Genomic DNA, 115,343 nt, shown 5'->3' on the forward strand with positions numbered 1-115,343 from the left:
TATGCAGAAGAGAGCATTCGGCAATGGTTAGGGGTACATGCATAAGTTTTCACATGAACTAGTATTAATTATTTGTTGTGTGTCGATTAAGGTATTGTGAATATTTGATAGGTTTGTTTATTATGTAGTAAAAACCGATTAATATTAAGGTAACAACCACAACGTACTTTTGCAGAAAAATACCCAAGTAATTAACTAACCTACTTTTACGTATGAAGCATTATTTACTGTCTTCTGCGCCACCGATTCAGGCTTTTCGCCGGTTGTCGGTGGCGTTTTTATTTTGTCTGGTGCCTGGCTTAGTCGCGTGGGCACAAACCATAACCGGCACGGTCGTCGCTGCCGATGATAATAAGCCATTGCCGGGGGTGTCAATCCTGGTAAAAGGGACAACATCGGGTACAACCACCCGCGCGGATGGTACGTATACGCTTAACGTAAACAATCCTGCCGGAGCAACGCTGACGTTTTCGTTTATTGGCTACCAGAGTCAGGAAGTTTCGGTTGGCAATCGAACGACTATTAATGTATCAATGACCGTTGGCTCATCCACACTGAGCGAAGTGGTTGTAACGGCACTTGGTATTAAAAAAGACATCCGGCAAACCGGCGTCGCTATTCAAACCGTTGATGGTAACCAACTGCTCAAAGCTCGTGAACCTAATCCGGTCAACGCCCTAACCGGTAAGGTTGCCGGGTTAACGATTGGGGCTTCGTCGGAATTGCTGGGGCGGCCGAACATTTCACTACGGGGAAATTCTGACGTATTGTTTGTGGTGGATGGTATCCCCATTACGTCGGATACCTGGAACATCAGCGCCGATGATATTGAAACCTACACGGTATTGAAAGGTGCATCGGCATCGGCCCTGTACGGATTCCGGGGGAAAAACGGCGCGATCCTGATCACCACCAAGCGCGGTACAAAAGATAAGCGTGGTTTTTCGGTGGAAGTGAATACCAGTCAGATGTTCGATAATGGGTTTATTGCCATTCCGAAAGTGCAGGATGAATACGGTCCCGGCGATCACGGTATTTATGCGTTTGGCGACGGAAAAGGTAATGGTCTCAACGATGGCGATTATGATGTCTGGGGCCCTGCGCTAAATGGTCAGTTAATTCCGCAGTACGACAGCCCAGTGGTGCCGGGTCAATCGTTCACCACTACGTTTAAGCGAGCTGGTAGCGACGATGTTGTTTTCACCAGCAACCGCCAGCCCACGCCTTATTTGCCACGAGGAAAAGACAACCTTCGCCGGTTTATCCAGACGGGCGTTCTGTCGAACAACAACATCGCTGTAGGCGCATCCGGGGAAAAATATGACATGCGATTTTCGCTCTCGTACAACCATCAGCGCGGGCTGGTACCGAATACGAAATTAGACGTCGTGAATTTTGCCCTGAACGGGGGGTATGATTTTTCACCGAAACTACGCTTTGAAGCCAGTCTGAACTATAACCGGCAGTTTACTCCCAACTTTCCAGACGTAAACTATGGGCCAAACTCGCTGATTTACAACATTATTGCCTGGGGTGGTGCCGACTGGAATATTGATGATATGAAGCAGATCTGGCAGCCGGGTAAAGAAGGTACTCAACAGATTTACGCTGAATATCAGCGGTACAATAATCCCTGGTTTCTGGCCAAATACTGGTTGCGTGGCCACTACAATAATAACCTCAACGGCTATACCTCGCTACGTTACCAACTGGCCGACGGATTGCAACTGACGGGCAAAACGCAGTTGACGACCTACAATCTGCTACGTACCGAAAAGCTCCCGTATTCGGCCACTACGTATGGTCGTGAAGAAGGTCGGGGTGATTACCGCGAAGATCGTCGGGCATTATTCGATAACATCAATCAGTTGTTGCTTCAGTATACCAAAAAAATTACGCCTAATCTGGCTATTAACGCTCTGGTAGGGGGCGAAGCTCGTATCTTCAACTATAACTCCGATTATGCCAGTACCAATTACCTGAACGTACCGGGTGTTTACAATTTTGCCAACTCGTCGAACCCCGTTCAGGCGTCAAATTTTCAGGCGGATATGCGCGTATTATCGGCTTATTACTCGGCTGACTTTACATATCGCGACTACCTAACGCTGACTGCTACGGGGCGGCTCGATAAACTCTCGACATTACCGAAGGGCAACAACGCGTATTTCTATCCATCGGTAGCGCTGAGTACAGTTCTCTCCGACTACATTCCTATGCAGGCTACTCCCATTTCGTTTCTGAAACTGCGGGCGTCTTATGCGAACGTAAAGGATGGTCTGACCCAATCAACCATCAGCTCAACCCCCGGCGCGTCGTTCCCAGTCGGTTATGGCGACAATTATTCGTCGTCGTATGGTGGACCAACGTATGACAATTCGGCGGTATATTCGCTACCGTTATCGTACAACAATAAACCAGCCGCTTACTATACCAATACGCTCAACAATCCAAATCTGAAACCCAATTCAACTTCCCAGACAGAGTTTGGCTTAGATATTCGGTTCCTGAATAACCGGTTGGCGCTGGATGCGGCTTATTACATCAGCAACGATGGTCCGCGGATTTTCACCCTGCCTTCGTCGGAAGCCACGGGCTATACAGGTCGATTGGTGAATGGAATTCTGACGCAGAAAAAAGGAGCCGAAATCTCACTGACAGGCCAGGCGCTACGTACTGCGAAGGGGTTCAACTGGGATGTCGTCGCCAACTATTCGACGTTTACGCAACGGCTGAAAGAAGTTTATCCAGAAGCCGGAATTAATACACTGGCATCGAATTACTTTGTGAGTAGCAGCAGCGGTTCGCGCTTCATTAATCCCGGCGACCGTACCGACGGATTCTATTCGGGGGCATTTGTCAGAACACCCGACGGCCAATTGATCAACGATGGGGGCGGGCGGCCTATCGTGAATCCAGTATCACAATTTCTGGGGTATGTGAACCCGAAATTTGTCTGGGGCATTAACAACCGATTCAGTTATAGGAATATCAATTTCAGCTTCCAGTTCGATGGGCGCGTCGGGGGCGTAATTGCCAATTACGTCCGCCAGAAGACATTCCAGGGGGGGCGTAATATTGAAACCATACAGGGCGCTTTTGGCGAAGCCCGGAAGAACGATGTGCAGGGAATCAAATCCTATTTAGGTGAAGGCGTTTCGTTGGCGAGTGGAACGATTAACTACGATGTAAACGGTAATGTACTTAACTATGGTGAGTTAAAGTACGCGCCCAATACAACCCAAACGTATGCACAGGATTACATCGCCCGGGTATATGGGCAGTCGGAAGCGTTTCTTATGGACCGGAGCTATGCCAAACTGCGCGAAGTAATTATCGGCTATACCATTCCGCAATCGGCCCTGCGACGTTTGGGTGTTAAGCAGGCAAGCGTATCGCTGGTCGGACGGAATCTTCTGTATTTTGCTCAGTATAAAGACATTGACCTCGATCAATACCTGACCGGTGGTTACTCCGGTTTGCAAACGCCAACGACACGTCGGTACGGAATCAATCTGAATCTGGTATTCTAAAAACTAATTGTCTTAGGTATCCATGGGCCTCAGCCCGTGTTTCTTTAAGAGATTTCTCCCTCAAAACACGGGCTGAAGCCCATGGATACCTAAGACAACTATAGACATGAAAATAATGAAACTTTATAAACGCATACTTCTTCCAGTTTTCGCTCTCGGTCTCACGCTGACCGGATGCGAAAAACCGTTCGATCAGCTCGAACAGGACCCAAACCGACCGACCAGTGCTCCGGCTTCGCTGGTGTTTAATGGTGTGCTCAACAGCATGTATAGTGTAGCTGGTGGCGGTGGATGGAACGATTCGCAACGCTATAATCAGTTCTACGCCAGCAATTACAATTACTACGCAACCAACGATTACGCCTGGACGTCAACGGATCTCTATTATACGACTCTGAAAAACGTCGTAAAAATGGAAGAAGAAGCCAAAAAAGCGGGTCTGCCGGATGTGAACGCGTATTCGGCACTGGGAAAATTTTTTCGGGCTTATTTCTTCGAGAACATGACCAAACGCGTTGGCGACGTACCGTTGACAGAAGCACTGCTGGGATTGGATAATCAGACGCCCAAATACAATGCACAGAAAGATGTGTACGTGCAGATTCTGAAATGGCTCGACGATGCCAACACGGACCTGACAACATTGATCGCCAAAGCCGATAATAACCTCACCGGCGATATTTATGTCGGTAATAGCCTGACTAAGTGGCAAAAAGCAGTCAATACGTTTAAATTACGGGTGCTGATCAGCTTGAGCAAGAAAGAAACTGACACCGATCTGAACGTAAAAGCGCGCTTCGCCGAAGTGGTGAATAACCCGGCTAAATTTCCGGTGATGACCTCTATGGACGATAATCTGCAATACGTCTACAACAATCAGTTCAACAAGTATAATCGTAACCCGGATAATTTTGGGGCAAACGCTACACGTGAGAACATGGCCGCTACGTATCTGGGAACGTTAACGACGCTGAAAGATCCCCGGACGTTTGTCGTGGCAGAACCGGCTACAGCAAAAGTGGCCGCCGGTGCCAAGCCCACTGATTTTGCCGCTTTCGTGGGCGCTTCATCGGGAGAAGATCTGGCTGTTATGTCGTCAAATGCCGGGCAGGGTTTGTATTCGTTCCAGAATCGGAGACGGTATTACAGTACGTATACGGCTGAACCCTACATTGTTATTGGCTACCCCGAATTACAGTTTACGATTGCCGAAGGGATAAATCGGGGTTGGGCAGCAGGAAATGCCGAAGATTATTACAAGAATGGTATTCAGGCTTCGTGGGGCTTTTACGGGTTGAAAGATGGCGCTAATACGGTCTACTTCTCTGCCGATGGAGGTTATAAAGTCTTCAATACGTATACGGTTAATGTAAGTTTCGCTGATTACTACGCTCAGTCAGCGGTGAAATACGTAGCTGGTGCAACGGGGCTAAGCCAGATTCTGACGCAGAAATACCTGGCGTTCTTTCAACAGTCGGGTATGGAAGCCTTTTATAACCAGCGCCGGACAGGTGTACCGACCTTCCTGACTGGACCCGGTACAGGCAATAGCCAGCGCATTCCGTTACGTTGGCAGTATCCGGCCACAGAGCGCTCCTATAACACAGCGAATAATAGTGCTGCCATTACCAGTCAATATGCTGGCAACGATGACATCAATGCCGCGATGTGGGCGCTGAAGTAGTTTTTCAGCCCTATAAGGTTTTTAAAACCTTATAGGGCTTTTTCTTTATAGGCATATCATGCGTTTAATCTGGTTTCTACTCAGTTTTTTTATAAGCGTCTCCACCCTGGCGCAACCGGCACAAAACCTGATTCTGGTGACGATGGATGGCGTCCGCTGGCAGGAAATTTTCAACGGGGCCGATTCGACGCTGCTGTTCGATCCGGTCTACAGTCGCGATACGGCCAGCGCTCGTAAATTATTCTGGGCACCGACGGCTACCGAACGGCGGGAGCGGTTCATGCCGTTTCTGTGGAACACGATCGGTAAGCAGGGGCAACTGTATGGCAACCGGCAGAAAGGCAGCCGTATGAACGTATCGAATCCGCACTGGTTCAGCTATCCGGGTTATAACGAAATTCTGAGTGGCTATGCGGATGACCGAATTAAGTCGAACGACAAAATTGACAATCCGAACGTAACGGTGCTGGAGTTTCTGAATCAGCAACCGGGTTACAAAGGCAAAGTAGCCGTTTTCTCATCCTGGGATGTCATTGAAGCCGCCGTCAACGAGAAGCGGAGCGGCATTCCAGCCAGCTCGGCCAATGAAGCAGGTAAACCCGTTACGTCTGCCGATTCGTTGCTGAGTGATCTGACGATGCTGTATCCAAGAGAGTTTGGTAATGGGGTTCGGGCTGATTTTTTGACGTATTTCACGGCCCGGCAATACGTTAAGCAAAAGCAACCGCGCGTCCTGTTTCTCTCATTCGACGAAACCGACGATCTGGCCCATGCCGGACGTTATGCCGATCACCTGCGTATGGTGCAATCCATCGACCGATACCTAGCTGATCTATGGCAATTGATCCAGAAAATGCCGCAGTACGCCGGAAAAACAGCGATGGTCATTACCTCCGACCACGGTCGCGGACATACGCCCAAAGCCCGCTGGAAAGATCACGGCACCAAAACCGCCGACTCGTACCAGATCTGGCTGGCCGCTATGGGCCCCGGCATTAGTACGTCGGGCGAGCAAAGCAACGGTCCGGTTTTGTTTCAGAATCAGATAGCGGCTACCTTGGCTCGTCTGTTGGGTTTTGAGTTTAAAACCGATCACCCGGTTGGACCACCGATTGATAGCCTGATTGGCAACAAGTGACAATAGATACTGACTTTTTATGCGTAAGTTGTCATTGAGCTATCACGTGGTTTACGTGGTGTCAGGTTCGAAAACCTGACACCACGTAAACCACGTGATAGCTCAATGACAACAGAATGATTATCGACAATGAATCGTAGAACCATCCTCAAATCAGCCGCTCTACTGCCTTTCGTTTCAGGCTCTAATGAGCTAATTACGTCGGCTCCTATGGCCCGCCAACGTAGCGTTCGGTTTGCCTACATTGGCGACACGCACATTTTGCCCGAAGCCAAACCGATGGAGGGCGTAGCGAAATGTTTTCATCATGCGCAGAGCCATTCCGATAAACCAGCGTTCGTGTTACACGGGGGCGATGTGATCATGGATGCACTGGCGAAAGATCGTTCCGACGTACAGAAACAGTGGGACGCCTGGCATACGGTGATGAAGGCTGATAACTCGCTACCTATCGAATATTGCATTGGAAACCACGACGTATGGGGATTTGAGGGAGCCAAAGCTGATCCTCAGTATGGCAAAAAATGGGCCGTTGACCTGATGAAAATTAGTGGACGTTATCGCTCATTTGACCGCAACGGCTGGCATTTCATTATCCTGGACAGCGTACAGCCCAGGCCGGATGGAAAATGGTATACCGGCCATATCGACCCGGAACAACTGGATTGGCTGAAGCAGGATCTGGCAAAAACGGGCACGAAGACGCCTACGCTGGTCCTGTCGCACATCCCCATTTTCAGCCCAACCGGATTTTTTAGTGAGCAGAATGTCAAAGACGGCAACTGGTCGATTTCCGGAGGTTTGGTTTTGTCCAACACCCCGGAGTTGCTGAAATTATTTTATCAGTACCCGAATGTAAAAACAGCGTTAAGCGGCCACATGCACCTGCTCGACCGGGTTGATTATAACGGGGTTACGTACTTGTGCAATGGCGCCGTAAGCGGCAACTGGTGGAAAAGTGATACGTATCAGCAAACCAAAGCCGGCTACGCCCTGATTGATTTATACGACGACGGTACGGTTGAACGAACCTATTTGCAGTACACGTAACGTCTCTTCTGGTGTATCATGGAAACAATTGCAACTCTTTTTGCTGACGGTGGACAGGAGGCTTATTATGGCGAACCCGTTACCCAACTCGAACATGCGCTTCAGTGTGCGTTGCTAGCCGAGCAGGCCGGAGCCGATGACGAAACGATCGCGGCCGCTTTTCTGCACGACATTGGTCATTTGCTTCCGCCCGAGCTTGCCGGTGGTTATATGGATGGCTACGGGGCCGTCGATCACGAGAAACTCGGCGCCGACTATCTGCGTGAGCGAGGATTTTCGGAGAAAGTGGCGCAGTTGATTGAGCATCACGTTAATGCCAAACGCTATCTGGTAGCCAAAAATCCGAAATACTTTGCCCGGCTGTCGGAAGCAAGTGTGAAAACGCTGGAGTTTCAGGGTGGGCCGATGACGATAGAGGAAGCAGCCGCGTTCGAAACCAATCCGTATTTCAAGGGTATTCTGCAAATGCGGACTTGGGACGAACAGGCGAAAATTCCGAACCTGCCTACGCCCGATATGGCTTATTACCTGGCTAAATGTCAACAGGTAGTCAATAATGGGTAAAATCCTGTCTCACCAGACTACTTCGTATGCGATCACCTGCTTTTCTGCGTAACCCTACTACGTTTGTCATCTTTGGGGCTACAGCCGCGTTCTGTACCTACGCCTGCATGTATGCGTTTCGCAAGGGCATCACCGCCGTTACGTTCGAGGGTATGGCCTTTGCCGGAATCAGCTATAAAATCTGGCTCATTACGGCACAGGTTTTCGGCTATGCAATGTCGAAGCGAATTGGGGTGAAGGTCGTTTCGGAAATGTCGCCGGGTCGTCGGGCCGTTAATTTGCTGCTCTTTATTGGGTTGTCAGAGATAGCGTTGCTGGGCTTTGCGCTCGTTCCGGCTCCCTGGAATATCATTTTCCTGTTTTTGAATGGCTTACCGCTGGGCATGGTCTATGGCATCATGCTGGGCTTTCTGGAAGGACGTCGGCAAACGGATGCGATGGTGGCCGGACTGACCGCTTCGTTTATTTTCGCATCGGGATTCGTCAAAACCGTAGCTCTGACCATCAAGAGCGATTGGGGGGTATCGGAGTTCTGGCTACCCTTCGTGACGGGCGCTTTGTTTGTAGTTCCGTTGCTGATATCGACTTATGCACTAACCTTGCTACCTCCCCCCACGGCCGAAGATCAGGCACAACGTACCGAACGCAAACCAATGAATGCCAGTGAGCGTCGGGCGTTTGTTAAAAACTTTGGTCCGGGCCTGATACTGCTGATCGTTTCCTACGTACTACTCTCCGCTTTTCGTGATTTCCGCGACAACTTCGGGCCGGAGATCCTGCGCGACGCGGGCGTTGAGAATCCGGGGATTTTCGCCAAAACCGAAACCATGGTGGCGGTAGGTGTGCTGATGGTTATGGCCCTGCTTCAGCGGGTGAAAGACAACTTCCGGGCGTTTGCCTTCCTGAATGGAATCATGCTGGCGGGCGGATTGCTGGTCGGATTCAGTACGTATGCTTATTCTCTCAATCTTCTCTCGGCCGGAAACTGGTTTCTACTCACAGGATTAGGTTTGTACATGGGCTATGTGCCCTGCAATGGGTTGTATTTCGAGCGTCTGGTGGCCGCTTTTCGCTACGTTAGCACGGTGGGCTTTATCGTGACACTGGCCGACTGGTACGGTTATCTGGGCAGCGTAGCCGTATTACTCTACAAGAATTTTGGTCATGCGAACATCAGCTTTCGTGAATTCTTCATGTACGGAGGCTATATTCTGGCTGTTGTGTATAGTGTGCTGGTGATTGCTTCATTTAGCTATTTCCGACGTCGGTATCGGGCTGAAATTGCCCTTCGCGAGCCGGAGCCTGTTAGTTGAGGCATGAAATGAGTAGGTTCCGATGCTAAGTAGTTTGCTAGATATGTAAACCTATTTTCATTGAGATGCACCAGTCCAGTACGTTCGCAGGTGTTGCGTTGACCATTCTGATCGCGCTGTCGGCTTCTACGTCCGATGTAAAGCCAGGAAAAGCATTTAGGGCCGACTCGTCTCGACCTAATATCGTCGTCATTCTGGCTGACGATCTGGGATTTGGTGATTTGCAGTGTAACAATCCGGATGCGCAGACAACAACGCCCAACCTGAACCAACTGAGTCGGGAGGGATTACGATTTACGGATGCGCACTCAGGATCGGCCGTTTGCACACCCACCCGCTACGGACTGATAACAGGACGTTACGCGTTTCGGTCGTCACTTAAGAAGGGCGTATTAGGCGGCTACTCACCCGCACTCATCGAAGCCAATCGGTTTACCATTGCCGATCTGCTGAAACAGGCGGGCTATCAGACGGCGGTCATCGGAAAATGGCATTTGGGTCTCAACTGGTCCGGACAGGATACGGCCACTCCACAGGCGCTGGGCGAAACGAGTACTACGCCATCCGAAAAAACGGTGAACATTGAAGCCGATCTGACGCAGGGCCCTAACGATCTGGGGTTCGACTACAGCTACATCATTCCTTCGTCGCTGGATATTCCGCCGTATGTTTATCTGGAAAACGGAAAACCAACGGACCGCACGATGGTCGATGTGGCTGGTAAAAATGAACCACGTGGCGTTTTCTGGAGACCCGGCAAAGCTTCACAAAGTTTTAAGCTGGAAAACACACTGGATCAGCTGGGCGACAAAGCACAGGAGTTTTTAACGAAGGCCAGCAAGCGTTTTTTCTGTATCTGCCTCTTACCAGTCCGCATACGCCCTGGTTACCGGGTACGAACTTTCAAGGTAAATCCGGCGCCGGAATCTATGGTGACTTTGTCGCGCATACGGATGACGTAGTGGGGCGCGTGCTCGCTACGTTGGATCGTCTGGGAATGAAAGAAAATACGCTGGTTATTTTTACGTCCGACAACGGTGCCGACTGGAAGCCCGGCGATCTGGAGAAATTTCCGAAACATCGCGCCAATTACATCTATCGGGGCGAAAAGTCTGACATCTGGGAAGGCGGTCATCGGGTACCGTTTCTGGTACGTTGGCCATCGGCGTTCAAAACCGCTCGAACCGTTACTCAGACCATTTGCCTGACCGATCTGATGGCGACCTTCGCATCGATCACGGGTCAGTCGCTTCCGGCCAGTAGTGGTCAGGATAGTTTTGATTTCTCATCACTCCTTGCTGCAAAAGCGACTGATAAGGCAGTACGTGAGAGTACGATTCACCATTCGATCAACGGTATGTTTGCCATACGAAAAGGCAAGTGGAAGTATGTGGATGGGCAGGGGAGTGGCGGCTGGTCGAAAGATGAATCGGCTACGAAAGAGTTGCCTGCTCAGGTATACGACCTCGAAAACGATCCGAAGGAAACAACGAATCTACTGGAAAACCAGCCTAAAATTGCGGCTGAGTTAAAGGCCTTGTTAGTGAAGCAGCAAGCGCAGGGTTACACAAGACCAGGATCGAAGGAGTAAAAGGACAGCTAACATCCGCTTTCGATAAGGCAACGTAACGCCGGGTTAAAACTCAGTATTACGTATTTTCAATTGTCAGCGCCGTTGGAGAAACCTAATCACAGTAAAGGGTAGCGTTTACGGCGCTTCGTATAGGCAGAGATATTTTTTGCACCTACCAGTCTTCTACACCGCTGATTGCCTGCATCAATCAATTCTACCTTTTCCTGAAAGTAATAACTACTTAGGTACCATTAGTGGATAATACTCACATAGCTTCGTTTTATAATTTTTGAATTTTTTTGAGAAAATTTTAAAACCAACTAAGGGGGTTTTTTCTAAAAGTTGTCTTATTGACTATAGAATTGACTTTTTAGGGAATGAAATCACTTTAGCAGTACATCATGCAAGTTCGCCAACTAATCGATTCCCAAAGCCAGATATCACCCGTACCTACCAGAATTGCCGATCCATACGAGCAGTCTGCAGAGGAGACTCCGCTTGCCAACGATACGGAACTTTTCACCCGACTGGCGTTTGCCGAGAGCCCTCAGAAAGGATGCGAATTGCTGTTTCGACGGTACTACCAGATGTTGTGCAGCCATGCCGTCCGATTTGTCTATTCCAGAGAAACCGCTGAGGATATTGTCAGCGAAGTGTTCTGTAAATTCTGGAAAACGAAAGCGTACGAAGGCATTACGTCCTCCTACCGATACTACTTGTTTCGTAGCGTTCGTAACGAAGCGTATAACTACCTCCGTCTGGAATTTCAGGAGATGGACGATATCGATATGGCGCTGATTCAGGAAGGTACAGCCAGTCAACGACCCGACCAGATTCTACAGTTTGAGGAGGTGCTGCATAAAGTAGAGGATCTGGTTGAACTCATGCCGCCCCAATGTCGTAAAGTGTTCTTATTGAGTCGATTTGAAGGAAAAAAATACCAGGACATTGCGAACGAACTAGGGCTGTCTATCAAAACTGTTGAGGTACACATTGTCAAAGCGTTGAGCATCGTTCGGAAAGGACTGAAAGATCATTGGCTCATGTCACTTACAACGATCTGGTGCCTGTTCTAAGGCATTCTTGCCAGACGTATGATTTTCTGAAAACGCATCCTGCGGACTATACTACAGCACAACCTATGGAATCAGATATCCACAAAGATTTAATATTCAGTCACTTTTCCCGAAAAACCTCTCCGTTGCAGCGTGAATTTATTGCGCGCTGGTTAAAGGAAAAAGCCAACGAGGAACAGTATTACGAATGGCTGGAAGAATGGGAAACAAAGCACACGCAATACGTAGCACAACTGGATATGGCCAGTCAACGATATAGCCACTTTCTGACCCAACATCCGAATGAAGAGAGTCAGCCCGAAGCGTCACCGCTGCTGCCTGATCGAACGTACTGGTGGCGTAGTGGATGGGTTGTGGCCGCATCGGTACTGTTCCTTTTCGGTTTACTGGTTTTACTACGTAGCGATTTAGTTCGGTATAAAACTTACGAAACGGCGTTTGGTGAAACCCGTTCGGTGAAGCTGACGGACGGAAGTAAGGTGTTATTAAATGCCAATTCAACCTTGCGAATCCCCCGGTGGGGATTTGGCAGCACAAGCCGCGAAGTCCTGCTCAGGGGCGAAGCTAACTTCTCCGTTGCGCATACACCGAATAACCAGCAGTTTATCGTAAAAACGGAGAAGAAGTTCGACGTCGTTGTGGTTGGAACAGAATTTACAGTTTTTTCCCGAAAACGGGGTACGCGCGTAGCGCTCCATAAAGGCGAAGTTCGTCTTCATTACCAGGAAGGTATCACTGAAAAACAACTGACAATGAAACCCGGCCAACTGGCAACGCTTGATCCGAAGAATGGTATCGCTCTAAAGGAAACCAGACGGGTATTGGAGCAGGCAAAACCCGCCTGGAGCCAGAAGCGATTCGTATTCGACGAAGTATCGCTGCAGGAGGTGGCCTACATGCTGGAAGAAACGTACGGACTACAGGTCGAAATCAAAGATCGGGAGTTGGCTGGACGCATTTTAGCCGGTTCATTTCGGGCCGACAATGTCGATCAGATTTTGCAATCCATCTCTGCAATCCTGGATATCAATGTCATTCACAGGGGCAATCGAGTCCTGTTACAAAGCCATTAATCAGAACTTCCTAAACCTCACAATACATGCATACCTCTATACGAAAAGCTCTGAGACTGGGGCTTCTGGCAACCCTTTTGTTTTTTGGATGGCAATCTGGCTGGGCGCAGTCTGTCATCCTGGCCAGTAATACGCAGCAAAAAGTGACACAGCCTGCCAGAGGAAGCGTCCGCCAACTGAAGGACGTGCTCAATGAATTGAAGCAGCGCTATGATGTCGAAATTCTGTTTGAGTTACGGGCCGTTGACGGTATTGCCGTACCAACCGAGGGCATTACGTCCCGATCGACCCTCGAAGGAAATCTGCAAACCGTGCTGAGCCCGCTGGGATTACGCTACAAAAAAATCAATGCGAATTCGTACCTGATCGTCAATGAAAAAAGATCAAAAAAGGTCAGTAGTGTCGATATTCCACTTCTGGAACCGAAACTTCTGGAGCAGGCAGGCGCTAAAACCAGCCTTGTCGAACGGGTGGCGGAAGTGGATAAACCTACTGTTGTTGAGGCTGCTGAGCGAACCATCACGGGAACCGTAAAGAGCGAAACAGACGAAGCGTTGCCTGGCGTGAGTGTGGTCATTAAAAACACAAACCGGGGGACCACGACGGATGCAAACGGTAGCTATCGGCTCTCCATACCCGACGAGAACGTAGCGACTACGCTGGTTTTTTCGTTTGTGGGCTATCTGAATAAGGAAGTCGCTGTAGGAGCGCGTTCAGTGGTGGATGTGCAACTGGCGCCCGATCAGAAAACCCTGAATGAGGTGGTTGTCATTGGGTATGGTGTGCAAAAGAAGTCGGATTTAACGGGGGCGGTCGGATCGGTTAAGGCCGAGGTGCTTCAGGAGCGCCCGGCGGCTTCGCTTAACCAGGGATTAGCGGGTCGCATTACGGGGGTGAACGTATCGGTGAACTCAGGACGCCCGGGCGGGCGGTCGAACATCCGGATTCGGGGCAATACGTCCGTGAGCGTTGCCAACAATCCGCTCTACGTTATCGACGGTGTGATCCTAAACGCATCGGGTCTGGCCAACGGGAGTACGCCCATCGACTTTATCAACCCCAACGACATTGCGTCCGTTGAAGTGCTGAAAGATGCGTCGGCCACAGCCATTTATGGGGCTCGGGGTGCTAACGGCGTTATCCTGGTTACGACCAAGCGGGGTAGCCAGAACGGAGGACGTATTACGTATGATACCGACCTGAGCGTGGGTGTATTACCCCGTAAGCTGGAACTCCTCAACTCGAAAGAGTTTCTGGCAGTAGAAGATATTGCGTACCAGAATGCGCAGAAATATGATCCGGTTGGTTGGGCCGGTGGCAAATACAAAGATCCTAAAACCAAACGAACCAATCCGTTACTCTTCGATTCCAACGGTCAGCCGCTTTACGATACCGACTGGCAGGATGAAGCGTTTCAGAAAGCGTTTACGCAGAATCACCAGCTGTCTTTTTCAGGCGGCAATTCAAAAGACAGCTACGGCGTTTATCTGGGCTATCGGAATGAAAATGGGCTGGTGAAAGAATCGTGGCTGAAGCGCTACGCGGGTCGGTTTGTGTTCGACAGCCAGATCAAGCCCTGGATTAAAGTAGGCGGTAGTCTGGGATACAACGACCAGAAAGAAAATCAGATCGATCCACTTGGTGGGGGAGGGATCATAGCCATGCGGCAGGTGCTGGAAGCCTTACCCATTATTCCGGTAAAGTATCCCGACGGACGCTGGGGCGGTAACGAAGATTATCCGGGTATGGAAGGCGGGGGGAATCCGATCAACATCCTGACCGATCGGATTTATTACGTGAAGACCCAAACTATGCTGGGGAACGTATATGCCAATATCAACCTGGCCAAAAACCTTGAGCTGCGGACAACCGTAGGAACGAACATCATCAATCAGGAAACAGATCTGTATGCTGGCCGGACGCTGAATTACATCTCCCGCAACCAGAGTGGGATTGCCACGATCAGTAACGAACGGCATAACTCCTGGCAGTTCGAAAATTACCTGACCTACAACCGGCAGTTTGCGGAGCGTCATTCCTTTACGGGGCTATTGGGAATAGCCTGGCAACATGTCGATCGCTTTATTTCGACGGCATCGACGCAAAACTTCCAGGACGATTATTTTCAGTTCAATAACCTGGGTGCCGGTTCCGTACCACAGGCCCCTAGCTCATCCGCGATTGGATACGGTCTGAATTCGTATTTCGGCCGGTTCAACTACGGGTATAAAGATCGGTACCTGCTGACTGTAACGGGGCGGACCGATGGCTCCTCTAAATTCGGCTCCTCGAATCGCTATGCCTTTTTCCCATCGGCGGCTCTGGCCTGGCGGGTTATTGAAGAGGATTTTATGAAGGGCATTCGGCCTGTGTCGAATCTGAAATTACGGACCAGCTATGGCGTAACGGGTAACTCCGAAATTACGGCCTACCAGGCGCTGGCAGGGCTGGCAAACTATTCCGTCATTTTCGGTGGAACACGGGCGATTGGCGTTGGAACGGGCCGGTTAGCCAACCCGGATTTGCGGTGGGAAAAGACGTATCAGGTCGATGCCGGACTCGAACTGGGTTTGTTCCAGAATCGCCTGTCGCTGGAACTGGATGTTTACCGCAAGCTGACGACCGACATGCTGCTCAGTGCACCAGTACCTTATAGCAGTGGTTATGAAACCGTATCCAAGAACGTAGGCAGCATGGAAAACCGTGGGATCGAGTTGGCCGTGAACAGCGTGAACGTCAACCGGGGCGGTTTTTCCTGGAATACGACGTTTAACATCTCGTTCAACAAAAACAAAGTGCTGTCGCTGACCGGTGGCTCCGATATCTTCCTTGGCTCGACGGTTGTGCGGGAAGGCGAACCAGTGGGGTCTTTCTTTGGCTTTGTGCATCAGGGTACCTGGAGTACGTCGGAAGAATCGGAAGCCACGAAGTACCTAAAACGGCCCGGTGACGTAAAATACCAGGACGTGAATCAGGATGGGGTTATCAACGATAAAGATCGGGTGATTATCGGCAAAGGGATTCCAACTGGGTTTGGTACGTTGCTGAACAGCTTCAAGTTCAAAAACTTCGATCTGACAGTCGACCTTCAGTTTATGTACGGTAACAATGTATTGTACAGAAGTGAGCACTCCGCCGAAGATCGCCAGGGAATTGCCAACAGCTTCAAAACAGTGCTGAACGCCTGGACACCAACGAATCAGAATACGCCTATTGCGCAACTACGACCTGTATCAGCCGGGTATAACACCAATGAAGATACCCATCGGATCAAAGACGGATCATTTCTTCGGGGGCGGAATCTGCTGCTGGCCTACACATTTCCACAGCCCATTATTGAGAAAATTCACCTGACCCGCCTACGGGTCTTCGCGTCGGTGCAGAACTTTTTTCTGTCGACGAAATACCCAGGCTACGACCCTGAAGTTCAGACAACGGGTAATGCCTTCGATCAGGGCGTAGCGTTGTACGATTATCCGAAACCACGTGTCTTTATGTTTGGTCTGAACATTGGTCTTTAATTCCTAAAATCCTGCTACGATGAAAATCACCATAAAAACTGCCGGTCAGTGGCTAATCGGGACTTTTTTCCTGTTCAGCACATCAGCCTGCTCCGACTTTCTGGAGGAAAGCGATAAATCGAATTTTACAAGTGACAATTATTTCACCAAAGCTGAGCACGCAACCAGCGCGGTAAACGCCATTTACGAAAGCTTGAAAACCACCACCGGTGGGGGCTTTGGTGGCGCACCCTGGATGATGCTGGAGTTTGCAACAGGCCTGGCCAACACGGAGTTAGGGCAGGCAGTAAACAGCATTTTCGTACGCAACCTGGTCAACAACTCCGACAATGAGTATGGCCGGGTGTATTGGGTGAGCAGCTACAAAGGCATTGGCAATGCGAACCTGGCCATCGCCCGGATACCAGGCATCAACATGGATGAAACCGCGAAGAAAAAAGCGCTGGGTGAAGCGCGGTTTCTACGGGCCTATTATTACTACAACCTGGTCCGGATATTCGGGAAAGTGCCGTTGACGACTGAACCCATTGACCTGACATCGGAGAATCTTTACCCCGAAGCCGTGTCGGAAGAAGCCGTCTACAAGCAAATCGTTGACGACCTGGTAGCGGCTGAATCATCGGGACTGCCCTATCTGGACGCAACAGGACGCGTATCGCTGGGAGCCATTAAGTCATTATTAGCCAGCGTATATCTGACAATGGCAGGCTATCCGTTGCAAAAAGGAGCGGAGTATTACAAAAAAGCCGCCGACAAGGCGAAAGAAGTAATTGCGTCGAATCAGTACCAGCTATTCACTACGTACGATGATCTGCACAATCCGGCTACGAAGAACCTGGGCGAGAATATTTTTATGGTGCAGTTTGCGACCAACATTCAACCGTCAGGCTGGCAGACGTCCATCATTCCGTATAACCAGGGTATTTCGGCCTATTCGGACCAGACGGGCGCCATTTTTGCCAACAAAGAATTCGTTGAATCATATGCAAAAGGCGACAAGCGCGCTGAAGAAAAACAGTTCTATTATCGGACGTATACCCTAAGCAGCGACCGGACAAAAACCATTGATCTGGGCGGTTACTACATCTATAAGCATTTCGATACGCGGGCGCAGCTCTCTACCGCCAACAGCGACCTGAACTGGCCGTTGATGCGCTACGCTGAAGTCCTGTTAATCTACGCCGAAGCCGAAAATGAAGCCACTGGCGCGTCGGCGGATGCCTACGAAGCTGTGAATAAAATCAGACGACGGGCTAACCTGCCGAATCTAACAGGGTTAACCAAAGATCAGTTTCGGGAAGCTGTGTGGCGGGAACGCTGGTACGAGCTGAGTTTCGAGAATAAAACCTGGTTCGATATGGTTCGCCTTCGGAAGGCATTTGTTGAATCGTCGAAGACGTTTGACGAGTACGTTGGCCATAAATTTACCTACGGGCCGGTTTTGAAAGAACGGGAGTTATTATTCCCGATCCCGACGGCCGAAATCAGAAACAACAGCCGATTGCAACAGAATAAAGGCTATTAATCGTATGTTTAAGCGTTCACGCGTCATGTTCTCGGTGGGTTGAACAAGTAAATCTGAGGCCAAAATTCCTTAGATACGATGCGTGCTTGCCCCTATAAATCCATTCTCTATGAAAACCAAACGCCGAACGTTTCTGCGTCAGGCTGGTAGTCTTCTGGCAACGACCAGCCTGATGCCGCAACTCGAAGCCTTCGCTACCCCATTACGTAAATCGGCTGCCGATAAACCCTACGTAGTATTTGTCACGGGCGATCATGAATACAGTGGCGAACTGACGCTGCCGCTGATTGCGGCCGAGCTGGAAAAGAACTACGGCATGCGGACAACCGTGCTGAAATCCGTACCAGACTATAACGGCGAGAAAGACATTCCTGGTCTTGAGGTCTTGAAAGAGGCTGATCTGGCGGTTTTCTTCTTGCGCTGGCGGCTGCTGCCACAGGAACAGTTGGACTACATTGATGCATACCTCAAATCGGGTAAACCCGTGATGGGATTTCGCACGACAACCCACGCCTTCAACTACCCCGAAGGTGATCCCCGTCAGCGATGGAATGCCTTCGGCGAGTTTGCCTTTGGCGCTCCGCCGGGTTGGGGTGGGGCGGCCAAGCACACGCATTACGGTCACAAGAGCACGACCGACGTAACGATCATTCCGGCAGCGGCCAAAAATCCGATTCTGACGGGCGTAGCGCCATCGTTCCACGTATCATCCTGGCTCTATCGGGTTCTGCCCGATTTTCCAGCCAAAGGCTCAACGCCGTTGTTGATGGGCAAATCCGTTAATCCCGACAAAGAAGCGATTGATAACCCGGTTGCCTGGACCTGGCAAAATCAGTGGGGCGGCAAAGCGTTCATGACAACAATAGGTCATCCGGAAGACTTCCAGGTAGAGTCGGTTCAACGGCTGGTCATCAACGCTATTCATTGGGAATTGGGTCTGCCAGTACCAAAAAAGTGGAAAGGAAAAATTGCGATCGATGTGCCCTATGGGCATCCTAAAAAATCCTAATTCATGAATTCGTTTATTCGCCGGAAGATCAACATCATTGGCATATTGAGCGTAGTCGGTCTGTCGATCATCGCATTCAGTGCGTTTCAGTCCAGCCAAACCAATCCGCTGAAAATCGGCAAAGGGTCGCGCATTATTCTGCTTGGTAACAATCTGGGCTCAAGGATGATGAATTACGACAACTTTGAGACCGAGCTGCAGGTTCGCTACCCAACCGATTCGCTATTTATCCGGAACATGTGCGATGGGGGCGACACCCCCGGATTTCGGCCCCACGCCAGCCGGTTCTCCCCCTGGGCGTTTCCCGGAGCCGAGAAATTTCAAACCGAACTGGCTACGAATTCGGGCAGCGAAGGTCATTTTGAAACCCCTGACCAATGGCTCACCCGATTGAAAACTGACGTGATCGTCGCGTTTTTTGGCTATAACGAATCGTTTCAGGGAAAAGAAGGGCTGGCCAATTACAAAGCGGAACTGGATGCGTTTATCAAGTGGACGCTGAAGCAGAAATACAACGGAACGTCAGTACCCCAACTGGCTATCGTATCGCCCATCGCGTTTGAGAATTTGTCGGCCACCATGGACCTCCCCAACGGCAAAAAGGAAAACGAGAACATTTCGTTGTATACCAGCGCCATGAAAGACGTAGCGGATCAGAATAACGTCCTGTTTGTCGATGCGTTCACGCCTTCTCAAAAATGGTACGACGAAACCAAAGAACCACTGACCATTGACGGCTCGCAACTGACCGAAGAGGGCTACAAAAAGTTAGGTATTTTATTGGTCGATCAGCTTTTCGGTAAAACCAAAATTAAATCAAAAGCCGACCGCAGTCTGGTTCATGACGCCGTCATGGAGAAGAACTGGATGTGGCACAACGACATTAAAATTCCCAATGGCGTTCATGCCTACGGTCGTCGGTATAATCCGTTTGGCCCGGATAATTACCCGGCTGAAATTCAGAAAATCCGTGAATTAACCGCCATTCGGGATAAAGCCATCTGGCTGGCGACTGCCAAAGGCGAAAAGATGGACCTGAGCGTAGCGGATAAAAACACGACTCCGCTGCCACCCGTGAAAACCAATTATAATCCGGAGAAAAACGGTAGTCTGACGTATCTGTCCGGTCAGGAAGCACTCAGTAAGCTGAAAGTGCCGCCGGGGTATAAGATTGAGTTGTTTGCGTCGGAACAGGAATTTCCGGATCTGGCGAAACCCATGCAGATGTCGTTTGATGGTAAAGGCCGGTTATGGGTGGCAGCCATGCCCAGTTATCCTCACTACAAACCGGGTGACACCAAGCCAAATGACAAAATCCTGATTTTCGAAGATACCAACAACGACGGCAAAGCGGATAAAGAGACAGTTTTTGCTGAAGGCTTACATCTGCCGCTGGGTTTTGAGATCGCGAAAGAAGGCGTTTACATTTCACAGGGCACGAACCTGAAACTCTTCACGGATACGAACGGCGATGACAAGGCGGATAAGGTGGAAATTCTGATGAGTGGCTACGACGACCACGATACACACCACAATAGCCACGCCTTCACGGTCGACCCATCCGGTGCAATCTATTCGGGCGAAGGTGTGTTTCTGCACACCAACGTAGAAACGTCTTACGGGCCAGTACGGGCTACCAATGGCGGATTTTATCGCTATACACCCCAGCGCCACAAACTCGAACGTACTGCGCAGCTTTCCATTCCGAATCCGTGGGGAATTGCGTTTGATGATTGGGGTCAGCCGTTTTTCGCCGAAACCTCCAGCCCGGATGTTCGCTGGATGATGCCGGGAACGGTGTTACCCCGGTATGGCGAAGCGACGCATAAGTCGGTTCAACTGGTCGAAGATGCGCATCGGGTCCGGCCTACGTCCGGTCTGGAATTTGTGTCCAGCCGTCATTTTCCTGACGAAATCCAGGGTGATTTCCTGATCAACAACACCATTGGCTTTCTGGGCATGAAAGAGCATACGCTGGTCGATGATGGGACGGGCTATAAAAGCAGGCATCGGGCGGATCTGGTCGTGAGCGAAGACCGCAATTTCCGACCGGTCGATATGGAATTTGCACCGGATGGCTCGCTGTACCTGATTGACTGGCATAACATCCTGATCGGCCACATGCAGCATAACGCCCGCGACCCGCTGCGCGATCACTCACACGGACGGATTTATCGCATTACGTATCCGTCGAGACCGCTGGTGGCACCCGCTAAAATTGACGGGGCCAGCATTGAACAACTGCTGGATAACCTGAAATTACCCGAGTATCGCACCCGCTACCGTACCCGCCGTGAGCTTCGGGGCCGGGATGTCAATCAGGTGCTGCCTAAATTAACGGCCTGGGTTGCCAAGCTGGACAAAAACGATCCCCGCTACGAGCACCATTTGCTGGAAGGGCTGTGGGTAAGCTGGGGCATGGATAAAGTCGATCAAAATCTGCTGCGTCAGGTGTTGAAAGCAAAAGATTATCACGCCCGGGCCGCGGCTGTTCAGGTGGTACGGTACACCGGTCATCAGGTTGCTGATCAGGCTGATTTACTGATGCAGGCGGCAAAGGACGAAAACAGTCGGGTTCGCTTAGATGCCCTCGTGGCGGCTTCCTGGATCGGTAAGGAAAAAGGGCTGCCCATTCTGGCCGAGGCAGCCAAAAAACCGCTGGATGACTGGATGATTCATGCGTACGAAGCTGCTGAAGCGCATCTGAAAGGCGAACCGGTGAAGAAGAAAAAGGAAGTTACCGTTACGTCCAGCCTCACCGGAGCCGCTCTGGACCTTTATACGTCGGGCCGAACGATCTATGCGAAGGAAGGGTACTGCATTACGTGTCATCAGGCCGATGGAAAAGGGCTTACGGCTTCGGGCTTTCCACCGCTGGCTGGCACCAGTTGGGTATCCGGGAATGACGAACGCCTGATCAAAATCGCGCTAAAAGGGTTAATGGGTCCCATAAACGTGAATGGTAAGGCATATCCAGGCCAGGTGCCCATGACGCCCTTCGGTGGGTTATTGAAAGATGAGGAAATTGCCGCTGTGTTGACCTACGTCAGAAATTCGTTTGGCAATCAGGGACCTGCTATACTGCCTGAGAAAGTAAAGAAAGTGAGATCTGAAACCGAGAGCAAAAAGGATTTTTATTCACCGGACCAGTTGCTCAAAGAGCATCCTATGGAGAAATAAACTAGTTTCGTTGAGACCGGAAAAATAAGTTTGTCATACCGGTCAGAGACTGGATAACACCCCGGCGTAGTCTGAAGACTACGCCAAACAAGCCGTTCATAATAATGCCTACATTACAATCGTCACCCGTTGGATTTAATTTGTTAGCCTGGTCAGCGCCGATTTCTGAGAAAATGTATCCGATGACGGAACGACTCAAAAAAATCGGTTACGATGGGATCGAGTGTTTTATTGATTATCAGGACGTAGCAGCCTATAAACAGTTCGGCGAGCATTTGCGGCAATTGGGCTTGAAAAGCACCAGCGTGATGGTCATGAGTCCGGAGGAAAACCCGGCCAGTGAATCGTCTAAAATTCGTGAACAAGCGCTGACCCGGTTGAAAGAAGCCATTGATCGGGCGCAGGCGATGGGCGCAACTGTCGTTTGTGGACCCTTTCACTCGGCGTTTGCTACGTTCTCACGCCAGGAACCGCAGCCCGACGAGTACGCACGTAGCGCCGAAGTGCTGCATGCCGCTGGTGAGTACGCTCAACAAGCCAATATTGTGCTGACGCCCGAAGCGCTGAATCGGTTTGAGTGTTATCTCTGCAATACGATGGCGCAGTTGGAAAAACTGGTTCGTATGGCCGATCATCCCAACGTACGAGCTATGTTCGATACGCACCATGCGAATATGGAAGAAAAACGATTCCCGGATGCGATACGTACCATTGCGCCCGTGCTGGCACACGTACACATTAGTGAAAACGATCGTGGCACACCGGGCGATGGCCATATTCCCTGGGACGATACGTTTCGCACCCTGGCCGAGATTAATTACAGCGGCTGGATGACCATCGAAGCCTTCTCCCGAAACGATGTTGATTTCGCCAATGGCATCAACGTCTGGCGGGAATACAACGACCCCTGGGACATTGCTGAAAATGGGTATAAATTCATCAAAACGATGCAGGCGAAGTACGCGAAGTGACTTCGGCAGGAGTTAGACATACTGGTACAGAGTTAAGCAAATCGTGCTGTGAGTTATCTACAGGTAACTCGCAGCACGATTTGCATTTAGAACGTATCACATTACATTAGGCTCCAGTTATGAAGAAAGTCATGATTTTAACGGGCCTGAGTGGTAGTGGCAAGTCAACGTTCGCCAGGCGATTTTGTGTCGAAAATTCGAATTGGATACGTATCAACCGGGATGATCTCCGCCGGAGTCTGTTGCCGGTGTCACTGCCGGAGTATTGGGGAACCTGGCCTGATCATGAGAAAAACCGGCTTGAAAATCTTGTCAATGAGTTACAGAAAACAGCTATCCTGGATGGCCTGAGTCGAGGTTGGCACGTACTGATTGACAACACAAATCTGAAACTAAGTTATATCAATGAGTTTAGGAAACTGGTGACCGCTCACGTTGATACGGCCGAAATTCAATATAAATTAATCGACGTACCGATTGACGAATGTATTCAGCGGGATAAATACCGTGATGACTCGGTAGGGGAGGCTGTTATTCGCAAACAGGCCGAACAACTCGCGGTACTAAAAAAGAACTTCAAGTTTCAGACCGAAATCCTGACCCGTAACGCTGTGTTCCAGCGTGTACAGGACAAAACGCTGCCCCGTTGCATTCTCGTCGATATCGATGGAACCGTTGCCGATAAAGGTGACCAAATCCACGGCGGCCGAATCCACGGTGGCCGCTCGCCGTTTGATTGGCATCGTGTGGGTGAAGACACGCCTAAATGGCCGATTATCAATCTGGTAAAAGCCATGCGGGCCTCAGGTTATGCCATCGTGTTCTTTTCCGGTCGCGATGCCGTTTGTCGTTTCGAAACTACAGTTTGGCTTAATGAGCATTTTGGCTGGCAATCCGAATCCACGGCGGCCGAGCCCACGGCAGGGTCAGACTATGAACTGTTTATGCGTTCCGAAAAGGATAACCGAAAAGATTCGATTATCAAACAGGAACTGTTTGAGCGTCATATTCTAGGCCGGTACTACGTTGAATTTGTCGTAGATGACCGCCAGCAGGTAGTCGACATGTGGCGTCGGACACTCGGTCTGACCTGCGTGCAGGTTGATTATGGGGATTTTTAATCGAAAAGGTCTCTGACAGATTATCCGTATTGGGCAAATCCATTTCCGTCCCATCTTTGTTATCCTCGTAGCACGTTATTTCATGCAGTTGTGGGTTTTGGAGAAACGCTTCAGTTTCAATATTACTCATTCGCACATTCACTTAGTGTCATCTATGAAGTTACTCAAAATTGCCGCTGGCGTCCTGAATCAAACCCCGCTTGCCTGGGATCACAACAAGCAAAATATTATCAACGCCATTGAAGAGGCTAAGCGACAGGATGTCAGTCTGCTTTGTCTAACTGAACTTTGTATTTCAGGATACGGCTGCGAAGACGCTTTTTTTGCTCAGAATACCATCGATCAGTCAATTGCCTCTCTGCTGGATATTGTTGAATATACGAACGACATTACCGTAGCTGTGGGGCTGCCATTACGTCATAATAATCGAACGTTCGATACGGCTTGTCTGATTGCGAACAAGCGAATTCTGGGCGTCGTCGCGAAACAGTTCATGGCGAATAACGGCGTGCATTACGAAACACGCTGGTTTCATCCGTGGCCTCCCTATGTTCGCGATGAAATAAAACTCGGTGATTTTACGTATCCGTTTGGCGATATCGTGTTTGATCTGTCGGGAGTTCGGATTGGCTTTGAAATTTGTGAAGACGCGTGGGTAGCCAGTCGTCCCGGACGAATTCTGTATGAGCGAGGTGTCGATATTCTGTTAAATCCAACGGCCAGCCATTTCGCCTTTCTAAAATCACAGGTGCGCGAACGGTTCGTGGTCGATGCCTCGCGGGCGTTTGGGGTGAGCTACGTGTATGCCAACATGCTGGGTAATGAAGCGGGACGTATCATTTATGACGGCGATGCGATGGTCGCTTCCAACGGTGAACTGCTGGTTTCAGGGCCTCGCCTGAGTTATGAAGATTTTCTAATTGTTCCGGCCGTTGTTGATGTTGAAGCCACTCGCCTGAATCAAACTCAGAACCGCGCCAACGTAGCGCTGGCTTATCCGAACCTGCGTGTAACGGACCGGTTCGACTGGCCCGACATTGCGCCGGTTATCCAGAAAGCTGAACTCGAAGCCTGGGAGCGGGGCGGTTATTTGAAAGAAGAAGAATTTGCGCGGGCTGTCGCGCTGGGGCTGTTCGACTATCTGCGCAAAAGTCGCTCGCAGGGATACGTACTGTCGCTGAGTGGCGGTGCGGATTCGTCGGCCATTGCGGCTTTGGTGTTTCTGATGGTTCGAATGGCTGTTGAGAATATTGGCATCGATGGCGTAAAGAAAAAGCTGGATTACATCAAGGCAATCCAGGCCTGCAAAACGTCAGAAGAAATCGTCGGGAAGTTGCTGACGGTTATGTACCAGGGAACGGAAAATTCGTCGGATGATACGTTCAACTCAGCGAAAACGCTGGCGGATGACATCGGCGCTACGTTCCTGAATATCAGCATAAATGGCCTGGTTGAAACGTATCGGGGATTGATTGAGGAGCAGTTAGGGCGTGAACTTTCCTGGGAAACCGATGATCTGGCGCTACAAAACATCCAGGCTCGGGTACGGGCTCCGAGTATCTGGATGCTGGCCAATCTGAACAATGCGTTGCTACTCAGTACATCGAACCGGTCAGAAGCGGCCGTTGGTTACGCAACAATGGACGGCGACACGGCCGGTAGTATCAGTCCAATTACAGGTATTGATAAGCACTTTCTGCGTAGCTGGCTGCGCTGGCTCGAAACGATTGGGCTGAATGTTAAAAACGAATGGACACCCGCCGATCGGACTGGCACTGTTACAGAGTCTACTGACTCCGATCAGCTCATTAAGGTCAACGGGTTAAGTGCCGTCAATAACCTGCAACCAACCGCCGAACTCCGCCCATTGGACAAAAAGCAAACCGACGAAGAAGACCTTATGCCATATGACGTACTGAATTCCATCGAAGAAAGTGCCATTCGTAACAAACAGCCGCCGGTGGAGGTGTTGAAACTTGTAGAAGTACGTTACGCTGGCCGGGATGGAGGCCCGCAATACGACCGCGAACGACTGCTGATTTGGGTCGAGCGGTTCTTCAAGCTCTGGAGCCGCAACCAATGGAAGCGGGAGCGCTACGCGCCTTCGTTCCATCTCGACGATCACAATCTCGACCCGCGTTCATGGTGCCGATTCCCAATTCTGTCGGGTGGTTTCGAGAAAGAACTCGCCGAAATGCGCGACTGGGCAGCCGAACAGCGACCTAGTAGCCGGAAAGGTAAGATTGGTTTTTAGACGTATATTTGTCGAAAATAGATGCGATTATGAACGTAATTCATTGGCGGGATTACATTATCTCTGACCCGCGTATTATGCTGGGGAAACCGACTATTAAGGGGACCCGAATTACGGTAGAGCTAATTGTGGACCGGATGAGTTATGGTGAAACGATTGATGACATATTAGAGGCCTACCCGCACTTGACCCGAGAAGGAATATTAGCCTGTCTGCGTTACGCTGCTTACACGCTCAATCATGAGCTTGATGATTATGACGTAGCAGCCTGATGAAGATACTGGCTGATGAAAATGTAGATTTTCCTGTAATTTATCTTCTTCGAGACAATGGCTTTGAGGTTCTATCCATTGCGGAAGATGATTTTGGTACCATTGATGAGAATGTACTAGCAAAAGCAGTACGTATGAATGCGGTCTTGCTAACTGCAGACAAAGATTTCGGAGAGTTGCGTTATAAGTTTGGCTTACCTCATCGAGGTGTGGTTTTCTTTCGGCTGGAAGGCCTTAAGCCTGCAGAAAAAGCGGGTTTAATTCTTGACTTATTTAATGAGCAGGGTGAAAATTTAATTGATGCATTTACTGTTCTTTCGGGGCATAAAACCCGAATAATTCGGGGAGGATAACTATGAAACAAGTTCTCCCCGGTCTTCTTTTTGCTGCTCTTTGGGCGTCGGCCGCTGTGGCAACCAAGTTCGGTGTTCAGTCGGTGCATCCGCTTCTTCTGGCTAATGTTCGATTCTTTATTGCCGGGACTGGTATGTTGCTCTTTGTGTATGGCGTGCAGCGCTCGAAAAATGTCTGGCCCACTGCCCCCGAATTTCGTCAGCTTGCTGTTTTCTCACTGCTCAATACAACCATTTATCTGGGAGCGTTTGTCTTGGCTCTGAAGCAGGTATCGGCGGGGATCGGCAGTTTGTCGACAGCCACAAATCCGCTTTTTATTACCCTTCTGTCGGCTTTGTGGTTACGTCGGGTGCCCCGCTGGAACGAAACGGGTGGATTGTTACTGGGCCTGGTAGGGGTAGGTATTGCTACGTATCCATTACTTCAAAATAGTTATGCCACCGTTGAAGGGCTGCTGATTTTGCTGGTCGGCACAATTTCTATCTCGGCCGCAACGGTCTACTATGCCAGCGTTGAGTGGCGGTTACCAAATCTGGTTATCAACGGCTGGCAGGTATTCCTGGGCGCTTTGCAACTGCTACCGTTCACAGTATTGACGGCTATTCTGGATATAGACAGCTTTAGTACGTCTCACTACGATACACGCTTCTGGCTATCCGTATTCTGGCTAATTGTACCCGTCTCGGTAATCGCCCTGCAGTTGTGGTTTTATCTCGTTCGGCAAGATGCAATCCGTGCCTCATTATGGCTTTTTCTCTGCCCAGTTTTTGGTTTTGCCTATTCGTATCTATTGATGGACGAACCCATTACTGGTTACACCATTGCCGGTACAGCTTTGGTAATTGGCGGACTCTGGTTAGGTAGGAAGGCACAGGCCAAATGAGAAAAAGCGTTTACCCAACCTATACCCGGCCTGCTATTGACGAATTAAGGGGCTTGGGTTTGCTATCAGCCAACTGTTTTGCCTGTTGAGGCCAGGTTGCCGGATCATAAATTCGGTAATGCGAACCAGCAGCCGAAAGTATCTCCCGAATACGCTCGACGGGCGTTTCAGCCAGCTTCGAAAATTGCCGAATACCCGCCTGCATTAACAATTCAGCCACTTTGGGTCCAATGCCTTTAATTTCCACGAACCGGTCTACGTGGTCAACACCAGGTGTGTCAGTTGGCTCTTCAATAATTGTCAGCTCAATATCCGTACCGTCTGCTTTATTGACAATATCGATGACTTCCGTTTTTGCACCGTCCATCGAGTCGACCGTATCTGACACTTCTGTAATATAACCGACCGGGCTAATGATTACGTCAAGGATTGTATTCTCATCCACTACGTCACCAATCTGGTCAGATTTGCCGTTTGCGGATAGCTCCATGTCTGCATCGTGCGATACGTTGTCGATAGTTTGTCGTTTCTTAGCCATAACCGGTTGAGTTAAAAATGACCATATAAGTAGCCATTTTCTTTAACTCAAGCGAATAGACTATTGTTAAGCGATTTCCAGAGCAAACTATTGCTTGAGGACAATCATCTCGACGCGCCGGTTAAGTTGGCGACTGGATTCGGAATTGTTGCTGGCAATGGGGCGTGTAGGCCCGTAACCGCGCGTAGTGATGCGATTAGCTTCAATGCCATTCTGTACCAGGTAGGCTTTTACAACGTCAACACGCTGCTTTGAGAGCCTCAGGTTCTCATCAAAATTGCCCTGGTTATCCGTGTGTCCTGATAACTCGATCTCGGCGGTGGGTTTGCCCTGCATAAACGCCAGCAGTTGTTCCAGGGCGGGCATTGCATCGGGCAACAGTTCGGACTTACTCTGTACAAATTGAATGGCTTTTAGCTGCGTTGTTTTACCAACAGGAGCTACGACAAGCGGGGGCGTATACATAACCTTCGCATCGAGAGTCTTGGGAGGGGCTACGCGTGCATTACTGGCGTCTGTGCCGCTGAGGGCAGAAGGTGGTGCTATGACTGTTGTGGTGGGCAAGTTTACCTCCGTTGACGTAGCAACAGTTGTTGAGGGCTGTGCAGGCTGGCTGACCGGTGTTGTACCGGTACGATACAAAAGCTTCGGTCTCATAGTAAGCGTATTTACCCGATCAGAAGTAAAACTTAACGACTCATCATGCAAATCATAGCCATTAGCCTGTATAACAAGTATATAGGTTTGTTTAGCTGTCAAGTTTAGCCTGAACTTGCCGCTGGCGTCTGTAAACTGCTGTGCTTTGATCATCCCGTCCTGGCTTTTAGCCATTATCGTAGCACCTACAACGGGACTTTTAGTGACTGCATCCTGTACGCTCCCTTGAACAAAAGCCTTTCCATCAGTCGGTGCGGGCTGTAGCTGAACCTGTCCCCAACTGATCGCTGGAGTTAAATTACTTAGGGCCAGACACCCAGCAATGACTACATATTCTTTCCACTTCATACTATACTGGCAACGTAAAAAAGTAACTCAAAAGTACGTCGAAATCCGCAAAAGTAAAGGTAACCAGTGTAATAGAAATAGGGTAACTAAAGGGTATTTTTTTGTAGCTAAAATTTGATTATAAATTACTGATAATTAGATAGTTAAATAGTAAAAATAGTTCTTGAAAAATGAACGCAGAAATTCGTTTTTTCGTTAATAAATTATGACACAGATAACCAACGTACCGATGCATTCCCCGAACGCTCAGACACCCGTTACCCCAACTTCAGCGGGTAATGTGCCGCTCGACGACAACTGGCGGAAATCTATTCCGGCGCAGGTGTTTCTGAACCATTTTTTTGCTATGGACTATCATATCCAGCATCAGAATGACCTCTTTGACCTGGCTAAGTTTCCGATCTTTCAGCAGTTCTACGGACGCGTAACAGACGAAAGCCGTAAGGCGCTGGAGAAATTGTTACTCAATAGCTGGAGTGCCGAATATGCACTTCGAATTACGCCCGTTGTCAACGATGAGCAGTACTTGCAGAGTTCGTTGCACTGGACGTTTCCTCAGGCGTACTATAGCGCCTTGTTTAGCGCACGGGCCTTTCTGGCTGTTCAGGGCGTTAATGTCAGTAATGAAGAGCTGATCCGTAAGCGGATTGGTAATATGGTTGTACGTGGTTATTATCCGGCATCCATCGGTTATTATGCGCTTGGTCCAATCAATAGTTACCGGATTCAGCGACTACCTATGGCTCGTCGGTTCAGCGTTGCAACCAAAACGGATCTATTGCTCCCATCGCGGGAAGGTATGGCACAGGCCGAGTTAGCTCAATTTCTAAAAACCACGCGTGACCAACGGGTAAGAGCCTTACGCAACGCGATTCAGAATAATCCAAAGACGGCGCTACGTAGTCCGAAAACAGGTGAGATTCTACAGAAATTCAGTATTGAGCAGTATAAGCAACTCGCCAAACAGATCGGTTATACTACGTATTTTGACATGCTGAGTCGGCTGCGTATTTCATCGACGAATCGTGAAATTGAGCGTTTTGTTGACTCGGAGATCGACGTGAAGCTGTTTCACCAGAGTTTAGTTAATATTGTTGCGCATGTCAATTCCGTGCACGAAGCGTACATCGCTAAAGCGCTTGGTGTGCAGGCGTATCGTCAGTTAGTAGCTAAATTGCCTTCGTATCTGCAGGAAAGTTTTGTCCGGGAGCGTATGAATACAATCATTGCGCCGATGTTGCAGACACCGGAAGCCGATCAGGAACCTTATCTACGAATGGCCGCTTAAGCATACATTAATAGATTATTACGTGATTATACATCGAATCCCGGCTTGCAGCATTGTAGGTCGGGATTTTTTTTATGCATATCGATAAAATTACAAAAAGATAACAGGCCATGTCCTTTTAGTGAGTAGGTCATAGGCTTTTCGATGTAATAGGCGATATACCAACCGTTTACAAGATTTTTCGGCGGCTGTTTAGGGATTCGTGTAAACTTGTAGAGACTCTTTTATTCTACTAATCACTACCATGAAAAAACGATCCGTAAAAATTGTTGTAGGCCTACTCGCTACGTTAATTCTACTTGTTGCTATCGGCCTGGCTTATGTCAAACTGGCCTTACCAGACGTTGGCCCTCCGCCTGACATGAAAATTCAGGCAACTGCGGCTCAGATTGAACACGGAAAGTATCTGGCTAATCATGTTGCTGTCTGTGTTGACTGTCATTCTACGCGAGACATGACAAAAATGTTTGGTCCAATGATCGTCGGTACGGAGGGGAAAGGAGGGGAGAAATTCTCGCCAGAGCAGGGATTTCCAGGCACGTTCTATTCGCGCAACATAACGGGTGCGGGCGTCGGTGACTGGACAGATGGAGAAATTTATCGGGCCATTACAACTGGGGTGAGCCGCGATGGAAGTGCGTTGTTTCCGGTAATGCCTTATCGGAATTATGGCCAGATGCATCCCGACGATATAAAGGATATTATCGCCTATCTCCGGAGTTTAAAGCCTATCCCGAATAGCATTCCACCAACGGCTCCTGACTTTCCGATGAACTTCATTGTCAACACAATTCCGGCTAAACAAGAACCTGGACAAAAACCTGATACGACTGACCGGATTGCTTATGGTAAATACGTATCAACCTTTGCGTCCTGCGGTGAATGTCATACGCCCGTTGACGGGCAAGGGCAACCGCTACCCGGAATGGAGATGGCCGGTGGACGTGAGTTTCCGATGCCAACTGGAATGGTTCGATCCATGAACATTACACCAGCCAAAACAGGGATTGGGACATGGACAAAAGCCGCTTTCATTGCCCGTTTCAAGACGTATGCCGGTCAGCTGGAAAAGCAGCCAACTGTGCAGGAAGGAGAATTTAACTCAATAATGCCCTGGCTAATGTATGCAGGGATGAGCGAACAGGATTTAGGCGCTATTTATGATTATCTCCGCACGGTCAAGCCCGTTGAGAATAAAGTTGATCGATTTACTTCAAAAGCCAAACTGGTAGCAATTCGCTAAAAGACTCGATGCCGGAAAACATTTTTTCCGTATGGTCGTTAACTATTTACGAGGCAAGTACGGTTACGTTGGTTTGTAAGGAATCTATTATAAACTTATAAAGTATGACTATATAATGTGTATATGAAGCTCGCAAGCAATTGCACCTTATAATCTTCAGTACTGTATCTGCCGTAATGTAAAGCCCGCTTTCTCTAAACGAGAAGCGGGCTATTTTTATCTACGCAGTTTTCACTAAATCGACCAGGGCTTCAATCCAGATGGGGCTGTCATTGAGACTCTCCACTAATTGCCAGTGCTGTCCACCTGCCTGCTCGAATAACTCCTTATATTCGACGCCAACCTCGATGGTCGTTTCCAGACAATCGGCAACGAAAGCAGGTGAAAAGGCCAGGACGCTTTTGATGCCTTTGCCCGGTAATTCCTTGATCACTTCGTCGGTATAGGGTTTGATCCAGGGATCGCTGCCCAGCCGAGATTGGAACGATGTGATGTATTTCCCTTCGGGGATGTTCAGTGCTTTTACCAGCAATCGCGTTGTTTCAAAGCATTGAGCCCGATAACAGTGCTGATTCATCGCATGAAACGTACCACAGCAGTCGCCAAACTGACAAATGGTTTTCGTTACGTCCCCTTTTCGGATCTGACTTTCGGGAAGCCCGTGATAGCTGAACAGAAAATAGTCGTAATCATACGAAGCTATGTATTTTCGAGCATTTTGCGCGAAGCCTTCGATAAATTTCGGGTGTTCCAGAAATCGGTTCACAAAACGAATGGCTGGAATAACATCCCAAGGCTTCACGATCTCCATCACTTTCTGGTAAACCGACCCGGTCGACGCAGATGCATATTGCGGGAAAAGCGGAACGATCACAATGTCGGTTAGACCCGTCTCCCGAAATTCACGCAGACCCGCTTCAATGGTTGGGCTCTGGTAACGCATGGCCAATTTTACTACGTAGGCATCACCCAGCGCTTTCTGCAGTTCACGCTCAACAACCTGACCGTAATACTTTAACGGTGAGCCAGTATCGGTCCAGAGTTCCTTGTAAATTTTAGCTGATTTCGGCGCCCGAAAGGGGGCAATGATACCATTGACCAACAAGGAGCGAGGAATAAGCGGTATATCGATGACCCGGCCATCCATCAAAAACTCGCGTAGGTATTTACGGACATCCGGCACAGACGGGCTATCGGGAGTGCCGAGATTAACGAGTAAAACGCCCGTTTTGCCAACGGATTTCTTCGGGGTAACGGGTGTTTTTAAAACAGGTGCTTCCATGAAAAGGAAAACAGAGATTTGAACGAGTTAGTTTGGCGTTGCAAGTTAGTAAGGAATGCCGCAGCCTACTTGTAACGATGCGCTTAAACTCGAAACTCATTTCGCCTGCGGATACCGGCTTAGATCAGTGCGGGTGAAATCGCTGAAGACTTCGCCGGGCAAGCCTGTAAACACCATAATGTCCGTTAAATCGTGGCTTCCCCGATCGCCCGAGAGTAGAATATCGCCATGCGGCTGGTAATCGTCCCAGGGAAGGGTGAAAAGAGGATCTTTATCGGTGAGTTTAGGAAACTGAGCCCATTGCGTTACCAGCTTCGATTTCTTATCGACCCACACTTTGTATTTACTGCCAGGAGCAATATTGCCATTCTTGAATGTCAGCTGGAGGACTTCAGCGGGTTTGCCGACCTGGGTTGGCTCGTCGCCGAGGTATTTGAGGGTTACACCCGGATCTTTGAGTTTAAAAGGCATCAGAAGCCAGTACGTATCGTTAATCCAATGTTGTTTCCCCTGTTTAACATACTTGGCGACCGAATCAGGATTGGTCAGCTCTTCACCATTGCGAAAAACGCGGCCCATGTTATTCGTCGTATTCAGTAAAACAGTCTGATCGTCGTGAAGATTATCGATTCGGACATCGCCCGACCATTTGTCCCAGACGAGCTTACGGATGCCGTCGAAATTCCACGCAATCAATTGCGTATCATCCCAGGCTGCCCGCCCGCCCATGGCAAGCATGACGGCATCGGCGATCTGTAGAGCACGCGTATCGGAGCCCGCTACGTTAAGACCTGAAGCGAGGGAATTTGAGCTTCTTCTGGGTTGGGCAATAACCATTGCCACACTGAGCCACAACAAGAATGAGGATAGTATAGCTGTTTTCATGGTATGTGAGGATTTGAGCGACAAAAATAAAACTACGATAGACCTGTTTGGTTTGCCTGCAGCTTGATTTGTTTCTATTCAACGAGGTTTTGGTCCAGAAAACAGCCCAAAACTTATTTGGTTAACTAGTTACGAATGTAGGCATGGGCTCAATGCTGATAAGGGTGACGTCAGGCTATATACGACAGAAAGCTCGGTGTATACTTATATAACGATAGTTAATGCTGTGGCTTGTGTTTCAGCTATTATTTGTCCATCGCTCTTTTTTCGCGTTCAAGCCGTCGATACGTATCAACGAACGAGTCTCCCTTCGCGACAGAATTACTTAAAATTGGTATGCTTGCCCGGCCTACGATCGATAGCCACCGGGTCACTTCCTCAGCTGCTGTTTGATAGGCCAGCATCGTGTGAGCATAATCACCACCGAAGAAATTACGAGTGGTTTCCAGATCGGTGAGTTTGAGCATCGGGCGTGGGGGAAAGGGCATTGGGTTAGGATTAGTTTCAGCCGAATCGGGCCGGACTGAACTATCGGGCTTTTCCCATAGGGATGGGTTGCTGAACCGATAATCGACCATGAGCGCCAGGCCTTCGTTGAACCATTGCGGAATCTGTTGTTTAACACGCCACCAGCCCAGCCGGGCAAATAATTCGTCGTGGCAGAGTTCATGGGCAATGACGTCGGTGTTGTTTCCATCGGGGCCTAAGATCAGGTAAGCTGCGCCCCAGGGTGTGCCAATGCTGCATCCCGCGCCTTCGCCACCCGCGCAGTATTGCTCATAATCAGACTGCCTGGGGCAGTAAATCAGCGTAGCCTGTCCACGTCGATCACCCCAGAAGCGCTGAATGCGGCTACGGGCAGTTATTACGTGTTGTTGAAATGTATGCTGCTGAGAAGCCGTGGCCGATTGATTCACGTAGACATTACTCAGTCCAGTCAGCAACCGATAATCCGCTGACTGGCTGATACGTATGCACCGCCATAGTTGCGGGTAAAGCACCAGGAAACCAAGCGGTAAAGCAATGAGCAAAAGCAGGACGTAGCGAAAGAATACGTTTTCACGCATGAACTGTCAACGAACCAATTGAACGGTTTGTTGGCGTAAAACAGGCAAGATTACTTGTCAGAAACAAATCGATAGGCATACGGGGCCTTATGGGCTCCTCCGTTATATTGTTTTTCCAGACGCTCTAAAATCCCTAAGCTGAGCATCTTACGTTGAAATCCCGACCGATGAAGTTCCTGACCCAGTATAGTTTCATAAAGCCGCTGAAGTTCTCCCATCGTAAACGTTTCGGCCAGGAGATTAAACCCAATGAGTTTTCGATCGAGATCGGTACGTAGCGTTTCCAGTGCTTTCTGAACAATATGCTGATGATCGAGCATGAGCGTCGGTAGACTGGCTAAGTCATACCAATCGCAGCTATCGGATAATACGTCAGGGTTCGGAACCGCCCTTGTAAAGTCGACAAGCGCGTAATAACTGACGGATACAAACCGACGTAGCAGCCAGTGGTTATCATCGACAGCCATCCCTTTTGCTTCCATAATGGCTCGCATGGGCGCCGGATCATGTCGACTCTGATCGCCAAAGACGTAAAACTGGTCCAGATAAATATCCGTCAATCCGGTGCGTTCGGCCAGTACGCGTCGGGCGGCATCGTTTATATTTTCCTCTTCCTGGATAAAACCTGCGGGTAAAGCGAGCAGATTGGTATTCTGATACTCGAGTAGCAAAATCTTCAATTGCTGTTCGTGAAAGCCAAAAATCACGCAGTCAATCGCTAGGCCAGGTAAATAGCCGGTGCCAGTTTGATCGATTTTTTTAGAACGTAACGGACTGTTCATAGCATTAAAATACAAAACCTGCTAAGCGAAAATTGGGCAATCTCAAAAGAAAGATTTATTATTGTCACACTTTGTTACAATAATAACGTATCAACTTGAAACTAGTGCTTATCGTGGCTTAATCGGTCGACTTTATTTCCTAATCATGCGTAAACTTATTCCTATGAAAACCCTGTTTGTATCTGTTTTACTGGCTGCGCAACTGCCCCTGGCCATTGCGCAGTCAAATCTGCAATCGACTTCTCCTCAGGCAAAAACAGCCAACGGCGTTGTCGAAGGTGTTACTGAACAGAGCGGCATTCGCGCCTTCAAAGGTGTTCCGTTCGCCCAGCCGCCCGTCGGTGAATTACGCTGGCGAGAACCACAACCCGCCAAGAACTGGACCGGTGTTCGCAAAGCGACCAAGTTCGGTCCTCGGGCCATGCAACGGGCCGTTTTTGGGGATATGGGTTTTCGCTCCGATGGTATGAGCGAGGACTGCCTGTATCTGAACGTCTGGACGCCTGCGAAGTCGGCCAATGAAAAACTACCAGTGCTGGTCTATTTCTACGGCGGTGGATTTATCGCGGGGGATGGTTCCGAAGGACGCTATGACGGTGAAAGCATGGCGAAAAAAGGAATCGTAGCCATTACGGTAAACTACCGACTGACCGTGTTTGGGTTCATGGCCCACCCCGAACTGACCAAGGAATCGCCGAATCATGCGTCGGGAAATTACGGTTACCTGGATCAAAGCGCAGCGCTACGTTGGGTGCAGCAAAATATTGCCGCCTTTGGTGGCGATCCGAAACGAGTAACGATTGCTGGCGAATCAGCGGGGTCGGTTTCGGTTAGCGCTCAAATGGTGTCGCCTTTGTCGAAAAATCTGATCGCTGGCGCTATCGGCGAAAGCGGTTCATTGCTCGGAACTTTACCACCGATTTCCCTGGCCGATGGTGAACAAATGGGCGTAAAATTTGCGACGCTTATGGAGGCTAAGTCGCTGGCTGATTTGCGGGCAATGCCTGCGGAAAAACTGCTGGAAGCGACAGCGAAACCCGAAGTGCCCAGGTTTACGGCAACCGTCGATGGATACTTTTTCCCTAAGTCTCCCCGAGAGATGTATGGGGCTGGTGAACAGGCACACGTACCGCTGCTGGTTGGCTGGAACTCCCAGGAAATGGGTTATCAGGCTCTCCTGGGCAAAGAGCAGTCAACGCCAGAGAATTATACAGCTGCCGTAAAGAAAGCCTATGGCGAACGCTCTGACGACGTATTGAAACTGTACTCAGCGTCTACACCAGAAGAGGTCGAGCAGGTGGGTACGGATTTGGCCAGCGATCGGTTCATTGGGTACAGCACCTGGAAATGGGCTGATATTCAGAGTCAGACCGGAGGTAAGCCTGTCTACCGCTATTTTTATTCACGTCCACGCCCTGCCATGACGCCTGAAATGGGAAATGCCTCTGCTGGTTTGGCGGGTGGTGTCGTAAAATCAACGGATGCAGCCGCTGTTAAAATGCCGTCTGCTAAAGGGGCTGTTCATTCGGCCGAAATTGAATACGCGATGGGTAACCTGCCGTATAACAAGGTTTACGCCTGGACGCCCGACGATTATAAGGTCTCTGAACTCATGCAGGCTTATTTTGCCAATTTCATCAAAACCGGCAATCCCAATGGCTCAGGTTTGCCGAAATGGCCTGCGCTTAGTAAAGAAAATGCGCAGTTCATGCAGATTGACGTGAACACACGGGTTGAAGCCGAGAAGCACCGGGACCGGTATCTGTTCCTGGATAAGCAGTAGTATACTACGTACCAACGAAAAAATCGTCAGTAACGATAGTGGGGCCAGGTTCTAAACCTGGCCCCACTATCGTTTTTTAGTAGCTGCTTCTACTGCTGAAACTATTCGGTTTTAACCGCGTCGCCGTTAGTTGTAGCATATCATTCCTGGCTAAACTAAACCCGCTTTGCCTACCAGTTGATAAAACCAGACAGCTTTCCAGGAAAGAGCCATCGTTTTGACGTTGGGCTGAAGTTAGGCACCTCCAATAATTAGTTCGGCCACTTCCCGTCCGGTTTTCATAGCAGCATTGAGCGACGGGTAAGTGAGCTGATCGCCACACTGATACAGGTTCTCGGCTAAACGTAATGGTTTGCGGATAGCGTCGAGGCCAGCCAGCTCGGGTGGATAGGCTGGCAAAGCATGCGGGATGTGATACGTTCGCAGATGTCGCCATTGCTGAACATCATCACCAAACCAGCCCGTCAGTTCCAGCCGGATCTGCTTTACTAATTCCGTTTCATTGAACCGCTCAAGACCCTGCGTACTAACCGAAATAAGGCTTTGGCCAACAGGGGCGTATTCCGGTGCAACGTCGCTGATGATCGCTACGTTATGCACTGCTGAACTACGGTGTGTGTTGAGGAGCAAGAGCTTTTGCTCCGGAGTTTTGGGGGCCGTTGAAGCCGCAAAATATGTGCAGGTTGTGTGATTAAAGGCTTGTTCGGTAGGCGTGGGGGTGCCCAGCAACGTAGCGGCCTGAGCACTATCGACTGCCAGTACGAGCGTCTCCGCTGTGATTGTTTCGCCGTTACTCAATTGGACTGAATTTCCGGAAAGCTGCTTAGCGGGTGTGTTAAGCCGTATCTGATTGGGCGATAACCGGCTCGCCAACTGATCGGCAATTGCCCCAATGCCTCGTGCAGGTATGGCCGCGTCACCCGTAAAAAACATGCGGAAGCAAAACTCGAAGAAATTACTCGACGTAGTGAGCGCATCTTCCAGAAAGACGCCCCCAAAAAATGGTCGGAAAAATCGTTCGATGATCCGATCTGAAAAGCCAAAATCCTGAAGGAAAGCCAGCGTGGTTGTGGGCGTTTGCTGGAACAATTCGTCTAAGCCCAGGCTCTGTGTCCGTCGCATTAACTCGGCAATACGTAGTTTATCGCCGAATGTTCCCACCGGCGACGTGAGTGTCTGAATAATCGAGCTGGGTTCCTGAAGTGGATTTACCAACGTCAGCCAGTTATTGCGTTCACGGATGAAGGCTCCTGATCGAAATGTACGTAACTCAAGCGCTGAATAATTAAGTAGCCGTTGCGCTTCGGGGTAGGCCGTCAGCAGGATCTGGAACCCCCGATCAAGCCGAAAACCGTCGATGAAATCGGTACGAACGCGACCTCCCACGCCATCGGCTGCCTCAAGTACTATGGCCCGAATGCCCGCTTGTTTAAGATAAACAGCGCAGGTCAGACCAGCAATGCCAGCGCCAACAATAACAACGGGTACATCCCCCCCAGGCGAATCTGTAGACATAGTCAAACGAAGTAGAACACGAACTGAGGCCAAATTTAACCGCTATATGAACCCGTTCGGCAGTTGACTAAATCTTACGTAGTACTTTTTTTATAAAAATTGGATATTGCAAAGGTATTTTTTATGTAAATCGTTGATTTACAAGGTGTAAAAATTATTCATTGTTGCTTTTTTTGAGAAAATATTAATTTTTTTTCGGTCATTTGTGTTACGGGGTCATGAAGCTGTTGGTCGTTGATAATTTCGATTCGTTCACCTATATGCTGGTCGATTACCTACAGCAGGCGGGGGCTACTTGTCGAGTTGTCAGGAATAATGAATCGCTACGTTATTTGACTGAGTCATCGGTTGATGCCGTGGTACTTTCGCCAGGACCCGGAACGCCCCAACAGGCCGGGCGGCTTCTGGACGTTATTGATCATTATCATCAGCAAGTGCCAATGTTGGGTATTTGTTTGGGGCATCAGGCACTTGGCGAATATTTCGGAGCTAATCTGACGCATGCCCAACAGCCAATGCACGGTAAGGTATCAGCCATTCAGACGCTGACGGACGACGTATTATGGTCTGGTTTGCCGGTAGCGTTCAATGTGACCCGGTATCATTCTTTAGTATTAACGGATTTGCCTCCACAACTGGTTAGCCTGGCCATTACTGAGCAGCAGGAAGTGATGGCAATGAGACACCAATTTCTGCCCGTATGGGGCGTTCAATTTCATCCGGAAGCCGCCCTGACCCAGTATGGATTACAAATTATTAAAAACTGGATTGATTTTGTCTTGTTTACTCGTAAAAAGAACAGTTCTGCCACATCCTTAACCGTACACTACGTATGAACTATCAGATTCAGGAAGAAGCGGGTTTCCGCTACGTCGATGAAGGCCAGGGCGAAGTATTGCTCCTGCTACATGGTCTGTTTGGCGCACTTAGCAACTGGGACGGCGTGATTAGCACCTTTTCGGATCGGTATCGGGTTGTGATTCCGCTACTACCTATTTACGAAATGCCGATTCGGCACGCTAGTCTGGAAGGCTTATTGGCCTATATAGAAAAGTTTGTGACGCAGAAATCATTACAGGATATGACACTGCTGGGCAATTCGCTGGGCGGCCATTTAGCCATTCTTTATACGTTTACGCATCCGGGTCGAGTTCGCAGACTGGTACTTACGGGTAGTTCAGGTCTGTTCGAGAATGGAATGGGTGGCTCCTTCCCAAAGCGGGGTAGTTACGAATATGTTGCGGAGCGAGTAGCCTATACGTTCTACGATCCCAAAGTAGCTACTAAAGAACTGATCGACGAAGTATTCGACATTACGACCAGCATTCCCAAATGCATGAGTATTGTTGGTATTGCCAAATCGGCGCAACGGAACAACGTAGCAAAAGACTTATACCGGATTCAGGTACCGACTCTGCTGGTCTGGGGCCTCAATGATACCATCACTCCTGCTGAAGTAGGACATGAGTTTAACCGACTAATTGCTGATTCAGAATTGCATTTCATCGATAAGTGCTGCCATGCGCCCATGATGGAACATCCAGAGCAGTTTAATGAATTATTGGAAAACTGGCTTGCTCGCCATCCGGTGGGCGAATTGGTTAGTTAATAAGTCACACGGTCTGTTGCCGAACGATAACTAAATGCCGTTTTGTTTATCCATCCAGCTGACAAAGTGTTTTCAATAAGATTTGGAAACTATGCGAGAATTTCCGTAGTTTTCTGACGAACAGGTTTCTTTAAAGACTATTTACTATGCTGGCTGCCGAACTGATAGATCCTATGCTCCCGGCTCTGAAGCCAACCGACTCCATCGGTCAGGCTTTGGATTGGATGCAGGAGCACCGCGTCGGGCAACTCGTACTGACCGATCAGGGCGAATACCGGGGTGTAGTTAGTGAAGAATTATTACTGGACGCTGGCGACGATGAGCGACCCGTTGGTGAAGTTATGCGTTTGTTTGAGCAGACATACGTGCTTGACGAACAGCATCTATTTGAAGTCTTAGGGTTGGTCATCCAGCATCAGATGGAGATTGTAGCGGTGATCAGCGAAGACCGGGAGTTCAGCGGTACAATTTCTGTTACTGAATTGCTCAAACAATTCGCGCACGAACTGGGCGTACAGGAAGGAGGAGCTATTCTGATTCTGAATATGAATGAGCGCGATTATTCCATGTCGGAAATCAGCCGTTTGATCGAATCGAATAATGTTAAAATCATTAGCAGTTATTTTTCCAGTGCTGCCTATGGCATGCCTGACCGCTCACGATTGACGCTCAAGCTGAATAGACGGGATATTACGCCTGTTATTTCAACGCTCGAACGGTTCGGTTATCAAATCGAAGCTGCTTTTGCCAATACGCCTATTGAAAGCATTGATCAGGAGCGTCTTGATTCGCTTCTTCGCTATTTAAACACGTAAATTAGCAAAGGGTGAAGGGCAGGGGGCAGAGGGTAAAAACAGTAAGGACCTCTTTAGCCTTTGCCCTCTGCCCTTCGCCCTTCGCTTTTTTTTCATGAAAATCGCCATTCACGGGCGCAACTTTCCCGAATCGGCCCGGCCTTACATTCAGTCAATGTTTGAAGAGCTGGCCCGGCGGCAGACCGAGGTAATCATTTCGCAGGGATATCGCGACTTTCTGGACAATGCAGGCGTAACGCACTACAGCGAAGCTACCTATACTATCGAAGACGGTGTCACCGATGCTGACTTCATTTTTAGCTTAGGCGGTGATGGTACATTGCTTGACGCCGTTACCCACGTAGGAGCCCGTCAAATCCCGATCATTGGTATTAATATTGGCAGGTTGGGCTTTCTGGCAACCGTAGCACCAGCATCTGTGCGGTTGATGATTGATTCGATTTTCAATGAACAATATAGCATTGATGAACGAACCCTGGTTAGTGTACGGTCCAGTCAGGATATTTTTGGTAAGTTGCCCTTTGGCCTCAACGATTTTACGATTACACGTACCCAAACCTCGTCGATGATTACCGTTCATACGTATCTCGATGGTGAATTTCTGAATTCGTACTGGGCGGATGGTGTTATTATCTCTACACCATCGGGCTCTACTGGCTATTCACTTAGTTGCGGAGGACCGGTATTATTGCCGCAAACGAATAACTTAATTATTACCCCCATCAGCCCGCATAATCTTAACGTACGACCTATGATTGTGATGGACAGTTGCCAATTATCCTTTGAGGTTGAAAGCCGTAGTGGTAATTTCCTGGCTGCACTGGATTCACGCTCATTCACGGTGGAGACTTCCGTCCGCATCAGTGTTCAAAAAGAAGCGTTTAAGGCCCGGTTAGTAAAACTCAGCGACGATAATTTTCTGAATACACTTCGTAGTAAGCTCAACTGGGGCTGGGACATTCGCAATTAAATCCTACTAGTCAATCCATACGTATCCTGAATTCTATCTTTCTCCATCACCTTAACTCCTCCTGTTTGGGATAATTTTTCCGCACTGGTGCCAATAAAAACCGCGTTCCTGCCGTTTCCGAATTGGCTGACCTGTAAAGTCGACCGTGGTTGATTCACGTATTGAATACATATGAATAACAAGAAGCAGTTGTTGATGGGGTGTGCTGCGGCAGTTTGTCTGCTGATTGGCCAGATTACAGAGAGTTTGGCGCAACGCAGCTACAATACCCATTTTGTTCCTTATTCGTCAGTAACGTTTGGTGGTGGTACATCTACATACCTTGGTGATTTAGCTGGCTACAGTAAACCGTTTAAGACACTATTTACGTTGCCACGCTGGAACGTGGGACTGGGCTACACACGTCAGTTTACGCCCCGTTTTGCGGCTCGCGCTATGTTTACCTGGGCACGTATAACAGGTGATGATTATACCTACAATAAAAACGATATTCAAGATAACATAACTCAATACGTCCGCAATTTGCACTTTCGCAACGATGTAAAAGAGTTTGCGATTACAGGTATTTATAACTTCAGGGAAGACGGGCGTAACCCTGAAAATCGGGCAAAGATTACGCCTTACGTATTCGGTGGATTAGCGCTGGTGGCACATAGCCCTGAAGCTTTAACGCCTGATTCAGCCGGTGCTACGCAACGTTGGGTTAAATTACAGCCATTACATACAGAAGGTCAGGGACAGCCCGGTCGCGAGAAGCCATATTCGCTTGTAACCATAGCCATTCCAGTCGGTATTGGCGTGCGTTATCGACTAAATGAGAGTTTTAATATCGGTGCTGAAATCGGTTACCGGTATGTATTTACTGATTATCTCGACGACGTGGGTCCGGGTATTTATGCCACTCGCGATACCCAACAAGGGATAGCTTCTTCTGTAACAGATCGTCGACGTGAGGTGCTGGCAGCTCGCGAAAAAGACCATCCCAATCGGTATGATGCCGTTCAGAATTTGATTAACAGTGGTAATGTGGAAGTACAGGACGCATTGAACGCAGGGGTACGTGGTGCTAAAGGTATTTTTTCGGATGGGTATTTATTGACGAATTTTTCGATTCAGTATATCATTCCGACTAAGATTAAATGCCCTCCTATTAAATAAACTATCTCTAACTCCGAAAATAATTCGGGTTACTTTTAATATGGTGATGATTGCTTGCGATTCACTGGATATTGTTACCTAATTTATGCCTTTATATTGCAACAGAATAGCCCGGCTGATGGTAGTCGGGCTTTTTATCAGTCTTAGCACGCAGGCGCAGAAAATTGAAGTAGGCGCAGGCTTGGGTGGTATGCTCTGCAAAGGCGACGTTGTACCATCGCTCAATCCCCGATTCTTTGGTCCAGCGGGTGGAGTGTTTTTTCGCTATAATGCTACCCGGTCCCTTTCCATGCGGGCGGGATTTGCCATTGGTGGGTTTCGGGGCGAAGACCGCGCTAATAATGATCCCCTCCGACAAGCACGCGATTACTCGTTCCGAACAAGACTTAACGAAGTAACGGCTGATCTTGAATATAATTTTCGGACCTATAAACTACAGCCAAGAGAGAAAAACTGGTCACCTTATGTTTTTGCTGGCGTTGGCATCTGCAATTTCAATAACGCTGTCATCAAGGCACGGGGTATGGTGGCTTTTCCATTAGGCATCGGTATTAAATACGAAGTAAAACGACCCTGGAGCGTTGGTGTAGAATTCGGTACTCGCTTCACGAATAACGATTATTTAGATGGTCTGGGCGATCGGACGTTCGGTGTAACGACGTCTAAACTAGGTCAGGGAAACCCCGCACTGAACGATAGCTATACGTACACGGCTATAACGGTAAGCTACACTTTCTACAAGATCGTCTGCCCGTAAGGAAGGCTATTACACTCCCTAAATGAGCGATTTCTGAAGCTGTATTCAAGGGGACTTCTTCGCTTGAGCTTCCAGAATTAACTGTATATCTGCATTTTCGGGCGTGATGGGCGTATACGTACCCTGCCCCAACTGAGCTAGTTTCTGTGGACGCTGGCTGCTGATTTTCTTACGGCCAAACGTAAAAATGGTTAGATAAATCGCCTGATTGCTTGCCTTATGAACCAACTGATACGTATCGTCGCTAACCGGAAACTCCCCGTCCGTTGCCAGCACGATTCGGTTGTTACCTCCCCGTATATATTGTTTGTCAGCTAGTTTATGGGCTAAACGAATACCACCGTTGCCATCGGTATCGCCGTCTGACTGAAGTTGATCAATTACGTTTGCAATCTCGTCAGCCTTAGCGCCCGACGTCGGTTTAAGGGCCACCCGCGCTTTGCCCGAATAAACCACAATCGAGAGTTGATCTTCAGGCCGGAGTAATCCCAGGAGCGATTTAACGGATTTTTTCAGCAAAGGCAGTTTATAGGGCGAATCCATAGATGCTGATACGTCAAGCAGTAACACCAGATTATTAGGCGTAAACCCTTTCAATGACGTAGCAACTTCCTGTCGGTCAGCCGGATGGATGTATACCGTATCGACTTTGGTTCGATCGACGTAAATCGTGTCGTGGTGAATGACGGTTCTTTCTTTCGAAAGTGAAGCAACTCCATTGTCTGAGCGGACAGGGGCACGTTGAACAGGAGTGTTCGCCGGGGCTCTCATAACGACCACGTCATGTTTAGGCACACTGCTTGTTGACGTTGCTGGTGAGGCCGATCTGCTGAATAAATTCTACAGGCCAGTTGGATAGATTGTTTTCGTTCAGGTAATAACGTAGCGTCTCGAGTACCTGACGTTGACCTGCCAATGCCTGATTCATTTCCTGTTCCGTATACAGGTAGGCGTTGTCAGGCCGGTAAGGCTGGTAGCGATGATAAATCCGCTGAATTTGTTTATAAAAAGCATCTTTATCGCTACGGAATTGATCAAACTGTTCTTTTAAATTCGCAATCAGTGTGTCGGCTTGTTTGAAACTATCCTGTTCATAATCTTTCAGGCGATTGTATGTTCCTAATGCCTTTATGGTTTGGTCTAGTTGAGTCAGCAATTGCCAGAGGCTCTGAGCGCCGGTTTTCAGACGCTGATTTTCAGTCTCAGTTAGGGCATTACGGGCTATGGATTTTTTATAGCACTACTCTTCCAGTGTGCCCGATGGAGATAAACGTAACGGACCATGTCCAGTCTGGTAGGTACGCATATCATCATGATACGTCTGGATCTGTTGCAGGCGCTGAGTCACTTCATTGACAGATTGATTCAGAAAGGCTACGTACTGATTTAGAGCTTGTTGTGGCGATTCTGAATACGATTGTCCTGTAGCAATAAAGGTGGAAAAGACCAGCAGCAAAAAGAGAAAGATTGGCATATGCACTAGAGGACTGATCAGATTTTCTCCAGCAAGCTCAGAAACTCCTGCTTTTTATTTCGGGAAACGGGTAGCGCTTTGTTATTGGCCATCACCACTTCGCCACCATCTCCCCGAATATATCGCTGTACGTAACGCAAATTGATCAGGTAACTATGATGTACACGGCAGAAACCTTTGGTATCCAGTACTTCTTCTACTTCTTTCAGCGTCTTCGAAATCAGAATGATCTGCCCATTTTTCATCGCAAAACGCGTATAACCCCCGTCAGATTCGCAATAGTAAATATCTTCGCTATCAATGATTTGCAAGCCTTCCAGAGTAGGCAGCGAAATGCGGCCGCCAACGTTCTGATTTTGTAAAAAACCTAATAATTGTTCGATGCCCGATGGAGACTGGGTATTTTGTTTCTGTTGGGCTTTGGCAACCGCGTGTATCAGTTCATCCTTGTCAACGGGTTTTAGGATATAGTCCAGTGCGTTATGCCGAATAGCTTTAATCGCGTACTCGTTAAACGCCGTTGTAAAAATGACCTGAAAATCAGTGTACCGACAAGCCTCCAGCATATCGAAACCGTTCATACCCGGCATTTCGATGTCCAGGAAAACCAAATCCGGCCGTAACGTTTCGATGGCCACCTGGCCTTCTGCTCCGTTTGCGCAGGTAGCTGCTATCTGAACAATAGGGCAATATCGCTTGAGGAGCAGACTCAATACGTCGCGGCAGTGTTTTTCGTCGTCAATAATCAGGGCAGTCATGGCTATTTATGGTTGCGGAGGTAGAATGCGGGTAATTGAGAGTTGGGGAATTTATGGTAGCTAATTTACGAGTTGTCAGTACATTATAAATTAGTACGTATAACTTATCGATCATGGAATTAACACGATTTGAGTTTCATGCTGAACGTAACACACGTTCCTGCAGAAGTGCCGGTGTTTGTGATTAAATCGGTAAAATCGACCCGCGAATCGCTCCCGTAAAGGTCGTTAATGAGCTGGAGTCGTTCGGTTGTGATCGTATGGCCGTATGACTTATGCGCTGTCAGCCCGTTACGTTGTGCCTGCATCGAGGCCGCCCGACCAATACCATTATCGGCTATCTGAATCAGTAAATAGCCCTTTTCTGCCGAGCAGTTGATCCGCAAAACAGGTTTCGTGATGGGTTGCTGCAACAGTCCATGCCGGATCGCATTTTCGACGTAAGGATACATAATCATAGGGGGGATGCATATGTCGTCTGGATTCAGCGATTCGCTAATGTTTAAAATCATCTCAAAGGCATTGTTGCTACGTAATAACTCCAGGTCAATATAAGTCTGTAAGGCTGTTAGTTCATTCCGAAGTGGTATCCATTCCGTAGCTGTATTAAGCATGGCCTGACGTATCAGCTTTGAAAATTTAGTTAGATAGGTTGATGCCTGTTCGGACTCGTGCCGAAGAATGTAGTAATTAATGGCATTCAGACTGTTGAAGACAAAATGCGGATTCAGCTGCATGCGCAGGGCTACTAACTTGGTTTCGACAATACGTTGTTGATTTTCTGCCAGTTGTTGCTGAACCAGCCGATAAGCCTGCCCGTCAGTTCGCGACTGTTTGTAAGCGGACCTCGAAAGGGTTTTCTTAGCACGTGTCACAAGCCAGGCTTTTTAAAGTAGTCGATGGACAAAGCAACGAAAGATTCTGGCAGAGACGTAGCCGTAATGAATAATGAGTAGATTTGACTAAATAACTGGTTGTCAGGGCGCAGAACGTGGTAGAGATGACAAAATGCTGAGTATAATTAGCGTTGAAAGGCTCTTTAGCTTCCGGGCGATGCAGATCAGGTATCTGTTTAGACAACAAGTCTATTAAATCTGGTTTTAGATAGAGTCAGAGCTAAATCATGGCACTAACCAGCTTACTTTACCAGCTACCTTTAATCCGCATAGATAGCCTTATTCCCGACTAATTCAATATGACGCGTATTCCGATCCGCGCTAGTAAATCAACCGTCAGCAAACCTGATTTCAGGAGAACGATGAGCGGGCAATACAGGCTGTTGTGGCTGCTTATAACCGGTGTAATTTATTGGCAATCGGTACAGGCCCAGGCCCCTACGGTCTCGTTTCAACGTCTGACATTACAGCAGGGGCTGGCCGCTAATTTTGGGGTTGCCATTACGCAGGATACCGCCGGATTTATGTGGATCGCCACAGTAAATGGGCTGACCCGTTTTGACGGTGTTCGCTGCCTGAATTTCTCCCGACAGCCAGGCAATCCCCATTCATTGTCACATCGTGTGGTACGTAGCGTTATCACCAGTAAAAACGGTACGCTTTGGGTAGGCACACAGGAGGGAATCAATCGGTATGAACCCACTACACAATCGTTTCAGCGTTATTTATTTCCTGCGTTAGGGGCCGACTGCAACCTTATTCGCCGAATTACCGAAAGTGATGACGGAACTTTGTGGCTGAGTACGCGGGGTGGCGTGGTGAGGTTCGAGCCAGCAACGGGTAAGGCAACTCTATTATCATTGCCAGTGGGAAAAGCATCAGCCTCATCGGTTAAAGCCATTCGTCGGCTATTAGTCGACGGTCGTATGCTCTGGATTGGAACCCAGGGTGGCCTGTTCGCTTATGATACGCGTACGAAGCAAGTGCGCACGTTCCAGCACGATACGTTAGATACCGCGTCTTTGCCCGATGACTACGTAACGGCATTGGCCCGACATCCCCAAACTGGTGAGATTCTGGTGGGTACTAATTCGGGGAAATCGGTCAGATTAAATCCGCAAACGAATCGGTTCCAATCCATGCCACAACTGGGCGTTGATCAGGCCGTTATGTCTTTCCTGTTCACGCGTACGGGCGATCTGTGGGTAGGGATAAACGGAGGGGGCATTCTTTGGTATGATGCTGGAAAACAGCGGTTTGTTCGTTACGTTAACAATGAAAATAACCCACGCAGTTTGGTATCGAACTCCGTCAGTGCGCTGATGGAGGACCGGGCGGGTGTTATCTGGATCGTAACGGATGACGCAGGTGTTTGCTGGTTTAACCCTACGGTCAATAAGTTTCGCTCGATTTTTGACGAAGTGAATTATCAGCCAGCGACAACGCTGGGATTTGATGTAGGGTCAATCTGGGTTAACCAGGATAACACCCTCTGGCTGGCTACCCGCGAGGGGTTAGTTCACCTTGATCCGAAAACCAGGTCATATCGACAGTATCGACACGATCCGAAAAATCCGCATAGTTTGGATAATGATCACACGTATTCAGTTCTGGTTGACAAGACCAACCGAGTATGGATAGGCACTATCGCCGGCTTGAACTGGATGGACCCAAAAACTGGGCGTATCGAGCACGTACCGTCTGTGTCATCTGTTAATGACGACATGACAAAATCGGACGGTCGCTGGCAGTTGGATAAAGCGATTGCTGGTAATCAGGTGTTTGAGCTGACGCCGACGCCCGATGGAAAAATTTTGATCGGTACGAACGAAAAGCTAACGGTTTATGACCCCAAAACGGGTCGGTTTGCACATCAGTTTAATGACGATCGCATTCGAAAATTGCCTGGTAAGAACTACAACATGCTGTATATCGACCGTCACCAGAACCTGTGGGTGGGCGGACTAGGACCAATTTATAAGTTTAGTCCTGATTTGCGATTGCTGGCACAACACACGCATACCGATGACCTGCAAAGTTTACCCGACGATGGTGTGACTGGGTTTGCACAAGATCGGTTTGGGCGAATGTGGGTAAGTACGGACAACGGCCTGGCGCTCCTCAATCAAAAAAACGGCAAATTTCGGGTTTTTACTACCCGACACGGCTTACCGCATAATGATATTTCGGCCATCACGACGATTGGTGACACGCTCTGGGTAAGTACCAGCCAGGGTCTGGCCAGTATTGATATACAACAATTTCGAATAACGGTTTTCGACGAAACGGATGGCACTTCACCGTCCGAATTCGAATCGGCTTCGGTAGCTCAGGACTCAACCGGGCGGCTGTATTTCGGAGCGATGCGTGGGTTGGTCTATACCGAGCCAAAGCAGATTCGGCAGAATCGCTACGTACCGCCAGTTTACCTGACTTCGTTTCGGGTAAATGGACAGGAATTACTAAAGAGTCCGCTGGCTGCCTCGCCTAACTTTGTACTAAAGCACACGCATAATCTCTTTACGTTTGAGATGGCGGCTTTAAATTATGATAACCCCGCTGATAATCAATATGCGTATCAGTTAGAAGGTTTTGATGAGGCCTGGAATCAGAACGGTAATCGGGCATTTGCCAGCTACACGAACGTACCTCCTGGCGACTACGTACTACACATTGTTGCTTCTAATAACGATGGCGTCTGGAATCGAACGGGTTACCGATTGCCTATAACGATTCTGGCTCCGTTCTGGCAAACCTGGTGGTTCAGAATAATTAGCCTGGTCGTTCTATTGGCTCTGACAGGCTACATAGCCCGCTGGCGTGAGAAGCAACGGACGAACCAACAACGCGAAAAAAGCGAGCTGCGCGAACGTATCGCGGCTTCGGAAATGAAAGCACTACGTTCGCAGATGAACCCGCATTTTCTGTATAACTCATTGAATGCGATTCGCTTATTTGTCCTGCAAAATGACAGCGACAATGCCGATAAATACCTCGTTAAGTTTGCCCGGCTGATGCGATTGATTCTGGACAACTCACGGCATGAGTGGGTGACGTTGACCAGCGAACTGGAACAACTGACGCTGTATTTAGAACTGGAACAGTTGCGTTTCGATGATCTGTTTGATTTTTCAGTAACGACCGACCCGGCCATATCCCTTGATCGAACAACAATCCCCCCAATGATCATTCAGCCGTATATTGAGAACGCTATCCTGCACGGTATGGCTCATAAGCAAAGTAAAGGCTGCATTCGGGTAAGCATTGAACACAAGGCCGATCATTTAAACTGTACCGTCAATGACAATGGGGTAGGGCGAGTACGCGCTCAGACACTCAAGAAACAATCCACCACACACCAAAGCGTGGGTCTGCGCGTGACCGAAGACCGCCTGCAATTAATTGGCCAACGTAGTGGTCAGGTCGCTGGCGTTACGATTATTGATAAATACGATGATCAGCAGCAACCGACCGGCACCCGCGTCATTATTCAGTTACCCTTTATCAATCAGTGATGCTGATTCAGCAGGTTATAGATCAGCGCTTACTCGTTGTTAGTTCGATACGTCCAGTTGTTGATTTTAACTATTCATGCCTTAATGAATTCACCACTTTTGTGACGATCAAATCATCTGGCTAATTCAGTTCGGAATACTATGCATCTCAATCTAAAACCATACTACTGGCTTTTGCTGGGTATTGTTGTTGTATTTGTTCTGATCGGCCTCATTGGCAACGTAATCATTCCGGGTGGAATTAACAGCCAATTCTGGAGAAAGATGGGACCATACGTAGTGTTCGGCCTGTTTTTGTTGGGTGTAGCGTCGCTGGTGCCTGTTTTGTTGAAAGGGTTTCTGGTTGCTCAATACAAGATTGGAAATTCCCATTTGCCGCTGGTTCAATTGATCAATCAGCACAGTAAGCAAGTACTACTCACCGTCTGGGTTATCTTCGGAATCGGTATGGGCGTTGCGCTACCGTATATGATAAAAGATGGTTTCTTCGAGCAAGCACAAGTGGCTGCTCTCGAATCAGATCAGAGCAAATAAATCCGTAACGCCCAGCATGCGTCTGCTGATGAATCCTTCGCCAAATTCCACGCCGATCATATGGCCATGCTCACGGGTACGGGATTCCAGAAACTTCATGAAGGGTTCGCCTGAAATATAACTCTGGGGCTCGCTGCTTTCCGGATTGAAAAACTGGCTTTTGTAGGCTTTGATCGCTTCGAGTTTCTGGTTCCAGTAAGGCGTTACGTCTACCACGAAATCGGGCTTCAGCGATCGGTCCTGAATGAAATGATAAACGTAAATTGGTCGGTGTGCTTCCTGCGGTTGTCCATCTTTACCAACGGTTTTTATTTGCCGCAGTCCTGAATAAAAGCAGGCATCGATCACAAGCTGAGCCGCACGACCATGATCGGGATGGCGATCATCAGGGGTGTTTGTCAAGACTATCTGAGGCTTATACTGTCGAATAAGCGGAATAAGCGCCAACTGATGTTCTTCATCATTCCGGAAAAAACCATCACGAAACCCCATATTCTCACGGGCGATTAACTTCATGATCCGGGCGCCTTCAGCGGCTTCCTGTTCCCGAATTTCGGGCGTTCCACGGGTACCGAGTTCGCCCCGGGTCAGGTCAACTCCGGCTACGGTTTTCCCCTGAGCGATCAGCGAGAGAACGGTACCGGCGCAAGTCATTTCAATGTCATCGGGGTGGGCCGCAATGGCCAATACGTCAGCAGTCATATGTTTGTGGAGATGTAAGCTGAAGCTACTATAAATACCATCGCTCAGCACATAACTAATCAACGGTTGCCCCGATTTGTTCCGGGAAAGTATAGTTTCATTCGTGAACGATCCGCTGCTAATTCTTTTTTATAAATTAATCGACTCATTTTGAGTTAGTACAAAGCGAACCGCTAGTTCAGCTTTCAGAATGCCCGCCTTAAACTCATACTCAACGGTACGTTCCTGACAAAAAGTTATCGTCAAACATAAAGGTCGATTTGTAGGTAAACACAGCAGATTTGTCGGTGAATAGCGAGTCGATTCTTCTGAGAACTTATCGAAAGTGTTGAACTTTCGGCACGATTAACGTAGCGTTTATGCAGAGCCGATCATTACGTATTCTCATTCATGTCGTGGGTGGGCTGGCCTTTCTGGCACTGCCTTATTTTTTCACGTCGGGTGGGTTTTCCAAACTGGCGGAGGTAAGCTACAATCCGCATGAGCAGCGGAATCTACTATCGTATCTGCTAACAATCGGATTCTTTTACGCCAACTATTACGGACTGATTCCCAAACTGTTCTTTCCCAAAAAGTATGTACCTTATGCCTTTAGCGTAATCGGTTCATTTTTACTCATTCAATTTCTGTTAGTTGAAATCAATCAGCGGGGAGGGTCGCCAGGGGGCGTAAACAATGATTCACCCGAAAATCGGCGATTTGATGCGTCTCCCCGACCAGATCCGGGTGAACCACCTCCTTCGTTCTTGCGGAGACCCGTGCCACCACCGGAGTCACGAGATGGTAATTCTCTTCGGCCTGATGATCAGATGCCGTTAGATCGACCGCCTGGCCCACCCGGGGTGGGTCCTGAACAGATAGGTTTTCCGATTGAATCAAGTCAGACGTTTTTTCTGTTTGCGCTCAGTTTCTTACTGTCGTTGATGCTACGTACCAACGACCGGCTGCGGGAAACCGAACGCGAAAAACTACAGACGGAATTGTCGTACCTGAAAGCCCAGATTAATCCGCATTTTCTGTTCAATACGCTCAACAGCATTTACTCGCTGGCCATCGATCAATCGGCTCATACGGCCGACGCTATTATCGAACTCTCGTCATTTTTGCGGTATATCACCAAAGAAACCCAGGAAGAACGAGTTTCTTTGCTCAAAGAACTGGAATACATTGGCCATTACATTGCTTTACAACAACTGCGTTTAGCTGATACGGTTCAGCTTTCGTTTACCACGGAGGGAAGCGCGCAGGGCAAGTCGATTGCTCCACTTATTCTTATCTCGTTTATTGAAAATGCGTTTAAGTACGGCGTTAATCCGCAGGAAGATTCCGTCATTAGGATTGCGATTGCGATTCAGGAGGACGAATTGCATTGTCGGGTATTCAATCGAAAAGTGCACGTAACGCAAAGTCTGCAAACGGCGGGCAGCGGGATCGGTCTGAAGAATACCAAAGCCCGGTTACATTTGTTATATCCGAACCGACATCGGCTGGTTATTAACGACCGGTCCGACGATTTTACGGTTGACCTATTCCTGACTCTCTCATGATCCGAGCCATTGCCTTAGACGACGAACCGCTTGCGTTACGTGTGATCACTCGCTTTTGTGAACAGATCGATTTTATTGATCTGCAAAAAACGTTTTTCAGAACGGATCAGGCCTTGACGTATCTGGAGCAATTTCCAGTCGATTTATTATTCCTGGATATTAACATGCCGTCGATGTCGGGGATTGATTTCTATAAAACAGTCGCGCAACAGGCCCTGACAGAGAATCAAATGGTTATTTTCACGACGGCCCATGCTGAACATGCTGTAGAAGGGTTCAATCTGAATGCGGTCGACTATCTGCTAAAGCCATTTACCTTCGAGCGCTTTTTGCAGGCTGCCAACCGGGCGGCCGATTATTACCGGTTTCTGCACACTCCTGCACAGACGAAGCCCACGTACATCTATATACGAGCCGATTACCGATTATACAAGATTGATCTCGCCGATATTTTATACATTGAAGGGCTGGATGATTATTTGAAAATCCATATTCAGACCAACAAACCGATTGTGACACGGATGACTATGAAAGCGATCCTGCAAAAATTAGCCGAGACCGATGATAAAGGCGAGGGCTTCATTCGCGTGCACCGATCCTTTATCGTTCCGGTCAGTCGTATTGACGCGATCAGGAATAAAAGTGTGCTGGTTGCCAGTCAGGAAATACCCATCGGCGCTAGTTACGAAGACGAGTTTTTCAAACGTTTTGCTACGTAGCAGTTGTTTGAACAAGTGAGGTCGGATTCTTAAATCCGACCTCACGGCAACCCATATACTTGCTAACTCAAACAGCTTCATAAGGTCTCTGAAACCATATAAGTTTGCCTACTTGACTTCCACAATCACGGCTTTTTTTCGGCGTTTAGGCAGGCGAAATAAATTGCTGCCCGCTTCTTCCGGGGTTTGATCACCCAGCAGAACGCCCCACGGACGCAGGCTGTCGACGCGGTCGAAAATCACTTTCATAATGGCGATGGCCGGAATCGATAGGAACATTCCGGACACGCCCGCTAAAGCGCCACCGATCAGGACGCCTACGATCGATACAAGGGCATTAACCTTAACCTTCGACGCCACAACGAGCGGCACCAGTACGTTGTTGTCGATGAATTGCACCAGCAGAAAGATACCAACAACGCCCAGAATGACGGATAATTCCGGGTTATTGCTGAACGTAACCAGAACGGTCAGGGCGGTAGCGACCAGGCCCCCAATGTACGGAATCAGGTTAAGAATGGCGGCCATAACACCGAGTAGGATAGCGTATTGAACGTTGAGAATCAATAGTCCAATGGAGTTGAGAGCCGCTACGCAGGCCGTTTCAATAAGTAATCCGACCATATAACTCTGAATAACCCCTTTCACTTCGCTCAGTACTTCGCGTACCCGGTCGGTGTGCTTTTCAGCAAACAGCACCACAACAAAATGGAGCAGCATGGTGCGGTAGTAGAGCAACAAAAAAATATAGATCGGCACTAGAGTCAGCGTACCGAGCGGTCCCGTAATGAAGCCGAGTGTGCTAGGACTTTGTAGCGTTTCCATGGTTTGCGCCCGCGCTTTCTCGATGTATTGTTCCTGCTGGCGATAGCTGACGTTGTACTCGCTTCGAATCCACCGCCGAACCTTCCCGAACGAATCGCTTATGTTCTGCCGGATTTTAGGCATATCGTCCGCAAAGTCAGATAGTTGCATCGACAACAGAACGGCCAGACCTGCTACAATAACAATAGCTAGTAATAGCGCCAGGCTAATCGCAATCACCTTATGCATACCTAGTCGAATGAGCCGGTTTTCGATGGGACGTAATAAAACGGCAATCAGCCCCGACATGGCCAGCGGTACCAGAATATCCTGACCTAAATAAATACCAGTGGCCAATAGCGCTAGAGCCAGTAGTGAATGCGAAAACTGATGATAATGAGGGCGTGTATAATCAGATGCCATAGAAATCAACGGGATAAATTAGGGAGCTAATCGCGTACTCAACACGTTATGCCCATTTTTGTTTATCACGTTACTACGTCAAACCATCTTCTGTGTGGATACTGGGTTTCGTCAAACTTGCCGTATTTTTGTGGTTCGATGAATATGACTTCAAGTATCCGTGATATTGCTTACCAGCTCCGGCAGGGCCAACTAATGGCTATCGCCGATGAAACAGGCTGGTCGGTAGCTGCCGATCCCGTTAACGATGCGACCGTTACTCAATTGCTTACGTTAGTATCGGTTATGCCCAATGGTTTGCAGCCCACCGTGCTCATTCAAAATCCCGATCAGTTAGCTTTATACGTAGCGAAAATGCCGGATATAGCCTACGATCTGGTTGAGTTTGCCGAAAATCCGCTAACGGTTATCTATGAACAGGGCAAAAACGTGTCGATGGTTTTGTGGCAGTCAGCCGCTACGTCGGAAGTGGATCGTAACGCAACACAAGCCGCTGGAGATTTGGCCATTCGACGTACATTAAATCCTGAAGTGCAACGACTGATCGGTAGTTTTGGGCGTGGTCTGTTGACCGTTCCGTTCGAGTCACTATCCTTGCCAACTGCGGCTGAAGCTATCATTACGAATCGATTTGGCGCGTTGCCGGGTATGCCCAAACGCCCCCGCATTATGCGGTTGGGAACCAAGGGAGAGGTTAGTTTTATTAGAAAATAAGTCGGTGGTCGACAGTCGATGGTCTCCAGTAAAAACTACGTAGACCAACTAACGACTACTGCCCATCGCTTGCCCAATGAATTTCAACGAGATATTACATAAAAACCCGATTTTCAGTACCATCGCCCGCCAGGCCGACGCGCTAGGTGTGCAATCCTACGTGATTGGCGGATTCGTACGTGATCTGGTGCTGGGTCGTCCGTCGAAGGATATTGATATTGTATGCATCGGAAGCGGTATTGCATTAGCCGAAGCGGTTGGCAAAACGTTGCAGACCAACGTAGCGATATTTCCGAATTTCGGTACAGCCATGCTGCGGACTACTCAGCCAGGTGCCGATCAGGAATGGGAAGTTGAATTTGTGGGAGCCCGCAAAGAATCGTACCGAAGCGAGTCACGGAAACCGATTGTAGAAGATGGTACGCTCGAAGACGATCAGAACCGCCGGGATTTTACGATTAATGCCATGGGCATTAGTCTCAACGCTGCGGATTTTGGTGAACTGCTCGATCCGTTCGACGGATTGAAAGATATCAAACGTAGGATCATCCGTACACCACTTAATCAAATTCAGGGCGGTCCCGACATTACGTTTTCCGATGATCCACTACGTATGATGCGGGCTATTCGGTTTGCCTCGCAGTTGGGTTTCGACATCGAGCCCGATACGTTTGACGCTATTGTCAGGATGAATGAACGGATCACGATTGTTTCGCGCGAGCGTGTTACCGACGAGCTGAACAAAATTATCTTGTCGCCGACGCCTTCGTATGGGTTTAAGCTGCTGTACCATGCCGGTTTGCTGGAGCGAATTTTTCCTGAGCTTGTTGCGCTGAAAGGCGTCGAAACCATCGAAGGGAAAGGCCACAAGGATAATTTTTATCATACCCTCCAGGTACTCGACAACATTGCCAATCGGGCGAAAAAAGATGATACCGATCCGGAAAACGAACTCTGGTTACGTTGGTCAGCTTTGCTGCACGACATTGCCAAACCCGCTACGAAACGTTTCGATCCGAAAGTTGGCTGGACGTTTCACGGACACGAAGATTTAGGCGCCCGCTGGGTGCCGGGTATTTTCCGTACCATGAAACTGCCGCTCAATGAACACATGCGATTCGTTCAGAAACTCGTTCGGCTTCATCTGCGACCTATTGCGCTCACCAAAGAACAAATCACGGATTCTGCGCTGCGACGTCTGTTGTTTGACGCTGGAGATGACCTGGAAGGCTTAATGGCGCTTTGCCGTGCCGACATTACGTCGAAAAATTACGAGCGGGTGCAGAAACACCTTCGTAACTTCGACAAGGTCGAGCGTAAATTACACGATCTGGAAGAACGGGATAAACTCCGTAATTTTCAGCCGGTTATCACAGGTGAGTTAATTATGGAGACCTTTGGTTTGCCGCCTTCGAAAGAAGTGGGTGAGCTGAAAACTGTTTTGCGGGAAGCTATTCTGGATGGGATTGTCCCAAATTCATTTGATAAAGCTTACCCATTTTTACTGGAAGAAGGCCGCAAACGCGGTTTGAAAACAGTGAAGAATGTAGAATGATGAGTGAAGAATAAACAAAGCCTATTTATTCTTCACTCATCATTCTACATTCTTCACTAACTTAATCGTATGGATAATAACAGTACCAATTTTCGGCGCTTTTTCGGCGCATCTCTCACCATTATCGGTGTAGTTGTTGTATTATTTGCTCTGGTTGCTTTTCTATCGGATGGAAAAACCGTTTTAGGTATGAGCATATCGAAGGCTGAATCGGCTGCTCCTTTTATTGTCGGTATGATTTTCCTCGTTACGGGCGTCAATCTGGTAAGAGAATCGTAAGTGACGTGTAGCCTGGCCGGGCTGGCGTACCAGCGGCCACGTCCAGGTAAAAATTTTTCTACACCCGGACGTAGCCGCTGGTACGCCAGCCCGGCCAGGCTATAGTTATTTAGATAGCTTGGCCTTCAGCAACCAGGTGTAGGTATTGAGGGGTAGGGGAAGACCATCTGGTTGGATTTGCAGGTACATCAGATGCAAATGGGTTGGTGAACGCGCTTTGTAGGCGTTAAAACCACTACGTCCCATTTCAGCGATCTTCTGACCCGTCTGAACCCATTGTCCCGGCGTTACGTCGACCTGACTATTGTGAGCGTAGTAAAATAAACCGTTCATAATCGGGTCGTAGACCCATATCCAGTTGCCTCCCCGGTATTCAGAACCAGGCTTCCAGGCTGTTTCGATCGCCAGTACCAATCCCGAACTCATAGCCAGTATATCGACGGGTTTGCCGGTGAGGTCATCAACATTGTCCTGGTTACGGTCGCGGATGAAAATGTCCTGTGCGGGATGACTGCCCCGTACGTTATAATCGAACAGATCAAATCCAGTGCCCCGATAGCCTTCACCGTGTGTACCGCCAATGGCACTGGTTGTGTAGCCCCGTATTGGAAAGGTGAAATAATGTCCCGTTCGTTGGAGACTGTCGCGCTGGAGTGAATCCTGATGATACGTTTCGCTACTTCGGAATCGCGTCTGTAGTTCGTTCATGATTCGGCTAAACTCCTTTCGGGCCGAGTCGGGCGTTACGCTCTGAACGCGAATCTGGGTATACAGCGTTTGAAATCGCTGGCAGTAGCTGTACAAAGAAGGTTCGTCAGCGTTACTGATGTTTACCTGCGACGATGCCACATTTAGCCCTCCAATTAGTAATGCCCCCACAATTCCCGCTACGCGCATGAACGAAGTTATATCAATCTTCACTACTCGTCAATTCAGTTAAGTGCCCAAAAATACGGAAAGTAGGGAGATGCTTGTCCGCATCTACAAATTCATAGGCGTAATTGATACTAATAGCCTCACTGACCGGCGGTGATAAAACAGGTCGATCCTGTCTACTTTTTTCGGATAAAAAAGGCGTTGCAAGCATGTATTTACGCTTTTTAGCAAATTTTGCTCGCGAAAACGCCAATTAATGGGTAAAAATTGTCAATACATTTGGAAATGAATTTTATTGTGTCGTTCTTCGCCCAAATTTAAACCAAGCAATGCAAACAGGAACTGTAAAATTCTTTAATGAAACCAAAGGGTTTGGCTTCATTAAACCAGATGAAGGTGGCGAAGACATTTTTGTACACGCTTCCGGTCTCATCGACCAAATCCGTGAAAACGACAAAGTGAAGTTTAATGTCGAACGCGGTAAAAAAGGCTTAAATGCCGTGAACGTCGAAATAGCTTAATTGTAAGATATAAAGACACCCGTTGTAAAAAACATGCCAGCTGGCATGTTTTTTTTTGCCCTATCCAGGTAGCGTGGACTTCAGTCCGCGTAGCCGTGAGGCTTAGTTGTAGCTATGTTTTTTTAGCCTCACGGCTATGCGGACTGAAGTCCACGCTACCTTAATCAATGCCCCTGAATGACCCAATCGTTTGAACAACGCGTTGCCGCTCGGCTTGGCTTGAATGCGAAGTCTGTTGCGGCAACCATCGAATTACTGAACGGAGGAGCTACCGTTCCGTTTATTGCTCGTTATCGCAAAGAAGCCACTGCATCGGCCGACCATGGCCCGCTCGATGAGGTGCAAATCAGCCAGATCAAGGATACGTATCAAAAATTACTTGAACTCGACAAGCGTCGGGATGCCATTTTAAAATCTATTGACGAACAGGGGAAATTAACGCCTGAACTCCGGCGAAAAATTGACGCTACCGACTCACTCACCGATCTTGAAGATCTTTATTTACCTTATAAACAGAAACGTAAAACCCGCGCTACGCTGGCTATTGAACGGGGACTGGAACCGCTGGCTAATGTATTGATTGCTCAGCGCGAACCGACTATCGAACGAATCGCCCAGCGTTATTTGTCGGATGCTGTGCCGACCGTTAGTGATGCTTTACAGGGTGCTCGTGATATTCTGGCTGAGCGGTTTAGTGAAGATACCGATGCGCGGCAACGGATTCGGAATCTGTTTGAGCGCGAAGCTATTATTCGGTCGGTTGTCAAAAAAGGAAAGGATATCGAAGGCGTAAAATTCAAGGACTACTTCGATTTTGCTGAGCCACTTCGTCGCGTACCCTCACACCGGCTCCTGGCGTTACGTCGGGGCGAAGCAGAAGGATTCCTGGCTGTTAGTGTCGGTCCTGATGAAGAGGCTGCCATTGAGCGGCTTGAGCGGCAGTTTGTTGCTGAACGATCGGGTACAGCTGTCTGTAAAGAACAGGTGTCGCTGGCGATCCGGGACGGCTACAAACGCCTGCTTAAACCATCACTCGAAACAGAGTTCGCGAATACGTCAAAAGAAAAAGCTGACCGGGAAGCCATTCAGATTTTTGCCGATAACCTGCGCCAGCTTCTGCTCAGTCCGCCACTTGGCCAGCAGCGCGTACTGGCCATTGATCCGGGCTACCGAACGGGCTGTAAAACCGTCTGCATCGATGCCCAGGGAAATTTGCTCACGGATACGGTGCTTTACCTGAGTCAGTCCGAAAACCAGCGTCAACAGGCAGCACAGACTGTACAGAAACTGATCGCTCAGTACAAGATTGATGCCATTGCCATTGGAAACGGCACGGCTGGTCGCGAAACCGAAGAGTTTATCAATAGCTTAAACCTGAATAAACCAGTGTTCATGGTCAGTGAACAGGGCGCGTCGATTTATTCGGCCTCAGACGTAGCGCGGGATGAATTCCCCGACCGCGATGTAACAGTTCGTGGGGCGGTTAGCATCGGTCGTCGGTTAATGGACCCACTGGCTGAACTGGTTAAGATTGATCCAAAATCCATTGGTGTTGGGCAATACCAGCACGATGTCGATCAGATGGACTTGAAAACCAGCCTGGATACGGTTGTGGAGAGTTGCGTCAATCAGGTTGGCGTATCGCTCAATACAGCCAGTGCATATTTGTTACGTTACGTCTCGGGCCTGGGGCCGCAACTGGCTGGTAATATTGTGGCTTACCGTGCTGAACATGGTGCGTTCACATCTCGCGATCAACTTAAGAAAGTACCCCGTCTTGGGCCAAAGGCCTTTGAGCAGTGCGCCGGTTTTTTACGAATAGAAGGCGCAAAAAATCCGCTGGATAACAGTGCCGTTCATCCAGAACGTTACGCAGTTGTGGAGCGGATGGCCACTGATGTAAAGAGTACCGTTTCAGACCTGATCAGGCAACCGGATTTACGGCAGCAAATCCGCCCCGAGCGTTACGTAACAAACGAAGTTGGCTTACCAACGCTCCGCGATATTTTATCCGAACTGGCCAAGCCTGGCCGTGATCCGCGCGAACAGCTTTCGGTGTTTGAGTACGATGCCCGCGTTCGGTCGGTCGATGATCTGCACGAAGGGATGATATTGCCCGGTGTGGTGACGAATATTACGGCTTTTGGGGCTTTTGTGGACATTGGCGTGAAGCAGGATGGGCTGGTTCACGTCTCGCAAATGGCCAATCACTACGTATCAGATCCGAAAACCGTCGTGAAAGTGTACCAGAAAGTAAAAGTTAAGGTGATGGAAGTAGATAAGATACGGAAACGAATTGCGTTATCTATGAAAATTTGATAGGTTGCAACTACAAACGATTCGTAATGTTTTCAAAAACGCGTGAACTCGTTGTTCAATCCGTCTGATAAATCGATTGAAATATTAACCTTTTCTTCCGTTCTATGCAACATCGCTTACCCTGGGGACCCACCCGCTCCCTACTGCTAAGTGTATCACTGCTTTCTTTACTCTCGGCCTGTAGCGCACTACGTTCCTCAGGCCCGTCAGTTAGTCGCCGTCCTTCATCGTCGCATTCCGTTGCCCGTCGCCCATCTTCGTCGGCCAAAACGCCAGCCAGTTCGGCAAAAGCTGCGGGAAAAGTGGTGGATGGCCGTACGTACGAAAACCGCTACGTACCTGAAGTGGTGAAGATCGCCCGTACGTATACTGGTACGCCTTATCGATCCGGGGGCAACACGACCGATGGAATTGACTGCTCGGGTCTGGTCTATGCTGTTTTCAGCAACGTGGGGTTGAAAATGCCGCGTATTTCCTGGCAACAGTCAGAAGTGGGGCATGAAGTTGAGGTAGCTGAAATCCTTCCGGGCGATTTAATTTTCTTCGTTCCTGATAAGAACAAGGCCGGCTACGTATCGCATACCGGTATCGTGACGGAAGTGAACGGTAACCAGAATATTCGATTCATTCACGCATCGTCATCGCGGGGCGTTCGGGAAGACAATTTGTATAGTGACTATTTCAAAGGACGCTTTGTGAAAGCGTTACGTCCATTTTAAATACCTAATTGCCCTTTAAATGCAAAAACCGCCTACGAAGCGGTTTTTGCATTTAAGCGTATATCGATCAAACAGTAGCTTGGGCATTGCTGATAAATTCTTCCCAGTAGGCACGGTCTTTTTTCTTTAGCTTCATTTCCAGACTCAGCGCTTCGTTGCGGGTGGGGAATGGTTGCGTGAACTTTACTTCCCACGGTTTTCCGTCAGCAGTCGCCGGGTTCGTTTTGGCATTATGTTGCCACAACGTGATTTTCAGGTCTTTGGTCTGGCCGATGAAATAACGATCGGCTGAAGGGCTATAAATGATATAAACGGTATGCATACGGCGTCGGGTATAGTATCAAAACTACGTAATTGATTAGTTAAAACAAACTTAACTTTAGCAACCGGACCCGTTCGTTCGGTATATTAAAAAAAAAGAGCTTCGGCTTGGGACGATTTAAATTTTTGTTCATCTTTGCACCCACAAAACGCACATTAGCGGTTTGATGGGGGATTAGCTCAGCTGGCTAGAGCGCTTCCATGGCATGGAAGAGGTCATCGGTTCGACTCCGATATTCTCCACAGAACATAAAAAAGCCGAGGTTAGCATGTACTAACCTCGGCTTTTTTATATGAACAAATTACTGCGCAATCATCTCGGCGTCGGCCAGGATGTAATTGAGTTCGTAAATATTATCAGCGTTTAATTTGAGCGTTCCCCGAAACGTGCGACGTTCATCCGTTTTGAACTTCTTGTCCGACTTCTTGAACTTCAATGACACGACCGATTCAGGGCCGGCACCCCCGCAAAAGAAACAGGCGCTATATGGGAAAGCCGACAAGACGTATATGTTCGATTCAAGATCGACTGGCAGTACGTAACCCGTTAACTCAACAGGCTTGCCATTCAGTTTCTGAATATTGGGGCCGAAAGTGGGATACAGCATGTAAACCGATTCTTCGGCATACCATTTTTTCTTGAACGTAACGTCGCGTAGTGTCTCCCATGAGAGCTTGACTGGTTCAGCAGTAACCGGAGTTGATACACCCGGTTTAACTCGATTTGTCGGCGGAACAGCCGGACGAAAAGCGGGAACTACAAATCCTATAAGTAATAAAGCAGTCAGCAGACGGGTCATGACGTTGGAAGGCTTTGATGATCGGTGAAATTAAGGTAAAATTACGAAAAAGATTACTTTTACATTACTCATCTTGTTTCGACCACGCTACCGTGTCCGACTTACTCAACGATAACACAAAAGATGGTTCGGTAATTCCCGTTCGGTTTACCCGATTGTACATAACCATGCTAATTATCCTGGCTATTCTGCTAACTATAGGGCAAGGATTAACGCAATGGCGTCTCCGTGCTGTTCAGGATGAAATATGGATTACCCGATACACTGCTTTACAACGACATCAAAGCCAACAGATTGTTAAGCAGGCGTTGCAGTTAGCTGACTCCGATGAGCAAGCTGACTTCTCAGAAAATATAGCCGATCTGCGGCAAGTTTTTCCGGTCTTCGAGCGGTATCATTTGTTAGGGCGTCAGGGTCGTGCAGATAATCCTAAGGTAGTTATTACCAATTCCGATACAGTACAGCAACTATACGAGGCAATACGTCCCGAATTTGACGCGATCCGCCAAAGTGCCCGTCGGCTGATGCGTTTACAAAACTTTGACGAGATTCGTAAACCGGACGTGCAATCCAGTCTTAAATTGCTGTTGGCAAATGAAAAGCCATTTCTTGAAGAAATAGACGGTATTGTTCGAGTGTACAACAGTGAGGTGAGATCGAAGTTGACACTCTTGCAATCGCTGGCTTTTTATCTTTATTTGTCTACGATAATGACGCTGGTTGCTATTGGCGTACTGATTTTCCGACCAGCATCCCGTAAATTAAAACAGACATTTGCGCAATTGGTGGAAGCGGAAAGTCAGACAACAGCTGCAAATAAGAAATTACTAAGCGCCAACAAGTCACTCAAAGAAACCCGGCAAAAATTGTTCGAGGCCACGAAACTGCAATATCAGCAACAGATGGATGATCAGAAACTGCGAACATCGTATCTGATAGCCGGCCAGGAGGAAGAGCGGAAACGCCTGTCGCGTGAACTGCACGATGGTCTGGGACAGATGCTGACGGCAATTAAATTACAAATCGAAGGGCTGGAAGCCGGATTGCTAAAAGCGGCCGCATCCGAACAAAACAGCCCAATAGCTTATCCTAAAAATCTAAAAACACTTAAGGGTTTAGTTACGCAGACCATTCAGGAAACCCGAACAATATCGAACAACCTGATGCCTACGGTATTAAGTGATTTTGGGGCCGTACCTGCGCTAAAAATGCTGGCCGAAAACAACCGTAGCGAAACTATAGATGTTACGTTCGAAACGAACCTTACTACTGATAAGCCTCGTTTAGATAAAAACGTTGAAATTACGTTGTATAGAGTAACGCAGGAGGCCGTTAGTAATGCTGTCAAACACGCTAACCCTTCTCACATTCATATCGATCTGAAAGAACGGGGAAACATATTACAGCTTGAGATCAATGATGATGGAAAGGGGTTTGTAGTGCCCAGGAAAAAACAAACGAGCGGGTTAATGAAGCCTAAAGAAGAAACAAAAAGTGATCAATCCATACCAATAAAATTACGGCCTCCTTCACAGGGGTTACATAATATACAGGAGCGGACTAAGTTACTTAATGGTAAATTTAAAATTAATTCGATGATAGGAAAAGGCACTCGAATACTGGTTACGATACCCTATCAAACGCATTTTGCGCATCATGGCACCTATTAAATTAATGTTAGTGGATGATCATTCCATCGTTCGCGACGGAATCCGGCTTCTGTTAGAACAGGCCGATGGGTTAGAAATTGTTGACGAAGCCAATGATGGTGAAGAAGCACTCGACAAGCTGAAAGCGCACCAGTCGAGTCTCGAAAAACTCCCTGAACTGATTCTGATGGACATCTCGTTGCCGGGTATGTCGGGCATCCAGACAACGCAAATCATTACCCGGCTGTATAAAAATGTGCGGGTGCTGATGCTTTCCATGCACAACAACGAAGATTATATTCTGAAGTCGGTTGAGGCTGGCGCTTATGGATACATTCTGAAAGATTCCTCGTCGGATGAAATGATCAAAGCCATCCGTACGATTGCTACAGGCGAGAAATATTATAGCTCCCCAGTGGCTTCGATCATTCTGAGCGGCTATATGCAGCAAATAAAGAAAGGGAACCGACAGGGACGTAGTGAACGACAGTCGAAGCTTTCAAATAAAGAAAAAGAAATTTTACAGTTTCTGGTCGATGGCATGAGCAGCCGCGAAATAGCCGAAAAACTTCAGCTCAGCGTTCGGACAGTCGATAACCACCGAGCCAATATGATGCGTCGTTTGCAGGTACGTAATGCTGCTGAACTCGTCAGGATAGCGGTTGAGGATAAGCTTATTTAATGCAGCAATTGTTTTAGGTGATTGCGAACTCAGCAGCTATTTTTTAAGTTTGCTACGTAAACCGGCTAATCACCGGTTTTACAACTCACTATTACTATATTAACAAGATAGATTTTGTACACTAAACCACGTTCATTATGTCACTTCGCTTAGGAGATATTGCCCCCGATTTTGAAGCCGATACAACCCAGGGACATATCCATTTTCACGAATGGCTTGGGAATTCATGGGGAATGCTGTTCTCACACCCTGCCGACTTCACACCCGTTTGCACGACGGAATTGGGTAAAACGGCTTTGCTGAAAGATGAGTTTGGTAAGCGTAATGTGAAAGTTATCGCTGTATCGGTCGACGACCTGGATTCGCACAACCGCTGGACCTCCGACATTAAGGACGTAACAGGATCGGAGGTTAATTTCCCGCTTATTGCTGATTCTGATCGTAAGATCGCTGAATTGTATGATATGATTCATCCGAACGCCAGCGAAAAGGCAACGGTACGTTCTGTATTTGTCATTGGACCTGATAAAAAAGTTAAACTTACACTCACATACCCCGCTTCAACTGGACGTAATTTTAATGAGTTACTGCGCGTAATTGATTCGCTCCAATTGACGGCCAATTATCAGGTCGCTACGCCTGCGGATTGGGAAGAGGGTCAGGACGTTATAGTTACCCCTGCCGTCGCGAACGATCAACTTGAAGCGAAATTCCCAAAGGGGGTTACGTTCGTAAAACCCTACTTGCGTACGACTCCTCAGCCAAATAAGTAAATAGGTTTTTGAGGTTATAAAGTTGTAAGGTTGTAGCCAGCGTTGCGTATAAAACACTGTTACTTCAACAGCCTTACAACTTTTAAACTTTACTATTACTCACTCAGTTAACGCTTCATTATCCTTTTAAACAACTGAGCGTTATGGCAAAAAATAAAAACGACAATCCAGAGCATAGTGAAGGGCCAGTTGCAACGGCTATTGAAGAGCAAACCGCGAAATTGCCATCTGACATCTTTTTATGGGCTGCCTTAGGTTCAATGGGTGTCTCTCTGTATTTACAGGCAAATGGCGACCGTGACCGGAGCTTATTTGTTGGTCAATGGGCAGCCCCTTTCCTGCTGCTAGGCCTGTATAATAAACTGGTTAAGTTAGAAGGCCACGATTAGGAATTCTTTAATCCAAGTTATAAGGAGCCCTCTGTAAACACAGGGGGCTTTTTCATATTCATTATATTTAAAGGTAAACCTGTAATTTCGGGCTGGCAATTAATAACCTGAATGAAATTTCGCGTTCTGGCTAAACTTCTCTTTCGGCGATACGGTCTGTGGTTTGCGGCAATACTGATTCTGCTGATAGGTTTTTGGGTTGTTAGGTCGCGTCGCCCTGATGAATTAGACTGGCGATTTGTACAGGCATTCGGTATTCGTTTACCTATGCGTTACAGTATTCACGGGATCGATGTATCGCGGCACAATGATCGCATCAATTGGGCTAAGGTTCGGCAGATGGAAGCCGATGGGGTTCGACTACAATTTGTATTTATTAAGGCAACCGAAGGCGCTACGTTGGCCGATAAGCACTTTGATAAAAACTGGCGGGAGGCTAAAAAATCAGACCTACGCCGAGGTGCTTACCACTTTTATCATCCTACCCGCGACCCACTGAAGCAGGCCAGCAATTTTATCGCCCATGTTCATTTGAATGCGGGTGATTTTGCGCCAGTCGTTGACTTTGAAGTAACCAACGGACAATCTGATGAAACGATCGTTGATGGACTGAGATTGTGGCTTGAAACGGTTGAGAAACATTATCAGGTCCAGCCAATTATTTATACGAATGGCAATCTCTACCGACGATATATTAAGGGCAATTTGGATGAGTACCCTCTCTGGATTGCTGACTATTCGACCAAACACCTTCGTCGGTATAATGCGGATAAACTCTATCTGTGGCAGCACAGTCAGAACGGGTGGGTGAAAGGTATTCGCGGCCAGGTTGACTTCAACGTCTTCGTCATGAACGAAGATCGGATGCAGGAAATCTGTCTTTAAACTCAGATAGACGCTAGTCCTCTACTGTTGCCAAATCTCCCAGGCTTTATCTGCCTGTAGTTCCAGCATTCTCAATCCATTTTGTGTGGCAGTTCCTTGTTGACGACCTAACTGCATGAATTTTGTTTCAGCTGGATTGTAGACTAGATCGTACAGTAAATGATGGTTTGTTAGTAGATGATAGGGTAGTGTAGGGGCTTCATCGATACGTGGATACGTACCAACAGGGGAAGCATTAATTATTAATTGATACTTTTCCAGAACATCGGCTACTTCATCGTAGGTTATTGCACCATTGGTCTTCGTACGTGATACGTATACGTGTGGTATACCCAGATCCGTTAGTGCAACCGTCACCGCTTTAGAAGCTCCTCCTGTTCCTAAAACTAGTGCTTTCAGTCCCGCGGTCGTCCGATCAAGTGATACGAGCCAGTCAGTCACCGATTGGCGAAATCCATAATAATCGGAATTGTAACCCGTTCGTGAGCCGTCTGCTTCAATTTTTATGACGTTAACTGCCCCGATTTTCTCAGCCGATGAATCCAGACGGTTTAAGTAAGGTAACACCGCTTGTTTGTGGGGAATCGTTACGTTCAGGCCACGCAGACCAGGAAGCGCAAATAGGTCTGGCAGGCTGGTGATATCAGGTAACTCGAACAAATCGTAGCGGCTGTCAGTAATACGTTCCCGAACAAATTTTTCTGTGAAATAGCGTTGGGAGAACGAATGGGTTAACGGATAACCGATAAGACCGTAGCGAGTCATAAGTTAATGAGTGAGATGAATGAAAACGGGAAGCTTGACCAGTGTCTGCTTCCCGTTTTCTAATTCCAGGCTATCCCTATAAAAAGTTAAAGAGCAGGTTTGTTTGACCGCTTTTTAAGGAATTCAAAAACAATGGGTAGTACAGATAAACCGACAATACCAAAAACGACCAGTTCAAAGTTTTTCTGAACGATAGGGAAATTTCCGAAAAAGTAACCTAACAGTGAAATGCTCGTTACCCACAGTATTGCACCCATAATGCAGAACTTGATATAGGTACCATAATTCATACTACCGGCCCCTGCCACAAACGGTGCAATGGTCCGAACGATGGGAATAAATCGGGCAATGATAACCGTGCGACCGCCATATTTAGCGTAAAATTTTTCCGTCTCAGATATATACTCTCGTTTAAAAAACAAGATTCGCTCTCGTGATTTAATCCTCGTTCCTAAAAAGCGACCAACAAAGTAATTAACGTTGTCTCCTAACAGGGCAGCCCCAATCAAGAGCGGAATAATAACCCAGACGCTTAGATCATTCGTTGGCCGGGCGGCCAAAGCACCCGCTGCGAAGAGCAGCGAATCGCCAGGCAACAGGGGCATAACGATTAGACCCGTTTCGGTAAAAACAATCAGAAAGAGGATAGCATATAGTAGCACACCGTATTGGTTGGCCCACGCGTCGAGGTACGTATCGAGGTGAAGCAGAAAATCAAGTAGCGATTTGATAAGATCCATATAAAAGAGTTATACTTTTCCAGTTTATAGGTATTAGTTGATTATAAAAGATTTCTTATTTATCTAAAAAGTGGGTGAACGTATCTCCGCGTAAGCCTAATCGAATCGTTTCCAATGGAATGACTTCATGGGGAGCAATATTTCCAAGGTTAACATTTGCCCCTAACAGTTTGACAAACCAGACCTGTTGCTCCTTCTGGGGAGCTTCCCATAATATACTTTCAAACGGAACCTGCGTTAGAATTTCTTCAACCAGTCCCTGTCGTACTTCTCCACTTGACCGGAACAGCCCAACGGTCCCGCCCTCACGAGCTTCGCCAATGACTTTCCAGGCCCCGGCCTGTAATTCAGATTGCATTAGCTGAATCCACTTGTAAGGAGGAATAATCTTAGCTTCGTCTTTCGACCCTACTTCAGATAATACCGTCACCTGAGTCGCTAGCCGACGAATGTATTCGCATTTCTCATCCTGAGGCATCTCAATTGATCCATCCGATACTTCGGCGTATTCCATGCCATATTTATCTAGTAATCTGCGATAATCTTCGAACTGATTACGTACGACGAAAGCTTCGAATAATGTTCCACCGAAATAAACAGGCACATGCGCTTCTCGATAAATAGCTAACTTTTCTTTAAGCTTTGGCGTGACAAAGGACGTTGCCCAGCCTAGTTTGACAATATCTGCGTATTCAGTAGAGGTAGATAAAAAATCCTCCACCTCCCGCAAGCTTAGCCCTTTATCCATTACCATCGTTAAGCCACTTTGGCGAGGTTTTGCGGTGCGGTCGGGTAACTGCGTAAGTGTATAATTCATTCGACGTAATGTGGTAACCAAACTTAAAATCGCCCAAAAGTAGTATAAGTCTTGAAAATCTCCCAAGAAAGTCCATAAATAATAGCACCGTACGGGCTTATGGCTTAGTTAAATGCTATTTTTGCTGGATATGAATAATAGAACCGATCAACGCCTTAATTATCTGCGGTCACGGATCGATCATACTATGGACGACAGTATTTCACCGTTTGGCCGCTGGCTTAATGGCACTATTCGAGAAGTCGAGTATGGTAAGTTAGTTGCTGATTTTACGGTACGCGAAGAGCTAACAAATCCCGCTGGTGTGTTGCATGGAGGTGCTGCGGCTGCTATTTTAGATGAGTTGATTGGCACGATGGTCTATGCCCTTGGTCGTGAATACGCCTACACGTCCGTTAATTTCAATATTGATTTCCTACATGCGGCCCGATTAGGAGATATCGTTACGGCAACAGCAGAAACTATACGGGTGGGCAAAAATATTATTCATTGCGAAGGGAGGATCATAGCTACTGATGGTAAAATCATCGCTAAATGTGCCACAAACCTTATTCAAACGTCAGTAAAATTACCAATATGAATTCATTGCAATGCTCATATGGATATCATAGACACGAATAATCTTTAGACAGTGCTAACGTAACAGGACGTGAATTAATCATCTTCATTAAATTTATCGACAATCTGTTTTAGAACTAATTTAAGCACATTTGCTCTAACCGGGGCGCTGCAATCAACGAGCTAGTAGTACGTAGGCTTGCATAAAACCTGGTCTTAGCTATAGTAGGAAGAGAGAATTATAACTTTAAACCATGACAGAAAATAAGCAACTGATAAAAAATAGTATATTAACAGCGTCTAGCAATGTATATGATGGTGAATAGTTTTTTTATCACTGTATTATTGCTATTATTGACCGTAAATGCTAACGGATGTGGTTTAAAGGAGCACCTATGGAGCTAATTGTAATTAAGTGCATCTATTGGTTTAGTAACTAAGATGGAGCGTAATTTTAACAACGGCGAATTATTTTAATAAGAAACGTTGAAAAAATATTTGAATAATAGATTGACTTTTGCAATTCAGTCTTAACATTGCAGAAAAAACGTGGATTGATGGACCATTTGACAGATGGTCTGTGTGGCCGGTCATATTCGTTTGACCATAAGGTTTACGGGAAAGGTCACTCTCAGGCTAACGTATTTTAATATTTATTCGAAGTCTGGAGAAACATTTGCTTTAAAAATTAGTCATAAGAGAAAGGATAGAAGCTGTAGGCTATATCAATCAAGACTGATCTAATTGTAAAGCAGATACCACTTAATTCGGTGGAATACCGTTTCCAAACTATCCGCAGCCGCACCCGCAGAATAAACGTTTAGTAAAAACATTGCGTCAAATTAACTCAATAAATATGCGAACATTTATCCAACAACACCCTATGAGGATGCTGGCTGGACTCGTGTTGCTAAGTTTTGCAATACCTTCTGTTTCCCTTGCTCAACAGACTGACACAGTCCGGGTTCAATCAACTACCATAAATTCTTCGACAACAACTTCTGGCAGAAGTTATGAGCGTGAGAAAATTTATCGGCTAGGTAAAGGAATTTACACCGACACGCTCCGTAGAAATGATTTTAAGGCACAAGCCAGCGATGTTGCTGAACTGGACGATTGTGACACAACCTTTCAGACGTTTATTCTAGTAAGGCGTTTATCTCCCTGGCGGGTTGGTCTCTTTGCTGGGCCTAACTTCGCTTATTGCGGTACCTGGGAAAATACCTTTGGTCCTAATAGACGAGATCAGACATTATATAACGGAGCTGGGTTTAACATCACCGCAAACGTTGATTATTTTCTGACACCAGCTACCCGTCGACTGCGTTTTGCTTTAGGGACAGCCTTTGGTTATCAGAATTACATCACACGTAATAGTTACCGTGAATACCTGTATGGTCTTGCCGCCACACTAACCCCACCTGCTACTCGCGATCAGGTTACAATCAAACAAAGGGCATCGGAAGATATGTTTCTGACGGTTGGCCCAATGCTTACGTTTACACTAGCCCGTAGCCGTAGAAATCCTGACGCTACAACGTTTATTGAGGCAGCAGCTCGTGGTGGATTGTTCCGGACGGAAGCAGCAACGATTGCTGCTTTTGTGCCATCCCAGGGAACACTGCCTCCAGGAACGGTTCCTTCACTAGTAGATGGTGGCCGACTGATTCGCTCGGTTAATCCTAGTTCAAATCTGTATCACTTAGGCGCTATCGGTTCGTTAGGGATTTTCTTCCCACTACGTAATAACTGGAATATCGGCGTTCAGGGACAGGGCTTTATTACACAGTTGAACTACCTGATTGTTAACGGTGTCGACAATCAAATGTATGAGTTCAAGCGCAAACACGGTGGTTTCAGTGCTGGTGTAGCGGTTCGAAAAGGATTTGTTCAAAAGAAACTCATTCCAAAAGCACCAGTTACCTGTCCGACTTGCGAACAAATTCCTGAGTTGAGCATCAACTTTAATGGCGCATCGTTAAAAGGTGCATCGTTGGCGTACGTAGATAGTACTGATGAGCAAAAGTTCGCAGCAGTCAATAAGACGGCCGTCGCACCAGTAATTAGCTGGCGTAGCACGACTCCGAACCCAAGAAATGAGACATTCACAGCTCGTTTATATTATCGTCCGGATTCAGTTGTTGCAGGCGCAAGCGATCAGGTAATTGCTCAGTTAGAAAATACTACAGACACGACGCTGACGTTCCCAACAGCATACTTTTCTAATGGTCAAATGAGCCCTGGTTTCTACTACGTAACGCTTCACAACAAACAGACGGCCAAATGTGGTACCTGTATGAGTGAAGTAGCAACGTCTAGCTTTGCAAGTATTCCTAACAAGAAAATCGTAGAGGATTGCAAATACAATCACAAGCTGGAGCGTCTGGAAGTTTTCTACCGCACGCCATATACGCGTGAAGTGGCAAATGTCTGCTACTGTAATGGTACGATTACCTCAGTTGGCGATACAACTACCCGCCTGCGTTATCGTGGTCTGAACCGCCGTCTGGCAACGGGTGAAATCTCATTCGATACGAACACGGTTATCCTGAATATTCGTGATCTGCCAGGTGATTTGGCTCAACAACTGCAAGCTGAGAAGGCTAAGATCGAAAGTGGCAGAGCCCTCCGTTTCAAAGGCCGGAACAGAAGACCACAAGTATCTTACTTCCGCGCAGTCTTCACCGTTACGAAACTGCCATGCAACGGTCAACCAGAACAAGTTGTGGGTAGCTTCAACACGACGATTAGTGACAACACGTTCTCAATCACCGATCTGAAGCCGCTAACCGATGCTCAGAAAGCGAAATTGCTGGCTCCGCCTGCTCCCGCTAAGAAAAGAGCACCAGCTCGCCGGAGTGGTAGCAGCGGTCGCCGTGACAACGCAATGTTCGGAATCGAATAAGAACACCGACTAAGTAAAAAAACCGAGGGCCAACGCTCTCGGTTTTTTTGTTGTTAAACAGGAGATCGATGCTGATAAAGCTGATTTTTTGTTTCCTGAATCAGTATTGATTATGTGCTTTCATATACTGTTAATACTACTTTACTACTCAACGGCTATAGCTCAATACCCTATTTTATAACGCTGACCTTACTGATATGGAGGCAACTATGCATACGTATTCGATCCGTCTGAAACCTGGCCAGGATTTAAAACAGGAGTTAGATGCGCTGGTGAAACAAAAACGTATTGGGGCTGGCGTTATGTTAACTTGTGTAGGTAGTCTGACAGACGTAACGATTCGGTTGGCTAATCAGGAAGGACCAACTCAGTGGCACGGACATTTCGAAATTGTGTCGCTTGTAGGAACGCTCTCAGTAAACGGGAGTCATGTACACGTAGCAGTATCTGATTCTACAGGTCGGACAGTAGGGGGGCATTTGCTGGAAGGGTGCAAAATTTATACAACGGCAGAAATCGTTATTGGCGTAATGCCTGATCTCAACTATACACGGGAAACTGATCCGACGTTTGGGTATAGCGAATTAGTGATTCAGCAGAAACAGCGGGAATAATCATTACCCTTATAATTAATCAGTACTCAAAAAAAGAAAGCCACCCAAGAGATGGCTTTCAATAGATAATGAGGCTGAAGCTGAGAGATTTTATCAATTCCGCTTACTCATTTCATCACGAATCTTAGCGGCTCGTTCATATTCTTCATTACCGAGTGCTTCTTCGAGCATCCGTTGTAACTCTTCAGAAGATGCATTTTTCAGCTGATCGCCAAAAGATCGCGAGGATGAACGATTCGATGAGCGCACCAATTCTTCCTGCTCTTCCTCTTCATCATTTCCGCTAGCAGTAATACCTGCTTCTGAAAGGATAGATTCATTCGTATAAATCGACACATCGAATCGGATGCCGATTGCAATAGCATCAGACGGGCGAGCATCGATAACCGACTCCCGAACACCATCGAAGCACACGATCTTAGCAAAGAAAATACCTTCACGCAGATCAGAAATTACGATTTCACGAACCGTAAACTTAAACTGTTCGGCAAACTGCTTGAACAGATCGTGTGTCATTGGCCGATTCGGCACAATCTTTTCTATTTCAATAGCAATGGCCTGTGCTTCAAACATGCCAATGATAATGGGCAACCGGCGATTGCCATATTCTTCCCCTAATACCAACGCAAACGAGCCTGACTGCGACTGGCTAGGAGACAGTCCTAATATTTCCAGCTTAATTTTATCCACGGCGTAAAAATAGCAATTTTAGTCGTCAGTCGTCAGTGAATAGACCAGAGTAATTACAGGTTTTTTTCTGATAACTACCGACTGACGACTGATAGCTATAGAGCTTTTACTGCTTTCGTCAGACGAGGTATCACGTCGAAGACATCGCCGACGATCCCATAATCCGCCGACTTAAAGAAGGGGGCTTCTGGATCTTTATTGATAACAACAATTACCTTCGAGGAGTTTACGCCCGCCAGATGTTGTATGGCACCGGATATACCACAGGCAATGTATAGATTGGGACTAATCTTTAGGCCAGTTTGCCCGACGTGTTCGGAGTGAGGCCGCCAATCCAGATCCGATACGGGTTTTGAACAGGCTGTAGCTGCATGAAGAGCTTTAGCTAGATCTTCAACAATACCCCAGTTCTCCGGACCCTTCAGACCGCGACCTGCCGACACTACCAGATCCGCTTCGGGCAATAATATATCACCAGATGACTTCTCCGTACTTTTTACCGAAATCACAAAGTCACCTTCACTCAAGGCAGGTGTAAAAGCTTCAACGGGTGCTGATGCATCCTTTTCTTCGGGAGTAATCGTATTTTTCTTGATTGCCAGAATCTTTACGTCTGCCTTTAGGTCATTATAAGCAAAGGCTTTACCCGTATAAATACTGCTCTTAACGCGGAACCCGTTCGACAAATCGGGTAGTTCAATTACGTTAGCCGCCAGACCCGCTTTCAATTTACCGGCTAGCCGAGCCGTCATGGCATCAGCTAAGGATGATTTCGCCAGCACGATAACTTTGCTGCCTTCCTGCTGAGCAGCCGCAGCTACGACTGTAGCATAAGCCATACCGTTAGGCTCCGTCAATTTAGCGTCGGCAGCGTGAAGCACTTTTGTTGCGCCAAACCGCCCTGCTGAAGAAAGCTCACTATCGTCAGCAGCGCCGACAATAATAGCCGTAGCGGACGTACCAGTCATTTCGGCAACTTTGGCGCCGTAAAAAATAGCTTCCTGGGAGGATTTCTTAATCTTGCCTTCGTCTAATTCAGCAAATATGAGGACTGACATATGTGTTTAGTCGTTAATAGTTGACGGTCGCCTGTTTATAATCGTTAGTGGAAATAGTAGCCACTTGACAACTGAAAACAGATGACTAAATAATTTTTGCTTCTGTATGTAGCAGTTGAATGAGCGTTTCGGCCTGATCGGCGGGAATCATTTTCACCGCCCCACGAGGGGCTGGAAGCTCGTAGCTGGCAACAGTTGTGAGTTTGTCGGTCCCCGTTGGCTCAACTACGGTTAGAGGCTTGGTACGTGCGGTCATGATACCACGCATGTTCGGGATTTTCCACTCTGCAATAGGCTCCTGACAGCCTAACACCAAAGGCAGTTTGGCTTCCAAACTTTCTTTACCACCTTCAATTTCCCGGGTAATTTTGGCGGTATCTCCGTCGAGGTCAAGCTGCATTACTGGGGAAATAGACGGTATGTCAAGCATTTCACCAACGATACCGTGAACCTGACCGCCGTTGTAATCAATTGACTCGCGACCCATCAAAATCAAATCGTAATTAGTCTTTTGGGCAATAGCAGCAATCTGTTCGGCAACGAAATACGCGTCGGTTGGCTCAGCGTTCACGCGGATGGCATCATCAGCGCCAATAGCTAGACATTTACGAATAACGGGTTCTGAATCAGCCTCGCCTACATTAAGCACGGTTATCGAAGCACCCGTTTTTTCTTTTAGTTCAACGGCCCTTGCCAGCGCATAGTCGTCGTAAGGACCGGTGATGAAGGTCACTCCCGCTTTGTTCAATTTGGTGTTATTGTCCGTGAAGGCAATTTTGGTGGTGGTATCGGGCACACTCGTTACACACACTAAAATTTTCATGCTTGTGGGGGTTTTGTGGTTCTTTTAATCGGTAGTCTTCACCCGTGTTTTAATATATTGACAAGTACGTTGAAGAACTATCGACTACTTTTACGACTCAAAAGTACAAACTGTCTTAAATAAAAGTATGCATGCATACTAATTTTTCTTACATGAATGAATAACGAACGTATCCAACAATTAATTCGATTTGTACAGGAAGAACCCAACGAGCCATTCAATGTTTATGCGCTGGCTATGGAGTTTCTGAATGAGCAGCCTGAGCAGGCGCGAGTTTATTTCGATCAGCTCCTAACCGTTCACCCAGATTATTTACCAACGTATTACCATGCTGCTGCTTTATATGCAGATATTGAAGAGCGTGGTAAGGCGGCTGAATTGTACGAAAAGGGAATAGCGTTAGCTCGGTTACAAAACAATCAAAAAACACTTCTGGAGCTACAGCGAGCTCAACAGGCGTTTGAAGACGATGAAGATGAATGGTAGATTAGTGACGCCGGTGAGTCTTCTTCTGTTGTACTAATTCCTGTTTAAATAGCAAAGGTACCGTGGCTTGTTCAGGTACTGAATACGTGACCGCCAGGTAATTGGCATTTGCCACTTTGGGGATGTAGACAAAGCCTCGCACTGATTCGCCGGGGGAAAGCGTATTCGCTTTCAGCGCTAATTCACGCCAGCGGTATTCCTCATAATCATAGCGCTGCATACGGTCGGCGAAGGTGCTATAGTCGATGGCACGTTTAACGGCAATACCCTGATAAGCGAAACTGTGTGCGACCCGGTTTGTGGCATACTCGCTGTAGGAGCGACTTTTATTCGACGATGATACGTCGGAAGCAATGGTCGCAACCATCAGAATCGTATTGAATACCTTCGCCCGTTTCAATCGTTTTTCTTCCTGTTTTCGCTTCATGTTCATACGTCCAGCTTCGTACGTTGGGTCGGCGGCAGAACCGGCAAGAGCCAGACTCGTATTGCGTGGATCGGCGAGCGTATCCTGCGAAGCGCCCAATGCCGCAAAATGAAAGTCAGCCGGATTAACGTCAATCGAATGATCGGTGCGATTTTTTATCTCGACATCGAACGTAACAAATTCCAGATCTTCGCGCTCAAAAGAAGCGACAACACCTACGCCGTTTTGCTCCACTTTCGTAACCGCTCGTCCATCAATGGTAGCAATATCGCCGGAGGCAGGCTCGAGTTGATACGTAGTAATGGTTGGAGCACAACTGACTAATACGTAAGCCAGCAGACCAACAGAAACAATTGATTTCGGAGTAGAAAAAGGCTTCATAATCGAACGGGTTGAAGCAATGAACGTGCTGAATATGCTCTGTAAAGTTAGTGACGAAGGTAATGGGTTGTATTAAAAGTGAGACAGTTTTTCTACTAAAGGTTGATTCAACTTACCGCTGGATAAAACGTGTGTAAATAGTTGCCAGTCAACCAAATAAAAGCGACAAATTAGGGGAGAAACGTAGCGGCTAACCCAAAATGTATTACCGGAAATTTGCACCTGCGCCCCATTTATCGCCGTTTGTGGAGTGTTATTTTGCCTGGGAGAAACAGGAGATACTACTTCAGTCGATGCAAATTGAATCGCCACCGACCAGTTTTACATCGATGCTGTTTAATTACGGCGATACGTATCGGGTAGGTAACAGTAAACACGCGTCATTACTCGCTCCGCCAGCATTCCTGACCGGGCAGGCAACCCAGAGTTATAGACTGGAATTGAGCGGCCGAATTGGTATGGTTGGGATTGTCTTTAAACCAGCGGGTATAGCCTCTCTATTTGGGTTACCCATGTTTGAATTCACTGACGAACGCGTCAATTTGGTTGATGTACTTGGCATGTCGCTCCAGATGTTGCACGAACAAGTTGCCGAAGCCCATGGGCCTGTAGAGCGGGTTCGGCTTCTGGAACAATTCCTGAATCGTCAGTTCCTGAAAAAAAACGATACGTTCGATCGAACAGATTATACGGCAAACCTGATCGTTAAGCGTAATGGCGTTGTCAATGTGGGCGAATTAATGGATGAACTCTACGTTTGTCGGCGCCAGTTTGAGCGGCAATTTTTGCAGAAAGTAGGAGTAAGCCCAAAGTATTACGCTCGAATTCGGCGAGTAGGTTATTTGTGCGCCCAACTTGCGGGTCAGCGCTGGCAGATTGACGACTGGCATGAGCTGATTTACCGATGTGGCTATTACGATCAGTCGCACTTTATTCGGGAGTTCACGCAGTTTACGGGTAAGCGGCCAACACTTTACGTAAAAGATAACCTCGAACTGACTAAGTACCTCTCCTGACGAATGCCGCATTCGTAGTTCATAAGATCTATTTTTCAATACACGGCAAAGGACGTAGTGCTTCTGATTAAGAACGTAAGTAAAAAGTAGGGTTATGGGTCCTTATTGGTTTTAAAGAGACTTATAACTATGAAAAAAACGTTTTTCGCGCTGTGTCTGGCAACGGCTTTATTGCTCAACGTAATCGACAGCTTTGCTCAGAAAGGCAAATCACTCTATACCTTCCCGATTGGCGTTCAGGCTTATACGTACCGAAATAGTTTTCCGAAAGATGTTGCCACGACATTAGATACCATTAAAGCGCTTGGCATCACGGAAATGGAAGCGGGCGTTCCGAAAGGAATGGCGCCGGAAGAGTTTAAAAAAATGTGTGATGCGCGGGGCATCAAAATACCCTCAACAGGGGGTGGCTACGAGCAAATGGCGAAGGACCCGACGGATGTTATCAAAAATGCAAAAGCGCTGGGTGCTTCCTACGTAATGATCTCCTGGATTCCTCATCAAAAGGGTAATTTTACCCTGGAGAACGCCAAACAGGCCGTTGCCGATTTTAATAAAATTGGTAAAGTTTTAAAAGAGAACGGGCTGACTTTCTGTTACCATAACCACGGCTACGAATTCCAGCCTTACGAAAACGGTACGTTGTTTGACTACATTGTTAAAAATACCGATCCTGCCAATGTTTCGTTTGAGATGGATATTCTGTGGGCGCAGCATGGTGGCGCGGACCCGGTTGCCTTGTTGAAAAAATACGGTAGCCGCTTTAAGCTGATGCATCTGAAAGACCTCAAAAAAGGAATCAAAGGAGACCTGACCGGCGGAACGCCCCCCGAAAACGACGTAGTACTGGGAGATGGACAAGTCAATATTCCCGAAATTCTGCGCCTGGCGAAAAAAGCGGGTGTGAAGCACTATTTTATTGAAGATGAGAGCAATAAAGAGTACGAGCAGATGCCTAAAAGCATTGCGTATCTGAAAAGTTTGAAAGAATAAAACGTGGGTTTCTGGTTGTTGATTATGTGCTTCTGGTGAGTAATAAGTACAACTACACGACGTAATGACTTGCTAAGGCTGTGGGATTATGGGAACAATTGTGTTACGAATCGCACCATGCACCTCCAAAAAATGATGCCGGAGGTACTGAAGTTTCCACAGGTGTGGCCAGCTTCCTGAAGGATACGATTCCGGCACCAAAAGCGTTCAGCAAACGCTTTTTCAATATACGGCACTGGACAGACATGCCATGTGGCGGTCATTTTGCCGCACTGGAAGAACCTGAACTTCTGGTCGAAGCTATTCGGACGTTTTTTCGGTCTTCATGTAAATAAATACTTGGTTGTTAGTACGATTTATTATACCGGACTAACAACCAAGTATTTATTTAGACCCCTAGCGAACCGCCTAACGTTACGTCTTCGCTGTGAATGGGATGGCGGCTGACGTGATGGCTGCCGGGATGCTGTTCTTCTTCCTCTTTAGCACGATTATTAACGAATGATTCAGCCAGAACCGTTAGCTTACGGTCTGTTTCTTTTTCTTCATCCAGGGTTTTTTCAAGTAGTTCAGCGGACTGTGTGAAGTCGAGTACGTGAGCCAGCGTTAGCAGTGAGCCATAGATTGCAATTTCAAAATGTTCAATCTTTTGGGCTGCAATGATCAGCGCAGCGTCACGCGTTAATGAGCCCTCTTCTGTATCATCAATTACCCTTCTGGCATCGCTGATCAAGCCATCAATAGCATCTGAACCGCGTTCCTCAGTTTTCATACCAATGATTCTGAAAATTTCCTCTAACCGCTCGACCTGATCGCGGCTTTGCGCCTGATGCTCCAGAAAAGCAGTCTGTACTTCATTGGTTGTGCTGGCGTCGGCCTGGTCGCCCAGCGCACTAACGATTCGTTTCTCAACGTAATAAACACTTTTTAACTCGCTGATGAACAGATCTCGTAAGCCTTCGTCTGTTGTTGTATCACTACCGCTAAAAAAACTAGCTATTCTTTCTGATAATGCTGCCATGACGTTCAAATAGTTGATGTTAACTGTCTTATTTATTAATGTAACTCTAAATCTGTGCCAACTGTTGATTATCAACTATTTGCAAGCGGGTGAAACATACTGTGTTTATGTTTTTCTACAGCATACGTAGCAGATTTTCACCCCTTTGCTAGTCTCATACGGTGAAATATCTCATTTGAGATGTAAAACCTAAAAACCAACTGTAGATTCAGATTATTCGGCCTTCTATAAAATCGAATAATACTATGTGGTGTTTTAATTAATTAACGAAATAAGTTAAAACTAGTATTATAGTTAATTAGTTAAGACAAAAAATTTAATTTTTATGTCTCAATTATTCTGCACAACTTAAAAACCAGAAATGTAGTTAAGCTATTTATACGTACAACAACGACCATGGATAACACAAATTCACTGCTTTATTTTGCATCACAGTGCTACAAACAGGTGCAGCTTTCGGTAGAAAAAGGTACAGACTCCTACACGTACGGTGAGTTTAGCCGACAGTTTCAGGAATTACTCGAGGCATCGGGTGACGCAGAGTATACCAAAAACATGACAATATTATTGGTTGAAGAAGCCGCCCGATTGAAACAAAACACGGATTATCTGCGTCAGGAGTTAGCCTTCGAAGCAAAATCATCCTCAACGGGAAATCGTTCTAAAGCGGGTAAATACGAGGAAACGGCTTTTGAAACGAACCATCAACCCGATCTGCAAAACCGGCGTATAGGCCGTAACGCGCGATAACGTCTTTAATCAATGCGGCTATATAGAGCGGTGACGACGGACTGCTGTGTATAGCCGTGTTTAGTTCAGTTGAGGTTTGATGGACGCTAAAATCCGATTCGCAAGAGCGAGCGACTGTTGGTAGTCGCGTAAGAGTTCTTCGCGTGTAGACCGTCGAACCAACAGCGCGTTCTGAAATTCCGTTTCGCCAGTAAGGGCTACCCAATTGACAGACGACGTTCCAGTTACTTTTCCCGCCAGTGGAAATCGCCTGAGTATGTAGGGACCTATGATTGTATTCGTCGTTTCCAACTCCGCCGTTTCGACCTGCACAATCGTTTCGTATTTTTTGTAATAATCGAACAGAGAATTTTTAATTGAAAAGCTACTGATAACCTGCATGTTGCCCGTGCTTTTTAGATCAGAGAACGTAGCATCTTCGGCTATGAATCGGGGGCGCTTAAAAATAAACCGTACGTTGTCGGCAAATTGCTGATATGTAGGCTTAGCTGTCTGTGTATTCAGCCCGGAGAGGACTATGGTTTTCTGAATAACCTGTTGCGTTTCAGCAATCACTTCCTTTAGTTGACTCGTATCCGTCTGGATCTCACTGTAAAGTCCCTTCAGGTACGTTTGTTCTAATTCCTGCTTATGTCGCCCATCTTTCCACTCATCAAAGGCGAAAGAAATGGTGATGCTGAAAATGATGACGATAATTTCTAGTACGTATTCTGGCCAGCGTTCGCGAATCAGCCCGGAGAGTTTACCAAAACTAGTGATGGGTTGAGGGGCTGATGAAGCAGGTTTTTCTTCCATGTACGTAGCAAACCAGATTTACGTCAAGTATACAGACTTCGTAGCTAATAACCAGCGGCTTGTCCATCTTTCCGCATTTCAGTAGCACCCCAATACACTCGATTCACAGCATCCCATTGAATAGCCTGATAGCCGCCAAAAAAATCGGTTGGCGCTAAATGATGCCCCCGTTTTTCCAGTTCGTTACGTACTGCACCATCAATACTGCTTTCCAGGGCTAGCCGCCCGCCATCGGTCATACGGGTTCCGGTTGGTTCGCTACTTCCCGAGTGGCTGAACCGAGCCGCGTCTCCCGCTTCCTGAACGTTCATGCCAAAGTCGATAATGTTGCATAACACCTGCACATGACCCTGCGGCTGCATGGCTCCGCCCATGACGCCAAAACTCAGGAAAGGCTCGCCATTTTTCGTCACAAAACCGGGAATGATAGTCGTGAACGGACGCTTACCGGGCGCATACACATTAGCGTGATTGGGCTGCATGCTGAAGCTTGTACCGCGATTGTGAAGAACGAAGCCCAGCCCGTCTGGAACCAGGCCACTCCCAAATTCCAGCATGTTACTTTGTATGAGCGATACCATATTGCCCTGATCATCAGCTACGGTCAAGTATACTGTATCGCCAGTACGTAGTGCGGGCTCTCCAGAGTCAAGGTGTTCGGACGCTTTTTGGTGATCAATTAGTTTCCGGCGTTTGGCCGCGTATCCTTTCGTAAGTAGCCAGTTTATAGAGTCTCTGGCAAAATCAGGATCAGCGTAATAACGGGCCCGATCTTCGAACGCCAGCTTTTTCGCTTCGACCAACAGATGCAGGTAATCCGCGCTATTATGTCCCAACTTTTTCATGTCGAAACCTTCCAGAATGGTCAGCATTTGCAGCACGGCAATCCCCTGCCCATTAGGCGGCAATTCATGCACGTCATACCCCCGATAGTTTGTCGATACGGGCTGTACCCAAGTGCTCTGATGAGCCGACAAATCTGCTTTGCGGAGATACATACCTGTCCGGCGAGCATACCGGTCAATGACGTCAGCCATTGCACCTTTATAAAAAGCATCCCGTCCGCCTTTCGCTATGGCTGAGTACGTAGCAGCCAGGTCTGGATTACGGAAAACCTGCCCTTCGGCAGGAGCTTTGCCATCGATCAGAAACGTTTTTCGGAAATTGGTAAACTCCGTGATATCAGCCTGAGCCGCTGCCAATCGAGTAAAGGCTACTTGCCAGGAATACGCGATCACCTGTGGAACAGGAACGCCTTCGCGCGCATATTGGATACTCGGCGCCAGCAGAGTACGCATGGGTAACTTGCCAAAACGTCGATGCAACCGGAACCAGCCATCAACCGTACCCGGCACCGAGACCGATAGTGGTCCATAAAGCGGAAGTAGCGTGCGTTTTCCCAGCACTTTTCGTAACGTATCGTAGGTCAGGCCCTTTGGTGAGCGGCCACTCGCATTCAGGCCATAAAGTTTGTGCTCTTTCGCTGACCAGACAATTGCAAACAAATCGCCACCAATGCCTCCGTTGTTAGGTTCAATAACGCCAAGTGCTGCGTTGGCGGCAATGGCCGCGTCGACGGCGGTGCCGCCCTGTTTAAGAATATCCAACCCGATCTGCGTGGCCAGCGGATGACTGGTCGCTATCATCCCGTGACGTCCCAGAACAGGACTGCGCGTCGCAAAATTAGGACCCGTAATGCGATCTCCTTTGCCGGTAGTCTGCCCGAAAAGCTGCGAAGAGAATAGCCAGAAGAAAGCGAAACTGTAGTGGATACATAACGTGTTCATGCTGTCGAGTTGGATTAGCTCGTTCGACGTAATCAGCGACTACGCCAAACCGTATTATGTTATCACCGAATTCAATACCATTACCCCTGCCAAGCCTGATACGGAAACCAGTGTTTCCATGATTGACCAGGTTTTGAGTGTGTCGGCCATGGAGAGCTGAAAATACTCCCGAAAAAGCCAAAAACCGGTATCATTCACGTGAGAGAACATCATACTGCCCGCCCCGATACTCAACACCATCAAGTTCGGCTCAACGCCCGTTGCGGTCAGCAACGGTGTAACAAAGCCCGCCGTGGTAATGCCGGATACAGTAGACGAACCGACGCATACGCGTATAAGCGCAGCCATACCCCAGGCTAGTACGTAGGGATGCAGTGACGAATCGTGCATCATATCCGCGATGGATTGGTTTACGCCACCTTCCGTCAATACCTGCTTTAAGGCGCCGGCTCCACCGAAGATCAGGAACAGTAACGCCACATCTTTAACGGCATCAGCCAGAAGACCGGTAACCTCCGGCATGGATTTTCCCCGCTGAAGTCCTAACGTAACAGTAGCCATCATAACCGCACAAAACATACTGACGACCGGTTCACCCAAAAAAAGCAACATTTGCTGAATGAACGAACCGTTAGGCAAAAAAGGAACAACCAACGTACTGCTGCCAATCAGTAGAATTGGCAGCAGTACGGTCAAAAAGCTGACAGCGGTTGAAGGCATCTGATCTTCCTGCAAATCAGGAGCAATAAAAGCGGGATTAGGTAACGTAGTGTATCGCTTTAGCGTTGAACCAAACAGTGCGCCCGAGATGAGGATGGCCGGAATTGACACAAGGATTCCGTAGAATAGCGTTAGGCCCATGTCGGCGTTGAATTGTTTCAGAATCGCCAGTGGGGCAGGGTGGGGGGGCAGGTAGCCCTGCGTAACGGACAAAGACGCCAGCATCGGCAGGCCAATGTACAGGGCAGGCAGTTTGTACCGGTAGGCTACCGTAATGACCAGTGGCGCCAGAAGCATAAAGCCAACGGAATAAAACAGCGGTAAACCGACGATGAATCCGGTAACCATAAAGGCCCAGCGTGCGTGTCGCGTACCGACCAGGTCCATCATGTTGATGGCAATACGTTGAGCGGCTCCGCTTTGGGCAACCAGTTTTCCAAGCATCGCCCCTAACGCAATGATAGCCGTAATGGAGCCAAGCGTACTGCCAATCCCTTTCTGAATGGCGTCCAGAATGACTAGTGGTTTCAGCCCCAGGGCTAGTCCGACGCCAAGTGAAACGGCTAAAAATGCCAGAAAGGTATGCAGTCGAACCAGGGAAATAAGTGCAATCAGAGCCAGAATGCCGAGCAGCGTAATTGTTAAGGGCATAACCAAATTGAACGAACCTACTCGGCAAACGGGAATCGGATGGGTATCTACTTGTCTTATCCCCGGCTCAATACAATTTGACTTTGTAGCGATAGCGCCCACGGAAATATTCCCGCATTTTGACAACCTCCCGATTCTGATCCGAAATCCAGAACGTAGCATGAGCATCCGACTGTCCGTAATCAATTGTCAAAAGCCAGCAATTGATTTTAGCGTTGCCACCCATAACTAAATCTTCCCGACCAGTTACGGTTAATCGGTAATAATCCGAAGCGGGGCTACCCGGTTCATAGAAGGCGATGGCAAATTCCTGTCCCACTTTTTTGAACGGAAGCAGGGGTAAAATCTCTAAATCCATCGGAAACTCAAAGGCTGGCGGATTCATCACTACGTTGAAAGCACTGTCTCTGGCTGTACGACGACTGGCGGGAGGGATCGTTACCGTTGTGCCGTTGAAGACAAAATTTCGGATTCCCCGTTTCGTATACGTAGCATTGTGCGTTAGTGGCGCTAACGAGGATAGTATACCCGTTGCTGTTACGTCGGCTAGCAGGGAATCTTTCTGGTACCATTTCCAGCCGAACTGATAGGTTTTTTGGCCGGTGGGCGTTGTCGAAAAGCGGATGGTACGGTCCCAGAGATCGGCGGTGGTTAAGCGATTCCCTGTCAGGCTATCTTCGAAGAAAACGGCGTAGGTACGTTTTCCCTCCTGAAGGGCCGCTAGGTTTAACTTTCCATTACTTGTATTAATGGTGTCGACTTGAGCAGTTGACGTAGTGAATGAATAAGCGAATATGCAAATGGTAAAAAGGAGGTGTTTCATGCGATACACAGTGAAGTTGAGCGCTAAAGTATCGCTCGATCTGCCTGATGACCAACTCAATTTTCTCAAATGCCTTTCAGGAATGATAAAGTGGCTGATCCGTTGGATAAACGGGTTACTGGTCTACACTTATTCGTGTACTTTTCGTAACTGTAGACCAGTAACCTGTCTGTAATCCTCAATAAATCTTCTCGTAGTACTCTGCGGCCATGCGATTTGCGCCAAAAAACGCATTGACATCGTTCATGCTACGTAGTACCAGCGCCTGCCAGTCAGCGGGACGATCATAATACATCGGCAGAATTTCATGCTCAATCAAGTCGAAGAGATTGTCCCGATCCTGTTCATCGCGGGCATGGTCGGGTAGGAGTGGATCGGCTTCCGGGACCAGAAAACTGTTCTCGCCCGGCTTGGTAAACTCCCGTACCCAGCCATCATTCGTCGAGATGTTAACGGACCCGTTCATGGCCGCCGTCATGCCGCTGGTACCCGACGCTTCGCGCCCCACAATCGGCGTATTGAGCCAGCCATCGGAGCCGTCCTTCAACATCTTCGAGAGACCTAACTCATGACCCGTTAGCACGGCCATGTTCGGGAACAAATGACTCAAATAATACAAATGGTTGAACACATCGGTAGCGCCACCATCCATCGGATACGGTTTCCCGGCCCAAATGATCTGTACCGGATAGTTTGTTTGATTAAGCAACCACGTGAACCGTTCCAGATCCTGTGTCAGCAAATCGGGTCGTTTATACGTAGCAAACCGGCGCGCCCATACCAGCGTCAGTACGTTCGGGTTGAAAAGCTTTCCGACCTGATCGGCAACGATGCGGAACAGCGGACGCTTTAGCTCAAGTTTCCGGGCTGCGATGGCTTCTTTGTCTTCGGCCAGTCGGGCGGTTTCAATCGTCGAATCCGTCCAGTAACGCTGATTTTGCGCGTTCGTTACGTGTCCAATCGGGCAGATTCCTTCGTAGCGCCCCCACATTTGCCGCGCTACTTCGCCATGCAGTTTGGAAACGCCGTTTGCCTGCCGACTCAGACGTAGCGCTACCAGCGAGTGATTGAACACATTGTCCTGAATACCACTAATTTCCCGGATGCGGTCCATGGATACACCCCCGAAGAAGCTCATCTCGTTCAGGAGGTAGATGTCGTGCTTTTCGTTGCCTGCTTCTTCCGGCGTGTGGGTCGTAAAGACCATTCGTTTACGCACCTCATCCGCAGAACCCAGCTTCTGATAGAGGTAGAAAGCGGCCGATAAGGCATGCGCTTCGTTCAGGTGATAAACATCCGGTGTAGCGCCAAGGGCATCGATCAATTTTGCCCCACCAATCCCCAGCAGCATACACTGCGCAATTTTCAGACGCGTATCGTTATCATAAAGTCGGTACGAAATCGAGCGGGCGGCCCCATCGTTTCCATCAATATCACTCGTTAAGAAAAATAACGGAACGGTCTGAAAATGCTTGGGATCTAGATAATAAGCTCGTACCCGCACGGGCCTGCCCGCTATGTCCAGAGTGAACTCAATGCCCGTATCCTGCAAAAAGAAATACAGTTTCTCCCGAAACTGTACGTCCATGGCATTATCGGTCTTTCGGACCTGATCATAATAGCCGTATTTCCAAAGCAGGCTGATGCCAATTAGATTCTGATTCAGCTCAAAGGCACTTTTCATGTGCGAACCCGCCAGAAATCCCAAGCCACCCGAATACGTTTTCAGTGCCTGATCGGCGGCAATCTCCATTGAAAAATAAACGACTGACTTTTTAAAACGGTCATCAATTGAGTAAGGGGGCCGAAAGGCCGCAGGAAGTTGAGAGATCATAGGCGGTTTAAGTAAGAAGAGCAAGGTAAACAAATTACCCTTTAGTTGCCTCCGCAAAAATCAGCGCCTTGTCCAGTACGTCGGCTTCTTAACCAATCATACGGACAAGGCGCTGATTTTCCCTAAATACGACGCTCGACCTCAGTCTTTTTTTCGTAGGTAAACGTTGTTGCTGATCGATTCCAGTCGAACCTTGGGACCTCCGCCATTAACGGTTCCTTCCAGCATATACCCGACTATTGGATTTTTCTGCTGCTTTGACGTAAACGCGATGTCCAGATCTGAATAGACTTCTCCTGTAATCGTTTTCATAGCCAGATTCGCCCCCTTCGATTTAGGCCAGCTCATGTCGACGTAACCGCTGATGGTTTTGGCAAAAACGGATTCGGTTCCACCCTGAATATCGATATTGCCACTGATCGTTTCGATCTTCAACTGTGCTTGTCGGGGTACAAATACCTGATAATTAATGTCACTGCAAATGGTGTGTCCTTTACCATCGCGATCGACGTTCATCGAATAATGCTGCTTCGGACAATCTTCGTCTTTCCCCTGTTTAATAAGCTCTTTGTCGAAATCCGTTTTGAGGCTGACTTCTTTATCGGTTGAGCCAGTCATTACGGTCAGGGCGTCGTTTAACTTGCCGCTGTTGATGGTGACGGAGATACGTACTGATACGTTCGGTTTATCCCAATAGCGAACTCGAATGCTATCCGCAAATTTCAGGTTTAAATTAACGAGTTGACCGGACGTAACGGGCAGTGATTTTTCGATGATTTTCTGAGCAAAAGCCGGGCGAATGAGCAGGCTAAACAGGAGGAGGAATAGACTTTTTTTCATGGCAACCGATAGGAATAAAGGGTTCTATTTTTGCTTCCGGATGTAGATGTTGCTGTTGATGGTATTGAGTTTCAGCTCAACGCCACCGCCGTTGGTTGTTCCATCGATGTTATGACCACCGCCTACTTTGGTCATCCCATCTTTTGTGGTTTTAACACCCAGATCAAAATCGGTATACATTTCACCCTGAATCGACCGGAGCTTCAGATTCGCTTTTGCGCTGGCTGGTAACGTAATGTCGATAGGGCCATTGATTGTCGAGATAGCCGTTGGCTTTTCCTGACTCAGACTAGCGTAAACAATACTCACCTCGCCGTTGATCGTGTTCGCCACGACGGGGCCCGTTACGTTGTTCAGATCAATAGATGAATTGTTCGTGCGAATCTCCAGGTCGCCATCCATGTTGCTGACGGTAATGTTCGAGCCGTGCCAATTCGTTTCCTGATAGAGAATTGCAACTTTTCGGGGCAGTTTGATCGTGTAGTTAATTTGTTTGCGAGCCGCTTTCTCAATTTTCAGCCCACCGTTTTCCTGCGTTACCGCTAAGCCGATACCAGAATTATCAACGGCCGTGTTGTAAATCGGTTTCAGCCCTTTCGCGCGTTCGGGTGGCGCTTCGTAGCCCGACGATGCCTGAATAATAACGTCATCGCTATTGTGGCCTTCGATTTTGAGTTGGGTAGCGTCCATCGCAATCGTGACTTTGTGATCTTTGGTATTTCCCAGTTTGGTTTTGTATTCCTGAGCGTTGGCCGTAGTGAGACCGTAGGCCAAACTGATGCTCAGCAGAAGCAGCTTTTTCATAAATTGATTTGACTTAAGTGGTGGTGTTTATCACGCTCGTCGTTTAGGACGGTGTTTTTTTGTCGTGAATTAAATTGTTGGCGCCTTCTTCAGCTTTCAGACGTACCGCTTCCAAGGCCTGCTGATTCTGCGCCAGACGCTGCATTTCTGCAACAGCCCGCTTTTCTTTGATGGTTACCAGTACGTCGATGAGTGTGATCTGAACGTTCGGGTCGGTTTGAATCTTCAGCGACTGAATCAGCCCATCGCGTACGCCCGGCTCATTTTCGAAGCGTGTCAACGCCTGACAAGCTGCTAATCGCACGTTTACGTTCGCATCAAAATTCAACGTATTGAGCAGCAGTTGTGTAATTTCCTGATCAGCCTGCGTAAGCTCGGAACTCTGGTTAACGGCCTGGATACGTTCGCTGGCCGATGTTTTGGGTTGTGGTTCATAAGCCAGTACCTTTTTTATTTCCAGTGACGATGTTCCGTTACCAGCGGCTACGTTCACGTCTGCCTGAGTTGACCGCCATTGGTTGTAGAGGAGGCCGCCCGCAAAGCCGATAATCAGCAGAGCGACACTGGCTACCAGTCGTAAACTCCAGGAGGTCAGGCTAATTACCCGGACCGGTTCAGGCACATTTAGTTTGTTCGCCAACTGGTTAATCGACGCAGCCGACGGATGCTGATTCCGGGCATTGGCGAAATAACGAAACTGCTCGGCGTGTTGCTGTAAATGGGCTGGAATGTCGTCTTGCTGAAAAAAATTGCGTAACTGCTTTTCTTCGGCCAGCGAGGTTTCTCCTTCGTAGTATTTCTCCAGTAACTTATCAATGTCCTGCTTCATAATCGTTGGCTTTTACGTAGTTGTCCCGCAGTCGTTGTCGTGCCCGCGATAAAATCACACGAATATTATTGACGCTCAGTCCCGTTATCTGTTCGATTTCCTCGAACGAGTATTCTTCAACGTCACGTAGGTGGAGAATGAGTTTTTGCTGATCGGGCATCGTGTCAATCAAATTACGAATCAGATCGGCGCTATCTGCGAACTCCACCTGTTGATACGGCGAAACACCGTCGGACTGCACACCCAGCAGCTCGGCGTCGTCCGACATCTTCCGCTTGTTGTGTGCTTTCAGCTTATCCAGACACAGATTTTTAGTCATCTGCACGGCTAACGCTTCGACGCTATGGTAGGCATCCAATTGCTGCCGATTGGTCCATAGCCTGAGCAATACATCCTGCAAGGCATCTTCCGCTTCTTCGCGATTGCGTAGAAACAACTGAGCCAGCCGAAACAGGCGTCCCTGAACGGGCAGAATGCGTTGCTTGAAAGCTTGTAGATCCATTTCAGTGACAAAGACGACTGAAATCAGAAAACATTACAGGCAGTGGTGATTTTTTTAAAGAAGACGAAAGAGAAATTGATAGTCTTCTGCTAATCAAAGAGATATCTTGTGGAGATATGAATTTCGATCCTGTTTGTGATTCCTCTTAATTGTACCAGAAACGCCGAATGGAATAAGCGTCAAAGTGACCGTCACGACTAAGGACAGCCATATCGTCTAGTATGGATTGGGCAATGATAATTCGATCAAAGGGATCTTTGTGATAAAAAGGTAAGGATCTGACCAGAGCGGTATGTTCAAAACGAATGGGTAATGTCGTGATGTTGTTCTCCCAAACAATTCGGTTGAGTTGGTCAAATGGTTGAGATAATTCGAGTTTACCGCTGATACTTAATTTGATGGCGATTTCCCAAAAAGACGCAATACTCACAAAATTGGTATTACTCGGATTCTCGATCAGGTTTTGGCAGGTTTGACTAAGTTGAAGATTACCTTCTAAATACCAAATAAGGGTATGCGTATCTAATAATAAGTTCACGGCATGTAATCCTTAAAGTCCTCAAGTGGCTCATCGAAATCATCAGCCATAAACGTAACTAATCCTTTGGCGCTACCAAAACGTGGTGTCCGCACAGGAGGATGTAGCAAGCGCATTAGATCATCATACACTTGCATAAATTGCTCATCTGACAATTCTGCAATTTCTTTTACAACGTGTATTTTAAGTTCGGCGGCCTGCATAAGAACCCGTTTTTGATATGAATATACAAAAGAGAATTTAAATTCCCTTTCGTACATCATTATCCCAACCTAACCTAAACAACAACCTCACACCTTCCGAATCAGATCCAGCAATTTGCGATCCAGTTTATGGCCGTGCCAATCTTCGTAGGCAACGTCGGTACGGCCTGAATCCAGAATACCAAATGAGCCGACAAACTCCCAGAGCGCAAACCCGATGCCGTTGCTGGTCAGGATATCCAGTACGTCGCTGAACCAGGCCAGAAATACGTTGTGGGGTGTTTTATTCCAGCAGCCGCATTCACCACAATGCACGCCAACGCCTTTGTTTACCAGATCAATCCAGGGCTGATAGAACGTTTCGAGCATCGCACGGCTCAGGTATTTGTCGCCGACTTGCCCCGGCCATTTGGGTTCGGGCAGATGATCTGGATCTTTGTTTGCCCAGGGCGCTTTGTAATGAGAAATAATGCCCGGATTGTAGCCCCGGCAGCTTTGAGCGATGTTAAGGTCAGTAAGCTCAGGAATGACCGAACTGCCCGTATCGTTGCCGTCGGCGATGATCAGATGCTTTGGGTTTTCTTTCCAGATAGCATTCGAGGCAGCCTGCGCCACCTTGCGATACGTAGCACCCGGCACACTGCTACGTTTGGAATGCTGGTCGTTCATGTCGGCCCGCATACTGGGTTCGTTGAGCAGATCGAAGCTGATTTTTTGCGACGATACGTTCTTGTAGCGTTTCGCCCACATGTTCCAGTGAAAACAGAACGCATCAAGGGCGGCCTGATCAGTCCAGAGGTTATACGGTTCGTGGAAACCGGCATTGATGCAATAACCCGGAGCCCGATGCAGGTTCAGACTGACGTGCAGGTTGTATTTATGGGCCATCGTAACCAGCGCGTCGATTCGGTCAACGGCCTGCGGATCAATCTGGTACACTTCTTCTGGCGTGATATTACGACTCCGGTCGAATTTCAGGTAAGACGGATAAGCCATCGGGATGCGCACAAAGTCGAAACCCCAATCCCGCATCCACTTAAAATAATCTTCCTGCGTGGCCGGGCGACTATTCGCCAGGTCGGGTGAGAAGAAATCCAGCATGTTAAAGCCTTTCCACTTCGGCAGCTTGTTTTTTGCTACGTTTGGGGTTGAGGCTGTAGCCAGTAAATCTGTTCCAACTGTACCAAGCGCCGTCGTAAGCAGGCTGGTATTCTGAATAAATGTCCTCCGTTGCATGACGAATAGAGGGTGAAAAACCGCTGATCTACTCACTCAAGAAGTAATGAGAGCAAATCGAAAAAAACGGCTTGACGCGTTTGTATACGTAGGGAAAGAAGCTCAACAGTAAATTATTCGACCCCTCCGGGGTCACATGTTTATAGCTATACCAGATTCCTATAGACATGTGACCCCGGAGGGGTCGTACAAATATTCACGTTCTAGCTCTGGGCACGTAGGCTTTACTGTCTGCTCGTTCTACGCAAGGCTTTATTGGCTTCCCGGATGGTCTGGTGAGGTAGATCGTACGTAAAGTAGCTTTCCCATCCTCGAAAATCGTAATGCCACCACTCCCACGGAAAAATAGAAAAGCCGACCCGTTCCATTTCTGCTTTCAGAATTGTGCGGTGAGCCAGCGACGCACTGTCCGACTGTGTGTAATTGTGATAAGCGCGCGGGGTGGATTCATCATAATCCGAAGGCATTGAGAGCCGCTTGCCCGTTTTTCGATCAAAAAGTGATAAGTCAATGGCCATACCCCGATTATGTTTGGACCCTTTTCGGGGATCGGCAACAAACGTAGTGTCGCCATGTTCTTCGTAGAAAAGCACCGTAATGGCATACGGTCTATATCCATCGAACAGCAATAACCCAAATCCCCGTTTCTTAAGATTCTCACTAGCCTGACGGATAGCCAATGCCGCTGGCTTGCGCATAAACACGTCAGCCGTTGGGTATAGTTTTCGTTTTAAGAAATTTGTCGTGTCGGCATACGTAACGTCGAACCTTGCATCAGGCAGTATCTCGCGCATGTCGACCAATTCATTATCGGGATCGGCTTCTACGATTTTTTTGTAGATCGCTACGTCATTGACAACGGGTAAACCATACTTGCTTTTCGGCAGATCAAACGTCAACTGTTTTTGGGCCAGCGCCGACAGGCTAAACGAGTAACAGGCGATTAATAAACCAGGGAGACAGCGAAACGAACGTAATGAATAAAGCATAGAGGAGGTTGTATCGCGTGATTACAGAAAAACGAATATAATCAATCGCTTGTCAAATTTTTGGTTCGCTCTACCCCTAAATTCCCTAACTCAACTTAACCGCCAATACCTCATGCGCTAATTGCCAGTGACCATTCCGTTTGCGCCAGATACGTAGGTAGGCTTGCTTTGTCTGGTTAAACGTAGCGTAGCCATAGCAATAGCCAAGATCGCCCGAAGGGGCCGTAACGGTTTGTAAACATTGATAATCGACCTGTTGCCCGGACGTTTTCGCTACGTGTTTTGCGGCTGCGCCTTCATAACGCTCATGGCCTTCGCGCAACAATCGGATTGAGTCACTGGCGGGCAGAACGGGCTGGTAAGCCTCGCACAACGTTTTGGTACGTGCTGTTTGCGCAAAAGTCATTTCAACATGCATCAACTCCCGGTTAGCCACGGCTGTATCAATTTTTATTATTGATTTGACCGCAAATTGAGTGGGCGAGATTAGTTCGGGAGCAGGTTGCGTGGGTTTGTCGTGCGTACAGCCAAAGTCGATCAACACTTTCCAGGCACCCGATGCGGTTTTATGCCAGATGCTCGTAAACTGACCGTAGGATACGGGCGTATCATCTAACGAGCGTGGGCGAAATGCAAATGGACCGGTCGTATAGCCAAACGTACCAGACAGGGCAATTTCGGCGTAATTGGGTTCCCAGCTAAGCTTTCCGGATACTTGAGGAATACGTGCATACGTAGCCTTGCCGGGACGAAACTCATTCCCTATGTAAACGACCGATTGCTGTTCATCGAGATTGTCAACGAATGAATCACGGATACCTTTCTCGATACCGGCTTTAGCAAAGCTTCGTTCGGCGGCTACCAGTGCCTCGTAATCGGCTTGAACAGTGCTGATTTGTTTGCGTGGCTGAGCAGTCCACAGGAGGACTGTCATCAGGAAAATGGGAAAGTTCATCGGTTTGTCTGATAAAGGTGCAGACCAAAACTAGATCCTTTGCTGTAATTCAGCCAATTGTGGTTAGTCTAACTGAGTAATAAAGAAGCCGAACTGGATGAAATCAACTTCGAGTGCACTACTCTTACACGTTGAGAAATTTCAGATCAGATGGGCTGCTAAGCAGTGCTCAACGTTACGTAATCCGGTTTCGAGTTCATCGGCAGTGGGGTAGCCGAATCCGATGCGCATGTATACGTTATCCTGCTCGAACCAATGCCCCGGACCAACAAGAGTTTGGTATTGCTCATACAAGGCTCGGTAAAATGCTTCTGAATCGATTTTGAAATCCGGTTTAAGTCGCGGAAAGCAAACGACACCGGCCGTAGGAGCAACCCATTCGAGGTATGAGGTTTCAGCAAAAAACTGGCGAATGATGGTAAAGTTGGCGTGAATGATCTGGTGCGTATCGTGCAGGCGGATTTCGCGTTCCTGAAGAACACGTAACGCAATCTGTTCATCGATGACCGAATTCGTGATCATAATCTGCTCTTTGGCCGCCAGAAACCGATGCATTATATTCTTATCGCGGCAGATAATCCAGCCGATACGTATCCCCGGTACGCCAAATGCTTTTGAGAGCGAACATACGGAAATAACGTTCGGACTTTTCTCCGCTACGTATGGGAGAAGCGGAGTCTGGAAATTCAGGTAACGGTACGTTTCATCGACCAGTAAATAACAGCCGTGCGCTTCGGCCAAGTCAACCAACTCATTTAGGAGGACTTCGGAAACAACGGTACCAGTTGGATTGTGGGGTGTTGTGATGCTGATCAGACGTGTGTTTGGTTGGATCGATCGCCGAATCTGATCCATGTCGAGTTCAAATTGGTTATCAAACGACAAATCGATAATGCTCATCGAGCAACCAATCGCCCGCGGTGTTTCCAGATTCGTACCATAATTTGGGCGAATCACCACCAGATGGTCGTTTGGACTGAGCAACGTAGTAGACACAATGAACAGCGCTGTTGCGGCACCGCTGCACACCAGTACGTCTGTTGGCAGGAAAACGGCACTCTCGCTGGCGATGCATTCGAGCAGTTCAGGATGGCCCCGATGATGCCCGTAACTTAATACCAGATCCGTAAGCTGCAGGTCCAGATCACGTAGCGAAATATCACGTACTGAACTTTCCGCCAGGTTGTATTTGATCGTTGAATACCCAATTTCTTCAGGGGATTCAATCTCAATGGGCATTCGGGTATAGTTCATGGATGGGTAATTATCAATCAACTTCCCGAACAGTTTAACTTTCCGGAAAGCCTTACTGATGAATGATTGGTCGCAGACTCGCCCGGTGTTTCACCAAAAGCGAATCGCTGGCCATCAGGGCAAAGATATGGGTTTGGGTTTCAGCAGAAAGAGTTGGTGTCCGGCTGATAATATCGATACCTTCGGGTGTAAAAAGCGTTTTGGAAAACCAGATAACTGCCCATTGCCCGGCTGGATCGATTAAAGCGACTTTCCAGGTGCTTCGCACGACACTCAGTAACCCTTTTCCGCGCCACACAAAGGTTGATGGGTCCGTTTCGTCCTGGTAATCGAAGCCAGTCAGGGTTTTCGGTTTGCCCCGTTTCAGGTACTTGACTTCATCGAGCAAAACGTTGGTGTTCGCTTTCTTGTCTGTAATTGAGTACGTAAAGGTGGGGTTGATTTTGTCGCCTTTTAGCCACATCGGGAAATTACTGCTGCCAACGAACCATGTGCCAATCAGCGCCTGAACAACTATTTCCATGTGCTTGCTTTAATGGGTTTACTCCGAACTTCTGAACGTAGATTTTTATGCTTTGGACTAAGCCTGTAGGTTTAACTGCTCTGAGTTGTCGTAAGTTTTGAGAGACGAATCGTCGGGGAAGATTTTCATCAGTTCAGGAAAGCTTCAGTTCTGGCTGGCATTTTACGTATCGTTCTCGTTTTTTTAATGTACATACTGTTTATTAAGCGGTAGTTTTTGCGCAAATTTGATCGATCCATACTACTCGATCAACCTACCTGGGTTTCCTCCTCTCAGCCTGGCGTAGCCGCATACTAGCTGAATTTATTTCCTGCTTTATCCTAACGACGCGTTTTTTATGAAACCTCGATTACTATGTCTATGCTTTTGGGTGTACATGTTTCGGCCATCATCCGATTTAGTTGCTCAGACCATTCCAGTTAGTTTGAGTATCAACACCGCAACGCCCGGCAACCGCATTCATGATGATTTTGTCGGTTTCAGCATGGAGCAATATACCCTGTCGACTGGCAGATGGGGCAATCTGGGTAGTTTCTGGATGGGTGGCACCAACGGCAATGCTCGGTTGAAAAAGCTCTTAACCAACATTAGTCCCCATTCCGTTATCCGACTCGGTGGTTTCACGGCCGACGATCGAATGGTTTGGCAAAATGCGCCAAGGGGTACCAGCACGAACGTCCGGGCTACGTATTCCGATGATACCGATAAGTTCTTTACGTTTCTGTCAGAAATTGGCTGGAAGGGGATTTACACCATTGGGTTACCCAATAATACACCGGCTAATGCCGTGTCGGAAGCGACGTATATCATGAATAAATACAGTGCTCAACTTCACAGCGTAAGCCTTGGTAACGAGCCTTATCTCTACACGAATATCTATCGGGATGCAGCTTATAATCCTGAAACTTATATGCAACAGGATTATCTGCCCATGTACGATGCCATCAAAGCGGCTAATCCAGCCATTCCGATCAGTGGTGGCGACAATGGCGCGCGCAAATACTACGGAGCGCAGAATCAGACCTGGAATAAGTCCTATACGGATTATGTAAACAATTCGGGAAGTAGCCGACCGCTGGCTGCGCTGAACGTGCATAGTTATGGATTGGGCAACAACGCCACTGTGTTATCGCGCGATGCGGCTGCCGACACGCTTATGAATTTTGACAATGCTCCGCTCATCTTCAAATCGACGTTGTTACCGTACGTAACCCAGTTGGCTCAGACAAAAAATGTCCCGCTTCGGTTTTCAGAAACGAGCAGTGCGGCTACCGGTACGTCCGACACTACGAACGTATCGCATACCTACGTGAGCGCGCTTTGGGCTTTGCAATATCTCTACACCCTGGCCTCTAGTGGCGTAAGTGGCGTTAACTTTCACTCGTCGGGCACCAGTGTTTATTCGGCAATTGACTGGGGAACGAGCAATACCGTAGCTTCTTATCGAATCGCCCCGATCTACTATGGGATGCTGGCTTTCGCGGATGGTGCCCGAAATCGACGGTTGTTGCCTGTTACACCATCCGAATCGAAGAGAAGTCCACGGGCCAGTTATTACGCCACTACGTCCGACGATGGGCAAACGGTAACCGTTACGCTCCTTAACAAAGATTTCACCAACTCGATTGATGCCCGTGTAAACATTCCTGGTATGCCGATTGGCACCGCTACGTATCAGACTCTCAAACCACAAAATGGTCGATACGATTATGTAGCGACGATTTCGTATGCAAATGCGCAGGTAGCCGCCGATGGCAGCTTTACCAAAGGGACACCCACCGCTATTTCGCCCGCAAGCCCAACTAGTTTTAGTGTCACCGTGGCGCCCATGACGGCGGTGATTGTTACAGTAAGCCGACAAGTACCGCCCACAGCTGGTAGTGGCAGCAGTCCTGTCAACAACCCTGGCGGTATAACCCTGGTGAACGTACCCGTGAGCGCTTTTACCAGCACTAGCTCCAGTAGTGCTGGTAGCCCTGCTACAATAACTAGCCTGCGCATTACCGCTTTCCCCACGAACACCACGAGCCTGACTGTCAATACGTCCGTCTATACAACGGCATCTCCCGAATTCAGTGGTGCTAATCCTGCCGGAGTACCCATACCTGCTGATGGGAATGGCAATCCGACGGTACCTATCGGTGTCGACCCTACGGATGATGTTAGTCCGGTAACTATTTCCTTTAGAGCCATTGATAATACGGGCCAGGAATCCGCTAATACGGGGACCGCGACGATTACCCCTGCTCCTGATCTAACCCCGATTCTGTATGCTCGTCCAACCACCGTCAACGGCTCGGCTCCTATTACCGTAGTCGTCGATGTGGTAGAAATCAATTCGATACCCAGCAGCGGCCTGATTACGATTAAGATTGCTAAAACCAATGCCGTTGATTTGAGTTTTGATGCGGGACTGACCCGTTTAGATGGACGATCGGTGCAAAACAGCCTATGGAGTTTCGATCGAAATTCATCGCCGGGTTACTACGTGCTGACGACCAGCCAGGCGGTTGCTGCTGGAAACAAACTTTCACTGGGATTAACCGGTATGCTGACTGCGGGTGCTACGTCGGGGGATTTAACCATCAGCGCAGTGCTTATGGGTAGCGGAGGAGAAGTACGAGTCAACAACAATACCGATGCCGATAAGATTAACGTCTTTCCAAACTGATCGTTCATTGGCTAATTACGTCGCCTGGCAAAAAAGCTGACCACAGAGAACACGGAGAAATACGGACTTCATCTGATTTTGCTTATTTAGCGCACCATCTGTTAGAATGTCCCCTTTATACTTGCTTTATCCTTAGTATCTATGAAAACTCAACTGCTACGTGCGTACTGTCTAGTCGCCATTTTGCTACAGCCATTAGGCTCGTTGGCACAGACCATTCCGGTTAGTCTGAGCGTCAATACGTCGGCACCGGGTAATCGCATCAATCCTGATTTTGTTGGGTTAAGTTTTGAGGGAAAAACGCTGACGACTGAAGGCGGTTCTGGAACGGTCGTATCCAGTTTTTGGGAAGCTACCCCGACCGCTCTCACTCGTTTCCGCAACCTGCTGACCAACCTCAGCCCGAGTTCGGTCATACGGGTTGGCGCGAATACAGGTGATCAACTGGCGTGGACACCCGGCAACCGGGGCACGAATACAAATGTGTCTCAACTTTTTAATTCCGACATTGATAAACTCTTCAACTTTTTGTCGACTGTTAACTGGAAATGCCTGTACATGGTCAATTTCGCCAAAGACAGTGCGAATTATGTAGGCAATGCTCCGGCTGAAGCCGCTTCGGAAGCTAACTACGTTTATTCGACGTACAGCCGTCTGGTGAAAAGTATCAGCATTGGGAATGAGCCGATGGCCTACGTAGTCAATAAATACCGGAACCCCTACAATCCCAGTCTTTACGTAGCTAATTACCTTCCGGTTTTTGATGCGATCAAAGCGATAAATCCGGCTATTCCGATCAGTGGTGGCGACATTGGCCGACGAACCGAATACAATACTTGGAACAGCGCCTATTTGCAGAAGATGAACAACCTTCCGGCAACCTCACCCGCGCGGCCAATCGATACGTTTAACGCTCACACGTATATATTCAGGAGTAATGAACTGACGGGTACCCCGGAACAATCCATTGATGCACTGCTTAATGCACTTTCGCCCGGCAGTACGTTTCTAACCAACCTGGATTACCTGAAAAATCTGACCAATACGTACAATGCGCCGTTCTGGATGTCGGAAACAAATAGCGTAGCGGGAAGTTTGGCGGGCGTAACGAATAGCTTTGCATCAGCTATCTGGGCGCTGGATTATTTATATACGCTGGCCAGTTATAATGTAAAAGGGGCCAATTTTCATAGTGGTGGCAATAGCCTCAGCTATGCTCCGGTTTATCGGGTTAGCTCTGCCAACGGTACGTATGCCATTGGCGCTATTTATTACGGTCTGCTGGCGTTTATGGATGGCGCCCGGAACCAGCGACTATTGACCGTTACGCCACCCAATTCCACGACCAGTCCGCGGGCCAGTTACTACGCGACTACATCTGATGATGGCAAAACCTTGACCGTTACGCTCATCAACAAAGATTTCACAAATACGATTGACGCCAGCGTGAACCTTCCCGGAGCGGCAATCAGCGCGGCTAGTTATCAGACGCTTCGGCCGCAGAACAATATGTACGACGTAGCCGCCAACACGTTCTATGCGAATGCACAAGTAGCGGCTAATGGCAGTTTTATCAAAGGTACTCCTACAGCTATCTCGCCTTCTGGTCCGAATCGCTTCAACGTTACGTTACCGCCTATGACGGCAGCCATTGTTAGCATTACACTAGCGCCTGACCTAACCCCGATCGTTTACCTGCGCCCTACGACCATCGCCGGCGCTACTGATGCCAGCGTAGTCGTAGATGTAGTGGAGTTGAATTCGATAGCCACGAACGGACTGATTACGGTTAAAATCACCAAGGACGCCAGAACCACGCTAAATTTTAACAGTGCAGCCACTACGGTAGGGAATCGTTCCGTGCAGAATGGAGCCTGGGGTTTCAACAATTCAGATCCGTCTTATTACGTGCTGACCAGTATGCAGTCGGTTGCTGCGGGCGATAAGCTTTCGTTTGGGTTAGAGGGTATTATGAATCCTGGTGGCACGACCGGTAGCCTGACTCTGAGCTCGGTCATTCTGGGAGCGAGTGGTGGCGAAATAAACGTGAGCAATAATAGTGATGCCGATAAGATCGAATATTTCCAGCAATAGCTATTGAGATGCAGTTGTCGATTGATCGCTATCCAGTTCTTTAATTTGGTACGCTACCGCATTCGCACCTGGTTCGGCTTCCTGATGAATTCGCTGAGCGTAGTAACGGGTAAAGCTTGCGCCATAATAAAAAATCAATGATGCATAAAAGACGAACAGAAGCACCAGAATAATAGCCCCCGACGTACCGTATAAGGAACTCACGGGACTGTTGATTAAGAGTCGATTCAGGATTTCTTCACCGATTTCGACCAGTAGACCCGTTACTAAAGCGCCGACCCAAACCGCTTGCCAGCGAATCCGAATATCAGGCAAATACTTAAAAACAACGGCAAACCAGATCGTTAGTATGATCAGTGACAGAAGGTGCTGTCCGGTGTCGCTTGATAAGTCATGGCCACTGGTACCGGCGAATAGCTGATCATTTATTGGCGACAAGGTGCGGCTTATCGTTAGTGATGCCATGAATAAAAAGCCCGAGAAAATAATGATGCCTAAGGCAACAACTTTGTCGAGCAGTACGTGCCAAAAACGTCGTTCGTCCGAATGTTTGACGCTCCAAAGCTGATTGAGCGAGTTTTTGATGATGGCAAATAACGTAGTGGAGGCTAACAGAAGAACAAACACGCTCAGAACCGTCAGTAACGTAGTCGATCGGCGCTGCTGAAGGTGCTGGGAAATATCCTGAATTTGTTTAGCACTCTGATATCCAAACAGATCGGCCAGTTTATGGAACAGTTGCCAGCTAACCCGCTGGTCGTGGCCGGATAGCAATTCGCCATATAACTGGCTCAGAATAATCACAATAGGAGGGAGGGCAAAGAAGCTGAAGAAAGCTGTTGCTGCCGCCATTCGAATCGGATCGTTGGCTTTCAGATTAGCAAAAGCGTCGGCCGCCAATCGAAAAACAGGAGTTACTTTTTTCAAGATTCACCAGATTGTACTGACTTAGCTAACGAGCTGGGAATCAAGATAGTTTAGAATATCGTTTTGCCTCTTTTTTCTCAGTCGGTTCTGGCTTTGTTTTCGCCAGTTTAATCTAAGTATAATGTAATTGGTACGTTGTAAGGCTTTATTGTAATCTGAAATTAATCGGTAGATTATAATACACATTTACCGGTTTGCCAGTCTGCCGGGCCGGTATCCAGTTGGGCATACTGGCAACAAGCCGTATCGCTTCTTCGTCGGTTCCAAATCCGAAGCCCTTTAAAACTTTCACTTGTTCAATACGTCCTTGATCAGTAACCACAAAGTTGACGAACACACGTCCTTCTACCCGTGCCCTGCGAGCGGCTTCGGGATAACGTAGGTTTTTTTCGATGTATTGGCCTAGTTTTCTCATACCACCCGGAAATTCAGGATGCTGTTCAACAACGGTAAATATTATGGAAGGCTGCTTTTGGGTTGAATCTGTCTGAGCGTGTGCGGGTAGGCAAAGAGCCAATGAGATCAGTAAAACAAATGATAACGCTTTCATAAAATGAGCCGATAAGGTAAATGCCTGAGTATACAAGTATTAGTCGTTAACTTAGTGAATTGGATAACATCTAATTGGTTCTTTTTAGGCAGTGGTACGTAGTGTTCAGCGAGGATGTCAAACCTGCCTGGCATAATCGTTGATGGTTATAGTTGGCTTACCCAGATCAGCCCAGGTTTGTTCGGCTTCGAAGCGTTCGGGGTACTTATTCAGCGCTTCGAGAATGTGGCCACCGTAATTCATTTTCTGATTGAATCGGCCCAGAAACTGCAATACTTCGACTGGCGCTTTCATCAGTAAAAGCTTTTTCTGCGGGTAGTGCTGGACAAATTGCCGGGCCGCTTCTTCGTAGGTGTAAGCCTCCGGTCCCTGAATGACGTAATCCCGATTCTGATCGTCCGATTGCTGAAACGCGCGTACTACCTGCCGACCGTAATCCGATCCGGCAATAAACCAGAGTGGTATGGTCGACGAGCCCCCCAAAGCCAGAAAAGGACCCTGTATCTGCATCAAAAAACTCTCCATAAAGGTGGATGGGTAGAAGATTGTTACAGGAATATCCGATGCTTTCAGTAAACGTACCGCTTCGTGCTTGATGTCGAAAACCCACCAGTGGAACCCGTTCATGCCCTGATAGCGCATCACCAGCGACGATAAATAGCCAATTCGCTGAATGCCCGCCTGTTTTGCTGCCGCAATAATCGTTTTCATACCATCCGTTTCCGTATGAAAATCGCCCGGTTTTTCGTCTTGACGAACTGATAGATTCAGATACAGCGCCTGTTGGTTCTGCAAGCCTGCCCGGATGCTTGCTGGGTTTTGCAGATCGGCCTGTATAATGCGGGCTGTTGGAAATAATGACCGGACCTGTTCTGGATGGCGCGCTAAAATAGTAACAGAAAATCCGGCATCGATTAACTGCTGCGTTACAGGCTTACCGATCAGCCCGTTTGCACCAATGATTGCAATGTTCATAAGCACATGATTCTGACAAGAAACCGTGCAAACTACTGATAGAAAGCAAAATAGCAAAGCAGGGTCGGCTCATTGCTACACAATTGGTATGAAAGAAATTTACCTGTACAAATCATTCCCTGATTTACACACTTGATACAGCTTTTCTGCGAACTGATACTAACGTTGATTGAACACCTCTATGCCGAACCGCTATTATTGTGTCGTTCACACCAATCCACACCACACTACCCCTCTTTTCACCGCACCATTCACTACTTGCCCGATGGCTCAGCAATCCGTTGAGCCATCGGGCAGAAAACCTTTTACGCTGAAGTGCATAATTGTCCTTTATCTGAAGTATACAGTCGGCATAAAGAGACCCTCACCACACTAAAAATTGTCGCTGTTTTGCGCCGATCGACTATTGCCGAGCATTATCTGTATGAGCTCGCTGTCTTCCTCTCTTCGATGCGAAAGAATTAGTGATTTTTTTAATCTGAAGCCGGTGTTAATAATCACTAAGTAGCTAAGTTCAGCTTTCGTAAAGCGAGATTGATAAAATCTACCGTTCAGTAACTTAATTCAGGCAAGTATAAATCTCCATTAATTTAGCGACTCTTAACCGGGATCGCTCTTAAATAGGAATTTAGACTTGACCATGCATAAAATCCTCGCAATCGCTTGTTGGATTAGTTTAGTAGGGCTATGCTTCTTAGTATCCTGCAATCAGAAATCAGATGAAACGCCTGCTCCAGCTGGTGGCCTGCTCTCGGGAACCGTTCAACTCTGGGACGATAAAACAAATACACTGACGGATAACAGTAGCGTAACGGTTACGGTCGATGATTTGACCAATACCATCGCGGTAACTGACGCCACGGGTAAATATTCATTCGCAAATCTGCCCTACGATTTGCACGATCTCACGTTTACGAAGGCCGGATATGGGACATACAAGCTTTACGGCGTGTCGCACAGCAGCAACGCAAGCGGCACTACGTTGCCGGCGGTGCAATTAGGTAAAGTGGCTACTACGTCTGTTACGTCGCTTACCGTATCGGGTAATACATACAATGGGAGTCCAGGCGTGAGTGTTTTGTACTCCGTGACTCCAACGCCTACAAGCACAAACAGAGGGTACGTCCGGTATTTTTTAAGTACCGATGCCGGAGTTTCCAACATGAAATATACGTATGCGTCACCCGTTTTGTCGGTACTGAACAATAACACAACCGGCGGATTCACCAGGGAAGATCTTCTGACGGCAGGTTTTAAGAGTGGACAAACGATTTACATTCGCTTGTATGGCGAATCGGTTCAGAGCAACAGCTATGCAGATCCTAACGTCGGCGTTCGCGTGTTTCCCAACATCAACACGAGCACAGTAGCGGCTGTCTCTTTCGTTTTACCGTAAGCAAGTTTATACGCCGATTACTTTTTCGCTGCTTCTACCTTCTGGGCCGTTGGTATGGTTGCTACGTCGCGTTCGCGTTCGGTTTGCTCGACGTATACGGCGTAATCGGCGGGCTCGATTTTGACGCCGAAATGATTGGCATAGGCCAGTGTGAATTCCGCACCGAAATACAAAATAGCCGATGTATAATAAATCCAGGTCAGGATAACGATCATCGATCCGGCGGCTCCGTACGTCGAGCTTGTACCAGTCGTTTCGATATAAAGACCAATGAGGTAACGGCCAAGCATAAAGAGTAGAGCCGTAAAGAAAGCGCCCCAGCGAACGTCTTTCCAGCTAATTTTGGCGTCGGGCAATACCTTGAAAATGACCGCAAAAAGAATCGTGATCACCACTGTGCTGACAGTAAAATTCAGGGCACTTACTACATAGACGCCCAACCCAGGTAAGAAACGGGACAATTGATCGCTCAAGGCTAGTACTATACCGTTCACAATAAACGTGACCAGCAATAGAAAGCCCAAGCTAACGATTAACGAAGACGACAGCAGCCGGTCTTTAAGCAGTTTTAACCAGCCGCGTTTCGGTTTGGCTTTGACCCGCCAGATCAGATTGACCGAATCCTGAATTTCGACGAAAATACTGGTCGCACCAATAACCAGCGTAACGATGCCTATAGCCAGAGCGGTATTGGTTTTGCCCGACAACCCGACACTCTTGATCATATCCTGAATCTGCTTAGCCGACTCATTACCGACCAGGCCATTGATCTGATCAAATATTTGCCCCCTGATCGCTTCTTCACCCAGGAAGATACCAGCCAGCGCCATAACCAAGACCAATAGTGGAGCCAGCGAAAAAATCGTATAGTAGGCTAAAGCAGCACTTAGCTTCAGACAACGATCATCCATAAAGCCATTAAAGGCGTCTTTCAGAACGGTTAAGGCATTGGCAAAAAAGCCCTGTTGGTCGGCCGACTTCTTCGGATCAGCAGTTTTCGTTTTCATAGGTATCGAATCTGCGAATAGTTTATCGTATAATCGTGCCATCAGATCTGTTGTTAGTCTATTTATCACAATAGCCGAAGCTGCCTGCCAAACTGTTGCTACAGTCCGACAAGCAGCTTCAGCTACTGTGATAACCAAAACAAAGCCCAGTTGTTACCTAAAAATGGTCATTAATAAGCATTGGTGATCATTCATTGCAATATATTAATTATGCTTGTTTAACCGTAATGACTACCGAATGACCACCAATGACCGCTGCTTATTTAGACAAATCAGTGAGCCACTGTCTGGCGAATAGTTGCGCTTCGGCAACAGGCTCTTTGCCAAGCCGGTAGAGGAATTTCCATTCGGCACACTTACGCTCGTAGACCGGATTTGCAAAGGCCTGCTTACGGCCCATCGGCACTAACCGGGCGTCAAAATCAACGGATTCGCTCAGGGCAATAAAATCCTGTAGGCGTTTCTTTAGCAGCGGCTTAAAATCAGCGTGAGCGTCGAATTCGGCTTTCTTCTTTCGTTCCTCCGCCAAACGCCCCTTGTCCAGTTCGGGGGACGTAACAGACTCATTTGCTTTTGCCTGCATCTGCTGTTTTAGCGAAGCTAGATATTGTTTCTTAAACTCCGCCGGGGCCAGAGCCAGCATCTTTTTAAGACTCGCCACGCGCTGCGCCTGCATCGTCCGTTCGCTACCTTCCAGTGAAGCAAGTTCCTCTTCCTGCTGCGCTATTTGCGACTGAGCCGCCATTTTTAGCATTGCAGGGTCCATTTGGGAAAAGCCCTGATCCATAGCGGCCATCTGAGCACCCATCTGGCTTTTCATCGCTGATTTCTCCGCTTCATTTTCCTGCTTCTTTTGGGCTATACCTTCTGCCGTGTAAGTCTCGTCGTACGGATACGTAGCGCGCAAATCCTGTCGCCACTCATTTCTGAATACCGACGACTCAATGTAAGCCCGAACCGTTTTGCCCAGGGCACGTACTGTTGTTGCGCGAGAACCTTCCGGAATACGCTGCGCCACCTGACGCATGGCGCTTGTTGCGTTGAAGAAAAACCATTTCTCTTCTTTCAAATTCAGCAGAACATCATGCCGAAGTTTAGGCATCTCAAGGCCAAGCTCGGTCGTTACGTCGCCGGGATTGGCAGCCATTAACCAAAAGCTGGCACCAATGAGCGTTAGTGTGGATAATTGTTTAAATGAGTTCATGGTGTTGATAAAAAAGAGGAAGGGGTATTGATGATGCACAAAGTTGCCTGATCATTGACTGTTGGGAAATAGCAACTGTCGCCAACTGATAGAAACGGCGTATAAACTGATTATTTTGCGGCAATAGCCTGGCTCGTCGAGGCTTGCGCGGTAAACGTTTCGACCTTGTTATGAACCGGTTTTATCGTTTTCAGGTACGTATAAATGGCACCCAGATCCGTTTCATTCATACCTGCATACATCGTCCAGGGCATAAGCGTCTGTTTCTGACCCGGCTTCACAGCGTGAGGGACGTAACCTTTAGCTGGGTCGTGCGCCTTAAATCGGGCAATGAAGGCTTCTTTCGTCCAGCGACCAAGTCCCGTTTCGCTATCGGAGGTTATGTTAGCCGAACGTATCATCGCACCCGGCATGGCAAACTCACTACCCCCGGCAAATTCCATTCCCGCTACGGGCTCACCTTTATCCCGCTTCGTATGGCAATCGGAACACGCTGCTACAGTAACTAAATACTTGCCGTAGGCCAGCGCATCCGTTGTATCGGGACGAGTCTGGAAATCAGGTTTCTGTGGAATCGTATTCAGGATGAAATTCATTGGAAACTCAGCCTCCGAGGCCGGTATGTCGTTTTTAATGGGCTGCAACGTCCGGACGTAAGCGATAATCGATTTTACATCCTCAACATCCATGTGACCATAGGCCGGATGAGGCATAACGGGGAAAAGCGCATGTCCATCCCGGCTAACGCCCGACGTAATGGCCCGGAATACTTCGCCATCTGTCCAGTTGCCAATACCAGCGGGTGTAATGTTGCGGGAATAAAACGTACCGGGAAAACCCATTTCGGGACCAAATCGATCACCACCTTTGCCTAACGTGCTGGCTATCGGTGGGCCTGCAAAACGGCTCCAGTCGCGAGTGCTGTGGCAGTCCATACAGGCATTAACGTGATTTGCCAAGTAACGACCGCGTTCAATCTGGGCGGCTGTCGCCCTAATTTTTAGATTCGGCGCTTCACCTACGTTCGGTAAACCAAACTTAACAAAGGTCAACAGCCCGGCTACGCAAACCAGTATAACTGCCAGACCGATACCAATGATGCGAACTACTTTTTTCATGCTTTTGTGTGTGAAATTAAATTTGGAGAAACGCCCATTCGCCCACGAACTGGTAAAAAGCACGTAGCTTCAGTGAGGGCAGGTTCCTAAACCTGCCCAGTGAGGTTTCTCAAAACCGAGCGATTCCCAATAATTCGGTTTTGAGAAACCTCATCGAATCAGGTTTAAGAGCCTGACTCCACCACATACGTCTGTCATTTAGCCATTCGTCGCGGTTAGTCAACCTATACTGATTTCCAGGTCGTAATAGTTTTGTAAGACTGCGTCGGTTCAGTAACCGATATTTCTACTTTCAGGCTATTGCCTGATGCTTCCAGCACTTTCCATTCCGATACGTCGGTTGCGTCGTTGTCTTTCACGATACGTATCGTTTTGGTTGACGGATCGTATGTCCAGTGGCTGGGTTTGATAGAGGGGGCTACTTCATTGGCCGAGCAGGAAAGCGGACCATTGCTGCCAGACATTACTCCACCTTTTTCGAACGTAACGGTATTGTCTTTGTCACAGTCCCGCAGGAAGATTGTCAGATCGGTGTCCAGCTTTCCATCGGCGTCCAGGTCTATAGCCGGATTAACCTGGAAGGAAGTCATTGTTAGATTTTTGCCAATAAAAGCTGGCGTATTGTTACTGGCCTCAGCTTTAACCGGTACGTTGGCTTTGTTATAGGCTGAGGCTAGCAGCAACGTGGCCGCAGCGACCAGCAATAGGGTATTGAAACGGTTCATTAGTATCGTTGTTTCTGGTTGTGGATAGGTAATCTTGCGTCGTTTAGCGATTCAAAGTTGGCGCATCAAAACCGTTGGCCATATCCCCTATTGGACCAACCGGAAAAAGTAGCTCATGAACTGGTAGATAGCTGTAATAAAGTGTCTGAGCAGTACGGACCACGCAAACCACTAGGCTTATTCTTTGTCGGTCAGCCCATTCGAAATCGTACAGTACCGGACAGATACTGTACGATTCTGGACAGTTCGCTCCTGTCGGATAGCGCTAGAATCGCCAATTGAGGGCTTTTTTATTTTTGGCAAGAGATTTGTTTTGCAAAATTATAACTAATCATTTCAACGGATCATCAGCCATGCGAAGGGCTTTTTTAGGGGAGTTTGAGGAGATCGTTTTACTAGTTGTGGCAGCTTGTCCGGCCGAAGCGTACGGGGTTACGATCTGGGAAGATGTGCAGCAACAAACCGGCCGTTCGATCACGATGAGTGCCGTTCATGCTACGTTGTATCGGCTCGAAGAGAAAGGGTATTTATCCTCAACCATGGGCGGAGCCACAGCCGAACGGGGTGGCCGACGCAAGCGATTTTTCACCCTGACGGCTTTGGGCGTCCGGGCGTTAAACGATATTCAGGAAATGCGCAGCCGTCTTTGGCAGGCTATTCCACCGGGAAAATTTCAGTTGATGGGTTTTTAAACGACGCCACGTATGAAAACTACACCCAAAACTGGTAGTCCACCCCGCTGGGCCGACTGGCTCCTGGAAACCTGCCTGGCTCCACGCCTGCTGGAAGACGTACAGGGCGATTTGCACGAAGTGTTCCATAAACGCGTCCGCGAGGTAGGTTTAGCTAAAGCCCGGCGAGAATATACCTGGGCGGTTCTGCATTACCTGAGTCCGTTTTTTTTCAAGCCGCTCCGACGTATCGGAAACGAAGCCGCGTATCCATCTCCATCCTTGCTGAATACCATCATGTTACGAAACTATCTGACAATTTCCTGGCGAAACCTGATTCGCAATCGGCTTTATAGTCTGCTCAATATTGGCGGGTTAGCCTTGGGGATGGCCTGTTGCCTGCTGATCGCACTCTACGTTTATGACGAGTGGAGTTTTGATCGTTTTCAGGCTGGCTATGACCAGATCTACCGCCTGACGGAACAGCAGAAGCAGGCTGACGGCATTTTCGATGTGGCGGTTACGCCCGGTCCGCTCGCTCCCGCGCTCACCAAGGATTTCCCCGAAGTAGCGCAAACAACGCGCATTGGTCGCTGGTCGGGCGTATTGACGAAAGGGCGACAAGCGGTCGAAGCGCAGGAAATGTTGATTGTTGATCCTTCCTTTTTTAGTCTATTCAGCTTTCCACTTGTCAAAGGGAATGCGAATACGGTGTTTCGTGGTCCCAACGAAGTCATTTTTTCGGAAAACATGGCCGAACGATTCTTTGGGACAGACTGGGCCCGAAAGAATGTAGTCGGGCAGTTGGTTCAGCTCAATACGCAACAAACTATGAAGCTTGTTGGTATAGCCCGCAACCCGCCGACTCGCTCCCACATTCAGTTCGACGTACTGCTTCCTTTCGAGTGGCTGGTCGTGAACGATAAGTGGAGTCAGAAATGGAACAGTAACAACTTTCATACCTACATACAGCTACGCTCCGACCCGGCAGATGTCTCCGACATCGCCAGTACGTTTGGGGATAAGATCAAGAACCGGTTGAAACAGTACAATGGAGACAAAGACACCCAACTGCTTCTGCAACCGATGTCGGCCATTTACCTGCGCTCAAACTTTGCGTTTGCAACCGACTGGGGCAGACGTAGTGATATTGCCTACGTTCGCATTTTCGTGGCGGTCGGGCTGATTGTGTTGCTCATTGCAGTTATCAACTTCATCAATCTTGCCACAGCGCGGGCATCCCGGCGAGCCAAAGAAGTGGGTGTGCGCAAAACGGTGGGGGCGCAACGAGTCAGTTTGGTGGGCCAATTCTTAAGTGAATCCTTACTGATGACAGGACTGGCTATTTTGGTGGCACTTCTACTGGCTGAACTATTTCTGCCGCTCTTCAACGACATCGCGGGAAAAACCCTTCAAATTCCGTATCAACTCCCTCTGTTCTGGCTAACATTGATAGGCTTAACTGGCGTAGTGAGTCTGTTAACGGGTCTATATCCGGCCTTTTTCCTGTCGTCGTTCCGACCCGCCATCGTCCTGAAAGGCGTCTTCAACGTTCGGCAGGGTCGTAGTTTTCGGCAGTCGCTGGTGGTGGGTCAGTTTGTGCTGTCTATTGTTATGCTTATCGGTACAGCGGTAATTTACAGGCAGTTGACGTATATGCAAACCGCCAAATTAGGGTTCGACAAAGCCCAGTTGCTATACGTTCGGCTTAAAGGCGACCTTCAGAGCAAGGCGTGGCAATTCAAAAGCCAGGTGGAGCAACTTCCAGGCGTAGCACTGGCCTCCGGCGCTACCAGTAACTTGGTCGATATTTTAAACTCAGGAGGGATAGAGTGGGAAGGTCAGGCATCAAACGATGAATTTCTGATAACAAACATGAATATTGATCCTGATTTTGTGTCAACAACGGGCATGAGGATGGCTGCTGGACGAAATTTTTCGGCGCGAATCCCGTCCGATACGTCGTCAAAACTAGGCGCGTATATGATCAACGAAACAGCGGCAAAACGGATGGGCTGGACACCTACCACCGCGCTGGGAAAGCGGCTCAAACACTGGGGGCAGGAAGGTCAGATAATTGGCGTATTGAAAGATTTCCATTTTCGACCGCTTCGCGTTGCTATTGATCCCTTCCTTTTCCGCTACCAGCCGACGAATCCGTACTTCACTTTGTTAGTCAAAACCAAACCGGGTACGGTATCGCGCACCCTGTCTGAACTGACAACGATTTATAAAAAGTTAGAACCCGCCAACCCACTTAGCTACGGGTTTGTCGATCAGGACCTGGATGCACAATACCGGTCTGAGCAACGCGTGGGACGTATCATTCTCTATTTTTCGGCGCTAACGATTCTAATTGCCTGCCTTGGCCTGTTCGGTCTGGCTACGTTTACCGCTGAACAACGGACCAAAGAGATTGGCGTGCGCAAAGTGCTGGGTGCTTCCGTAGCGGGCATTGTTGCGCTGTTGTCAAAAGATTTCCTGAAACTGGTTCTGATCGCTATCCTGCTCGCGTCGCCTATCGCCTGGTACGCTATGGATCGCTGGTTGCAGGATTTTGCGTACAAAATTGGCCTCGACTGGTGGGTGTTCGTCGTAGCGGGACTGCTGGCAATTGGTATTGCCTTGCTAACCGTCTCTTTTCAAAGCATTAAAGCGGCATTGGTAAATCCGGCGAACAGCCTGCGGAGCGAATAACCACGACGGCGATGAAACCTCAATCTAAAAACAACGACGATGCAATGTCCCTGCCACCCCGCTGGGCCGACTGGCTGCTGGAAACCTGTCTGACTCCTCGCTTGCTGGAAGACGTACAGGGGGATTTGCACGAAGTGTTTTATAAACGCGTCAACGAAGTCGGCGTTGCTAAAGCGCGTCGGGAGTTTGGCTGGGCCGTGCTGCATTACCTACGTCCGTACTTCGTCAAGTCGCTTCAACGTACTGATAAATTAACCGAATCCGAATATCCATCTCCGGAATGCCGGACCACATTCTTATTAACGCCTGCTATGCTACGTAACTACATCAAAATTGCCTGGCGAAACATCGCCCATAACAAATCGTTTTCGACCATCAACATTCTGGGGCTTGCGCTGGGAATGGCTTGTAGCCTACTGATTGGTCTTTGGATTCAGGATGAATTCAGCGTGGATGCGTATCATGCCAACGGGCCACAGCTTTATAAGGTCATGGAGCGCCAGTTTTACGACGGTAAAGTTGACGCTGGCGACGGAACCCCCGCGTTACTGGCCGACGAATTGAAAAAAGAGTTTCCTGAGATTGCCTATGCCGCTACCCTTTCGTGGGAAGAGGACCGTACGTTTTCGGTGGGCGATAAACTGAACAAGGAGAAAGGGCGAGCGGTCGGGTCCGACTGGTTCAAGATGTTCAGTGTTCCCTTATTAGCTGGTACAGCCGAAACAGCCCTGAACGCACCGACGAAGATTGCCATCTCGCGCAAACTGGCACAAAATTACTTTGGTAGTCCACAATTGGCTTTGGGTAAGAGCATTCGAATTGGCGGCAAAGACGATTATCAGGTCAGCGCTGTTTTTGAGGACGTACCGGCGAATAGCTCGGAAACTTACGATTATTTACTGAGCTGGCAGGATTTGCTGAAACGGAACGAATGGCTGAAAGATTGGGGAACGAACGCTCTCCAGACACGCATCATGCTCCATAATGACCGCAATGGTGTACCAGCCGATCCGGGGCGTCTGGAAGCAAAAATGAAGTCGTTTCTGAAAAGCAGGAATCCGGGAATGGCGAAGAAAGGGTTAGATATTCAGCTTTTTCTGCAACCGTACCAGGATGCGTATCTGTACTCCAATTTTAAGAGCGGGTATCAGGATGGAGGACGTATCGAATACGTGCGGCTGTTCGGCATCGTAGCGGTATTTATTCTGCTGATTGCCTGCATCAATTTTATGAATCTGGCGACGGCCCGTTCCGTCAAACGAGCTCGCGAGGTTGGCGTTCGGAAAGTAGTTGGGGCCGGACGCGGTTTGTTGATCGGGCAATTTGTTGGCGAGGC

At 48.0% G+C, this 115,343-nt stretch carries 105 protein-coding genes, 1 tRNA gene and 1 pseudogene (2 of these 107 only partly in view); 59 read left to right on the forward strand and 48 right to left on the reverse strand.

The window, feature by feature from the left end:
• The 20 genes and pseudogenes from IC230_RS11620 to IC230_RS11720 form a co-directional block, all read left to right on the forward strand.
• Positions 1–45, forward strand: partial view of a TIGR03364 family FAD-dependent oxidoreductase gene (locus IC230_RS11620; protein ID WP_191039144.1) — the final stretch only. It extends 1,107 nt beyond the left edge of the window; the window shows 45 of its 1,152 coding nt (coding positions 1,108–1,152); its start codon lies beyond the left edge, outside the window; its stop codon occupies positions 43–45.
• 167 nt (positions 46–212) lie between these two features.
• Positions 213–3,533, forward strand: coding sequence for a SusC/RagA family TonB-linked outer membrane protein (locus IC230_RS11625; protein ID WP_191039145.1), 3,321 nt, complete (start codon positions 213–215; stop codon positions 3,531–3,533).
• A gap of 115 nt (positions 3,534–3,648) precedes the next feature.
• Positions 3,649–5,217, forward strand: a complete 1,569-nt coding sequence (locus IC230_RS11630; RefSeq protein WP_191039320.1) for a SusD/RagB family nutrient-binding outer membrane lipoprotein — start codon at positions 3,649–3,651, stop codon at positions 5,215–5,217.
• 58 nt (positions 5,218–5,275) lie between these two features.
• Positions 5,276–6,355, forward strand: a complete 1,080-nt coding sequence (locus IC230_RS11635) for an alkaline phosphatase family protein (RefSeq protein ID WP_191039146.1) — start codon at positions 5,276–5,278, stop codon at positions 6,353–6,355.
• A 129-nt stretch (positions 6,356–6,484) separates the two neighbouring features.
• On the forward strand, positions 6,485–7,405 hold the full coding sequence (locus tag IC230_RS11640; RefSeq protein ID WP_191039147.1) for a metallophosphoesterase family protein: 921 nt from the start codon (positions 6,485–6,487) through the stop codon (positions 7,403–7,405).
• 18 nt (positions 7,406–7,423) lie between these two features.
• Complete coding sequence (locus IC230_RS11645) at positions 7,424–7,969, forward strand: phosphonate degradation HD-domain oxygenase (RefSeq protein WP_191039148.1); 546 nt, start codon at positions 7,424–7,426, stop codon at positions 7,967–7,969.
• A gap of 26 nt (positions 7,970–7,995) precedes the next feature.
• Positions 7,996–9,282 (forward strand): DUF5690 family protein, encoded by a 1,287-nt coding sequence (locus tag IC230_RS11650; protein ID WP_191039149.1) that lies wholly within the window; start codon positions 7,996–7,998, stop codon positions 9,280–9,282.
• 65 nt (positions 9,283–9,347) lie between these two features.
• Positions 9,348–10,873 (forward strand): annotated as a pseudogene (locus IC230_RS11655) (sulfatase family protein).
• Between the two features lie 383 nt (positions 10,874–11,256).
• On the forward strand, positions 11,257–11,931 hold the full coding sequence (locus tag IC230_RS11665) for an RNA polymerase sigma-70 factor (protein ID WP_191039152.1): 675 nt from the start codon (positions 11,257–11,259) through the stop codon (positions 11,929–11,931).
• Positions 11,932–11,996: 65 nt separating this feature from the next.
• The gene (locus IC230_RS11670; protein WP_191039153.1) at positions 11,997–13,004 is read left to right on the forward strand and encodes a FecR family protein; all 1,008 of its coding nucleotides are present in this window, start codon (positions 11,997–11,999) and stop codon (positions 13,002–13,004) included.
• Between the two features lie 26 nt (positions 13,005–13,030).
• Complete coding sequence (locus IC230_RS11675) at positions 13,031–16,525, forward strand: SusC/RagA family TonB-linked outer membrane protein (protein WP_191039154.1); 3,495 nt, start codon at positions 13,031–13,033, stop codon at positions 16,523–16,525.
• Positions 16,526–16,544: 19 nt separating this feature from the next.
• Complete coding sequence (locus IC230_RS11680) at positions 16,545–18,050, forward strand: RagB/SusD family nutrient uptake outer membrane protein (protein WP_191039155.1); 1,506 nt, start codon at positions 16,545–16,547, stop codon at positions 18,048–18,050.
• A gap of 109 nt (positions 18,051–18,159) precedes the next feature.
• The gene (locus IC230_RS11685) at positions 18,160–19,059 is read left to right on the forward strand and encodes a ThuA domain-containing protein (protein ID WP_191039156.1); all 900 of its coding nucleotides are present in this window, start codon (positions 18,160–18,162) and stop codon (positions 19,057–19,059) included.
• Positions 19,060–19,062: 3 nt separating this feature from the next.
• Positions 19,063–22,239, forward strand: coding sequence for a PVC-type heme-binding CxxCH protein (locus IC230_RS11690; RefSeq protein WP_191039157.1), 3,177 nt, complete (start codon positions 19,063–19,065; stop codon positions 22,237–22,239).
• A gap of 104 nt (positions 22,240–22,343) precedes the next feature.
• Entirely contained in the window at positions 22,344–23,210 is an 867-nt protein-coding gene (locus IC230_RS11695; protein WP_191039158.1) for a sugar phosphate isomerase/epimerase family protein, read from the forward strand.
• A gap of 119 nt (positions 23,211–23,329) precedes the next feature.
• Positions 23,330–24,331, forward strand: a complete 1,002-nt coding sequence (locus IC230_RS11700) for a phosphatase domain-containing protein (RefSeq protein WP_191039159.1) — start codon at positions 23,330–23,332, stop codon at positions 24,329–24,331.
• 154 nt (positions 24,332–24,485) lie between these two features.
• On the forward strand, positions 24,486–26,585 hold the full coding sequence (gene nadE, locus IC230_RS11705; RefSeq protein WP_191039160.1) for an NAD(+) synthase: 2,100 nt from the start codon (positions 24,486–24,488) through the stop codon (positions 26,583–26,585).
• Between the two features lie 29 nt (positions 26,586–26,614).
• Positions 26,615–26,857, forward strand: a complete 243-nt coding sequence (locus tag IC230_RS11710) for a DUF433 domain-containing protein (RefSeq protein WP_191039161.1) — start codon at positions 26,615–26,617, stop codon at positions 26,855–26,857.
• Positions 26,857–27,210, forward strand: a complete 354-nt coding sequence (locus IC230_RS11715) for a DUF5615 family PIN-like protein (RefSeq protein ID WP_191039162.1) — start codon at positions 26,857–26,859, stop codon at positions 27,208–27,210. The genes IC230_RS11710 and IC230_RS11715 overlap by 1 nt, the downstream gene beginning before the upstream one ends.
• Positions 27,211–27,212: 2 nt before the next feature.
• Positions 27,213–28,094: a DMT family transporter gene (locus IC230_RS11720; RefSeq protein WP_191039163.1), complete on the forward strand. Its 882-nt coding sequence runs from the start codon at positions 27,213–27,215 to the stop codon at positions 28,092–28,094.
• Between the two features lie 19 nt (positions 28,095–28,113).
• On the opposite strand, the gene IC230_RS11725 is transcribed toward IC230_RS11720, so the two are convergent.
• Entirely contained in the window at positions 28,114–28,632 is a 519-nt protein-coding gene (locus tag IC230_RS11725; protein ID WP_191039164.1) for a hypothetical protein, read from the reverse strand.
• Positions 28,633–28,719: 87 nt separating this feature from the next.
• Positions 28,720–29,637: an OmpA family protein gene (locus IC230_RS11730; protein WP_191039165.1), complete on the reverse strand. Its 918-nt coding sequence runs from the start codon at positions 29,635–29,637 to the stop codon at positions 28,720–28,722.
• Between the two features lie 205 nt (positions 29,638–29,842).
• Here IC230_RS11730 and IC230_RS11735 point away from each other — a divergent pair, with 205 nt between their 5' ends.
• A complete protein-coding gene (locus IC230_RS11735; protein WP_191039166.1) occupies positions 29,843–30,925 on the forward strand; it encodes a hypothetical protein in 1,083 nt (360 codons plus the stop codon).
• A gap of 244 nt (positions 30,926–31,169) precedes the next feature.
• On the forward strand, positions 31,170–32,168 hold the full coding sequence (locus tag IC230_RS11740; RefSeq protein ID WP_191039167.1) for a c-type cytochrome: 999 nt from the start codon (positions 31,170–31,172) through the stop codon (positions 32,166–32,168).
• 220 nt (positions 32,169–32,388) lie between these two features.
• Here the strand turns inward: IC230_RS11740 and hemH are convergent, their stop codons facing one another.
• The 4 genes from hemH to IC230_RS11760 all read right to left on the reverse strand — a co-directional run bounded on the left by hemH (position 32,389) and on the right by IC230_RS11760 (position 36,184).
• On the reverse strand, positions 32,389–33,450 hold the full coding sequence (gene hemH, locus IC230_RS11745; protein ID WP_191039168.1) for a ferrochelatase: 1,062 nt from the start codon (positions 33,448–33,450) through the stop codon (positions 32,389–32,391).
• Positions 33,451–33,546: 96 nt separating this feature from the next.
• Positions 33,547–34,335, reverse strand: coding sequence for a hypothetical protein (locus tag IC230_RS11750; RefSeq protein WP_191039169.1), 789 nt, complete (start codon positions 34,333–34,335; stop codon positions 33,547–33,549).
• 245 nt (positions 34,336–34,580) lie between these two features.
• The gene (locus IC230_RS11755; RefSeq protein WP_191039170.1) at positions 34,581–35,402 is read right to left on the reverse strand and encodes a hypothetical protein; all 822 of its coding nucleotides are present in this window, start codon (positions 35,400–35,402) and stop codon (positions 34,581–34,583) included.
• A gap of 50 nt (positions 35,403–35,452) precedes the next feature.
• Complete coding sequence (locus IC230_RS11760; RefSeq protein ID WP_191039171.1) at positions 35,453–36,184, reverse strand: NUDIX hydrolase; 732 nt, start codon at positions 36,182–36,184, stop codon at positions 35,453–35,455.
• Positions 36,185–36,347: 163 nt separating this feature from the next.
• Here IC230_RS11760 and IC230_RS11765 point away from each other — a divergent pair, with 163 nt between their 5' ends.
• Positions 36,348–37,967, forward strand: a complete 1,620-nt coding sequence (locus tag IC230_RS11765) for a carboxylesterase/lipase family protein (protein ID WP_191039172.1) — start codon at positions 36,348–36,350, stop codon at positions 37,965–37,967.
• A 234-nt stretch (positions 37,968–38,201) separates the two neighbouring features.
• Here the strand turns inward: IC230_RS11765 and IC230_RS11770 are convergent, their stop codons facing one another.
• On the reverse strand, positions 38,202–39,482 hold the full coding sequence (locus tag IC230_RS11770) for an NAD(P)/FAD-dependent oxidoreductase (protein WP_191039173.1): 1,281 nt from the start codon (positions 39,480–39,482) through the stop codon (positions 38,202–38,204).
• A gap of 218 nt (positions 39,483–39,700) precedes the next feature.
• Between IC230_RS11770 and IC230_RS11775 the strand changes: the two genes are divergently transcribed.
• The 6 genes from IC230_RS11775 (at position 39,701) to porG (ending at position 44,791) form a co-directional block, all read left to right on the forward strand.
• On the forward strand, positions 39,701–40,318 hold the full coding sequence (locus tag IC230_RS11775) for an anthranilate synthase component II (RefSeq protein WP_191039174.1): 618 nt from the start codon (positions 39,701–39,703) through the stop codon (positions 40,316–40,318).
• A complete protein-coding gene (locus IC230_RS11780; RefSeq protein ID WP_191039175.1) occupies positions 40,315–41,091 on the forward strand; it encodes an alpha/beta fold hydrolase in 777 nt (258 codons plus the stop codon). The genes IC230_RS11775 and IC230_RS11780 overlap by 4 nt, the downstream gene beginning before the upstream one ends.
• Before the next feature lie 146 nt (positions 41,092–41,237).
• Positions 41,238–41,906, forward strand: coding sequence for a CBS domain-containing protein (locus IC230_RS11785; RefSeq protein ID WP_191039176.1), 669 nt, complete (start codon positions 41,238–41,240; stop codon positions 41,904–41,906).
• Positions 41,907–42,000: 94 nt separating this feature from the next.
• Entirely contained in the window at positions 42,001–42,876 is an 876-nt protein-coding gene (locus tag IC230_RS11790; protein ID WP_191039177.1) for an NAD kinase, read from the forward strand.
• A 171-nt stretch (positions 42,877–43,047) separates the two neighbouring features.
• Entirely contained in the window at positions 43,048–44,034 is a 987-nt protein-coding gene (locus tag IC230_RS11795; protein WP_191039178.1) for a DUF6089 family protein, read from the forward strand.
• A gap of 85 nt (positions 44,035–44,119) precedes the next feature.
• A complete protein-coding gene (gene porG, locus IC230_RS11800; RefSeq protein ID WP_191039179.1) occupies positions 44,120–44,791 on the forward strand; it encodes a type IX secretion system protein PorG in 672 nt (223 codons plus the stop codon).
• Positions 44,792–44,836: 45 nt separating this feature from the next.
• Here the strand turns inward: porG and IC230_RS11805 are convergent, their stop codons facing one another.
• The 5 genes from IC230_RS11805 to IC230_RS11825 all read right to left on the reverse strand — a co-directional run bounded on the left by IC230_RS11805 (position 44,837) and on the right by IC230_RS11825 (position 47,898).
• On the reverse strand, positions 44,837–45,562 hold the full coding sequence (locus tag IC230_RS11805) for a vWA domain-containing protein (protein ID WP_191039180.1): 726 nt from the start codon (positions 45,560–45,562) through the stop codon (positions 44,837–44,839).
• 16 nt (positions 45,563–45,578) lie between these two features.
• On the reverse strand, positions 45,579–45,947 hold the full coding sequence (locus tag IC230_RS11810) for a hypothetical protein (RefSeq protein WP_394355485.1): 369 nt from the start codon (positions 45,945–45,947) through the stop codon (positions 45,579–45,581).
• Between the two features lie 84 nt (positions 45,948–46,031).
• Positions 46,032–46,265, reverse strand: a complete 234-nt coding sequence (locus IC230_RS11815) for a hypothetical protein (protein ID WP_191039181.1) — start codon at positions 46,263–46,265, stop codon at positions 46,032–46,034.
• A 17-nt stretch (positions 46,266–46,282) separates the two neighbouring features.
• Positions 46,283–47,023 carry a LytR/AlgR family response regulator transcription factor gene (locus IC230_RS11820; RefSeq protein WP_191039182.1) on the reverse strand — a complete coding sequence of 247 codons (741 nt, stop codon included), beginning with the start codon at positions 47,021–47,023 and terminating at the stop codon, positions 46,283–46,285.
• Between the two features lie 119 nt (positions 47,024–47,142).
• Entirely contained in the window at positions 47,143–47,898 is a 756-nt protein-coding gene (locus tag IC230_RS11825; protein ID WP_317171786.1) for a sensor histidine kinase, read from the reverse strand.
• Positions 47,899–48,218: 320 nt separating this feature from the next.
• Between IC230_RS11825 and IC230_RS11830 the strand changes: the two genes are divergently transcribed.
• Positions 48,219–51,434: a sensor histidine kinase gene (locus tag IC230_RS11830; RefSeq protein ID WP_223860596.1), complete on the forward strand. Its 3,216-nt coding sequence runs from the start codon at positions 48,219–48,221 to the stop codon at positions 51,432–51,434.
• A 141-nt stretch (positions 51,435–51,575) separates the two neighbouring features.
• The gene (locus IC230_RS11835) at positions 51,576–51,968 is read left to right on the forward strand and encodes a hypothetical protein (RefSeq protein WP_191039183.1); all 393 of its coding nucleotides are present in this window, start codon (positions 51,576–51,578) and stop codon (positions 51,966–51,968) included.
• Here IC230_RS11835 and bshB1 read toward each other — a convergent pair.
• Positions 51,951–52,670: a bacillithiol biosynthesis deacetylase BshB1 gene (gene bshB1, locus IC230_RS11840; protein ID WP_191039184.1), complete on the reverse strand. Its 720-nt coding sequence runs from the start codon at positions 52,668–52,670 to the stop codon at positions 51,951–51,953. The two genes, IC230_RS11835 and bshB1, sit on opposite strands and share 18 nt — an antisense overlap.
• A 359-nt stretch (positions 52,671–53,029) precedes the next feature.
• Between bshB1 and IC230_RS11845 the strand changes: the two genes are divergently transcribed.
• The gene (locus IC230_RS11845; RefSeq protein ID WP_191039185.1) at positions 53,030–54,217 is read left to right on the forward strand and encodes a sensor histidine kinase; all 1,188 of its coding nucleotides are present in this window, start codon (positions 53,030–53,032) and stop codon (positions 54,215–54,217) included.
• Positions 54,214–54,936, forward strand: a complete 723-nt coding sequence (locus IC230_RS11850; protein WP_191039186.1) for a LytR/AlgR family response regulator transcription factor — start codon at positions 54,214–54,216, stop codon at positions 54,934–54,936. Before IC230_RS11845 ends, IC230_RS11850 begins: the two co-directional genes overlap by 4 nt.
• Positions 54,937–55,044: 108 nt before the next feature.
• On the opposite strand, the gene IC230_RS11855 is transcribed toward IC230_RS11850, so the two are convergent.
• Positions 55,045–56,163, reverse strand: a complete 1,119-nt coding sequence (locus tag IC230_RS11855; protein ID WP_191039187.1) for an AI-2E family transporter — start codon at positions 56,161–56,163, stop codon at positions 55,045–55,047.
• 144 nt (positions 56,164–56,307) lie between these two features.
• Here IC230_RS11855 and IC230_RS11860 point away from each other — a divergent pair, with 144 nt between their 5' ends.
• The 3 genes from IC230_RS11860 (at position 56,308) to IC230_RS11870 (ending at position 58,711) form a co-directional block, all read left to right on the forward strand.
• Entirely contained in the window at positions 56,308–56,877 is a 570-nt protein-coding gene (locus tag IC230_RS11860) for an L-threonylcarbamoyladenylate synthase (protein ID WP_191039188.1), read from the forward strand.
• 76 nt (positions 56,878–56,953) lie between these two features.
• Entirely contained in the window at positions 56,954–58,432 is a 1,479-nt protein-coding gene (locus IC230_RS11865) for a CCA tRNA nucleotidyltransferase (RefSeq protein ID WP_191039189.1), read from the forward strand.
• A 69-nt stretch (positions 58,433–58,501) separates the two neighbouring features.
• The gene (locus tag IC230_RS11870) at positions 58,502–58,711 is read left to right on the forward strand and encodes a hypothetical protein (RefSeq protein ID WP_191039190.1); all 210 of its coding nucleotides are present in this window, start codon (positions 58,502–58,504) and stop codon (positions 58,709–58,711) included.
• 105 nt (positions 58,712–58,816) lie between these two features.
• Here IC230_RS11870 and IC230_RS11875 read toward each other — a convergent pair whose 3' ends face one another.
• Entirely contained in the window at positions 58,817–59,608 is a 792-nt protein-coding gene (locus tag IC230_RS11875) for a M23 family metallopeptidase (RefSeq protein ID WP_191039324.1), read from the reverse strand.
• Between the two features lie 308 nt (positions 59,609–59,916).
• On the opposite strand from IC230_RS11875, the gene IC230_RS11880 reads away from it, so the two are divergent.
• From IC230_RS11880 to IC230_RS11890, 3 genes are all read left to right on the forward strand, one after another.
• The gene (locus tag IC230_RS11880; protein WP_018620078.1) at positions 59,917–60,108 is read left to right on the forward strand and encodes a cold-shock protein; all 192 of its coding nucleotides are present in this window, start codon (positions 59,917–59,919) and stop codon (positions 60,106–60,108) included.
• 177 nt (positions 60,109–60,285) lie between these two features.
• A complete protein-coding gene (locus IC230_RS11885; RefSeq protein WP_191039191.1) occupies positions 60,286–62,427 on the forward strand; it encodes a Tex family protein in 2,142 nt (713 codons plus the stop codon).
• Positions 62,428–62,531: 104 nt separating this feature from the next.
• A complete protein-coding gene (locus tag IC230_RS11890; RefSeq protein ID WP_223860597.1) occupies positions 62,532–63,146 on the forward strand; it encodes a C40 family peptidase in 615 nt (204 codons plus the stop codon).
• A 67-nt stretch (positions 63,147–63,213) separates the two neighbouring features.
• Here IC230_RS11890 and IC230_RS11895 read toward each other — a convergent pair whose 3' ends face one another.
• A complete protein-coding gene (locus tag IC230_RS11895) occupies positions 63,214–63,468 on the reverse strand; it encodes a GIY-YIG nuclease family protein (RefSeq protein ID WP_191039192.1) in 255 nt (84 codons plus the stop codon).
• Positions 63,469–63,636: 168 nt separating this feature from the next.
• Here IC230_RS11895 and IC230_RS11900 point away from each other — a divergent pair.
• Positions 63,637–63,710: transfer RNA gene (locus tag IC230_RS11900), tRNA-Ala, on the forward strand.
• A 59-nt stretch (positions 63,711–63,769) separates the two neighbouring features.
• Here the strand turns inward: IC230_RS11900 and IC230_RS11905 are convergent.
• Complete coding sequence (locus IC230_RS11905) at positions 63,770–64,267, reverse strand: DUF3299 domain-containing protein (RefSeq protein ID WP_191039193.1); 498 nt, start codon at positions 64,265–64,267, stop codon at positions 63,770–63,772.
• 92 nt (positions 64,268–64,359) lie between these two features.
• Between IC230_RS11905 and IC230_RS34620 the strand changes: the two genes are divergently transcribed.
• From IC230_RS34620 to IC230_RS11930, 5 genes are all read left to right on the forward strand, one after another.
• Entirely contained in the window at positions 64,360–65,937 is a 1,578-nt protein-coding gene (locus tag IC230_RS34620) for a sensor histidine kinase (RefSeq protein WP_191039194.1), read from the forward strand.
• 4 nt (positions 65,938–65,941) lie between these two features.
• Positions 65,942–66,598 (forward strand): response regulator transcription factor, encoded by a 657-nt coding sequence (locus tag IC230_RS11915; protein WP_191039326.1) that lies wholly within the window; start codon positions 65,942–65,944, stop codon positions 66,596–66,598.
• A 137-nt stretch (positions 66,599–66,735) separates the two neighbouring features.
• Complete coding sequence (locus IC230_RS11920; RefSeq protein WP_191039195.1) at positions 66,736–67,371, forward strand: peroxiredoxin; 636 nt, start codon at positions 66,736–66,738, stop codon at positions 67,369–67,371.
• A gap of 143 nt (positions 67,372–67,514) precedes the next feature.
• On the forward strand, positions 67,515–67,760 hold the full coding sequence (locus IC230_RS11925; RefSeq protein ID WP_191039196.1) for a hypothetical protein: 246 nt from the start codon (positions 67,515–67,517) through the stop codon (positions 67,758–67,760).
• 111 nt (positions 67,761–67,871) lie between these two features.
• Positions 67,872–68,645: a glycoside hydrolase family 25 protein gene (locus IC230_RS11930; protein ID WP_191039197.1), complete on the forward strand. Its 774-nt coding sequence runs from the start codon at positions 67,872–67,874 to the stop codon at positions 68,643–68,645.
• A 21-nt stretch (positions 68,646–68,666) separates the two neighbouring features.
• On the opposite strand, the gene IC230_RS11935 is transcribed toward IC230_RS11930, so the two are convergent.
• From IC230_RS11935 to IC230_RS11945, 3 genes are all read right to left on the reverse strand, one after another.
• A complete protein-coding gene (locus IC230_RS11935; protein WP_191039198.1) occupies positions 68,667–69,410 on the reverse strand; it encodes a shikimate dehydrogenase family protein in 744 nt (247 codons plus the stop codon).
• A gap of 86 nt (positions 69,411–69,496) precedes the next feature.
• Complete coding sequence (locus tag IC230_RS11940; RefSeq protein ID WP_191039199.1) at positions 69,497–70,150, reverse strand: DedA family protein; 654 nt, start codon at positions 70,148–70,150, stop codon at positions 69,497–69,499.
• A gap of 55 nt (positions 70,151–70,205) precedes the next feature.
• Positions 70,206–70,967: a phosphosulfolactate synthase gene (locus IC230_RS11945; protein ID WP_191039200.1), complete on the reverse strand. Its 762-nt coding sequence runs from the start codon at positions 70,965–70,967 to the stop codon at positions 70,206–70,208.
• A gap of 187 nt (positions 70,968–71,154) precedes the next feature.
• On the opposite strand from IC230_RS11945, the gene IC230_RS11950 reads away from it, so the two are divergent.
• The 3 genes from IC230_RS11950 (at position 71,155) to IC230_RS11960 (ending at position 75,044) form a co-directional block, all read left to right on the forward strand.
• On the forward strand, positions 71,155–71,547 hold the full coding sequence (locus IC230_RS11950) for a PaaI family thioesterase (RefSeq protein ID WP_223860598.1): 393 nt from the start codon (positions 71,155–71,157) through the stop codon (positions 71,545–71,547).
• Between the two features lie 867 nt (positions 71,548–72,414).
• A complete protein-coding gene (locus tag IC230_RS11955; RefSeq protein WP_191039327.1) occupies positions 72,415–74,430 on the forward strand; it encodes a hypothetical protein in 2,016 nt (671 codons plus the stop codon).
• Between the two features lie 197 nt (positions 74,431–74,627).
• Positions 74,628–75,044 carry a PPC domain-containing DNA-binding protein gene (locus IC230_RS11960; RefSeq protein ID WP_223860599.1) on the forward strand — a complete coding sequence of 139 codons (417 nt, stop codon included), beginning with the start codon at positions 74,628–74,630 and terminating at the stop codon, positions 75,042–75,044.
• A 93-nt stretch (positions 75,045–75,137) separates the two neighbouring features.
• Here the strand turns inward: IC230_RS11960 and IC230_RS11965 are convergent, their stop codons facing one another.
• From IC230_RS11965 to IC230_RS11975, 3 genes are all read right to left on the reverse strand, one after another.
• Entirely contained in the window at positions 75,138–75,734 is a 597-nt protein-coding gene (locus IC230_RS11965) for a bifunctional nuclease family protein (protein ID WP_191039202.1), read from the reverse strand.
• A 95-nt stretch (positions 75,735–75,829) separates the two neighbouring features.
• Complete coding sequence (locus tag IC230_RS11970) at positions 75,830–76,792, reverse strand: electron transfer flavoprotein subunit alpha/FixB family protein (protein WP_191039203.1); 963 nt, start codon at positions 76,790–76,792, stop codon at positions 75,830–75,832.
• Positions 76,793–76,877: 85 nt separating this feature from the next.
• Positions 76,878–77,615, reverse strand: a complete 738-nt coding sequence (locus IC230_RS11975; RefSeq protein ID WP_191039204.1) for an electron transfer flavoprotein subunit beta/FixA family protein — start codon at positions 77,613–77,615, stop codon at positions 76,878–76,880.
• A 156-nt stretch (positions 77,616–77,771) separates the two neighbouring features.
• On the opposite strand from IC230_RS11975, the gene IC230_RS11980 reads away from it, so the two are divergent.
• Positions 77,772–78,101, forward strand: a complete 330-nt coding sequence (locus tag IC230_RS11980; protein WP_191039205.1) for a tetratricopeptide repeat protein — start codon at positions 77,772–77,774, stop codon at positions 78,099–78,101.
• Position 78,102: 1 nt separating this feature from the next.
• Here IC230_RS11980 and IC230_RS11985 read toward each other — a convergent pair whose 3' ends face one another.
• Entirely contained in the window at positions 78,103–78,909 is an 807-nt protein-coding gene (locus IC230_RS11985) for a hypothetical protein (RefSeq protein ID WP_191039206.1), read from the reverse strand.
• A gap of 200 nt (positions 78,910–79,109) precedes the next feature.
• On the opposite strand from IC230_RS11985, the gene IC230_RS11990 reads away from it, so the two are divergent.
• From IC230_RS11990 to IC230_RS12000, 3 genes are all read left to right on the forward strand, one after another.
• On the forward strand, positions 79,110–79,925 hold the full coding sequence (locus tag IC230_RS11990; protein WP_191039207.1) for a helix-turn-helix domain-containing protein: 816 nt from the start codon (positions 79,110–79,112) through the stop codon (positions 79,923–79,925).
• Positions 79,926–80,054: 129 nt separating this feature from the next.
• The gene (locus tag IC230_RS11995) at positions 80,055–80,918 is read left to right on the forward strand and encodes a sugar phosphate isomerase/epimerase family protein (protein WP_191039208.1); all 864 of its coding nucleotides are present in this window, start codon (positions 80,055–80,057) and stop codon (positions 80,916–80,918) included.
• Positions 80,919–80,998: 80 nt separating this feature from the next.
• On the forward strand, positions 80,999–81,253 hold the full coding sequence (locus IC230_RS12000) for a hypothetical protein (protein WP_191039209.1): 255 nt from the start codon (positions 80,999–81,001) through the stop codon (positions 81,251–81,253).
• 53 nt (positions 81,254–81,306) lie between these two features.
• Here IC230_RS12000 and IC230_RS12005 read toward each other — a convergent pair whose 3' ends face one another.
• Complete coding sequence (locus IC230_RS12005; protein WP_191039210.1) at positions 81,307–81,939, reverse strand: YciE/YciF ferroxidase family protein; 633 nt, start codon at positions 81,937–81,939, stop codon at positions 81,307–81,309.
• Between the two features lie 396 nt (positions 81,940–82,335).
• On the opposite strand from IC230_RS12005, the gene IC230_RS12010 reads away from it, so the two are divergent.
• Complete coding sequence (locus IC230_RS12010) at positions 82,336–82,689, forward strand: hypothetical protein (RefSeq protein WP_191039211.1); 354 nt, start codon at positions 82,336–82,338, stop codon at positions 82,687–82,689.
• A gap of 60 nt (positions 82,690–82,749) precedes the next feature.
• Here IC230_RS12010 and IC230_RS12015 read toward each other — a convergent pair whose 3' ends face one another.
• The 16 genes from IC230_RS12015 to IC230_RS12090 form a co-directional block, all read right to left on the reverse strand.
• Positions 82,750–83,484, reverse strand: a complete 735-nt coding sequence (locus IC230_RS12015) for a hypothetical protein (RefSeq protein ID WP_191039212.1) — start codon at positions 83,482–83,484, stop codon at positions 82,750–82,752.
• A 44-nt stretch (positions 83,485–83,528) separates the two neighbouring features.
• Positions 83,529–85,271 (reverse strand): gamma-glutamyltransferase, encoded by a 1,743-nt coding sequence (ggt, locus tag IC230_RS12020; protein ID WP_191039213.1) that lies wholly within the window; start codon positions 85,269–85,271, stop codon positions 83,529–83,531.
• A gap of 54 nt (positions 85,272–85,325) precedes the next feature.
• Positions 85,326–86,642, reverse strand: coding sequence for a gluconate:H+ symporter (locus tag IC230_RS12025; RefSeq protein WP_191039214.1), 1,317 nt, complete (start codon positions 86,640–86,642; stop codon positions 85,326–85,328).
• A 67-nt stretch (positions 86,643–86,709) separates the two neighbouring features.
• On the reverse strand, positions 86,710–87,465 hold the full coding sequence (locus IC230_RS12030) for a hypothetical protein (RefSeq protein ID WP_191039215.1): 756 nt from the start codon (positions 87,463–87,465) through the stop codon (positions 86,710–86,712).
• Positions 87,466–87,643: 178 nt separating this feature from the next.
• A complete protein-coding gene (gene glgP, locus IC230_RS12035; RefSeq protein ID WP_191039216.1) occupies positions 87,644–89,299 on the reverse strand; it encodes an alpha-glucan family phosphorylase in 1,656 nt (551 codons plus the stop codon).
• A 141-nt stretch (positions 89,300–89,440) separates the two neighbouring features.
• The gene (locus tag IC230_RS12040) at positions 89,441–90,139 is read right to left on the reverse strand and encodes a DUF4097 family beta strand repeat-containing protein (RefSeq protein WP_191039217.1); all 699 of its coding nucleotides are present in this window, start codon (positions 90,137–90,139) and stop codon (positions 89,441–89,443) included.
• A gap of 24 nt (positions 90,140–90,163) precedes the next feature.
• Positions 90,164–90,943, reverse strand: coding sequence for a DUF4097 family beta strand repeat-containing protein (locus tag IC230_RS12045; RefSeq protein WP_191039218.1), 780 nt, complete (start codon positions 90,941–90,943; stop codon positions 90,164–90,166).
• A 43-nt stretch (positions 90,944–90,986) separates the two neighbouring features.
• Positions 90,987–91,772, reverse strand: a complete 786-nt coding sequence (locus IC230_RS12050) for a HEAT repeat domain-containing protein (protein ID WP_191039219.1) — start codon at positions 91,770–91,772, stop codon at positions 90,987–90,989.
• A complete protein-coding gene (locus IC230_RS12055; RefSeq protein WP_191039220.1) occupies positions 91,756–92,274 on the reverse strand; it encodes an RNA polymerase sigma factor in 519 nt (172 codons plus the stop codon). The genes IC230_RS12050 and IC230_RS12055 overlap by 17 nt, the downstream gene beginning before the upstream one ends.
• Before the next feature lie 145 nt (positions 92,275–92,419).
• Positions 92,420–92,812, reverse strand: a complete 393-nt coding sequence (locus tag IC230_RS12060) for a type II toxin-antitoxin system VapC family toxin (protein WP_191039221.1) — start codon at positions 92,810–92,812, stop codon at positions 92,420–92,422.
• Entirely contained in the window at positions 92,809–93,015 is a 207-nt protein-coding gene (locus IC230_RS12065; protein ID WP_191039222.1) for a DUF2281 domain-containing protein, read from the reverse strand. Before IC230_RS12065 ends, IC230_RS12060 begins: the two co-directional genes overlap by 4 nt.
• 87 nt (positions 93,016–93,102) lie before the next feature.
• Positions 93,103–94,251, reverse strand: a complete 1,149-nt coding sequence (locus IC230_RS12070; protein ID WP_191039223.1) for a glycoside hydrolase family 5 protein — start codon at positions 94,249–94,251, stop codon at positions 93,103–93,105.
• 224 nt (positions 94,252–94,475) lie between these two features.
• On the reverse strand, positions 94,476–95,240 hold the full coding sequence (locus IC230_RS12075; RefSeq protein ID WP_191039224.1) for a M15 family metallopeptidase: 765 nt from the start codon (positions 95,238–95,240) through the stop codon (positions 94,476–94,478).
• 85 nt (positions 95,241–95,325) lie between these two features.
• Positions 95,326–96,195, reverse strand: coding sequence for a YybH family protein (locus IC230_RS12080; RefSeq protein WP_191039225.1), 870 nt, complete (start codon positions 96,193–96,195; stop codon positions 95,326–95,328).
• Positions 96,196–96,336: 141 nt separating this feature from the next.
• Complete coding sequence (locus IC230_RS12085; protein WP_191039226.1) at positions 96,337–97,449, reverse strand: aminotransferase class I/II-fold pyridoxal phosphate-dependent enzyme; 1,113 nt, start codon at positions 97,447–97,449, stop codon at positions 96,337–96,339.
• Positions 97,450–97,501: 52 nt separating this feature from the next.
• A complete protein-coding gene (locus tag IC230_RS12090; protein ID WP_191039227.1) occupies positions 97,502–97,972 on the reverse strand; it encodes a lipocalin/fatty acid-binding family protein in 471 nt (156 codons plus the stop codon).
• Positions 97,973–98,309: 337 nt separating this feature from the next.
• Between IC230_RS12090 and IC230_RS12095 the strand changes: the two genes are divergently transcribed.
• Complete coding sequence (locus IC230_RS12095; protein ID WP_191039228.1) at positions 98,310–100,643, forward strand: hypothetical protein; 2,334 nt, start codon at positions 98,310–98,312, stop codon at positions 100,641–100,643.
• Positions 100,644–100,784: 141 nt separating this feature from the next.
• The gene (locus IC230_RS12100; protein ID WP_191039229.1) at positions 100,785–102,737 is read left to right on the forward strand and encodes a hypothetical protein; all 1,953 of its coding nucleotides are present in this window, start codon (positions 100,785–100,787) and stop codon (positions 102,735–102,737) included.
• Here IC230_RS12100 and IC230_RS12105 read toward each other — a convergent pair whose 3' ends face one another.
• From IC230_RS12105 to IC230_RS12115, 3 genes are all read right to left on the reverse strand, one after another.
• A complete protein-coding gene (locus tag IC230_RS12105) occupies positions 102,738–103,664 on the reverse strand; it encodes a YihY/virulence factor BrkB family protein (RefSeq protein WP_191039230.1) in 927 nt (308 codons plus the stop codon).
• A 145-nt stretch (positions 103,665–103,809) separates the two neighbouring features.
• The gene (locus IC230_RS12110; RefSeq protein ID WP_191039231.1) at positions 103,810–104,214 is read right to left on the reverse strand and encodes an energy transducer TonB; all 405 of its coding nucleotides are present in this window, start codon (positions 104,212–104,214) and stop codon (positions 103,810–103,812) included.
• A 117-nt stretch (positions 104,215–104,331) separates the two neighbouring features.
• A complete protein-coding gene (locus IC230_RS12115) occupies positions 104,332–105,189 on the reverse strand; it encodes an SDR family oxidoreductase (RefSeq protein ID WP_191039232.1) in 858 nt (285 codons plus the stop codon).
• A gap of 640 nt (positions 105,190–105,829) precedes the next feature.
• Here IC230_RS12115 and IC230_RS12120 point away from each other — a divergent pair.
• The gene (locus tag IC230_RS12120; protein ID WP_191039233.1) at positions 105,830–106,585 is read left to right on the forward strand and encodes a carboxypeptidase-like regulatory domain-containing protein; all 756 of its coding nucleotides are present in this window, start codon (positions 105,830–105,832) and stop codon (positions 106,583–106,585) included.
• Between the two features lie 17 nt (positions 106,586–106,602).
• Here IC230_RS12120 and IC230_RS12125 read toward each other — a convergent pair whose 3' ends face one another.
• The 4 genes from IC230_RS12125 to IC230_RS12140 form a co-directional block, all read right to left on the reverse strand.
• Positions 106,603–107,592: a YihY/virulence factor BrkB family protein gene (locus IC230_RS12125; protein ID WP_223860600.1), complete on the reverse strand. Its 990-nt coding sequence runs from the start codon at positions 107,590–107,592 to the stop codon at positions 106,603–106,605.
• 259 nt (positions 107,593–107,851) lie between these two features.
• Positions 107,852–108,796 (reverse strand): hypothetical protein, encoded by a 945-nt coding sequence (locus IC230_RS12130; RefSeq protein WP_191039235.1) that lies wholly within the window; start codon positions 108,794–108,796, stop codon positions 107,852–107,854.
• Positions 108,797–108,906: 110 nt separating this feature from the next.
• Positions 108,907–109,914, reverse strand: coding sequence for a c-type cytochrome (locus IC230_RS12135; RefSeq protein ID WP_191039236.1), 1,008 nt, complete (start codon positions 109,912–109,914; stop codon positions 108,907–108,909).
• Positions 109,915–110,138: 224 nt separating this feature from the next.
• Positions 110,139–110,639 carry a hypothetical protein gene (locus IC230_RS12140; RefSeq protein ID WP_191039237.1) on the reverse strand — a complete coding sequence of 167 codons (501 nt, stop codon included), beginning with the start codon at positions 110,637–110,639 and terminating at the stop codon, positions 110,139–110,141.
• A 353-nt stretch (positions 110,640–110,992) separates the two neighbouring features.
• Between IC230_RS12140 and IC230_RS12145 the strand changes: the two genes are divergently transcribed.
• The 3 genes in view from IC230_RS12145 to IC230_RS12155 are tightly spaced (at most 12 nt apart) and all read left to right on the forward strand, a layout consistent with a single transcriptional unit that may run on beyond the window.
• On the forward strand, positions 110,993–111,331 hold the full coding sequence (locus IC230_RS12145; protein ID WP_191039238.1) for a PadR family transcriptional regulator: 339 nt from the start codon (positions 110,993–110,995) through the stop codon (positions 111,329–111,331).
• 12 nt (positions 111,332–111,343) lie between these two features.
• Entirely contained in the window at positions 111,344–114,007 is a 2,664-nt protein-coding gene (locus tag IC230_RS12150) for an ABC transporter permease (protein ID WP_223860601.1), read from the forward strand.
• Between the two features lie 11 nt (positions 114,008–114,018).
• Positions 114,019–115,343, forward strand: the start of a protein-coding gene (locus tag IC230_RS12155; RefSeq protein ID WP_223860602.1) for an ABC transporter permease. The gene runs 1,351 nt beyond the window's last position; the window shows 1,325 of its 2,676 coding nt (coding positions 1–1,325); it begins with the start codon at positions 114,019–114,021; its stop codon lies off the right edge, out of view.

Origin of the sequence: Spirosoma validum (assembly GCF_014699035.1) — a bacterium.
Lineage (GTDB): Bacteria > Bacteroidota > Bacteroidia > Cytophagales > Spirosomataceae > Spirosoma > Spirosoma validum.

Coding starts and splice junctions, on each gene's coding strand:
- IC230_RS11625 (WP_191039145.1), top strand. CDS start 213: ATGAAGCATTATTTACTGTCTTCTGCGCCACCGATTCAGGCTTTTCGC.
- IC230_RS11630 (WP_191039320.1), top strand. CDS start 3,649: ATGAAACTTTATAAACGCATACTTCTTCCAGTTTTCGCTCTCGGTCTC.
- IC230_RS11635 (WP_191039146.1), top strand. CDS start 5,276: ATGCGTTTAATCTGGTTTCTACTCAGTTTTTTTATAAGCGTCTCCACC.
- IC230_RS11640 (WP_191039147.1), top strand. CDS start 6,485: ATGAATCGTAGAACCATCCTCAAATCAGCCGCTCTACTGCCTTTCGTT.
- IC230_RS11645 (WP_191039148.1), top strand. CDS start 7,424: ATGGAAACAATTGCAACTCTTTTTGCTGACGGTGGACAGGAGGCTTAT.
- IC230_RS11650 (WP_191039149.1), top strand. CDS start 7,996: ATGCGATCACCTGCTTTTCTGCGTAACCCTACTACGTTTGTCATCTTT.
- IC230_RS11665 (WP_191039152.1), top strand. CDS start 11,257: ATGCAAGTTCGCCAACTAATCGATTCCCAAAGCCAGATATCACCCGTA.
- IC230_RS11670 (WP_191039153.1), top strand. CDS start 11,997: ATGGAATCAGATATCCACAAAGATTTAATATTCAGTCACTTTTCCCGA.
- IC230_RS11675 (WP_191039154.1), top strand. CDS start 13,031: ATGCATACCTCTATACGAAAAGCTCTGAGACTGGGGCTTCTGGCAACC.
- IC230_RS11680 (WP_191039155.1), top strand. CDS start 16,545: ATGAAAATCACCATAAAAACTGCCGGTCAGTGGCTAATCGGGACTTTT.
- IC230_RS11685 (WP_191039156.1), top strand. CDS start 18,160: ATGAAAACCAAACGCCGAACGTTTCTGCGTCAGGCTGGTAGTCTTCTG.
- IC230_RS11690 (WP_191039157.1), top strand. CDS start 19,063: ATGAATTCGTTTATTCGCCGGAAGATCAACATCATTGGCATATTGAGC.
- IC230_RS11695 (WP_191039158.1), top strand. CDS start 22,344: ATGCCTACATTACAATCGTCACCCGTTGGATTTAATTTGTTAGCCTGG.
- IC230_RS11700 (WP_191039159.1), top strand. CDS start 23,330: ATGAAGAAAGTCATGATTTTAACGGGCCTGAGTGGTAGTGGCAAGTCA.
- nadE (WP_191039160.1), top strand. CDS start 24,486: ATGAAGTTACTCAAAATTGCCGCTGGCGTCCTGAATCAAACCCCGCTT.
- IC230_RS11710 (WP_191039161.1), top strand. CDS start 26,615: ATGAACGTAATTCATTGGCGGGATTACATTATCTCTGACCCGCGTATT.
- IC230_RS11715 (WP_191039162.1), top strand. CDS start 26,857: ATGAAGATACTGGCTGATGAAAATGTAGATTTTCCTGTAATTTATCTT.
- IC230_RS11720 (WP_191039163.1), top strand. CDS start 27,213: ATGAAACAAGTTCTCCCCGGTCTTCTTTTTGCTGCTCTTTGGGCGTCG.
- IC230_RS11725 (WP_191039164.1), bottom strand. CDS start 28,632: ATGGCTAAGAAACGACAAACTATCGACAACGTATCGCACGATGCAGAC.
- IC230_RS11730 (WP_191039165.1), bottom strand. CDS start 29,637: ATGAAGTGGAAAGAATATGTAGTCATTGCTGGGTGTCTGGCCCTAAGT.
- IC230_RS11735 (WP_191039166.1), top strand. CDS start 29,843: ATGACACAGATAACCAACGTACCGATGCATTCCCCGAACGCTCAGACA.
- IC230_RS11740 (WP_191039167.1), top strand. CDS start 31,170: ATGAAAAAACGATCCGTAAAAATTGTTGTAGGCCTACTCGCTACGTTA.
- hemH (WP_191039168.1), bottom strand. CDS start 33,450: ATGGAAGCACCTGTTTTAAAAACACCCGTTACCCCGAAGAAATCCGTT.
- IC230_RS11750 (WP_191039169.1), bottom strand. CDS start 34,335: ATGAAAACAGCTATACTATCCTCATTCTTGTTGTGGCTCAGTGTGGCA.
- IC230_RS11755 (WP_191039170.1), bottom strand. CDS start 35,402: ATGCGTGAAAACGTATTCTTTCGCTACGTCCTGCTTTTGCTCATTGCT.
- IC230_RS11760 (WP_191039171.1), bottom strand. CDS start 36,184: ATGAACAGTCCGTTACGTTCTAAAAAAATCGATCAAACTGGCACCGGC.
- IC230_RS11765 (WP_191039172.1), top strand. CDS start 36,348: ATGAAAACCCTGTTTGTATCTGTTTTACTGGCTGCGCAACTGCCCCTG.
- IC230_RS11770 (WP_191039173.1), bottom strand. CDS start 39,482: ATGTCTACAGATTCGCCTGGGGGGGATGTACCCGTTGTTATTGTTGGC.
- IC230_RS11775 (WP_191039174.1), top strand. CDS start 39,701: ATGAAGCTGTTGGTCGTTGATAATTTCGATTCGTTCACCTATATGCTG.
- IC230_RS11780 (WP_191039175.1), top strand. CDS start 40,315: ATGAACTATCAGATTCAGGAAGAAGCGGGTTTCCGCTACGTCGATGAA.
- IC230_RS11785 (WP_191039176.1), top strand. CDS start 41,238: ATGCTGGCTGCCGAACTGATAGATCCTATGCTCCCGGCTCTGAAGCCA.
- IC230_RS11790 (WP_191039177.1), top strand. CDS start 42,001: ATGAAAATCGCCATTCACGGGCGCAACTTTCCCGAATCGGCCCGGCCT.
- IC230_RS11795 (WP_191039178.1), top strand. CDS start 43,048: ATGAATAACAAGAAGCAGTTGTTGATGGGGTGTGCTGCGGCAGTTTGT.
- porG (WP_191039179.1), top strand. CDS start 44,120: ATGCCTTTATATTGCAACAGAATAGCCCGGCTGATGGTAGTCGGGCTT.
- IC230_RS11805 (WP_191039180.1), bottom strand. CDS start 45,562: ATGAGAGCCCCGGCGAACACTCCTGTTCAACGTGCCCCTGTCCGCTCA.
- IC230_RS11815 (WP_191039181.1), bottom strand. CDS start 46,265: ATGCCAATCTTTCTCTTTTTGCTGCTGGTCTTTTCCACCTTTATTGCT.
- IC230_RS11820 (WP_191039182.1), bottom strand. CDS start 47,023: ATGACTGCCCTGATTATTGACGACGAAAAACACTGCCGCGACGTATTG.
- IC230_RS11830 (WP_223860596.1), top strand. CDS start 48,219: ATGACGCGTATTCCGATCCGCGCTAGTAAATCAACCGTCAGCAAACCT.
- IC230_RS11835 (WP_191039183.1), top strand. CDS start 51,576: ATGCATCTCAATCTAAAACCATACTACTGGCTTTTGCTGGGTATTGTT.
- bshB1 (WP_191039184.1), bottom strand. CDS start 52,670: ATGACTGCTGACGTATTGGCCATTGCGGCCCACCCCGATGACATTGAA.
- IC230_RS11845 (WP_191039185.1), top strand. CDS start 53,030: ATGCAGAGCCGATCATTACGTATTCTCATTCATGTCGTGGGTGGGCTG.
- IC230_RS11850 (WP_191039186.1), top strand. CDS start 54,214: ATGATCCGAGCCATTGCCTTAGACGACGAACCGCTTGCGTTACGTGTG.
- IC230_RS11855 (WP_191039187.1), bottom strand. CDS start 56,163: ATGGCATCTGATTATACACGCCCTCATTATCATCAGTTTTCGCATTCA.
- IC230_RS11860 (WP_191039188.1), top strand. CDS start 56,308: ATGACTTCAAGTATCCGTGATATTGCTTACCAGCTCCGGCAGGGCCAA.
- IC230_RS11865 (WP_191039189.1), top strand. CDS start 56,954: ATGAATTTCAACGAGATATTACATAAAAACCCGATTTTCAGTACCATC.
- IC230_RS11870 (WP_191039190.1), top strand. CDS start 58,502: ATGGATAATAACAGTACCAATTTTCGGCGCTTTTTCGGCGCATCTCTC.
- IC230_RS11875 (WP_191039324.1), bottom strand. CDS start 59,608: ATGCGCGTAGCGGGAATTGTGGGGGCATTACTAATTGGAGGGCTAAAT.
- IC230_RS11880 (WP_018620078.1), top strand. CDS start 59,917: ATGCAAACAGGAACTGTAAAATTCTTTAATGAAACCAAAGGGTTTGGC.
- IC230_RS11885 (WP_191039191.1), top strand. CDS start 60,286: ATGACCCAATCGTTTGAACAACGCGTTGCCGCTCGGCTTGGCTTGAAT.
- IC230_RS11890 (WP_223860597.1), top strand. CDS start 62,532: ATGCAACATCGCTTACCCTGGGGACCCACCCGCTCCCTACTGCTAAGT.
- IC230_RS11895 (WP_191039192.1), bottom strand. CDS start 63,468: ATGCATACCGTTTATATCATTTATAGCCCTTCAGCCGATCGTTATTTC.
- IC230_RS11905 (WP_191039193.1), bottom strand. CDS start 64,267: ATGACCCGTCTGCTGACTGCTTTATTACTTATAGGATTTGTAGTTCCC.
- IC230_RS11915 (WP_191039326.1), top strand. CDS start 65,942: ATGTTAGTGGATGATCATTCCATCGTTCGCGACGGAATCCGGCTTCTG.
- IC230_RS11920 (WP_191039195.1), top strand. CDS start 66,736: ATGTCACTTCGCTTAGGAGATATTGCCCCCGATTTTGAAGCCGATACA.
- IC230_RS11925 (WP_191039196.1), top strand. CDS start 67,515: ATGGCAAAAAATAAAAACGACAATCCAGAGCATAGTGAAGGGCCAGTT.
- IC230_RS11930 (WP_191039197.1), top strand. CDS start 67,872: ATGAAATTTCGCGTTCTGGCTAAACTTCTCTTTCGGCGATACGGTCTG.
- IC230_RS11935 (WP_191039198.1), bottom strand. CDS start 69,410: ATGACTCGCTACGGTCTTATCGGTTATCCGTTAACCCATTCGTTCTCC.
- IC230_RS11940 (WP_191039199.1), bottom strand. CDS start 70,150: ATGGATCTTATCAAATCGCTACTTGATTTTCTGCTTCACCTCGATACG.
- IC230_RS11945 (WP_191039200.1), bottom strand. CDS start 70,967: ATGAATTATACACTTACGCAGTTACCCGACCGCACCGCAAAACCTCGC.
- IC230_RS11950 (WP_223860598.1), top strand. CDS start 71,155: ATGGACGACAGTATTTCACCGTTTGGCCGCTGGCTTAATGGCACTATT.
- IC230_RS11955 (WP_191039327.1), top strand. CDS start 72,415: ATGCTGGCTGGACTCGTGTTGCTAAGTTTTGCAATACCTTCTGTTTCC.
- IC230_RS11960 (WP_223860599.1), top strand. CDS start 74,628: ATGGAGGCAACTATGCATACGTATTCGATCCGTCTGAAACCTGGCCAG.
- IC230_RS11970 (WP_191039203.1), bottom strand. CDS start 76,792: ATGTCAGTCCTCATATTTGCTGAATTAGACGAAGGCAAGATTAAGAAA.
- IC230_RS11975 (WP_191039204.1), bottom strand. CDS start 77,615: ATGAAAATTTTAGTGTGTGTAACGAGTGTGCCCGATACCACCACCAAA.
- IC230_RS11980 (WP_191039205.1), top strand. CDS start 77,772: ATGAATAACGAACGTATCCAACAATTAATTCGATTTGTACAGGAAGAA.
- IC230_RS11985 (WP_191039206.1), bottom strand. CDS start 78,909: ATGAAGCCTTTTTCTACTCCGAAATCAATTGTTTCTGTTGGTCTGCTG.
- IC230_RS11990 (WP_191039207.1), top strand. CDS start 79,110: ATGTATTACCGGAAATTTGCACCTGCGCCCCATTTATCGCCGTTTGTG.
- IC230_RS11995 (WP_191039208.1), top strand. CDS start 80,055: ATGAAAAAAACGTTTTTCGCGCTGTGTCTGGCAACGGCTTTATTGCTC.
- IC230_RS12005 (WP_191039210.1), bottom strand. CDS start 81,939: ATGGCAGCATTATCAGAAAGAATAGCTAGTTTTTTTAGCGGTAGTGAT.
- IC230_RS12010 (WP_191039211.1), top strand. CDS start 82,336: ATGGATAACACAAATTCACTGCTTTATTTTGCATCACAGTGCTACAAA.
- IC230_RS12015 (WP_191039212.1), bottom strand. CDS start 83,484: ATGGAAGAAAAACCTGCTTCATCAGCCCCTCAACCCATCACTAGTTTT.
- ggt (WP_191039213.1), bottom strand. CDS start 85,271: ATGAACACGTTATGTATCCACTACAGTTTCGCTTTCTTCTGGCTATTC.
- IC230_RS12025 (WP_191039214.1), bottom strand. CDS start 86,642: ATGCCCTTAACAATTACGCTGCTCGGCATTCTGGCTCTGATTGCACTT.
- IC230_RS12030 (WP_191039215.1), bottom strand. CDS start 87,465: ATGAAACACCTCCTTTTTACCATTTGCATATTCGCTTATTCATTCACT.
- glgP (WP_191039216.1), bottom strand. CDS start 89,299: ATGATCTCTCAACTTCCTGCGGCCTTTCGGCCCCCTTACTCAATTGAT.
- IC230_RS12040 (WP_191039217.1), bottom strand. CDS start 90,139: ATGAAAAAAAGTCTATTCCTCCTCCTGTTTAGCCTGCTCATTCGCCCG.
- IC230_RS12045 (WP_191039218.1), bottom strand. CDS start 90,943: ATGAAAAAGCTGCTTCTGCTGAGCATCAGTTTGGCCTACGGTCTCACT.
- IC230_RS12050 (WP_191039219.1), bottom strand. CDS start 91,772: ATGAAGCAGGACATTGATAAGTTACTGGAGAAATACTACGAAGGAGAA.
- IC230_RS12055 (WP_191039220.1), bottom strand. CDS start 92,274: ATGGATCTACAAGCTTTCAAGCAACGCATTCTGCCCGTTCAGGGACGC.
- IC230_RS12065 (WP_191039222.1), bottom strand. CDS start 93,015: ATGCAGGCCGCCGAACTTAAAATACACGTTGTAAAAGAAATTGCAGAA.
- IC230_RS12070 (WP_191039223.1), bottom strand. CDS start 94,251: ATGCAACGGAGGACATTTATTCAGAATACCAGCCTGCTTACGACGGCG.
- IC230_RS12075 (WP_191039224.1), bottom strand. CDS start 95,240: ATGCTTTATTCATTACGTTCGTTTCGCTGTCTCCCTGGTTTATTAATC.
- IC230_RS12080 (WP_191039225.1), bottom strand. CDS start 96,195: ATGAACTTTCCCATTTTCCTGATGACAGTCCTCCTGTGGACTGCTCAG.
- IC230_RS12085 (WP_191039226.1), bottom strand. CDS start 97,449: ATGAACTATACCCGAATGCCCATTGAGATTGAATCCCCTGAAGAAATT.
- IC230_RS12090 (WP_191039227.1), bottom strand. CDS start 97,972: ATGGAAATAGTTGTTCAGGCGCTGATTGGCACATGGTTCGTTGGCAGC.
- IC230_RS12095 (WP_191039228.1), top strand. CDS start 98,310: ATGAAACCTCGATTACTATGTCTATGCTTTTGGGTGTACATGTTTCGG.
- IC230_RS12100 (WP_191039229.1), top strand. CDS start 100,785: ATGAAAACTCAACTGCTACGTGCGTACTGTCTAGTCGCCATTTTGCTA.
- IC230_RS12110 (WP_191039231.1), bottom strand. CDS start 104,214: ATGAAAGCGTTATCATTTGTTTTACTGATCTCATTGGCTCTTTGCCTA.
- IC230_RS12115 (WP_191039232.1), bottom strand. CDS start 105,189: ATGAACATTGCAATCATTGGTGCAAACGGGCTGATCGGTAAGCCTGTA.
- IC230_RS12120 (WP_191039233.1), top strand. CDS start 105,830: ATGCATAAAATCCTCGCAATCGCTTGTTGGATTAGTTTAGTAGGGCTA.
- IC230_RS12125 (WP_223860600.1), bottom strand. CDS start 107,592: ATGAAAACGAAAACTGCTGATCCGAAGAAGTCGGCCGACCAACAGGGC.
- IC230_RS12130 (WP_191039235.1), bottom strand. CDS start 108,796: ATGAACTCATTTAAACAATTATCCACACTAACGCTCATTGGTGCCAGC.
- IC230_RS12135 (WP_191039236.1), bottom strand. CDS start 109,914: ATGAAAAAAGTAGTTCGCATCATTGGTATCGGTCTGGCAGTTATACTG.
- IC230_RS12140 (WP_191039237.1), bottom strand. CDS start 110,639: ATGAACCGTTTCAATACCCTATTGCTGGTCGCTGCGGCCACGTTGCTG.
- IC230_RS12145 (WP_191039238.1), top strand. CDS start 110,993: ATGCGAAGGGCTTTTTTAGGGGAGTTTGAGGAGATCGTTTTACTAGTT.
- IC230_RS12150 (WP_223860601.1), top strand. CDS start 111,344: ATGAAAACTACACCCAAAACTGGTAGTCCACCCCGCTGGGCCGACTGG.